Origin of the sequence: Variovorax sp. OAS795 (assembly GCF_040546685.1) — a bacterium.
Classification (GTDB): domain Bacteria; phylum Pseudomonadota; class Gammaproteobacteria; order Burkholderiales; family Burkholderiaceae_C; genus Variovorax.
Genome location: NZ_JBEPOH010000002.1, coordinates 1 through 112548 on the forward strand (window position 1 = coordinate 1; position 112548 = coordinate 112548).

Annotated in this window: 106 protein-coding genes and 1 pseudogene; 59 read left to right on the top strand and 48 right to left on the bottom strand. The window is 67.7% G+C overall.

Features of this window, described 5'->3' with window-relative positions:
- The 7 genes from ABID97_RS25410 to ABID97_RS25440 all read right to left on the bottom strand — a co-directional run.
- Positions 1-1017: aldehyde dehydrogenase family protein (locus tag ABID97_RS25410; protein ID WP_354401878.1), on the bottom strand; the 1017-nt coding region annotated here is incomplete at its 3' end.
- A gap of 2 nt (positions 1018-1019) precedes the next feature.
- Positions 1020-2630 (bottom strand): GMC family oxidoreductase, encoded by a 1611-nt coding sequence (locus tag ABID97_RS25415; RefSeq protein WP_354401879.1) that lies wholly within the window; start codon positions 2628-2630, stop codon positions 1020-1022.
- On the bottom strand, positions 2627-3310 hold the full coding sequence (locus tag ABID97_RS25420) for an ABC transporter ATP-binding protein (protein WP_055797546.1): 684 nt from the start codon (positions 3308-3310) through the stop codon (positions 2627-2629). The genes ABID97_RS25415 and ABID97_RS25420 overlap by 4 nt, the downstream gene beginning before the upstream one ends.
- Entirely contained in the window at positions 3307-4092 is a 786-nt protein-coding gene (locus ABID97_RS25425) for an ABC transporter ATP-binding protein (RefSeq protein WP_354401881.1), read from the bottom strand. The genes ABID97_RS25420 and ABID97_RS25425 overlap by 4 nt, the downstream gene beginning before the upstream one ends.
- Positions 4089-5033: a branched-chain amino acid ABC transporter permease gene (locus tag ABID97_RS25430; protein WP_354401883.1), complete on the bottom strand. Its 945-nt coding sequence runs from the start codon at positions 5031-5033 to the stop codon at positions 4089-4091. Before ABID97_RS25430 ends, ABID97_RS25425 begins: the two co-directional genes overlap by 4 nt.
- Complete coding sequence (locus tag ABID97_RS25435) at positions 5030-5926, bottom strand: branched-chain amino acid ABC transporter permease (protein WP_354401884.1); 897 nt, start codon at positions 5924-5926, stop codon at positions 5030-5032. The genes ABID97_RS25430 and ABID97_RS25435 overlap by 4 nt, the downstream gene beginning before the upstream one ends.
- A gap of 23 nt (positions 5927-5949) precedes the next feature.
- On the bottom strand, positions 5950-7263 hold the full coding sequence (locus ABID97_RS25440) for an ABC transporter substrate-binding protein (RefSeq protein WP_354401885.1): 1314 nt from the start codon (positions 7261-7263) through the stop codon (positions 5950-5952).
- Positions 7264-7413: 150 nt separating this feature from the next.
- Between ABID97_RS25440 and ABID97_RS25445 the strand changes: the two genes are divergently transcribed.
- The gene (locus ABID97_RS25445) at positions 7414-8196 is read left to right on the top strand and encodes an IclR family transcriptional regulator (protein WP_354401886.1); all 783 of its coding nucleotides are present in this window, start codon (positions 7414-7416) and stop codon (positions 8194-8196) included.
- A 25-nt stretch (positions 8197-8221) separates the two neighbouring features.
- Here the strand turns inward: ABID97_RS25445 and ABID97_RS25450 are convergent, their stop codons facing one another.
- The 6 genes from ABID97_RS25450 to ABID97_RS25475 form a co-directional block, all read right to left on the bottom strand.
- On the bottom strand, positions 8222-9427 hold the full coding sequence (locus ABID97_RS25450) for a porin (RefSeq protein WP_354401887.1): 1206 nt from the start codon (positions 9425-9427) through the stop codon (positions 8222-8224).
- Between the two features lie 168 nt (positions 9428-9595).
- Complete coding sequence (locus ABID97_RS25455) at positions 9596-10765, bottom strand: ABC transporter substrate-binding protein (RefSeq protein WP_354401889.1); 1170 nt, start codon at positions 10763-10765, stop codon at positions 9596-9598.
- 60 nt (positions 10766-10825) lie between these two features.
- Entirely contained in the window at positions 10826-11206 is a 381-nt protein-coding gene (locus tag ABID97_RS25460) for a YciI family protein (protein ID WP_354401891.1), read from the bottom strand.
- On the bottom strand, positions 11206-12132 hold the full coding sequence (locus tag ABID97_RS25465) for a VOC family protein (RefSeq protein ID WP_354401893.1): 927 nt from the start codon (positions 12130-12132) through the stop codon (positions 11206-11208). Before ABID97_RS25465 ends, ABID97_RS25460 begins: the two co-directional genes overlap by 1 nt.
- A gap of 9 nt (positions 12133-12141) precedes the next feature.
- Positions 12142-12456: an NIPSNAP family protein gene (locus ABID97_RS25470; RefSeq protein ID WP_354401894.1), complete on the bottom strand. Its 315-nt coding sequence runs from the start codon at positions 12454-12456 to the stop codon at positions 12142-12144.
- Positions 12457-12675: 219 nt separating this feature from the next.
- Positions 12676-13569: a LysR family transcriptional regulator gene (locus ABID97_RS25475; protein ID WP_354401896.1), complete on the bottom strand. Its 894-nt coding sequence runs from the start codon at positions 13567-13569 to the stop codon at positions 12676-12678.
- A gap of 102 nt (positions 13570-13671) precedes the next feature.
- On the opposite strand from ABID97_RS25475, the gene ABID97_RS25480 reads away from it, so the two are divergent.
- From ABID97_RS25480 to ABID97_RS25500, 5 genes are all read left to right on the top strand, one after another.
- On the top strand, positions 13672-14586 hold the full coding sequence (locus ABID97_RS25480; protein ID WP_354401897.1) for an NAD(P)-dependent oxidoreductase: 915 nt from the start codon (positions 13672-13674) through the stop codon (positions 14584-14586).
- A 5-nt stretch (positions 14587-14591) separates the two neighbouring features.
- A complete protein-coding gene (locus ABID97_RS25485) occupies positions 14592-15548 on the top strand; it encodes a fumarylacetoacetate hydrolase family protein (RefSeq protein WP_354401899.1) in 957 nt (318 codons plus the stop codon).
- Between the two features lie 63 nt (positions 15549-15611).
- Positions 15612-16625: an ABC transporter substrate-binding protein gene (locus ABID97_RS25490; RefSeq protein ID WP_354401900.1), complete on the top strand. Its 1014-nt coding sequence runs from the start codon at positions 15612-15614 to the stop codon at positions 16623-16625.
- Between the two features lie 63 nt (positions 16626-16688).
- Positions 16689-18563, top strand: a complete 1875-nt coding sequence (locus ABID97_RS25495) for an amidohydrolase (RefSeq protein ID WP_503012835.1) — start codon at positions 16689-16691, stop codon at positions 18561-18563.
- A gap of 126 nt (positions 18564-18689) precedes the next feature.
- On the top strand, positions 18690-18953 hold the full coding sequence (locus ABID97_RS25500) for a MarR family winged helix-turn-helix transcriptional regulator (protein WP_354401903.1): 264 nt from the start codon (positions 18690-18692) through the stop codon (positions 18951-18953).
- On the opposite strand, the gene ABID97_RS25505 is transcribed toward ABID97_RS25500, so the two are convergent.
- The 5 genes from ABID97_RS25505 to ABID97_RS25525 form a co-directional block, all read right to left on the bottom strand.
- Positions 18926-19714 carry an ABC transporter ATP-binding protein gene (locus tag ABID97_RS25505; RefSeq protein ID WP_354401905.1) on the bottom strand — a complete coding sequence of 263 codons (789 nt, stop codon included), beginning with the start codon at positions 19712-19714 and terminating at the stop codon, positions 18926-18928. The two genes, ABID97_RS25500 and ABID97_RS25505, sit on opposite strands and share 28 nt — an antisense overlap.
- Positions 19711-20466, bottom strand: a complete 756-nt coding sequence (locus ABID97_RS25510; protein WP_354401906.1) for an ABC transporter ATP-binding protein — start codon at positions 20464-20466, stop codon at positions 19711-19713. Before ABID97_RS25510 ends, ABID97_RS25505 begins: the two co-directional genes overlap by 4 nt.
- Positions 20463-21497, bottom strand: coding sequence for a branched-chain amino acid ABC transporter permease (locus tag ABID97_RS25515; protein ID WP_354401907.1), 1035 nt, complete (start codon positions 21495-21497; stop codon positions 20463-20465). The genes ABID97_RS25510 and ABID97_RS25515 overlap by 4 nt, the downstream gene beginning before the upstream one ends.
- A 4-nt stretch (positions 21498-21501) precedes the next feature.
- Positions 21502-22419, bottom strand: coding sequence for a branched-chain amino acid ABC transporter permease (locus ABID97_RS25520; RefSeq protein ID WP_354401908.1), 918 nt, complete (start codon positions 22417-22419; stop codon positions 21502-21504).
- Between the two features lie 207 nt (positions 22420-22626).
- The gene (locus ABID97_RS25525; protein ID WP_354401910.1) at positions 22627-23676 is read right to left on the bottom strand and encodes a LacI family DNA-binding transcriptional regulator; all 1050 of its coding nucleotides are present in this window, start codon (positions 23674-23676) and stop codon (positions 22627-22629) included.
- 387 nt (positions 23677-24063) lie between these two features.
- Between ABID97_RS25525 and ABID97_RS25530 the strand changes: the two genes are divergently transcribed.
- The 7 genes from ABID97_RS25530 to ABID97_RS25560 all read left to right on the top strand — a co-directional run bounded on the left by ABID97_RS25530 (position 24064) and on the right by ABID97_RS25560 (position 33010).
- Positions 24064-25026: a cyclase family protein gene (locus tag ABID97_RS25530; RefSeq protein ID WP_354401911.1), complete on the top strand. Its 963-nt coding sequence runs from the start codon at positions 24064-24066 to the stop codon at positions 25024-25026.
- A 63-nt stretch (positions 25027-25089) separates the two neighbouring features.
- Entirely contained in the window at positions 25090-26211 is a 1122-nt protein-coding gene (locus ABID97_RS25535; RefSeq protein WP_354401912.1) for a sugar ABC transporter substrate-binding protein, read from the top strand.
- A gap of 31 nt (positions 26212-26242) precedes the next feature.
- Positions 26243-27802: a sugar ABC transporter ATP-binding protein gene (locus ABID97_RS25540; protein ID WP_354401913.1), complete on the top strand. Its 1560-nt coding sequence runs from the start codon at positions 26243-26245 to the stop codon at positions 27800-27802.
- Positions 27799-29838, top strand: a complete 2040-nt coding sequence (locus tag ABID97_RS25545) for an ABC transporter permease (protein WP_354401914.1) — start codon at positions 27799-27801, stop codon at positions 29836-29838. The genes ABID97_RS25540 and ABID97_RS25545 overlap by 4 nt, the downstream gene beginning before the upstream one ends.
- 135 nt (positions 29839-29973) lie before the next feature.
- The gene (locus ABID97_RS25550; protein WP_354401915.1) at positions 29974-31188 is read left to right on the top strand and encodes an alpha/beta fold hydrolase; all 1215 of its coding nucleotides are present in this window, start codon (positions 29974-29976) and stop codon (positions 31186-31188) included.
- 26 nt (positions 31189-31214) lie between these two features.
- Positions 31215-32036 carry an alpha/beta fold hydrolase gene (locus ABID97_RS25555; protein WP_354401917.1) on the top strand — a complete coding sequence of 274 codons (822 nt, stop codon included), beginning with the start codon at positions 31215-31217 and terminating at the stop codon, positions 32034-32036.
- Positions 32037-32074: 38 nt separating this feature from the next.
- The gene (locus ABID97_RS25560) at positions 32075-33010 is read left to right on the top strand and encodes an alpha/beta hydrolase (protein WP_354401918.1); all 936 of its coding nucleotides are present in this window, start codon (positions 32075-32077) and stop codon (positions 33008-33010) included.
- 43 nt (positions 33011-33053) lie between these two features.
- On the opposite strand, the gene ABID97_RS25565 is transcribed toward ABID97_RS25560, so the two are convergent.
- On the bottom strand, positions 33054-33998 hold the full coding sequence (locus ABID97_RS25565; protein WP_354403054.1) for an NADP-dependent oxidoreductase: 945 nt from the start codon (positions 33996-33998) through the stop codon (positions 33054-33056).
- Positions 33987-35048: pseudogene (locus tag ABID97_RS25570) on the bottom strand (alkene reductase); the annotation flags it as partial. The gene ABID97_RS25565 and the pseudogene ABID97_RS25570, both read right to left, overlap by 12 nt.
- A gap of 110 nt (positions 35049-35158) precedes the next feature.
- On the opposite strand from ABID97_RS25570, the gene ABID97_RS25575 reads away from it, so the two are divergent.
- The gene (locus ABID97_RS25575; protein ID WP_354401920.1) at positions 35159-36034 is read left to right on the top strand and encodes a LysR family transcriptional regulator; all 876 of its coding nucleotides are present in this window, start codon (positions 35159-35161) and stop codon (positions 36032-36034) included.
- On the opposite strand, the gene ABID97_RS25580 is transcribed toward ABID97_RS25575, so the two are convergent.
- A complete protein-coding gene (locus tag ABID97_RS25580) occupies positions 35997-36596 on the bottom strand; it encodes a nucleotidyltransferase family protein (RefSeq protein WP_354401922.1) in 600 nt (199 codons plus the stop codon). The two genes, ABID97_RS25575 and ABID97_RS25580, sit on opposite strands and share 38 nt — an antisense overlap.
- A gap of 240 nt (positions 36597-36836) precedes the next feature.
- On the opposite strand from ABID97_RS25580, the gene ABID97_RS25585 reads away from it, so the two are divergent.
- Genes ABID97_RS25585 through ABID97_RS25600 form a run of 4 tightly spaced genes read left to right on the top strand, consistent with a single transcriptional unit; the run spans position 36837 to position 39626 of the window.
- Complete coding sequence (locus tag ABID97_RS25585; protein ID WP_354401923.1) at positions 36837-37754, top strand: DUF6662 family protein; 918 nt, start codon at positions 36837-36839, stop codon at positions 37752-37754.
- Positions 37755-37766: 12 nt separating this feature from the next.
- Complete coding sequence (locus tag ABID97_RS25590; protein WP_354401924.1) at positions 37767-38282, top strand: FMN-binding protein; 516 nt, start codon at positions 37767-37769, stop codon at positions 38280-38282.
- Positions 38263-39168: an FAD:protein FMN transferase gene (locus tag ABID97_RS25595; RefSeq protein ID WP_354403055.1), complete on the top strand. Its 906-nt coding sequence runs from the start codon at positions 38263-38265 to the stop codon at positions 39166-39168. The genes ABID97_RS25590 and ABID97_RS25595 overlap by 20 nt, the downstream gene beginning before the upstream one ends.
- Complete coding sequence (locus tag ABID97_RS25600) at positions 39165-39626, top strand: hypothetical protein (protein ID WP_354401926.1); 462 nt, start codon at positions 39165-39167, stop codon at positions 39624-39626. Before ABID97_RS25595 ends, ABID97_RS25600 begins: the two co-directional genes overlap by 4 nt.
- Before the next feature lie 16 nt (positions 39627-39642).
- Here the strand turns inward: ABID97_RS25600 and ABID97_RS25605 are convergent, their stop codons facing one another.
- Positions 39643-41103 (bottom strand): sensor domain-containing diguanylate cyclase, encoded by a 1461-nt coding sequence (locus tag ABID97_RS25605; RefSeq protein WP_354401927.1) that lies wholly within the window; start codon positions 41101-41103, stop codon positions 39643-39645.
- A 92-nt stretch (positions 41104-41195) separates the two neighbouring features.
- Positions 41196-42014, bottom strand: a complete 819-nt coding sequence (locus tag ABID97_RS25610) for a methyltransferase, TIGR04325 family (RefSeq protein ID WP_354401928.1) — start codon at positions 42012-42014, stop codon at positions 41196-41198.
- Positions 42015-42280: 266 nt separating this feature from the next.
- Between ABID97_RS25610 and ABID97_RS25615 the strand changes: the two genes are divergently transcribed.
- The 5 genes from ABID97_RS25615 (at position 42281) to nikR (ending at position 46992) form a co-directional block, all read left to right on the top strand.
- The gene (locus ABID97_RS25615; RefSeq protein ID WP_354401929.1) at positions 42281-43765 is read left to right on the top strand and encodes a DUF4331 domain-containing protein; all 1485 of its coding nucleotides are present in this window, start codon (positions 42281-42283) and stop codon (positions 43763-43765) included.
- Positions 43766-43775: 10 nt separating this feature from the next.
- Positions 43776-44075 carry a hypothetical protein gene (locus tag ABID97_RS25620; protein ID WP_354401931.1) on the top strand — a complete coding sequence of 100 codons (300 nt, stop codon included), beginning with the start codon at positions 43776-43778 and terminating at the stop codon, positions 44073-44075.
- Positions 44075-45268, top strand: a complete 1194-nt coding sequence (locus tag ABID97_RS25625) for a tetratricopeptide repeat protein (protein ID WP_354401932.1) — start codon at positions 44075-44077, stop codon at positions 45266-45268. Before ABID97_RS25620 ends, ABID97_RS25625 begins: the two co-directional genes overlap by 1 nt.
- A gap of 10 nt (positions 45269-45278) precedes the next feature.
- Positions 45279-46430, top strand: a complete 1152-nt coding sequence (locus ABID97_RS25630; RefSeq protein ID WP_354401933.1) for a HupE/UreJ family protein — start codon at positions 45279-45281, stop codon at positions 46428-46430.
- A 79-nt stretch (positions 46431-46509) separates the two neighbouring features.
- Complete coding sequence (nikR, locus tag ABID97_RS25635; RefSeq protein ID WP_354401934.1) at positions 46510-46992, top strand: nickel-responsive transcriptional regulator NikR; 483 nt, start codon at positions 46510-46512, stop codon at positions 46990-46992.
- 45 nt (positions 46993-47037) lie between these two features.
- Here the strand turns inward: nikR and ABID97_RS25640 are convergent, their stop codons facing one another.
- Complete coding sequence (locus ABID97_RS25640; RefSeq protein ID WP_354401935.1) at positions 47038-47733, bottom strand: GntR family transcriptional regulator; 696 nt, start codon at positions 47731-47733, stop codon at positions 47038-47040.
- Between the two features lie 82 nt (positions 47734-47815).
- On the opposite strand from ABID97_RS25640, the gene araD reads away from it, so the two are divergent.
- The 3 genes from araD to ABID97_RS25655 are packed head-to-tail and all read left to right on the top strand — an operon-like array spanning position 47816 to position 51311.
- Entirely contained in the window at positions 47816-49543 is a 1728-nt protein-coding gene (araD, locus tag ABID97_RS25645; protein WP_354401936.1) for an L-arabinonate dehydratase, read from the top strand.
- A gap of 20 nt (positions 49544-49563) precedes the next feature.
- Positions 49564-50274 (top strand): ribonuclease activity regulator RraA, encoded by a 711-nt coding sequence (locus tag ABID97_RS25650; RefSeq protein ID WP_354401937.1) that lies wholly within the window; start codon positions 49564-49566, stop codon positions 50272-50274.
- 41 nt (positions 50275-50315) lie between these two features.
- Positions 50316-51311 carry a Bug family tripartite tricarboxylate transporter substrate binding protein gene (locus ABID97_RS25655; RefSeq protein WP_354401938.1) on the top strand — a complete coding sequence of 332 codons (996 nt, stop codon included), beginning with the start codon at positions 50316-50318 and terminating at the stop codon, positions 51309-51311.
- A gap of 47 nt (positions 51312-51358) precedes the next feature.
- Here the strand turns inward: ABID97_RS25655 and ABID97_RS25660 are convergent, their stop codons facing one another.
- The 3 genes from ABID97_RS25660 to ABID97_RS25670 form a co-directional block, all read right to left on the bottom strand.
- Positions 51359-52276, bottom strand: coding sequence for a nucleotidyl transferase AbiEii/AbiGii toxin family protein (locus ABID97_RS25660; RefSeq protein WP_354401939.1), 918 nt, complete (start codon positions 52274-52276; stop codon positions 51359-51361).
- Positions 52273-53016, bottom strand: coding sequence for a type IV toxin-antitoxin system AbiEi family antitoxin domain-containing protein (locus ABID97_RS25665; RefSeq protein WP_354401940.1), 744 nt, complete (start codon positions 53014-53016; stop codon positions 52273-52275). The genes ABID97_RS25660 and ABID97_RS25665 overlap by 4 nt, the downstream gene beginning before the upstream one ends.
- A gap of 103 nt (positions 53017-53119) precedes the next feature.
- Positions 53120-53902, bottom strand: coding sequence for a sulfite exporter TauE/SafE family protein (locus ABID97_RS25670; protein ID WP_354401941.1), 783 nt, complete (start codon positions 53900-53902; stop codon positions 53120-53122).
- A gap of 196 nt (positions 53903-54098) precedes the next feature.
- Between ABID97_RS25670 and ABID97_RS25675 the strand changes: the two genes are divergently transcribed.
- Entirely contained in the window at positions 54099-54983 is an 885-nt protein-coding gene (locus tag ABID97_RS25675) for a beta-1,6-N-acetylglucosaminyltransferase (RefSeq protein WP_354401942.1), read from the top strand.
- Positions 54984-55028: 45 nt separating this feature from the next.
- Here the strand turns inward: ABID97_RS25675 and ABID97_RS25680 are convergent, their stop codons facing one another.
- Positions 55029-55916 (bottom strand): LysR family transcriptional regulator, encoded by an 888-nt coding sequence (locus ABID97_RS25680; protein ID WP_354401943.1) that lies wholly within the window; start codon positions 55914-55916, stop codon positions 55029-55031.
- A gap of 75 nt (positions 55917-55991) precedes the next feature.
- Between ABID97_RS25680 and ABID97_RS25685 the strand changes: the two genes are divergently transcribed.
- The 4 genes from ABID97_RS25685 (at position 55992) to ABID97_RS25700 (ending at position 60084) form a co-directional block, all read left to right on the top strand.
- On the top strand, positions 55992-57059 hold the full coding sequence (locus ABID97_RS25685) for a four-carbon acid sugar kinase family protein (RefSeq protein ID WP_354401944.1): 1068 nt from the start codon (positions 55992-55994) through the stop codon (positions 57057-57059).
- Between the two features lie 29 nt (positions 57060-57088).
- Complete coding sequence (pdxA, locus tag ABID97_RS25690) at positions 57089-58051, top strand: 4-hydroxythreonine-4-phosphate dehydrogenase PdxA (protein WP_354403057.1); 963 nt, start codon at positions 57089-57091, stop codon at positions 58049-58051.
- A gap of 22 nt (positions 58052-58073) precedes the next feature.
- On the top strand, positions 58074-59054 hold the full coding sequence (locus ABID97_RS25695; protein WP_354401946.1) for a cupin domain-containing protein: 981 nt from the start codon (positions 58074-58076) through the stop codon (positions 59052-59054).
- Positions 59055-59166: 112 nt separating this feature from the next.
- Positions 59167-60084 (top strand): LysR substrate-binding domain-containing protein, encoded by a 918-nt coding sequence (locus tag ABID97_RS25700; protein ID WP_354401947.1) that lies wholly within the window; start codon positions 59167-59169, stop codon positions 60082-60084.
- Here the strand turns inward: ABID97_RS25700 and ABID97_RS25705 are convergent.
- Positions 60065-60949: a GNAT family N-acetyltransferase gene (locus ABID97_RS25705; RefSeq protein WP_354401948.1), complete on the bottom strand. Its 885-nt coding sequence runs from the start codon at positions 60947-60949 to the stop codon at positions 60065-60067. The genes ABID97_RS25700 and ABID97_RS25705 overlap by 20 nt on opposite strands.
- A 227-nt stretch (positions 60950-61176) precedes the next feature.
- On the opposite strand from ABID97_RS25705, the gene ABID97_RS25710 reads away from it, so the two are divergent.
- From ABID97_RS25710 to ABID97_RS25780, 15 genes are read left to right on the top strand one after another with little or no spacing between them, the layout of a single operon-like run.
- A complete protein-coding gene (locus tag ABID97_RS25710; protein WP_354401949.1) occupies positions 61177-62685 on the top strand; it encodes an aldehyde dehydrogenase family protein in 1509 nt (502 codons plus the stop codon).
- The gene (locus ABID97_RS25715) at positions 62682-63401 is read left to right on the top strand and encodes a cupin domain-containing protein (protein ID WP_354401950.1); all 720 of its coding nucleotides are present in this window, start codon (positions 62682-62684) and stop codon (positions 63399-63401) included. Before ABID97_RS25710 ends, ABID97_RS25715 begins: the two co-directional genes overlap by 4 nt.
- A 20-nt stretch (positions 63402-63421) precedes the next feature.
- On the top strand, positions 63422-64747 hold the full coding sequence (locus tag ABID97_RS25720) for an NAD(P)/FAD-dependent oxidoreductase (protein ID WP_354401952.1): 1326 nt from the start codon (positions 63422-63424) through the stop codon (positions 64745-64747).
- Between the two features lie 55 nt (positions 64748-64802).
- Positions 64803-66476 (top strand): peptide ABC transporter substrate-binding protein, encoded by a 1674-nt coding sequence (locus ABID97_RS25725; RefSeq protein ID WP_354401953.1) that lies wholly within the window; start codon positions 64803-64805, stop codon positions 66474-66476.
- A gap of 5 nt (positions 66477-66481) precedes the next feature.
- Positions 66482-67438: an ABC transporter permease gene (locus ABID97_RS25730; protein ID WP_354401954.1), complete on the top strand. Its 957-nt coding sequence runs from the start codon at positions 66482-66484 to the stop codon at positions 67436-67438.
- Positions 67435-68322: an ABC transporter permease gene (locus ABID97_RS25735; protein ID WP_354401955.1), complete on the top strand. Its 888-nt coding sequence runs from the start codon at positions 67435-67437 to the stop codon at positions 68320-68322. Before ABID97_RS25730 ends, ABID97_RS25735 begins: the two co-directional genes overlap by 4 nt.
- A gap of 10 nt (positions 68323-68332) precedes the next feature.
- Positions 68333-69394 (top strand): ABC transporter ATP-binding protein, encoded by a 1062-nt coding sequence (locus ABID97_RS25740; RefSeq protein WP_354401956.1) that lies wholly within the window; start codon positions 68333-68335, stop codon positions 69392-69394.
- A complete protein-coding gene (locus ABID97_RS25745) occupies positions 69394-70383 on the top strand; it encodes an ABC transporter ATP-binding protein (RefSeq protein ID WP_354401958.1) in 990 nt (329 codons plus the stop codon). The genes ABID97_RS25740 and ABID97_RS25745 overlap by 1 nt, the downstream gene beginning before the upstream one ends.
- Positions 70384-70414: 31 nt before the next feature.
- The gene (locus ABID97_RS25750) at positions 70415-70768 is read left to right on the top strand and encodes a cupin domain-containing protein (protein WP_354401959.1); all 354 of its coding nucleotides are present in this window, start codon (positions 70415-70417) and stop codon (positions 70766-70768) included.
- Between the two features lie 5 nt (positions 70769-70773).
- Entirely contained in the window at positions 70774-71700 is a 927-nt protein-coding gene (locus tag ABID97_RS25755; protein WP_354401961.1) for a 2-hydroxyacid dehydrogenase, read from the top strand.
- A gap of 1 nt (position 71701) precedes the next feature.
- Positions 71702-73117: a threonine synthase gene (thrC, locus tag ABID97_RS25760; RefSeq protein WP_354401963.1), complete on the top strand. Its 1416-nt coding sequence runs from the start codon at positions 71702-71704 to the stop codon at positions 73115-73117.
- A gap of 7 nt (positions 73118-73124) precedes the next feature.
- Positions 73125-74126, top strand: coding sequence for a homoserine kinase (locus ABID97_RS25765; protein WP_354401964.1), 1002 nt, complete (start codon positions 73125-73127; stop codon positions 74124-74126).
- Complete coding sequence (kbl, locus tag ABID97_RS25770; protein ID WP_354401965.1) at positions 74123-75325, top strand: glycine C-acetyltransferase; 1203 nt, start codon at positions 74123-74125, stop codon at positions 75323-75325. Before ABID97_RS25765 ends, kbl begins: the two co-directional genes overlap by 4 nt.
- Entirely contained in the window at positions 75322-76308 is a 987-nt protein-coding gene (locus ABID97_RS25775) for an NAD-dependent epimerase/dehydratase family protein (RefSeq protein WP_354401967.1), read from the top strand. The genes kbl and ABID97_RS25775 overlap by 4 nt, the downstream gene beginning before the upstream one ends.
- Before the next feature lie 22 nt (positions 76309-76330).
- Positions 76331-77800 (top strand): NAD-dependent succinate-semialdehyde dehydrogenase, encoded by a 1470-nt coding sequence (locus tag ABID97_RS25780; protein WP_354401968.1) that lies wholly within the window; start codon positions 76331-76333, stop codon positions 77798-77800.
- Positions 77801-77810: 10 nt separating this feature from the next.
- Here the strand turns inward: ABID97_RS25780 and ABID97_RS25785 are convergent, their stop codons facing one another.
- The gene (locus ABID97_RS25785; protein WP_354401970.1) at positions 77811-78722 is read right to left on the bottom strand and encodes a LysR substrate-binding domain-containing protein; all 912 of its coding nucleotides are present in this window, start codon (positions 78720-78722) and stop codon (positions 77811-77813) included.
- Between the two features lie 119 nt (positions 78723-78841).
- On the opposite strand from ABID97_RS25785, the gene ABID97_RS25790 reads away from it, so the two are divergent.
- Genes ABID97_RS25790 through ABID97_RS25805 form a run of 4 tightly spaced genes read left to right on the top strand, consistent with a single transcriptional unit; the run spans position 78842 to position 82802 of the window.
- Positions 78842-80545, top strand: coding sequence for an alkaline phosphatase family protein (locus ABID97_RS25790; RefSeq protein WP_354401971.1), 1704 nt, complete (start codon positions 78842-78844; stop codon positions 80543-80545).
- Positions 80535-80987, top strand: coding sequence for a cupin domain-containing protein (locus tag ABID97_RS25795; RefSeq protein WP_354401973.1), 453 nt, complete (start codon positions 80535-80537; stop codon positions 80985-80987). Before ABID97_RS25790 ends, ABID97_RS25795 begins: the two co-directional genes overlap by 11 nt.
- Positions 80988-80992: 5 nt before the next feature.
- On the top strand, positions 80993-81976 hold the full coding sequence (locus tag ABID97_RS25800; RefSeq protein ID WP_354401975.1) for a Bug family tripartite tricarboxylate transporter substrate binding protein: 984 nt from the start codon (positions 80993-80995) through the stop codon (positions 81974-81976).
- Positions 81977-81980: 4 nt separating this feature from the next.
- Positions 81981-82802, top strand: a complete 822-nt coding sequence (locus ABID97_RS25805; RefSeq protein WP_354401976.1) for an alpha/beta hydrolase — start codon at positions 81981-81983, stop codon at positions 82800-82802.
- Positions 82803-82853: 51 nt separating this feature from the next.
- On the opposite strand, the gene ABID97_RS25810 is transcribed toward ABID97_RS25805, so the two are convergent.
- Complete coding sequence (locus tag ABID97_RS25810) at positions 82854-83270, bottom strand: MarR family winged helix-turn-helix transcriptional regulator (RefSeq protein WP_354401978.1); 417 nt, start codon at positions 83268-83270, stop codon at positions 82854-82856.
- Between the two features lie 245 nt (positions 83271-83515).
- Here ABID97_RS25810 and ABID97_RS25815 point away from each other — a divergent pair, with 245 nt between their 5' ends.
- From ABID97_RS25815 to ABID97_RS25825, 3 genes are all read left to right on the top strand, one after another.
- Complete coding sequence (locus ABID97_RS25815) at positions 83516-84004, top strand: tripartite tricarboxylate transporter TctB family protein (protein WP_354401980.1); 489 nt, start codon at positions 83516-83518, stop codon at positions 84002-84004.
- A gap of 18 nt (positions 84005-84022) precedes the next feature.
- Positions 84023-85537, top strand: coding sequence for a tripartite tricarboxylate transporter permease (locus ABID97_RS25820; RefSeq protein ID WP_354403058.1), 1515 nt, complete (start codon positions 84023-84025; stop codon positions 85535-85537).
- Between the two features lie 175 nt (positions 85538-85712).
- A complete protein-coding gene (locus ABID97_RS25825) occupies positions 85713-85886 on the top strand; it encodes an HHHH-motif protein (RefSeq protein WP_354401981.1) in 174 nt (57 codons plus the stop codon).
- 2 nt (positions 85887-85888) lie between these two features.
- Here the strand turns inward: ABID97_RS25825 and ABID97_RS25830 are convergent, their stop codons facing one another.
- From ABID97_RS25830 to ABID97_RS25855, 6 genes are all read right to left on the bottom strand, one after another.
- The gene (locus tag ABID97_RS25830; protein WP_354401983.1) at positions 85889-86878 is read right to left on the bottom strand and encodes a Gfo/Idh/MocA family protein; all 990 of its coding nucleotides are present in this window, start codon (positions 86876-86878) and stop codon (positions 85889-85891) included.
- Positions 86875-87993: an ABC transporter ATP-binding protein gene (locus ABID97_RS25835; protein WP_354401985.1), complete on the bottom strand. Its 1119-nt coding sequence runs from the start codon at positions 87991-87993 to the stop codon at positions 86875-86877. The genes ABID97_RS25830 and ABID97_RS25835 overlap by 4 nt, the downstream gene beginning before the upstream one ends.
- Positions 87994-88040: 47 nt before the next feature.
- Complete coding sequence (locus tag ABID97_RS25840; RefSeq protein WP_354401986.1) at positions 88041-88931, bottom strand: carbohydrate ABC transporter permease; 891 nt, start codon at positions 88929-88931, stop codon at positions 88041-88043.
- A 4-nt stretch (positions 88932-88935) separates the two neighbouring features.
- On the bottom strand, positions 88936-89898 hold the full coding sequence (locus ABID97_RS25845; protein WP_354401988.1) for a carbohydrate ABC transporter permease: 963 nt from the start codon (positions 89896-89898) through the stop codon (positions 88936-88938).
- Between the two features lie 24 nt (positions 89899-89922).
- The gene (locus tag ABID97_RS25850; protein ID WP_354401989.1) at positions 89923-91251 is read right to left on the bottom strand and encodes an ABC transporter substrate-binding protein; all 1329 of its coding nucleotides are present in this window, start codon (positions 91249-91251) and stop codon (positions 89923-89925) included.
- Between the two features lie 64 nt (positions 91252-91315).
- Positions 91316-92236 carry a dihydrodipicolinate synthase family protein gene (locus ABID97_RS25855; protein ID WP_354401990.1) on the bottom strand — a complete coding sequence of 307 codons (921 nt, stop codon included), beginning with the start codon at positions 92234-92236 and terminating at the stop codon, positions 91316-91318.
- Positions 92237-92403: 167 nt separating this feature from the next.
- On the opposite strand from ABID97_RS25855, the gene ABID97_RS25860 reads away from it, so the two are divergent.
- Positions 92404-93282, top strand: coding sequence for a LysR family transcriptional regulator (locus tag ABID97_RS25860; protein ID WP_354401991.1), 879 nt, complete (start codon positions 92404-92406; stop codon positions 93280-93282).
- Here the strand turns inward: ABID97_RS25860 and ABID97_RS25865 are convergent.
- From ABID97_RS25865 to ABID97_RS25915, 11 genes are all read right to left on the bottom strand, one after another.
- Entirely contained in the window at positions 93270-94166 is an 897-nt protein-coding gene (locus tag ABID97_RS25865; RefSeq protein ID WP_354401993.1) for an amidohydrolase family protein, read from the bottom strand. The genes ABID97_RS25860 and ABID97_RS25865 overlap by 13 nt on opposite strands.
- A 1-nt stretch (position 94167) precedes the next feature.
- On the bottom strand, positions 94168-95922 hold the full coding sequence (locus ABID97_RS25870) for an IlvD/Edd family dehydratase (protein ID WP_354401994.1): 1755 nt from the start codon (positions 95920-95922) through the stop codon (positions 94168-94170).
- 40 nt (positions 95923-95962) lie between these two features.
- Entirely contained in the window at positions 95963-96961 is a 999-nt protein-coding gene (locus ABID97_RS25875) for a Bug family tripartite tricarboxylate transporter substrate binding protein (RefSeq protein ID WP_354401996.1), read from the bottom strand.
- A gap of 173 nt (positions 96962-97134) precedes the next feature.
- The gene (locus ABID97_RS25880; RefSeq protein ID WP_354401997.1) at positions 97135-98613 is read right to left on the bottom strand and encodes an NAD-dependent succinate-semialdehyde dehydrogenase; all 1479 of its coding nucleotides are present in this window, start codon (positions 98611-98613) and stop codon (positions 97135-97137) included.
- A 33-nt stretch (positions 98614-98646) separates the two neighbouring features.
- Positions 98647-99735: a tartrate dehydrogenase gene (locus tag ABID97_RS25885; protein WP_354401999.1), complete on the bottom strand. Its 1089-nt coding sequence runs from the start codon at positions 99733-99735 to the stop codon at positions 98647-98649.
- Entirely contained in the window at positions 99732-101387 is a 1656-nt protein-coding gene (locus ABID97_RS25890) for an ABC transporter ATP-binding protein (protein WP_354402001.1), read from the bottom strand. Before ABID97_RS25890 ends, ABID97_RS25885 begins: the two co-directional genes overlap by 4 nt.
- Entirely contained in the window at positions 101387-102292 is a 906-nt protein-coding gene (locus ABID97_RS25895) for an ABC transporter permease (protein WP_354402002.1), read from the bottom strand. The genes ABID97_RS25890 and ABID97_RS25895 overlap by 1 nt, the downstream gene beginning before the upstream one ends.
- A gap of 10 nt (positions 102293-102302) precedes the next feature.
- Positions 102303-103259: an ABC transporter permease gene (locus tag ABID97_RS25900; RefSeq protein WP_354402004.1), complete on the bottom strand. Its 957-nt coding sequence runs from the start codon at positions 103257-103259 to the stop codon at positions 102303-102305.
- 40 nt (positions 103260-103299) lie between these two features.
- Positions 103300-104922, bottom strand: a complete 1623-nt coding sequence (locus ABID97_RS25905; RefSeq protein WP_354402005.1) for an ABC transporter substrate-binding protein — start codon at positions 104920-104922, stop codon at positions 103300-103302.
- 80 nt (positions 104923-105002) lie between these two features.
- Positions 105003-106295 carry an NAD(P)/FAD-dependent oxidoreductase gene (locus tag ABID97_RS25910; RefSeq protein ID WP_354402006.1) on the bottom strand — a complete coding sequence of 431 codons (1293 nt, stop codon included), beginning with the start codon at positions 106293-106295 and terminating at the stop codon, positions 105003-105005.
- A 34-nt stretch (positions 106296-106329) separates the two neighbouring features.
- Positions 106330-106995, bottom strand: coding sequence for a haloacid dehalogenase type II (locus ABID97_RS25915; RefSeq protein WP_055795106.1), 666 nt, complete (start codon positions 106993-106995; stop codon positions 106330-106332).
- Between the two features lie 513 nt (positions 106996-107508).
- Here ABID97_RS25915 and ABID97_RS25920 point away from each other — a divergent pair.
- The 5 genes from ABID97_RS25920 to ABID97_RS25940 all read left to right on the top strand — a co-directional run bounded on the left by ABID97_RS25920 (position 107509) and on the right by ABID97_RS25940 (position 112448).
- Positions 107509-108387 carry a GNAT family N-acetyltransferase gene (locus ABID97_RS25920; RefSeq protein ID WP_354402008.1) on the top strand — a complete coding sequence of 293 codons (879 nt, stop codon included), beginning with the start codon at positions 107509-107511 and terminating at the stop codon, positions 108385-108387.
- A gap of 10 nt (positions 108388-108397) precedes the next feature.
- On the top strand, positions 108398-109336 hold the full coding sequence (locus tag ABID97_RS25925; RefSeq protein ID WP_354402009.1) for a 2-hydroxyacid dehydrogenase: 939 nt from the start codon (positions 108398-108400) through the stop codon (positions 109334-109336).
- A 151-nt stretch (positions 109337-109487) separates the two neighbouring features.
- Positions 109488-110891, top strand: a complete 1404-nt coding sequence (locus ABID97_RS25930) for an aspartate aminotransferase family protein (RefSeq protein ID WP_354402011.1) — start codon at positions 109488-109490, stop codon at positions 110889-110891.
- Between the two features lie 72 nt (positions 110892-110963).
- Positions 110964-111458, top strand: a complete 495-nt coding sequence (locus ABID97_RS25935; protein ID WP_354402012.1) for an Lrp/AsnC family transcriptional regulator — start codon at positions 110964-110966, stop codon at positions 111456-111458.
- A gap of 66 nt (positions 111459-111524) precedes the next feature.
- Entirely contained in the window at positions 111525-112448 is a 924-nt protein-coding gene (locus ABID97_RS25940) for a LysR substrate-binding domain-containing protein (protein ID WP_354402013.1), read from the top strand.
- The last annotated feature ends 100 nt before the right edge of the window (positions 112449-112548 follow it).

Below are 112548 nucleotides of genomic sequence, written 5' to 3' on the forward strand. Positions count from 1 at the left end.
GGGCGACAGCCCGGCGCCGAGCCGCATCGCGTCGGCGTGCCGCGCCAGGCGGTCGACGGCTTCGTCGTGGATGCGCCGGTCCACGTACAGCCGCGAACCCGCCACGCACACCTGTCCGGAGTTGAGGAAGATGCTGCCGGCAATGCCCGGGATGGCCCGGTCCAGGTCGGCGTCCGCAAACAGGATCTGCGGCGACTTGCCACCCAGTTCGAGCGTGGCCCTGGTGACATTGCGCGCGGCGGCCTGCGCCACCTGCAGGCCGGTGCGGGTCGAGCCGGTGAAGGTGATCTTGTCCAGCCCCGGATGCGCCGCGAGCGCCGCGCCGGCCTCGGGGCCGGTGCCGGTGACCACGTTGACCACGCCTGCGGGGAAGCCGGCCTCGCGCACGAGCCCCGCAAGGTGCAGCACGCTCAGCGAGGCTTCCTCGGACGGCTTGAGCACCACGGTGCAGCCGGCCGCGAGCGCGGGCGCGAGCTTCCACACCGACATCATCAGCGGCACGTTCCACGGGATGATCGCGCCGACCACGCCCAGCGCTTCTTTCTGCGTGTAGCCGAAGAAGGCCGAGTCCGGAATCGGCACGCCGACCTGCACCGTGCGGCCGTTCGCGCGGCCCGCGAATCCGGCCATGTAGCGCAGCACGCCGATCGCGCCGCCGACGTTCAGGTCGCGCGCCATCCAGATCGGCATGCCGACGTCGAGCACCTCCAGTTCGGCCAGCGTCTGGCGGTCGCGTTCGACCAGGTCGGCGAGCCGGCGCAGAAGGGCTTCGCGCCCGGCGCCGTGCATGCGCGGCCAGGGCCCGGCTTCGAAGGCGGTGCGTGCGGCGCGCACGGCCGCATCGACCTGCGCCGCACCCGCTGCGGCGATGCGGGAGACCGGCATCGCGCTGCTCGGGTCCACCGCCGGCAGGCTGTTGGCGACCGGCTGCCATTCGCCACCGATGAAGACGCGCGGCGCGTGGTCGAGTGCGGCGCGGGTGGCCGCGCCCAGCAGCCCCAGGTTGTTCTGAAGCATGCTCAGGCCCTTTCGGATTGGAGGAAGTCGGCGGCCCGCTCGGCGATCATGATCGTGCCGGCGTTGGTGTTGCCGCGCGGGATGGCGGGCATGACGGACACGTCGGCGACGCGCAGCCCCTGCAGGCCGTGCACGCGCAATTGCGGGTCGACCACCGCCATGGCATCGGTCCCCATCTTGCAAGTGCCGCCGGGGTGGTAGACGGTCTTGGCGTAGTGGCGTACCCGGGCGTCGATGGCGGCGTCGTCGTCGCCGGCGAATTCGGGCAGGGGCTCGATCTCCCGGCTCACCAGCGCCGCGAGCGACGGCGCGGCAAGGATCCGGCGTGCCAGCCGCACGCCTTCGCGCAGCACGCGCACGTCGTCCTCGTCGGCCAGCGCGCCGGCGTCCAGCCACGGCAGGTCGAGCGGGTCGTTGCTGCGCAGGCGCAATTCGCCGCGCGACCTGGGTGCGAGCTGGCAGGGGTTGAGCGTGATGCCGTGCACCATCGGCGGCGCGCGGTCCGCATCGCCGACCAGCACCGGCAGCACGTGGAACTGGATGTCCGCGCGACCGTCGCCATCGGTGTCGAAGAAGCCGCCCGACTCGACCACGTTCGAGGTCATCAGGCCGCTCTTGAAGAGAACCCACTGCGCGCCGTGCCGCAGGGCCGACAGGCCGCGGTCGTGTCCGAACAGGCTGATCGGCTCGCGCGTCTGGCCATACACGGGCACTTCGAGGTGGTCCTGGTAGTTGCGGCCGACGCCGGCCAGCTCCTTCACCTGCGGAACCCCGACCGCCTGCAGCTGTGCGCCCGGCCCGACCCCCGACTGCAGCAGGATCTTGGCGCTGCCCAGGCCGCCCGCGCAGAGGACCACCTCGCGCCTGGCGCGGAAGGCGACGCTGGCGTGATGCCCCTTGCTCTCCAGGCACTCGATGCCGGTGGCGCGCGTGCCGTCGAACTGCACGCGCGCGGCGGTCAGGTCGGTGCGCACCTCGAGGTTCGGGCGTCCCATCGCGGGCCGCAGGAAGAAGCGCGCGGTGTTGCCGCGCTCGCCCTCGAAGGACGTGATCTGGTAGAACCCCGCGCCCAGCTGGGAGGCGCCGTTGAAGTCGTGGTTGAACGGCAGGCCGATCTCCTGCGCGGAGCGCACGAACGCGGCGTTGAGTGCATGGCGGTACGGCGTGTCGATGACCTTGAGGGGCCCGGCGGCACCGTGGTATGCGTCGGACAGGCGCTGGTTTCCCTCGGACTTGCGAAACCACGGCAGCACGTCGTCGTAGCCCCAGCCGGTGCAGCCGCCGTCGCGCCAGTCGTCGTAGTCCTGGCGATCGCCGCGGATGTAGATCATGCCGTTCATGGAGCCGCTGCCGCCCAGCGTGCGGCCCTGCGGCACGAACGCGGTCCGGCCGCCCAGGCCGGCCTGCGGCTCGGATTGGTAGTCCCACATCCGGTGCGTGCCGAACACGCGGCTGAAGCCGGCCGGCATGCGGATGAAGATGCTGTTGTCGCGCGCGCCGGCCTCGATCAGCAGCACGCGCTGCGACGGGTCGGCGGACAGGCGGTTGGCCAGCAGGCAGCCGGCGGAGCCGCCGCCCACCACGATGTAGTCATAGTCTTGCGACGTGTTCACGGAAGAGCCTCTGGGTTGTGATGGAGGGAGTCGTCCAGCCGCACGCGGCCGCGTTCGATGGTGAAGCGCCGGTCGCACAGGCCCTCGAGGTTCGCGCCCTCGGAGTCGGTGACCAGGATGGTCGGGCCCTGGCGCCGAAGGGCGCGCAGCACTTCGACCAGGCGCTGCACGAGCGCCGGCGCAACGCCCTCGAAGGGCTCGTCGAGCAACAGCAGGCGCTGGCCCTGGCAGATGGCGCGTGCCAGCGCGGCCAGCTTCTGCTGCCCGCCGGACAGCTGGTTGCCGCGCCGCTGGATCAGCGGTGCGAGCTCCGGGATCATGTCGAGCGCGCCGCTCACGCGGCGGTTGCGCTCGGCGCCCGCGAGCCCGGCAACTTCCAGCGGCAGCTCGATGTTGGCGCGCACCGTCAGCTCGGGAATCAGCCGCCGGTCTTCGGGCATGTAGCCGATGCCCAGCCGCGCGCGCTGCCGGCTGGGCCAGCCGGTGACGTCGATGCCGTCGAGCCGGACTTCGCCCGAGGCGGCCGGCAGCGCGCCGATCAGCGTGCGCATCAGCGTGGTCTTGCCCGCGCCGTTGTGGCCGACCACGCCCAGCACCGCGCCAGGGGGCGCATCCAGGTCGACCTGCTCCAGGATCGATACGGGCCCGAAGGCCACGCAAAGCTTGCGCGTCTCGATCATGCGGCACCTGCCTTTGCGAGGGCGGCGGGCGCCCTGCCGCGCAGCACCGCGGAAGCCACCTGCGCGTCGCGCATGACGTCGCCGGGGGCGCCGTCGGCAATCATCGATCCGTCGCGGAAGGCGAGGATGCGCGTCACGTAGCGGCGCACCACGTCCATGTCGTGCTCCACGAAGAGCACGGTGACGCCGCTCGCGCGGATGACGTCGAACACGACCTCCATCAACGGCATCTTCTCGGCGGAGGACACGCCGCTGGTGGGCTCGTCGAGCAACAGCAGCCTGGGCTTCAGCGACAGGGCCATGGCGATATCGATCAGCTTGCGCTGCCCCTGGGGAACAAGGTTGACCGGCCGCTCGCCGATGGCCTGCAGGCCGAAACGCCCGAGCACCTCGTCGGCGCGCGCCTGGCGCTGTGCGGAATGCAGCGGTTTCAGCAGGCCGCCGGCGGAGCCGTCGGCCAGCGCCAGGGCGAAGAGAAGGTGCTCGCGCACCGTCATTGCGGGGAAGAGCTGCGGAACCTGGAACGAACGCGCCATGCCGTGCGCAACGAGTTCGCGCGGGCTGCGCCCCAGCGTGCTGCGGCCCCCGAGCAGGATCTCGCCGCCGGTCGGGCGCAGGTAGCCGGTCACCATGTTGAGGAAGGTGGTCTTGCCGGCGCCGTTGGTTCCGATCAGGCCCACGACATCGCCCCTGTCGATGCGCACGCTGACCTTGTTCACGGCCACGACGGCACCGAAGCGGACGGTGAGGCCGCGCGTTTCGAGCAGCGGTGCCGAGCTCATGAACGGGCCCCCGCGCGATTCGCCAGCATGCTGGACAGCCCGCTCGGGAAGCGAACGATCAGCAGCAGCAGGGTCGCACCGAGCACGAATTTCCAGTATTGCGGTGCGTACTCGAAGGCCAGCGCATGGATGCCTTCGAGCACGAAGGCCGCGGCCAGCGATCCCCAGATGCCGCCCGCACCGGCGAGGATCGCGATGAACACGAACTCGCCGGAGGTCATCCAGAAGCCCATGCCCGGGTCGACCTGGCCGACCAGGATGGCGACGAGCGCGCCCGCGCCGCCGGCCAGCGCACCGGAGGCCGTGTACTCCCTGTGGATCACGCGGCTGGGCGAACAGCCGAGGTATTCCACGCGAACCTCGTTCTCGCGGATGGCGGGGCCGACATGGCCCATGGCCGTCGTCAGGTAGCGCGAAACGCCCCAGGCCGCGAGCAGCGTGACCACCGCCGTGAGCAGGTAGACGGAGCGGATCGCGCCCACGCCCGCGGTCTGCATCGCGAAGAAGGACGCACGCGCCACCGTGAAGCCGTCGGACGAACCCAGGCTCTGCGACTTGAGCAGCACGCCGTACAGGATCATCGACAGCGCCATCGACAGCATCGCGAAGAAGATGCCGCGGTAGCGCCGCATCAGGAAGCCCGCGGCGAAGGCCACCGCGCCAGAGAGCAGGCTGGCCAGCGCAAGCAGCAACAGCGTGTCGCGGATGCCGAGCCAGGGCGTGCCCAGGCCGGCGACATAGCCGCCCAGGCAGTAGTAGAGCGCGTGGCCGAAGGGCACCAGCCCGGCGCGCAGCAGCAGCAGCAGCCCGAGTGCGACGAGCCCCTTGGCAAGTGCCACGGCCAGCAGGCTCATCAGCCAGCTCGGTGCGATGAAGGCGGCTGCGCACAGCACGGCCAGCAGCCCGAGCAGGGATGCGTCGGTTCGGCGAAGGGAGTTCATATCTTTCTCAGCGCGGCTTGGGGGAACAGGCCTTCGGGCCGGACGGCAAGCACGAGGGCCATCACCGCATAGACGATGAACACCTCGGCAAACGGAAACAGATGGATGGTTGCGGCGCGCGCCAGCCCGACGACCAGCGCACCGACGGCGGCGCCCGGGATGCTGCCCATGCCGCCGATCACGATCACCGCGAAGGTCACGACGATGACCTCGGCACCGAGCCCCGGCGCCACCTGGATCATGGGCGCGGTCAGTGCCCCGCCCAGCGCCGCGAGCACCGCGCCGAGCATGAAGGTCGCCAGGTACAGCCGCTCGACATCGATGCCCATCGCGCCCGACATCTCGGGATCTCGGATGATGGCCGCGAGACAGCGCCCGGTGCGCGTGCGCTGCAGCAGCCACCACAGCAGCAGCCCCACCGCGGCGGCGGCCGCGAGCAATACGAACTCGTAGTTGTTGAAGCGCAGGCCATTGATCTCCGAACTGCCCAGGAGACCGTAGGGCGCGCTGGCCGGATAGGCCGAGGTGCCCCAGATGAACTGGATCACGTCGTCCAGCACCAGCAGCAGCGCATAGGTCGCGAGCGCCAGCGACACTTCGTCGCGCCCCCGCAGGCGGCGCAGCACGCCGCGATCCAGCGCCAGGCCCAGCGCCGTGCCGGCGACCACGGCCGTGCCGAGCTGGATCGCAAAGGCGGCGAAGGAGGGCGGCCGGTCGGCGAACCAGTAGCCCATGGCCGTGGCGGCGACATACGCGCCAATGGCATAGAGGTTGCCGTGCGCGATGTTCAGGACCTTCATCACGCCGAAGATCAGGGTCAGCCCGGCCGCCACGAGAAAGAGCCAGGCGCCGTAGATCAGGCCGTCGATGAGGATGGTGAGGAGTGTCGACATGGTCGGTCAGCCAGGGCCCCGGATCACTTGGCGGCGACCGTGCCTTCGCACTTGCGCCCCGCCATGCCGCCCGCCAGCCAGGCCTCGCTCTTGATCCCCTCGGGCGGGTTCACGCATTCGGCAGGGAAGCGCATGGCGTTGCGCACCGACACCGTCTTCTTCTCGGCGTCGTAGAAGGCCTCGCCGACGGCCATGTCCTGGATCGCCTGGTGGCCGTTGCCCAGCGCGAGGCGGATGGTGCCGCTCGGGGTCTCGATGCTGCGGCCCTTGAGCGCCTTGATCAGGGCCGGCGTGCCGGTGTCGCCCGCCTTGGCGGCGCTGTCGTAGGCGGCCTTGAGCGCGAGCAGCGTGTTGGTGTACTGGTAGGCGGTGTACACCGGCGCGTCCTTGTAGCGGCCCTGGTAGGCGGCGGTGAACCAGTCGTTGAGCGCCGACTTGGGCGCGAACAGCCCGTTGGTGCCGCGTGCGGTGAACACCACGCCGTCCGGAACCTGTGCACCCATCCGGTACATGGACAGTTCGAGCAGCGGCGCGTAGATCTTCGAGCGCTCATGCAGGCCGCGCGGGCGCATCTGGGTGAAGAACGCCTCCAGGTCGGCGCCGGCCATCGAGGTGTGGATGATGTCGGGCCGCTTGGTCGCGAGCGCCGAGATCTCCGCCGCGTATTGGCCAGAACCCGGTGTCGGCCATTGCTCGGCGACCACCTCGATGCCGGGCTTCACCGACTTGAGCGCGGCGCTGAAGTCGCGCCATGCATCCTGCCCCAGCGCGTAGTTCGGGTTGATGTGGCCCACCGTCTTTGCGGCCGGCATGCGGGCCTGCGCATAGAGCGCGAGCGCAACGCTGTCCATCGTGGTGGAACCCGTCGTGCGGAACACGTACTCGTACTTGCCGTCCTCGAAGATGCGCGGCGTGGCGCAGGTGGACATCACCGTGAGGACCTTGAGTTCCTCGGCCACCGGCGCGATCGCCACGCAGGTGGCGGCCGACCCGAAACCCATCACCGCGTCGGCGCCTTGCCGTTCCACCAGCCCGCGGAACTCCGCCACCTGCTTGGCGTTGCCGCCGTTCTCGTCGAGGAAGATCAGTTCGACTTCCTTGCCGCCCATTCCCTTGCCCGTGTTGTACGGCGCCGGCAGCTCGCCCTTGTTGATGGCGTCGGCCAGCATGCGCGCGGCATTCTGGCCCGGGCCGTTCACCACCGACAGCGGGCCGGTCAATGGCGTGACGACCGCGATGCGCACCTTGCCGCCCTGCGCAATGGCGCCCGCGGCGCCGAACAGGGAGGCCGCGCCGAGCGCGGCGGCGATCCAGCGGAAGCTGCTTTGGAATTTCATGTCGTTGTCTCCTGGTGGGTCGTTCGGACCGAAGCTCGTCGAGGCTTGGCAGCGCTCCCGTGCTTGTGTCCGTTTATCGGAACGGCTATGTGCGCTGCTGGGCGGATTGTTTTCTAATAGCTGAAAACAAAATAGGCATCTGTCCGATAGATGAACACGAAAACGACTTCCGATGCAGGCTCCCTCAAGCGGGGTGTCGCATTGCTCAAGCTGCTGGCCACAGCCGGCCGCAAGGGCCTGGCGCTGACCGAGCTGGCGGCCAAGGCGCAGTTGCCGCATCCCTCGGCGCACCGCGTGCTCGCGCAGCTGATTGCCGAGAACCTGGCCGTGCACGACGCATTGACGCGCCGCTACCGGCTCGGCCCGCTGGCCTTCGAACTCGGCGTGGCCGGGTCGACCATGCACGACATCCGCGACCTGTGCGATGGCGCGATGAATTCGCTCGCGAAGGAGACCGGCGACACGGTCTACCTGGTGGTGCGCAGCGGTTTCGACGCCGTGTGCATGCACCGGCGCGAAGGCGAGTTTCCGATCCGGGCGCTGGTGCTCGAGGTCGGCAGCCGGCGGCCGCTGGGCGTCGGCGCGGGCGGGCTTGCGATCCTCTCCGCGATCGAGGAGGAGGAGCGCATGGAAATCATCGAACGCGTGGCACCGACCCTGCCGGCCTTCGGCAAGCTGACGGCACAGGACCTGGCAGAGGCCTGCATCCAGACGCGCGCCGAAGGCGCCGCCGTGATCCAGAACCGCGTGAGCCTCGGCGTGCGCGCGGTGGGCGTCGCGTTCCGCAATTCGATGTCGCACGCGGTGGGCGCACTCAGCGTGGCCGCCTTGACCCAGCGCCTCAACCAGCGGCGCACGCAGCAGATCAGCGAGATGCTGCGCAAGGCGACGCAGGAGGTCGAAGTGCTCCTGCGCAAGCGCAGCGGGCCGTGATAAGCCGGCCGGCCGGCGCGGCCCCTCAGAACGAATGCCGCATGCCCAGCATGGTCCCCATCTGGGAGCCGCCCGGAGCGGGATTGCTCCCGGTGGCCCCGGAACTCACGGACAACGCCAGGTTGCCATCGTTGGAAATGTGCCCCACCGTCGCGTACAGCGCAGTGCGTTTGGACAGGTTGTAGGTGGCGCGCACGGCAGCCAGGGTCGCGCCGTTCCTGCTGTTCCTGTAGCCGAGCCGGAAGAGCTGTGCATCGAGCGTGAGGGCGGGCAGCACCGGGTAGCTTCCGCCCACGTACCAGAGATCGCTCCGGGGCGTGAGCGGGCTGGCGTCGTTGTTCCGCCGGATCACGCCGGCGGAGAGTTGTCCCTCGCCCAGCTTCACATAGCCATTGGCCGAGATTCGCCGGTCCTTGAGCCTGCTGCTCACCAGGCCCGCGAACGCACCGGGACCGCCGCGGATTTCATCGACGGCGAGGGCTGCGCCCCAGCGTGCGGCGTCGTACTTCATCAGCACGGACCATTCCTGGCAGGCCTTGCTGTCGGTGGCGCTTTCGCCGGGGCAGTTGGTGCCTGCCGGACTTGGCCCGGCGTTGACCACGTCGCGGCCCAGGCTGTAGGAGGCTCCCATCGTGAAGCCGCCGAACGTGCCGCGGTAGACGATGGCGTTGTCGGCGCGTGCATTCGGGATGTAGGCGTCGAGCGAGCCGCTGCCATAGACGTTGGGCCCGAGCACGTCGGCGTCCAGCAGCGACCAGAACAGCATCGTGTACTGGCGCCCTAGCGTCACAGTGCCCCAGCCGCCGGACAGCCCCACGAAGGCCTGCCGCCCGAAGCTGCGGCCTCCCTGGTTCAGGCTGCCGGTGTCCGGCCCGAAGCCCGATTCCAGCACGAAGACGCTGCGCAGGCCGTCGCCCAGATCCTCCACGCCGCGAACGCCCCAACGCGACGGCAGGCTGCCCGTCAGCGACGGCATGCGGATCAGGCGGTTGCTGCCGGGCCCGACATTGCTGAGGTACTCGACGCCGGTGTCGACCAGACCGTAGAGCGAGATGCTGGAAGCCGATGGCGCCCGTGCGCGCGATTGCGCCTCCGACTCGACGCGCCGCGCGTCCTGGTCGGGGGCCGTGGCGGGACCGCTGACGCTGGGCGACTGCGCCCAGGCGCCTGCCGCAAGCAGGCAGGCCATCGCGGCCGCGATCGATATCTTCTTCGAGAACTGTCTTTTCATGGTCTTTGTCTCCAGGTGTTGTTGCGAAAAAAGGCGAGCGCCGTCCACACCGGTGCCTCGCATCGGTTGCGTCAGAAAGAGGAAGAAAGAGGAGGGGAACCGCCGGCGCCGGGCGCCCTGCGAGTTCAGCGGATCGCCTGGACCGCTGGCAGCGCTCGAACTACTGAACTACTTGGCTATGCACTTCGATGCATAGGCGTCCGCATGCGACTGCAGGACGTTTTCCGCCAGCAAGCGGAATTCGGCCTTGTCCGCTGCCCCCTTGGCGATCTCGAACACGTGATAGTTCTGGATCGGGAAATTGTTGGCGCCGAAGCGGAAGGCACCGCGCACGGACTTGAAAGGCGTGGTCGCAATTGCCCGCGCCAGCGCCTTGCGGTCGGAGGCATCGCCCTTGCGCCTTGCCAGCGCCGCATCGAGCACCATCGCGGCGTCGTAGCTGAACGCCGCATAGGCGGAAGGCATGCGCGCGTACTTCTTCTCGAAGGCTGCAACGAACTGGCGCGACTCGGCCCCCGGGCTGCCCGGCGACCAGGCATCGGCGGTGATGACGCCGAAGGCGGCCCTGCCCATGGCGGCCACCGAGGTGCCCTCGACCGTGTTGGTGGTGTAGAGCGGGATCTTTCCCTGCAGCCCAGCCTGCTGGTACTGCCGCACGAAGGTCACGCCGAGCCCGCCCGGGTAGAAGGCGAACACGGCCTCGGGCCGGGATGCGCCCAGGCGCGTGAGCTCGGCGGAGAAATCCAGCTGGTTCAGCGGCGTGTACACCTCGTCGACGATCTCGCCCTTGTAGAAGCGCTTGAGACCTGCGATCTTGTCCTTGCCGCCGACGAAGTTCGGCGTCATCACGCTGATGCGCTTGATGCCCTTGTCCGTGAGGTACTTGCCCATGGCCTCCGCAGGCACATCGCTTTGCCACGAGGTCACGAAGAGGTTCGGCTTGCACTGCGCGCCCGCCGCGGCCGAGACGCCGGCGACCGACCCGAGGAACGGCACGTCCGTCGCGGCGATCTTGTTCTGCAGCGCCATCATGATGTTGGCAAAGGTCAGGCCCGTGACCACGTCGACCTTCTCCTTGTCGAGCAGCTTGGAAAGGGCGTCCAGCGCCACTTCGGGCTTCTGCTGGTCGTCCTCCTTGAAAAGCACGGCCGGCGCGCCGCCGAGCTTGCCGCCCAGTTGCTCGAGCGCGAGATTGAAGCCGTCGAGCTGGTCGCGTCCGACATCGGCGGAGGGGCCGCTCAGCGTGGCGAGAAAGCCCACCTTCACGTCAGCGTGGGATGCCGACGCGAGCAAGGCGATGCACAGGGCGAGGGCGTTGTGCCCGATGGTCTTGTTCATGGTGTCTCCGGAAAGGTGGGCCCTGTTCGAGCCGGGTCTGCGGGCTTCTTCGGCCCGGCGCTAGAAAAGACGGGCGGACTGGTCCGACAACCGCACAGCGACGGAGAAGCCGCCCTCCATCAGCAGCCACTTCTTCACGTTGATCGTCACGACGCCTTCCTTCACGAACGGGTCGCAGGACAGCAGCTCCCGTGCATGCGCCAGCGATGCGGCCCGCACGATCGACAGGCCGCCGAGCGAACCCGGCGCGCTGGTGTCGTCGGTGAAAGGCCCGGAGGCGAACAGCTCGCCCCTGCGTTCCGCGCCGATCATCCAGCGCAGGTGCGGCTCGAGGAACTGCGCCATGCGCGCGAGGTCGGCGGGCTTTCGCAGCGCCACATAGAGCGGCTTGTTGAGCATCGCGCGCAGCAGCTCCTGCGCGCTTTCCTGCGGCGCGGCCATCACTCTTCGCGTTCTTCGAAGTTCATGGGGAACTCCGGCGGCGGCGGTGTCGCCGCCCAGACCGCGGTCAGCTCCTGCGGCGTGACGTTCAGGGCTTCCCATGCGCTGTCGTCCTCGGGGATGACGTCGATGTCCCAGAAGTATTCGACCAGGCTGTTCCACGGATCGCGGATGTAGTGGAAGTAGTTGGAGCCTCCCACATGGCGCCCCAGCCCGAAGCCGTCCTTGTAGCCCGCGCGCAGCAGGGTCTGTGCGCCGATCTCGATCTCGTCGATGTCGCCGACTTCGAAGCTGATGTGGTGCAGCCCCGTGTGCGTGCTGTGGGCAAAGGCCACGATGTGGTGGTCGCCGCCCGCACTGCCGCGCAGGAAGGCCAGGATGTCGCCCGCACGGTCCGACACCTTCATGCCGAGCACCTCGGTATAGAACGCGACCGAGCGGTCCACGTCGGGAGAGAACTTGATGAGGTGGCCCATGCGCCGCGGCCTGGCCCTCTTCTGCTGGGAGGAGGGGTCGCATGCACGCGTGCCGATGCGGCGGTAGCGTCCCGGCGCGTTGATCTCGGCCGCCGCTGGCGCGCTCGATGGCTGCGCCTCGGCCACCTGCACGTTGAGCCAGTCGCCGTGCGGATCGCGAACCCAGATGCCCGGCATCGGCCCGAAAGGGCTGTCGGCCAGCCCCACGCCATGGCGCTGGAGATTGGCCATCAGCGCGTCCATGCCGGCCGCATTCGTGCCGAGCGAGACGTAGCTCAACTTCTTGCGCGCGCCGGGCATCAGTCGAAGCAGGTCCTGGGCACTGCCCTCGCAGTGGAAGAGCAGGTCGGCGCCCGAGACCCGCGCCTCCAGTCCGAAGAGTTCGTAGAAGGCGCGGCCGACCTCGAGTTCCGGGACGGTCATGCCCACTTGCAGCAGCGATCGGATCATCGTTCTCTCCTAGCGGATCGGCGAGAAGCTCGCCGGGGCCAGCAGTTCGCTGCGCTGCCGCACCACGTGGCCGGCCGACTTTCCGAGGAAGCTGCGCCACTGTGGATTGGCCGAGAGCGCGGCGCGGCGCGACAGGCGGTCTTCGTAGGAGTCGAAGCCCCACAGCTGCACGATGCGGTTCAGCTCGCCAATCTCGGCGACGAAGTACCCGATGAGCCGGCCCAGCGCCTCGCGCTGCAGCGGGAGCCCCTCGGCCTCGTAGCCCGCGAGGAATTCAGGCAGCGAGCCGGGCTTCAGCTCATAGGTGCGTTGTTCGATGATCATGGCCAGTCTGGAGAGATCGTGCCCTCGGCAGAGGCCGGGTGCAGTCACTCTGTCTCCTTGTTGATGTGACTGGATTCTGCGTTTTGGCGATCGATCGATCCATACCGGATGAATGATTCATTCATATAAACGCGATTTGTGGAGGGGGCGGCCGAGCGACAACTGCAAGTGCTGCGCGCAAGGCCGGGGAGGCGCACTCTCCCGAGCGCACAGCCGGCGTCAGTCGGAAGCCAGCCGCTGCACGACGAAGTCGCGCATCCACTTGTTCGCGGGGTCCTGGTGGTAGCGGTCGTGCCAGTACAGGAAAATCTCGAAGCTGGGCAGGTCCAGGGGGATCGGCTTGATGACAAGCGGGTAGTGCTTCGCGAGCGTCTCGGCAAGAATGGCCGGCGCCGACCACAGCAGGTCGGAACTCACCACGAAGTGCGGCGCCGCCAGATACTGGGGCAGCCGAATCTTGATGCGGTTGCGCGCGCCCGCGTCGATCAGCGCGCGTTCCAGCTGGATGTGGCCGCTGCCGGAGTACTCCACCAGCAAGTGTTCGCTTTCGCTGAAGCGTTCCAGCGTCATCTTCTTGTCGGCGAGCGGATGGCCGGTGCGCATGACGCACACGTAGTGCTGGGTGTGGATCAGCCGGCGGTGGATTCCCGCCTCGAGCGACGGCAGGAACCCCAGCGCGAAGTCGAGCTGCCCGGCCGCCAGGCCGCTGACGGTTTCCGGGATCGTTCGAAAGACCGTTCGCAGCCGGATGCCCGGCGCGCACTGCGCAAGGGCCGCCATGATCGGCGGAAAGGAAACCGCTTCGCCGATGTCGCGGGTGCGCACGGTGAACATCCGCTTGGCCGTGGCCGGGTCGAAGCCCCGGCGCTCCACCTGCGTCTTGCGGACCATGGAAAGCACGTCCAGCAGCATCGGCGCCAGGTCCGAAGCCAGCGGCGTCGGCTCCATCTTCCGGCCGACGGGCGTGAACAGCTTGTCCTCGTATTCCTCGCGCAGGCGCTTCAGCGAGGCGCTCACCGCAGCCTGAGTCAGGCCGAGGCTCTCGGCGGCGCCGGTCACGGAGCGGTCGCGCCAGATGGCCTCGAAGGTATAGAGCAGGTTGAGGTCTTTCACGCGCGAAGTATAGAAGTGATCTATACGAATGAATCATCGAACCGGTCTGGTTCGATCGTCCTCTGGCCCGCAGAATCCGCTCCCAATTACCAGGAGACACAGGTGGAACGAACTCGACAAGTCATCGGCATGGTCGGCATTGGCCAACTCGGATTGCCCATTGCCGTCAATCTCATGCAAGCGGGATTTAGGGTCGTCGGATTCCGGCGCACGGACCGGGAAGCGTTCTTGCGCGCCGGCGGCGAGGCGGTGCAATCGCCGGCCGAAGTGGCGCGCGCGGCCGACGTGCTGTTGCTGTGCCTGCCCGGCGAAGAAGCGCAGGCCGCGGTGCTGGACGGCCCGGACGGCGTCATCGGCGCACTCGCGCCAGGCAAGATCGTCATCGAGATGGGCACTTACACGCGGGAGTGCAAGGTGCAGCAGGCACTGCGCGTCGAGCGCGCCGGCGCCCGCATGCTTGAAGCCGAGGTGAGCGGATCGCCTCCCATGGTGGCCGAGCGCCGCGCGGCCCTGTATGTGGGTGGCGACGAGGCGTTGTTCCAGGCCTGCAAGCCCGTGCTGGATGCCATCACCGAACACCATTTCCACCTGGGCGAACTCGGCTCGGCGGTGGCGATGAAGCTGATCGCCAATACGCTCGTCGCCATCCACACACTCGCGGCGGCCGAAGCCATGAACATGGGCGTTCGCGCGGGCTTCGCACCCGAGCGCGTCGCGCAAGTGATCCGACAGGGTGCGGGCAACTCCGCCATGTTCACGATCCGCGCGCCGATGATGGCGGCGCGGGCCTTCACGCCGGCACCCGGCTCGTTCAACACCTTGCACAAGTACCTGCGGCTCGGGGCCGGGATGGCCCGCGAGCTGGGTTGCGCCACACCCCTCTTTACTGCCGCCGCGCCGTACTTCCTCCGGGCACTGGAAGGCGGCATGGGCGAAGAGGACATCTCCGCCGTGATCAAGCTGCTGGAAGCCGAGTCGTTTTCACCCAGGCAAGACGGCAACTTCCCTCTCGAATGACCGCCATGAAGTATCAACTGTTCACCTATGAAAAAACGGAACGCGTGGCGCGGTCCGGCATCGCGGTCGGCACTGCGTGGTTCGACTTGGGCGACGCGGCAAGCGTTGCCGGTTGCGCGGACCTGGCAGCGGCCAGCCTCGATGAAGTCGTCGGCCGCTGGGCATCGTGCGTTCCCGAACTCGACGCGCTGGCCGCAGGCCTTGCCGCCGACCCTGACCGGTACGCGTCCGCTGCGCTCGATGCAGCCAGCATCGTCTTGCGGTCTCCGTTCGCCCGGCCCGGCGCGATCTACGCGGCCGGCGCCAACTACCGCGACCACGTGGAAGCCATGGGCCGCGCGCTGAACCAGAAACTCGTGCTCGACCCGAAGAAGGAGGGTGTGCCGCCCTGGCACTTCCTCAAGTCCGGAGCTGCAACCCTCTCCGGCCACCGGGGCGAGGTGACATACCCGGCGAACACCGAGCGGCTGGACTGGGAGGCCGAACTCGCCGTGGTGATCGGGCGGCGCGCCGCGCAGGTCGGCGTCGGCAGTGCCTTGGATCACGTGGCGGGCTACATGTGTGCCAACGACCTCTCGGCGCGCGATCACCTGGTGCGGCACGGCGTCGACCCTTCGTCGCCGTTTCGCTTCGACTGGATAGGGCACAAGTGCTTCAACGGCTCGTGCCCGCTGGGGCCGGTGTTCACGCCGGCCCAGTTCGTCCGCACGCCGGAAAACCTGGCCATCAAGCTCTGGGTTAACGGCGAGCTGCGGCAGGACTCGAACACCAGCAACCATCTCTACGGCGTGGCCGAGCAGATCGCCTACCTGAGCGAGCGCGTCGACCTGCTTCCCGGCGATGTGATCCTGACCGGCACGCCGGCCGGCGTCGGCATGGAGACGGGCACATTCCTGCAGCGCGGCGACGTGACGCGGGTATGGATCGAGACGCTTGGCGAGCTCGAGACGCGCATCGTGTAGCAGCGGCTGCATCGCACAAAAAGACGGAAGTTGTCAGTGAAGCAGATGTTGAAACAGGCGTCCATGTTCATCCGGTTTTTCATTGTTCCGCTGCTGGCCACGCTGATCGCGGGATGCGCTGGCAACACCCATGTGGTGGCGGAAGCTCCGCCGCCGCTGCGCGTCATCGTGTTTCCCGGTGCCTTCAACTGGCCGCTGTGGGCGGCCGAGGACAAGGGGTTCTTTGCCAGCGAGCGGTTGGCTGTCGCGATCACACCGACGCCGAACTCCACGTTCCAGATGAAGGGCCTGATCCAGGGCGAGTTCGACCTCGCCATGACGGCCATGGACAACGTCATCGCCTACCGGGAAGGGCAGGGCGAAGCGGGCGTGGACGGGCCGGATCTCCTGGCCGTCATGGGTTCGGACGCGGGCTTTCTGCGGCTGGTCGCGTCGCCAGAGAGCCGCGGCTATGCCGATCTGCGCGGCAAGACCCTGTCGGTGGATGCCCTGACCACCGGCTATGCCTTCGTGCTGCTTGAGCTTCTGGAGCGCCACGGCCTGGCGCTGGGCCGCGACTACAGTACCGAGCGGGCCGGTGGCGTGTTGCAACGCTACCAGGCGCTGCTGGAGCGCAAGCACGCGGCGACCATCCTGGTGGCGCCGTTCGATGCAATGGCCGAAGCGCAGGGCTTCCATCGCCTGGCCAATGCGACGGACGAGCTAGGCCACTACCAGGGCGTCGTCGCCGCGGTGCGCCAGGGCTGGGCGCGTGCCCATCCGGACCGCGTGCAAGGCTACATCCGTGCCCATGCGCGCGCCGTCGACTGGCTGCGCGAGCCCCGCAACAAGGACGAGGCGCTCAGGATCTTCCTGGCCCACATGCCGCCGGGCACACCGCCGCAGGCGGCGGACGGCGCCTACCGCGCGTTGCTGTCCGGCTCCGAAAGCTTCCAGCGCCGGGGGCAGATCGACCTTGCAGGCGTCGAGACGGTCGTGAAACTGCGCGCCAAGTTCGGCCGGCCTGGCGCCAGGTTGCACGATGCCAGGACCTACTACGACCCGAGCTTCCACGAAGCCGCTTTTCACAACCACTGAACCGGGGAGCCCGACATGGACCGCAGAACCCTCCTCCAGGGAGCCGCCGGTGCGGCCGCCGTCATGGGCTTGCCTGGCTGTGCCGCCGCGCCGGGCAGGGCGCAGGCCGATCTGATCCTTCGGGGCGGAAGGATCCACACGCTGGATGCACGCAACCGAGTGGTGTCGTCCGCCGCCGTGCGTGACGGCAAGATCCTGGCGGTCGGCTCCGACGCGGAAACCGCGGCATTCCAAGGGCCCGGCACGACGCTGGTCGAACTGGCCGGCCGCGTGGTGATTCCGGGCCTAAACGACTCGCACATCCACCTGATCAACGGCGGACTCCAATACAACCTGGAGGTGCGCTGGGACGAGGTCGAGTCGCTGGCCGATGCGTTGCGGCTCTTGCGGAAGCAGGTGCAGCGCACACCGCCCGGCCAGTGGGTGCGCGTGCTGGGCGGCTGGTCGGAGTTCCAGTTCGCCGAAAAGCGCATGCCTACCCTCGAGGAGATCAACGCCGTCTCGAGCGACGTGCCGGTGATGCTGCTGCACTTCTACGACACTGCGCTGCTGAACAAGGCCGCGCTGCGGGCGCTGGGCTACACGAAGGACACGCCGCAGCCCGCCGGCGGCGAGATCGTGCGCGACGCGCTCGGCCACCCCACGGGCCTGATTCTCGCCAAGCCCAGCATGTTCTCGGTGTACTCGGCCATGCGCCGCGCACCGCAGCTGGACCATGCGGCGCGGCTGAACTCGATGCGTCAGTTCATGAGCGAACTCAATCGCGTGGGCGTCACGAGCGTGAGCGACGGCGGCGCCGACAACAACCTGGCCGACTACGCATTGATGAGCGAACTGGCCGGTGGCAGGCACCTCACGGTGCGCGTGGCCTGCAGCATGTTCAGCTTTTCGCCGGGCAAGGAGTATGAGGATTTCGCGTCCTGGATCCGCCAGGTGAAACTGACCGACGATCCAATCTACAAGATCCGCGGTGCCGGAGAAATCCTCACCTTCTCGGCCTTCGATTCGGCCAACTTCCTGCTGCCGCGGCCCAACCTGCAGCCCACGGCGGAGCCAGAGTTCGAGAAAGTCATCCGCCTGTTCGTCGAGCACGGTTGGCCGTTCCAGTTTCACGCTTCCTATGACGAATCCATCACGCCGCTCCTGGGCGTGCTGGAGCGCGTGCAGCGCGATGCGCCGCTCGACCGCGTGCGCTGGTTTCTCGATCATGCCGAAACGATCTCGCCGCGCAACATCAACCGCGTGAAGGCGCTGGGCGGCGGCATCGCCGTGCAGAACCGCATGACCTTCCAGGGCGAGAGCTTCTTGCGCCACTACGGCGTTGGCGTGGCCGACCGTGCGCCGCCGGTGGGCGAGATGCTGCGTGCCGGTGTTCCGGTCGGACTGGGCACCGATGCGACGCGCATCGCGAGCTACAACCCGTGGATCTCGCTGCAGTGGTTCGTGACCGGGCGCACCGCCGGTGGCCTGCGCCTTGTGGGTGCCCCCAACCGGCTCGACCGGCAGCAGGCGCTGCGGCTGTACACCCAGGGCAGCGCCTGGTTCTCCGGCGACGAGGCGGCCAAGGGATCGCTGGAACCGGGCAAGCTGGCCGACCTTGCCGTGCTGTCGGACGACTACTTCGCGGTGCCCGAGGATCAGATCCGGAAGATCGAATCGGTGCTGACGGTGATGGGCGGGCAGATCGTGCATGCCAAGGGGCCCTACCGTTCCATGGCGCCGGCGCCGCTGCCGGTGAACCCGGACTGGTCGCCTGTCGCCTCGGCCCGCGCGGCCGAGGAGGAGGGCCGCTACCTCGCCCAGGCGATGCGCGGGCCGCACGCCTGCGGACACGCGCACGCAGATGGCGACAACTGCGCCGGCATCGCCCATGCGCACAGCTGGATCGCCGGCGAGGGCGGCATGTGGTCGCTTAGCTGCAATTGCATGGTTGCATGAGGAAAGCGCGGCGCCAGGGTGGGCGCCGTGGCGTTCAAGGCAAGGGCGGATCGCCCTCGTAGGCGCGCTGCAACATCGCGCGCAGAGTGGCCTTCGCTTCGCGGCGGTGCCGATCCCATGCGGCCCATGTCCATGACCTACCCCACCCATACGATGACGGAGTTGATCGACCAGTGCGAATCGATCGGGCTCGTCGAGTGGATGGCTGATCCTTCGGACAGGCGCGTGCGCATCGTACGGTTCACCGCCGCCGGCGAAGACTGGCTGAAGGACTTCGGCCGTGCGGTGGGCCAGGCGCAGCGCGAGATGTCGAAGGAAGTTGGCGAGGAGCAGTTGGCCGTGGTGCTGGCTGCGCTGGCAAGCTACGCTGGCACGGGCGCAGAAGCCTGAGCGCTTCTCGCGGCCGCCGATGGCCCGGCGGTGGACTCGGCAGCCTGTTGCACGCCCAGGTATTGATGCACGATCTGCGGCTGCGCGCGCAGCGCGCTGGAGTCGCCTTGCCAGACCACGCGCCCCTTCTCGATCACGACGTGGCGGTCCGCGAGATTCAGCAGGGACTTGACGTTCTTGTCGATGACGATCTGCGACAGCCCGTCGCGCTTGAGATCCGCGAGCGAGCGCCAGATCTCGTTGCGGATCAAGGGCGCCAGGCCTTCGGTGGCCTCGTCGAGCACCAGCAGGCGCGGGTTCGTCATCAGTGCGCGTCCGATGGCCAGCATCTGCTGCTCGCCGCCCGAGAGCTGGGAGCCGAGGTTGCCGCGCCGCTCCTGGAGGCGGGGAAAGAACTCGTAGACACGGTGCAGGCTCCAGCGCGCGCCGCTTCGTTTGCTGTTGTCGCGCGCTGTGGCGACCAGGTTCTCTTCCACCGTCAGATTGGCAAAGACCTGGCGGCCTTCGGGCACCAGCGCCAGTCCGTGGCGTGCGATGCGGTGCGAGGGCAGGCCGTCCACCCGGACGCCGCCCACCCAGATGCTGCCGGCCGCAACGGGCAGCATGCCGAACAGGCACTTGACCGTGGTCGAGCGGCCCATGCCGTTGCGGGCGAGCAGGGTGACGACCTCGCCCTTGCCGACCTCGAAGGAAATGTCGAACAGCGCCTGCGCATGCCCGTAGGAGGCCTGGACGCTTCGCACCGACAGGAGTTCGCTCATGCTTCGGCCTCTTCTTCGCCCAGGTAGACGGCCCGCACTTGCGGGTGGTTGCGGATCTCCTGCGGCGTGCCGGTGAACAACACCTTGCCGTAGACCAGCACGCTGATGCGGTCGGCCAGCGCGAACACCGCGTCCATGTCGTGCTCGACCAGCAGGATCGTGTACTGGCGCTTCAGTTGCTGCAGCAGCGCGATGACGCCCGCCGACTCCTGCACGCTCATGCCGGCCATGGGCTCGTCGAGCAACAGGAACTCGGGGCCGGCCGCCAAGCTCATCGCCAGTTCCAGCTGGCGCCGCTCGCCATAGCCGAGGTCGGCGGCCGCGGCACGCATGCGGCTTGCGAAGCCGGTGGCGACAAGCGCCGCTTCGGCCGACTGCCGCGCCTGGCGGTCGGCCGCCATGGGTTGCCAGAAGCGGAATGCATGTCGGCGCGCGGCAAGTGCAGCGAGGGTTGCGTTCTCGATCACGCTGAAATCCTCGAAGATCGAAGTGATCTGGTAGGAGCGCAGCAAGCCGCGTTGCGCGCGCTCGTGGATCGGCAGGGCGGAGACATCGGCGCCGCGGAACCACACACTGCCGCTGTCCGCTTCGAGTTCGCCGGACAACTGGTTGATGAGGGTGGTCTTGCCGGCGCCGTTGGGGCCGATGATCGCGTGCAGTTCGCCCTGGCGGATGTCCAGCGACACCGAGTCGGTGACGAGCAGCGCGCCGTAGCGCTTGGTCAGGGCGTTGGTGCGAAGGACGCTGGTCATGAGGAAGATCCCTCGGCCGCGGAGAGCGTGTTGGCCGCAGTGCCGGCATGTTCGAAAGACGCGGACGGCCCAGCCACCTTCGGCACATGCGCATCGAGTCGCTCGAGCAGCCCGACGATGCCCCGCTTGCCGAGCAGCGCAACGAGCACGATCAGCGGCCCGAAGACCACCATCCAGTGCTCCGTGAAGCCCTTCAGCACTTCTTCCAGTCCGAGAAAGACCAGTGCGCCCATGAGGGGTCCGAACACGGTGCCCAGGCCGCCGATCACGACGATGACGATCAGCTCGCCCGAGACGGACCACGCAAGCGTTCCGGGCGAGGCAAAGGCGTTGAGGTTGGCCAGCAGCAGGCCTGCGACGCCGCACAGCATGCCGGACATCACATAGGCCAGCAGCTGGTAGCGCACGACCGGAATGCCGGCGGCGCTCACGCGCCGCGCGTTCTGCCGGGCGCCGCGGATCACCATGCCGAACGGCGCCACGCGCAGGCGCGCCAGCCACCAGATCGAGAGCACCAGCACGATGAACGCCACGGCATAGACGCTGGCCGGAGAGGAAAGGTCGACCGGGCCGAAGCGGCTGCCGAGGGCGATCGGCAGGCCATCGTCGCCGCCATAGTTCTTCAGGCTCACGAAGAGGAAGTAGCCCATCTGCGCGAAGGCCAGGGTGATCATGATGAATGCGATCCCGCGGGTGCGAAGGCTGATGGCACCGGTGACCAGCGCGACCGTGGCGCAGGCAGCCAGGCACAGCGCAAGGTGGACCCATCCGCTGCCGACGCCGTGGAAGGAAGCCAGGCCGACCGCGTAGGCGCCGAGCCCGAGGAACAGCGAGTGGCCGAAGCTCACGAGGCCGCCGTAGCCCAGCGCGATGTTGAGCGCGCAGGCGGCAATCGCATAGATGATGATGCGCGCGAAGAACCCGATGTAGAAGGTCTGCCCGGTGGCCAGCGCGATGAAGGGCACGCCTGCCAGCAGCAGCAGGGCGAGCAGCGGCACCCAGGTGCTCGGGCGTGAAGGAAGATGCATCATGGGGTTACCGGTGGGCTGGAAAAAGGCCTTGCGGGCGCCAGGCGAGCACAACGGCCATGAGCAGGTAGACCAGCATCGAGGCCAGCGCCGGTCCTGCGGCATCGGCAAAGGAGCGTTCGGCCACCTGGCGCAGCACGACCGGCAGGAACACGCGGCCCATGGTGTCGACGGTGCCGACGATCAGTGCGGCATGGAAGGCCCCGGTGACCGACCCGATGCCGCCGATGACGATGACCACCAGCGTCGTGATGAGGACCGACTCGCCCATGCCCGATTGAACCGACAGGATCGGCCCCGCCATTGCACCGGCCAGGCCGGCCAGCATCGCACCGACGGCGAACAGCATGGCGTTCAGCAGGCGGATGTTGACGCCGAGCGCGGCCACCATCGCAGGGTTGACGGCACCGGCGCGGATCAGCATGCCGACCTTGGTCTTGTTGATCAGCAGCCAGGAGCCCACCGCGACGGCGAGCCCCACTGCGAGGATGACGATCCGGTAGGAGGGGTAGCTGAAGCCGCCGATATCGATGGCACCGCTCAGGAACTCGGGCACCTGGAGGAAAACGGGCTGCGATCCCCAGACGATGCGAACCAGCTCGTTGAAGAACAGCACGAGCCCGAAGGTGGCCAGCACCTGGTCGAGATGGTCTCGCCCGTAGAGCCGCGACACGGCCACGAACTCCAGCGCCAGGCCCAGCAGCAGCGAGCCGCCCGTCGCCGCGGCGACGGCCCATGCGAAGGAGCCCGTGTACTGGAACGCCGAGGCCGCGAAGTAGGCCCCCATCATGTACAGCGAGCCATGCGCCAGGTTCACGAAGCTCATGATGCCGAAGACCAGCGTCAAGCCCGCGGCCAGCAGGAACAACAGCACCCCGTACTGGAGCCCGTTGAGCAGTTGGGCAAGAACAACCGTGCCGCTCATGGGATCGCTTCATGGCGTGGGCTGCGCGCACTGTGCGCGGATGTGTCGATCATGCTTGTCTCCTGTTAGCGGCCGTGTACACGGCCTGCGCCTCGCGGTGCGCCGATGATCGGGAGTTCCGGCCCACCGTTCAATACGGTGGGCCGAATAGCTCATATAGATCGCGCGAATAGGAGACGCCGAGGTCTTCGGCGCAGCAGGGTCCCGCTAGCGCGCCCGGGCTGTGCGGCGAACGGCGGGCGCCTGGCCCAGGCTTTCACGCAGGACGACTTCATGCCCCAGCGCGGGGGTTTCGCCCAGGTCGCGGTCCTCGATCAGGCCGACCAGCCGCCGCGCGGAATAGGTGCCGATCTGCGCCGTCGGAATATGCACGGTCGCGAGCGGCGGAACCGTGAGGCTGGCGAGCACGATGTCGTCATAGCCGGTGACGGACATTTCGTCGGGCACGGCGACGCCATGCACGCGGCACTCGTGCAGCGCACCGATCGCCAGGGTGTCGGTGTTGCACATGACGGCTGTCGGGCGCGGGTCCATCGCCAGGATGCGGCGCATGGCGATCTTGCCGCCCTCCACGGACAGGGGCTGCTCGATGATGCGGTCCTCGCGCAGCGCCAGGCCATGGTCGGCCATGGCCTGGGCGGTTCCGCCCACCCGCTGGCGTGCGCGCTCGTTGTGCTGGCGCGAGCCGCAGACGACCGCAATGTCCTTGTGTCCCTTCGCCAGCACTGCGCGCGTGAGGTCGTAGGCCGCACGCTGGTTCGAGAAGCCGACGGTATGGCCGTAGGACGGCTGGTCGATCGACCACGTCAGCACCAACGGAAGCTTGCGGTGGCGCACCAGGTCGATCACCTGCTGGTCATGCTCGACGCCCACGAGGATGAGGCCGTCCACGCCGCGCTCCACGATGGAGCGCACCACTTCGTATTCGCGCTCCTCGACGTATTCGTGGCTCGCCACCACCAGCTGGTAGCCGAACCCCCAGAGCGTCTGCTGGAGCGCGTGGATCGAGTCGGCGAACGCAGGGTTGTGCAAGGTCGGATAGACCGCACCCACCGAGAAGGTACGGCGCGACGCGAGCGCCCGTGCCGCGCCGTTGCGCACGTAGCCCAGTTGCTCCACCGCCTGCATGACGCGCTGCAGCGTCTTGGGTTTGACGAGGCCCGGGTCCGACAGCGCACGCGAGGCGCTGCCCAATGAAACGTCGGCGAGTCGGGCAACGTCCTCGAGGGTGGGTCTGCCAGTGGGCGTTTGGGGCATCGGGAGAAATCCTGGAAGGCGATGTGGCGGGTGCCGGACCTTGCGAACCGGCCCGCACGCGCTGCGTATGAAGCGCTTCATGATACGAGAAACAAGAGGGCTGCGAGCACGCGCGCTCCGGCTGCGGCGCCTCCGGGTGGGGCGAGGCGAGTTTTCAGTCGGGCATTCGGGAAAACACCATGCACGTGCTGATGAGCGAAGTGCAAAATGAAGCGCTTCCAAAGTAGTAAATGTCCTCTTGCACCTTGCAACACGAACAAACGTCGCCAGAAAATGAAGCGCTTCAAAACAGATCTGCAAAGCGCCTCGGTTTTCTCATCGATGGGTGGGGACTGGATCCGTGATGTTCGAGCGCCTTTTTTAACGAGAACCTGACCAAGGAGTCCTATGGAATCGAAGAACGTGCCTCATGTGCGAGAGCTTCTGGAAGGCTCTCCCAAGAACTGGGGAAAGTGGGGCAAGGACGACGAGGTCGGCTCGCTCAATTACCTGACGCCGGTGGAAATCCTCCGCGGCATCGCGACGGTGAAGCAGGGAAAGACTTTCACGCTGCAGGTCCGCATGGGCGACCCTGGCGGCGACCCGGTGTGGCCCGGACGGCAATCCGCCAAGCGGATGAACGTGATGGACCGCGGCCACTACCTGTGCGGCAAGGGTCCGCGGTTTCCGGGGCAATACGAATATGCCGACGACGTGATGTTCATGTACCTGCAAGGCTCCACGCAGTACGACGCACTGGGCCATGTCTGGTACGACGACCAGATCTGGAACGGCTACGACGCGGACACCACCATCGGCGGACTGGCCAAGGCCAGCGTGCTGCCCATCGGTGAACGTGGCGTCGTGGGCCGCGGCATTTTGATCGACATGGCGCGCCACCGCGGCAAGGAAGTCCTCGGTCCCGGGGAAACCTTCACGCACGCCGACCTGCTCGAGGCGGCGCAAAGGCAGGGCGTGGTCATCGAGAAGCGCGACATCCTGATCATCCGCACGGGCTGGGTCGGCTCCTTCTACAAGCGCGAGCACGCCGAGTTCTACAAGGACTTCAAGGAGCCGGGCCTCACCTACAGCCCCGAGCTGGTCCAGTGGTTCCAGGACATGGAGATTCCCAACCTGGTGACCGACACGATGGCCAACGAGGTCACCGTCGATCCGGTCTCCGGCGTCGAGCTCCCGTTGCACAACGCGCTGATGAGAAACCTCGGCGTCGCACTGACGGAGATCGCGCAACTCGACCTGCTGGCCGAGGACTGCGCCAACGACGGCCAGTGGACTTTTCTCTATGCAGCAGCCCCTTTGAAGATCGTCGGCGGTTCGGGTGCGCCTGTGAACCCCATCGTCATCAAGTAGTTTTTTTCCGTCCCTTCCTGTCCATCGCCCCTCGGGCATTCATTTCTATAACTGGAGACTTCGATGATCAAGAGCTATTCCATCGCCGCCCGCGCGGTGCTCGCATTGAGCGCCGCCCTTGCTTTCTCAGGTGCGGCCGTTGCGAAGGACAAGGTCTTTCTCAGCATGAGCTACATCGGCAACGACTGGCAGGGCGAGGCGGCCTCGATGCAGCGTGCCATGGCATCGCACCCGAGCAACAAGGACAAGATCGACTTCGAAGTCCAGGTCGCCGGCCCCAATGCGCAAAAGCAGATCCAGCAGATCAACGCCATGGTGCAGGCAGGCGCCAAGGCGATCGTGATCTATCCGATTTCGCCGACCGCGCTGAACCAGGCCGTGAAGGCCGCGTGCGACAAGGGGGTGCATGTCTTCGCCTACGACGCGGAGATCACCGAGCCCTGCGCCCACAACGTGCACATCGACCAGCTCCTCGCAGGCAAGGTCGCGGCCGAGTGGCTGGTCAAGGCCATGGGCGGCAAGGGCAACGTGGTGTACCTCACCGGCGTGCCCGGCACGTCGACCGACACGCAGCGCACCAAGGCCTCGATGGAAGTCTTCGCCAAGTATCCGGATGTGAAGGTGGTTGCCCAGGGCGTCGGCATGTGGAGCCAGGCCGTGGCGCGCACCGAGATGACCAAGATCCTGGCCTCGCATCCGTGGGACAAGGTCGACGGCATGCTGGTCCAGGTGGGCTGCTACACGATGTTTTCGATGCAGGACGAGGCCGGCATCCCGGACGCCAAGAAGAAGCCGTGTGCGGGCGAGGGTGCCAACGGCCACCGGATCCAGATGCTGCCGGTGTCCAACAAGGAAGTCGAAGGCGCCAACGGAACCTATCGGCCGATGGGCGCGCCGAGCTTCTCCTATTCGTCCCCGCCGGTGTCCGGTGCCTATGCGCTCAAGCTCGCCATCCAGGCGCTGGGCGGCAAGAAGTTCCCCCACGACGTCATCGTGCCGCTGCCGCAAGTGACCAACGACACCGTGAAGCTTTGCAAGGAAGGCTCCTGGAAGGAGATGAAGGAAGGCTGCAATGTGTTCCAGCCCTCCGTGGTCACCAACCCGGGCTGGTTCGCGGACGTCTTCAATCCGGAAACGCCCGAGGTCGCGCTCAATGCCGCGCTCACGGGCCAGGCCGAGAAGTAATCCGGCATTCACGACCTGATCAGGAGCTGGCATGTCCCAACCAACGCAAGCCATCAGCGTCGAGCAGGTACGCAAGGCCTTCGGGCCGACCGTGGCGCTCGAAAGCGTGACGTACAGCATCGCTGCCGGTAAGGTTCATGCGCTCCTGGGGGAGAACGGGGCGGGCAAGTCCACCTCGGTCAAGATCCTCAGCGGCCTGGTGCGCCCGGACAGCGGCGTGATCCGGCTGTTCGGCGACGAGGTGCGCATGAACAGCCCGCGCGATGCGCACAGGCTGGGCGTGCAGACAGCCTTCCAGGAGCTCACGCTGATCCCGGATCTCAGCGTGGCCGAGAACCTGCTGCTGCCCTACCAGCCGACCGGCCTTGGCGGCTTGCTGAACAAGAAGGCAGCGGAGGAGCGCGTGGCGGAAAGCCTCGCGAAGATGGGGCTGCACATGATCTCGCCGCGCGCCGAGGTGCGCTCGCTGGACTTGCCGCTGCGCCAGAAGATCGAGATCGCCAAGGCGGCGCTGCGCGAGCCCAAGGTCCTGCTGCTCGACGAGCCGACCTCGGCGCTGTCGGGTGAAGACATCGCGTGGCTGGGACAGATCATCGCCCAGCAGAAGGCACGCGGCACGACGATCATCTTCATCACCCACCGCATGCCCGAGGTGCGCATGTTCTGCGACAGCCTCACCATCCTGCGCAACGGCTGCAGCGTGGGCACCTTCGGCATCGACGAGATCTCGGACGAGGAGGTGATCGAGCAGATCATCGGCCGCTCGCTGGAGAAGACCTTCCCGCCCAAGCCGCCGGTGGACCGGAGCGCGCCGCCGGTGCTGGCGGTGCGCGAGCTGTCCGCGGGGCGGCTGCGCAACGCGTCGTTGTCGCTGCAGCCCGGCGAGGTGCTGGGCGTGGCAGGCCTCGCGGGGATGGGGCAGCTGGAGCTGTTCCTCTCGCTCTTCGGCGACGTGCCGGCCTGCGCGGGCACCATCACGGTGGACGGGCGCGAGGTGAAGATCGAATCGCCGCGCGATGCCATCGACGCCAGGCTGGGCATCACGCTCGTGCCCGAGGAACGCAAGACGGAGGCACTGTTCCTGCGCCTGGACGGACGGCAGAACACCGCGCTGCCGGTGCTCGACCGCTACACGCGCTTCGGGCTCATCGACAGCGAGGCCGAGGGCCTTGCCGTGGCCGGTGCCCTGGCGAAGGTGCAGGTCGCCGAACGCGCGTTGCACATGCCGGCCAGCGCCTTCAGCGGAGGCAACCAGCAGAAGATCGTCATGGCGAAGTGGCTGTTGGCAGGCGGGCGCGTGCTGCTGCTGTTCGACCCCACGCGCGGCGTCGACGTGGGGACCAAGCACGAGATCTACCTGCTCATCAACGAGTACGTGCGGGCGGGCGGTTCGGTCATCCTGTATTCGACCGAAATCGAGGAGGTGGTGCACCTGAGCCACCGCGTCGTCGTGTTCTACGGCGGCAGCATCGTGCGCGAGATCGACGGTGCGGTGGAGGCCATCTCGGAATCGGAAATCATGCGTGCGGCCCTCGGGAGCGCGCACACACACGGGGCCGAAACGGCGACCCGGAAGGCAGTTCAATCATGAGCAACACCGCAGTTGTTTCGTACGCCCAGCCGGCGGAATCGCCGCTGGCCCGATGGGCGCCGGGCCGGGCCAAGGGGCTCCTGATCGCGATCGCCGTGCTGGCGGTGCTGTTCGCGCTGGTCAATTTCCTGTCGGCCACGCGGCTCGCGTATCCCGACCTGCTCTATCTCTCGGCGGGCGGACTGACGCTCGCTGTGGCGGCGGTCGGCGCAACCATCGTCATCCTCACCGGCGGCTTCGACCTGAGTGCGGGCGCCGTGATCTCGCTGGTGAACGTGCTGGTGGCGGCCTACCTCAACGATCACCCGGCTGCGCAAGGCACGGCGGTGCTCATCGGCCTGGGCGTGGGCGCGCTGGTGGGGGCGTTCAACGGATTCTTCGTGGCCGTGCTGCGCCTGCAGTCGATCGTGGTCACGCTGTCCACGATGTTCATCCTCACCGGTATCACGCTGGTGGTGATGGACAAGCCGGGTGGCATGGTGCCCGAGTCGTTCACCCGCTTCTTCACGGGCAGCGCGATCGAAGGGGTGCTGCCCGCGCCGGTCCTGGTGCTCGGGTTCGTGGTGCTGGCCTGGCTCGCCATCAAGAAGACGCGCTTCGGCACCGCACTCTATGCGGTCGGCAGCGACCAGGAGGCGGCCACGTACTCGGGCATCAACGTCGTGATGACGAAGCTCGGCGCCTACACGCTGGCCGGCCTGGCCTACGGCGCCGCCGGCGTGCTCGTCACGGCGCAGACCGCGACGGGAGACCCGCTGGTGGGCACGCCCCTGCTGCTGCAGATCTTCACCGCGGTGGTGCTGGGGGGCACGGTGCTGGGCGGCGGACGGGGCGGCTGCGTGGGCTCCGTGGTCGGCGCCTACAGCCTCATGCTGATCGTCAACATCCTGCTGGTGCTGAACGTGCCGGCCTACTACGGCACCATCGTGGAAGGCCTGGTCCTGATCGCCGCCGCACTCGGTACGACCGGTGTGTCGCGCGCGGATCTTGCGCACTGGTGGCGCCAGGCCTTCAAGCGTCGCCTCGCCCACTCGGCACGCTCGCGGCCGGTGGTGCGCCTGGTGGAGTCCGCGCGGCAGCTGCCTGCCGGCGCAAGCTGGCTCAAGACCAACGGCGTGGCGCTTCGCTACGTGCTGCCGGCCTATGTGTGCCTGCTGCTGATCATGCTCGCGACGCTCCTGCTCGGCCGCCCGATCGACATCGGCTACCTGAACACCCTGATCCTGCTGGGGTCCTTCCTGGTGGTGCTGGCCCTGGGCCAGGGCACGGTCATCCTGACCGGCGGGCTGGACCTGTCGCTGCCCTGGACCATCGGGCTCTGCGGCATCCTGCTCGGCGGCTTTGCGCGCGGCAGCAATGAGGCCGCGCTGTGGGCCGTGCCATTGGTGCTTGCCATCGGGGTTGTGATCGGACTCGTCAACGGCCTGGCCATCGTGCTGTTCAAGCTTCCGCCGATCGTGGCCACCCTGGCGATGAACGGGCTCCTGCAGGGCATTGCGCTGCTCTACAGCAACGGCACGCCCGATGGCTTCGCGCCGCCCGCGCTCAAGTGGCTGATGAATGCGCGGATCGGGTCTTTCACACCGGTGGTGTTTGCCGTGATCCTGTTCGCGGCGGTAGGCATCGTGCTGCTGTCGCGCACGGTGTTCGGGCGGCATGTCTATGCGGTGGGCAACAGCCCCCGGGTGGCGCACCTGTCGGGCGTCAACGTCGGGCGCGTGACCATGAGCGTCTATGCCTTGAGCGGACTGTGCTCGGCGCTCGTCGGGGTGATGCTCACGGGTTTCGGTGGCCAGGCCAGCCTCGGCATGGGCGATCCCTACCTGCTGCCATCGATCGCCGTGGTCGTCATCGGCGGCACGCTCATCACCGGCGGGCGCGGCAAGTACGTCGGGATGATCGGCGGCGTGCTGCTGCTCACGGCCCTCCAGACCTTGCTGGCCGGCACGATGATCCCGCCCTCAATCCGGGACGTGATCTACGGCGTGGTCATCCTGTGCGCGGTGGTGATGCTGCGCGAGCGGTCGACGCACTGAGCGGTTGCCCTACTCGAAGTATCAAGGCGCATCTCGGCGCACCCTCGAAGGGTTGCCGGCGATGCGGGCAAGCGGGACCTGGATCTCCCCGCTGCCATCCGGTCGGTTGACGATCCCATAACTCGGAGACACATCATGTTCAAACTTTCAGACAAGGCCTGGTGGGAACGGTACATCGCGGAACTCAACGCCGATCGCCACTGGACCCAGGCCGCCAAGTATTTCAGCGGGCAGATCCAGTTCAATCACGACAAGGGCCATTCGACCTTGTCCGTCGTCGCCGGCCGCGCGGTCGCGGCGTTTCCGGAAGGGATTCCGCTCGGCGCAGAGATCGAGGTCGGCGGGCCCGACGAGGAATGGCAGCGCGTGCTCGACGGCAAGATCGATTGGTTCGAGGCGCTCTCACCGGGCCTCGGCCGCCTGGCGCTGTCGGGCAACACGGTCGCCGCCTGGCGCTATGTCGATGTGATGGCCCGGGCCTTCGATGCCATGAAGCGGGTCGACAAGCCCGTGCCCGGCGAGGCGCCCTCGTACTCGCCGGCGGGCAAAGTCTCGGGCAAGGAGATCACGGGCCACTACGTCGTCGTCGATGGCATCCGCGTCTACTACGAAGAAGCGGGCGAGGGCGATCCGATCATCTGCTTCCACGCGGCATCGCAGGACACGCTGATGTACCGGCATGTGCTCGAAGGCCTGTCCGACAGCTATCGCGTCATCGCCGTCGATGCGCCGGGCCACTCCAAGTCGGAGCTGCCCGCGGAGGGCCCGTTCCAGAGCCTCACGCGCCATGCCGAGTTCAACGAGAAGCTCATGGACAAGCTCGGCCTCGTGAAGCCCGCGATCATCGGTTGCTCCATGGGCGGCAACCTGGTGCTGGAGCTGGGCGCGCGCCGGCCCGACGCCTACAGCGCGATCGTCTCGGCCGAAGGCGCGGACTACACGCCGACGGTTTCCGAGTTCTTCCTCGACATGCTCTTGATGAACGGCACCGACATCATCGGCGCCTGGTCGCGCTCCATGACCGGCCATCGCACGCCGCCGGACCGCGCACGCGACGTGGTGTGGCAGATCTCCCGCACCACGCCCGAAGTGATGCGCGGCGACCTGACCGGCTATGGCAATTTCGACAAGCGCGGCGAGGTCGGAAAGATCAAGGCGCCTGTGCTGCTGCTGCGCGGCGATGCCGATTGGCTGGTCTACCAGAGCAAGGTCGAGGAGACCGCGTCGCGCATTCCCGGCAGCCGGATCGCCGTGCTCGCGGGCACCGGGCACTACCCGATGACCGAGAACCCGCTCGAGTTCTGCGAGACGGTGCGGGCCTTTCTCCAGAAGGCCGGCGCCGGCCATTGAACCCATCGGAAAACGGAGAAATCTTCATGGCACAAGGCACTCGCAAAGAAATCAACGGCACGACACTCTGGGTCGAGGACACGGGGGAGAGCGATCTTCCCGTCATCCTCTGCCTGCACTCCTGCTTCCTGGACGGCACCATGTTCGACGGCCTGGTCAAGGCGGCCGAAGGCAAGTTCAGGGTCGTTCGCCCCGACTTCCGCGGCCAGGGCAAGAGCGCGATCGAGGACGTGGACATCATCAGCATGGACCAGTGCGCGGACGACATGCAGGCGCTGATCGACGCCATGGGGCTCCAATCGATCAACGTGATGGCCCAGTCGATGGGCGGGGACGTTGCATTCCGCCTCATCGCGCGGCGGCAGGACCTGTTCCGTTCGCTGGTGGTCGCCGGCTCGTCGGCGTGCGGCGAACCGCCCGATCAGGGCGCACTCTTCGCGCAGTGGGTGGTCGATGCCGGCCGGCAAGGCTTCACGGGCGAGATCCTGGAGATGACGATGCGCGTGATGTTCGGCGAAACCACCCGCCAGGACCCCGCCAAGCAGGAGATGGTGGCTTACTGGCGCGAGCGCATCGCGGCCCTGCCGAAGTCGCTGCGTCCTGCGATGAAGGGCGTCATGCATCGGGAGAGCTCGGTCGACTTGCTGCCGTCCATCCAGATCCCGGTGCTGATCATCAACGGCGAAGAAGACATGCCGCGTCCGCCCGCGTGGTCGGACCAGATGAAGGCCGAGCTGCCGAATGCGAAGCTGATCCGGCTGAAGAAGATCGGCCACAGCCCCACGCTGGAAGCCCCGGAGATCGTGCTGCCCGAGATCGTCGGCTTCTTCTCCGATCCGCGGGTCTGAGGCCCGGCCTTGTTTTTCCACCCAACCGGAGAGTATCGATGCTGACCCAGGAAGCGCGGGCATTCGTGAAGCAATGGAGCGAGAGCCTGCAGGACCTCGGACCTATGCTGACAGGCGAGAACAAGACGGTGTCGCTGGACCAGATCCGGGCCGCCTACAACGGCATGCTGGCGCAGAACCCTGCTCCGCCGGGCATCACGTTCGAGCATGTCGTGATGGGCGGGGTGCCGGGCCAGGTCGCGATCCCCGACGTCGTCGGGACCGACGCGATCGTTGTCTACATCCATGGGGGCGCCTACATCGTGGGCGGGCCGGACGGCTACCACGGCATCGGCGGCCACCTGGCGAAGATGCTGGGCGCCAAGGTGTTCCTGCCGGACTACCGGCTCGCGCCCGAGCACCCGTTCCCGGTCCCCATCGACGACACCCTGCGGTTCTACAAGGGCCTGCTCGATGCGGGGCATCCGGCCCGCAGCATCGTCTTTGCCGGCGAGTCCGCCGGGGGCGCAATGACCGTGACGGTGATGGTGGCGGCCCGCAACGCCGGCTTGCCGTTGCCGGCGGGTGGCGTGGCGATTTCGCCCTGGGCCAACCTGGAGCACACGGGCATCTCGATGACGAACCGGGAAACCATCGACCCCTTGAACAGCAAGGCCGGCCTCGTGTTCCTGGCCAACGTGTTCCTGCATGGCGCCTTGCCGAATCATCCGATGGCATCGCCCGTCTTTGCCGATGTGACGGGCCTGCCGCCCATCATGGTGCAGATGGGCGAGGCGGAACTGATGCTCACCGACGGCATGCGCCTGGCGACGCACCTTGCCGAGAACCGTGTGCGCATGACGCTCGAAGTCTGGCCCCACATGTTCCATGCCTGGCACTTCGTTGCAAGCTTGCAGCCTGAAGCGCGGCAGGCCCTGGAGAGCGCCGCATCGTTCATGCAGCAGTGCCTGCGCGATGCCGGCAAGCCGTCCTGACCGCCGGCCGGCAAGGCGGGCACCTCGCCGGCTGGCGCAAGGCCTAGCGTGAGAAGTCGGCCACGACCTTGCCGATGCGCGGGCCGGTGCGGTTGCGCTCGATGGCGGCGGGAAGGTCGTTGAAGCCCACCACTTCGGCCAACTTCGGGCGCAGCGAGCCTTGGGCGATCTCCGCCACCAGCCGTTCGAGCAGGGGCGCATCCGCCTTGTTCATGAACCACAGCCCGCGGCGGCCGGGCGGCGTGCGCGCCAGGATGTCGGGCGACGACGTGCCGACGATCGCGCCGTCCTTCGAGAGCACCTGCCACGAGCGGTCGAGCACGTCGCCACCGACGTAGTCGAGCACCAGGTCGATGTCCCGCGCCACCGATTCGAAGCGTTCGCTCCGGTAGTCGATGACGTGGGCCGCGCCGAGGCTTCGAACGTAGCCGATGTGCGCCGTCGACGCGGTGGCGAAGACCTCGGCGCCCGCGCGCCTGGCGTACTGCACGGCATAGCCGCCCAGCCCTCCGGCCGCGCCGTGGATCAGGATGCGCTGGCCCGCGGCAATCGGCCCCGCATGGTGCAGGCTCTGCCAGGCGGCCACGGCCGCGACGGGAATGCCGGCCGCCTGGACGTCGTCCAGGCTGTGCGGCGTGCGCACCAGGTTCGCCTCGTCGACGGCCACGAAATCGGCATAGGCACCGAGCCCGCCGAGCGGCCCCATCACGCGATCGCCCACGCGAAAGCGCGAAGCACCCGGGCCGAGCGCTTCGACGACGCCCGCAAGCTCGATGCCCAGCACGGCGGGCAGTTGAAGCGGGAAAGCCTCCCGCACGAAGCCTTCGCGAACTTTCCAGTCGAGGCCGTTGATGCCGGCGGCTCGCACGCGGACCAGGACCTGGCCCGGTCCGGCTGCGGGCCGCGCAATCTCGGCGACTTCGGCGGAAGCGGCACTGCCATAGGCGCGGAAGAGCACAGCGCGTTGAAGCGGGTCCGCTGCACCCAGCGCCGGGTAGTCGGTGTAGCCCTCTGCGCCGCCGCCATAGAAGGTGGCGGGATCCGCTTCGTTCATCGGTGCATTGGTCTTCAGGCGTTCGACGAAATCCGGGTTGGCGAGCACCCCCTGCCCGTACGACTCCAGTTCGGCCAGGCCCGAGGCCACGTCGGCGCCGATCTGTTCGCGCGCGCGTCCCGGCCGGTTCACGATGAGCGCACCGCGCCAGAGCCGGCGGATGTCCGCGAGCATCGCCTCGTCGCCCGTGTGCATCACATGCACGTAGGCCAGGCCCAGCTTGTCCAGCTCGGCCACCAGGTAGCGGTACAGCGCGGGCCCTTGGGGACCCTCGTCGATGCCCCCGAGCCTTGCGCCGGGCGACAGGCGAATGGCGGTCCGGTCCGCGCCGATCTCCTCTGCGATGGCCGCGGCCACCTCGATGGCAAAGCGTGCCCGGTTCTCGATCGGTCCGCCGTAGGCGTCGGCACGGTCGTTGGCGCTCGGGGCGAAGAACTGCTGGACCAGGTAGCCATTGGCACCGTGGATCTCGACGCCGTCGGCACCGGCTTCGATAGCCCGGCGCGCGGCATGCCGGAAGTCCGCCACGGTCTGGCGGATCTCGTCGGTCGTCAGCGCGCGCGGCGCGGGAATGGGCTGCATGCCGGTCATGGTGAACATCTGTGTGTCGGGTGCGATGGCGGAGGGCGCCACGGCCTGCCGATGGTGCGGCGTGTTGTCGGGGTGGGACATGCGCCCCGCGTGCATCAGCTGGATGAAGAGATGCGCGCCCTTGTCATGAACGGCCTGCGTGACGGCCTTCCAGCCTGCGACGTGGGCGTCGGTGTAGATGCCGGGCGTGGCGAGGTAGCCCTGCGCGTCGTCGGAAGGCTGCGTGCCCTCGGTGACGATCAGGCCGACACCGGCACGCTGGGCGTAGTAGGTGGCGGCGGCGAGGCCGGGCGTGCCGTCGGGCCGGGCGCGCGAACGCGTCATCGGTGCCATGGCGAGGCGGTTGGACAGTGTGTAGCGTCCGAGGCTGAAGGGGCTGAACAGGGGTTGCATGAGGGGTCTCTTGTCGGGTTGGGGAATCAGGAAACCCGATCTTGGATTAGGCCAACTGTGAGATAAAGATGGTCTCGTGAGAATCATTGATCCACATATGGCGCAATAGCATGGAATATCTCAACGACATGGCCCTCTTCGTGGAGGTCGTGAAAGCCAGGAGCTTTCGCGGTGCGGCGGAGGTGACGGGCGTGCCCAACTCGACCTTGTCGCGCAGGGTCGGGGCGCTGGAAAAATCGATCGGCCTGCGCCTCCTGCACCGCACGACACGCAGGATCGAGCTCACGGAGGCGGGGCAGATCTACTACGAGCGATGCCGGCGCATCGTCGACGAGGCGCGGATCGCGCACGAGCAACTGGGCCAGATGCTGGCGCAGCCCACCGGCGTGCTGCGCGCTTCGTTGCCGGTGGACTTTGCGACCATCTACATGGCGCCGCTGATCGCGGAGTTCGCACGCCGCTATCCGGGCATCGCGTTCGACCTGGACCTCACGCCGCGCAGGGTGGACCTGGTGACCGAGCCTTTCGACGTCGCGATCCGCATGGGCGAACAACCCAGCTCGACGCTGATCGCGCGGCAGCTCGCGCGCCTCACGACCTACCTCTATGCGTCGCCGCGCTACCTGAAGAATTCAGGCGAGCCGACCGATCCGGCCGAGCTGCTGCAGCATGAATGCATCGGCTATCCGAAATTCGGTCCTTGGGTCTTGCACAAGGGCGATGCAAGCTGCGAGGTGGCGATCGGCCGGCGCTTCACGGTCAACAGCGTCGGCATGTACCGCAGCCTCGCGGTGCTCGACCAGGGCATCGCGCTGCTGGCCGAGCGCGTGGCGGCCGACGACGTGGCCGAGGGGCGCCTCTGCCGCATCCTGCCGGCCTGGCATGGAAAGCCCGTGCCGGTGTACGCATTGACCGAGACGCGGCTGCTGCCGGCCAAGACGCTGCGGTTCATCGAGTTCCTGCAGGAGCGCCTGGCCGATCGATAGCGAGCGCATTCGCTTCGCTACCGCCGACACTGAGCCACGGCCAGCGCGATCGATAGGACGCGACCTTGCGGTCGAACAGTTCGCGATGGGGCGTCATCGGGTTCAGTGTGAGCACCCCTTCGTACACCAGGTGCAGGCCGTTCGGTGCATAGACCTCGCCGGGCCGGATGCCGACGCAAGTGGCCGGCACAAGGAAGCGGTCGATGCCGTCCTTGGCACTTTGCAGTGCGCCGCAAGGCCGCCCGAAATACGATTCGTACCAGAGGTGCACGCGCGCCTGGTTCGAGGCCTCCACCTGGACGCCCAAGTCTTCGAGCACCTGCTCCGTTCGCGCCTGCACCGCCTGTTCGCCTGCTTCGCTCGTGTCCGCGGGATCGAAATAGAAGAGGTCGTAGTCCTTGATGTCGGCCTCGGGCGCGCGGCCTGACTGGATGTTCCAGACGGTCTGGAAAAGGCAGCCCGCGACCAGCCAGCCGTCCGGCAGCGCAAGCGCGCGCCAGCGTTCGAGGATGGCACGGTTGTGGGTGTTCCGGAGGATGTCGGCGAGGAAGCGGTCTTGCATGTCGACGGGTGGCGCGCACGTGAAGCAGGCATCGATGGTCCCACAGAAAAACGCGCCGGCCCGCGCGCCGGAACCGCTCGCTCCAGCTCGCTGCGATGACCCGGGCAACCGTAGCGCACCGCGCATGACCGCGACCTGACTCTGTGATGGGAAGACAACGCCGCGTGCAGTTTGCTCATGCGCATGAGTGATTCTCGTTACTATTTTTGGATTGGATCTCCATTGAATGAAAGCGCCGTCATGCCTCGCCTGTCTCGCCTCCTGGGCTGCCTCATCGTGCTCGCCCTGGGCTGCGGATTGAATGCTTCCGCGTCTGCCGAAGAAAGCCAGTTCGGATACGTCTACACCACGGACTTGCTGCCCAAGGGGGCGAAGGAAATCGAGCAGTGGGTGACCTGGCGCAACAAGAAGATCGCGGGCGTGTACGACCAGCTCGAGGGCCGCACGGAGTTCGAGTACGGCGTGTCCGACCGGCTCCAGGTGGCGCTCTACGCCAACTATGCGTGGGCCCGCGCGTACCGCAACGGACCCGACGGCGCGACGACGCCGCCCGAACAGTTTGCCGACAAGAGCGTGGGTGCCGATGCGCGCTGGAGCGCCTCGCGCTTCGTCGGCGTGTCCGGCGAGGCGATCTACAGGGTGCTGAGCCCCTACACCGATGGCGTGGGCCTGGCGTTCTACGTGGAGCCCACGGTGGGTCCTTCGTTCAGGGAGCTGGAGACCAAGATCATCCTGCAGAAGAACTTCCTGGACGACCGGCTGATCACGGCGTTCAACTTCACCTATGCGCCCGAATGGCGATACCTCGAAGACGACGGCACGCCCTCGGGGCGGAGCTGGCAGCACGAGACCGACATCAACTTCAACGCGGCAGCGTCCTACCGCTTCGCACCCAACTGGTCGGCCGGCTTCGAGTTCGTCAATGAACACGAATACAACAGCTACCTCTTCAAGAACCAGTCGAACAGCGGCTACTACGTGGGCCCGGCCATCCACTACGGCGGCAGGAACTTCTTCATCACGGCAACGTTCCTGGAGCAGCTTCCCTGGGCCAAGGCGCACTCGGACACCGTGGCAGGTTCCCTCATCGGAGGCCGGGTCTTCGACAACGACTTCGAGCGCTACCGACTCCGTGTCAAGGCCGGCTACTACTTCTGAAAGGGACCTGGCATGAAGCTCGATCATTGGGTGTGGCTGCCGGTGGCCGCGATCTCCACGTCGGTCTACGCGACGACGTATTTCAGCACCGAGGAAGCGCAGCAGGCGATCTTTCCCGGCGAGAAGCTCACGCCGGCGTTCTTCACGCTGAGCGACGCGCAGGCAAGGAAGATCGAGGACACCACCGACGTCAACGTGCGCCACAAGGACATCAAGGCCTGGAAGGCCAGCGGCGGCGGATGGTTCATCCTCGACGAAGTGGTGGGCAAGCACGAGTTCATCACCTATGCCGTGGGTCTCCATGCCGACGGCAGCGTGAAGCAGATCGAGATCGTCGACTACCGCGAGTCCTACGGCTACGAGGTCCGCAACCCCGACTGGCGCAGGCAGTTCATCGGCAAGACCGCCGCGGCCCCTCTCAAGCTGGAGCAGGACATCCACAACATCAGCGGCGCCACGCTCTCGGCCAGGCACGTGACCGACGGCGTCAAGCGCGTGCTTGCCACGTATGCCATCGCCTTCAAGTAGCCTGCGCCGCGCGCGGCCGCTGCTCGGGACGCTGGTCGAAATCTCCGCGGCGGGCGGCCCGGCCGGCCTGCAGGCGGCGCTCGATGCGGCCTTCGCGTCCATCGAAACGATCGACCGGCTGATGAGTTTCCATGCGCCCGCGAGCGATGTTTCCAGGATCAATGCGGCCGGCGCCGACTGCGAGGTCTGCGTCGATCCGCAGACCTTCCGCGTGCTGCAGTTCGCGCGCGAACTGGGCGAAATCTCGGGCGGCGCGTTCGACATCACGATCGCCGATGTACTGATGCGCGGTGGCTTGCTGCCCCGGCATGCAGCCTTGGGGCTCTCCAATGCCGCGGCAGCAGACTTTCAGGACTTGGTGCTGCGGCCCGGCGACCGCGTGCGCTGGCGCCGCAAAGGATGGATCGACCTGGGCGGCATCGCCAAGGGGTATGCCGTCGATTGCGCCATCGGCGCGCTGCGCGCCCATGGCGTGGCCAGCGGCGTCGTCAACGCGGGCGGCGACCTGCGCTTCTTCGGCGAGCCGCAGCCGGTTGATGTGCGCCACCCCGATGCGCCAGGCGCGCGCGTGCGGCTCGGCGTCTTCCGCGATGGCGCCGTGGCCACGTCCAGCGGCTATTTCTCGGACCGGACAGGGACAGCCGAGGGCAGCGCGGCGGAGCCGCTGGTCGATCCGGTGCGCCGCGCGTGTGTGCGCTGGCGGCAAAGCGTCACGGTGGTGGCGGCCGACGGCATGACGGCCGACGCGCTGACCAAGGTCGTGCGGCTCGCACCGGAAGGCGCGCCGCGCATCCTCGAGCGCTTCGGCGCGCAGGCGATCGTGATCGACGGCCGCGGGGTGCGCCGATGCGGGAGCGCCATGCCGACGGCGGCGGCTGCCGCATGAGGCCGCATCTTCACCACGCCGGGCCACAGCCCGTCCGGCTGGGCCGCAGGCACCAGCACTGGGTCTACGGCATGGCCGGGCTGCTGTTGCTCTCGGGCGCGGGCTGGCTGGTCGCCCACTACCTCCTGGCCGTGCCGACCGGGTTCGGCGACCTGCACCAGGCGTCGGAGCCCTGGTGGCTGCGCCTGCACGGCGCGGCGGCCATGGGCTTCCTCGTGATGATCGGCACGGTGCTGCTGAACCATGTCGCGCGCGCGTGGCACCTGCGCAAGAACCATCGAAGCGGGCTGGTCTTCCTCTGCCTCCTGGCCGCGCTGGTGCTGACGGGCTACGCGCTCTACTATTTCGGCGGCGAAGAAGCGCGGCCCTGGATCAGCAAGATCCACTGGATCGCGGGGCTTGTGTCGGCCGCGGCCTTGCCGGTCCACGCGGTGCTGGGGCGCCGCCGCAACAAGTGAGCGGGGGCGCGAGGCTTCAATCGCGCCGCCGCTCGTTCGGGCTCTCGCGGTAGTGCCTGGCCTTGTCCGCGTACATCGCGTGGTCCGCGCGCTGCAGTGCCAGGTCGAGCGATTCGCCGGCCTCGCAGGTGGCCAGCCCGATGGCAAGGTTCAGCACCCGCCCGCTCTGGCCCGCATAGAACTGGTTGTTGAGTTCGAGCATCGAGACGATGCGGTCGCGCACCGCCTCGGCGCCGCGCTCGTCGGTCTTGGGCAGCACCACGGCAAACTCGTCGCCGCCGATGCGCGCGGGCCAGCCCGGTTCGTCGATGGCCTTGCCCAGCACCTCGCCCACGCGCCGCAGCAGCGCGTCGCCGGCGGCGTGGCCTTCCTCGTCGTTGACGGGCTTGAGGCCGTTCATGTCGATCACCAGCACCGACACCGGCCACGGGCCCTTGCGAGAGAGCCGGTTCAGCTCTTCCGAGAAGAAGGTGCGGTTGCGCAGCTGCGTCAGCACGTCGTGCTTGCCGAGGTATTCGAGGTACGCCTCGGCCTTTTTCCGGGCCGTGATGTCGATGAGCGACACCAGCACCAGGTCCCAGGTGGCGAGCCGGTCGTCGAGCACCGCGAACTGCATGTGGATGTTCAGCAGGTCGCCCGAGAGCGCGTAGTTGATGACCTCGCGCTGCTGCAGCATCTTGCCGTTCCAGAGGTCCAGCAGCTGTTCGGCGAAGGAGTCGTGCATCTCGTCGCGAAAGACGCCCGAGAGGTTGTCGAGCAGCTCGCTCTTGTCGGCTGCACCGAACATGCGCAGCGTCTCGCGGTTGACGTCGATCACGCGGATCTCGCGCATGCAGCGAGTGATGAACTCCGGATGCACCTTGATGAAGGTGGTGAAGTCGGTGATGCCCCGCTTGCGTATGTCGTCCAGCAGCGTCTTGACCGCGCTGAAGTCTTCCACCCACAGCGACACCGGCGAGCGCTCGAACAGCTCGCGCGCATAGCGCTCGCTTTCCAGCCGCAGCTGCTCCGCGCGCACGCGCTCGGTGATGTCGTCCAGAGACACCAGCACGCGGTCCCACGTGGCCTCGTATCCCGGCAGCACCTGCACGCGCACATGCACGTCGAGCCTGCGGCCGTCGAGCGCGTAGTTGACGGTCTGGTTGTCGAAGCAGAGCTTGCCGCGCCAGAGCTGGTCCAGCTCGTAGATCACGGGCGCGGTCATGTCGTCCCTGAAGACGTTGTGGAGCCGGGACAGCAGCTCGGCCTGGTCGGCAGCGCCGTAGAGGGCCAGGGTGCTCTGGTTGACGCGCAGCACCCGCAGCTGCGCCATGCATTCGCGCACGTGCGCAGGCTCGGCCTGGAGGTGCGCCACCAGGTCCACGATGCCGGCGCTGCGCCACGACTCGAACAACCGGTGCAGCCCGCTGTAGTCCTCCAGCCAGAGCGACAACGGGGCAAACTCGAACATCGATTCGTAGTCGGTGGCAGGCAGCATGGATTCTTTCCCGGGCACGAGGGTGGTGCCCGCAATGATGCACCCTCCGGCGCACCGCGGCGCTGCCGCGGCCGGGGGAGCGTTGCGCCGATTCAACGCGTGAAGTAGAGGCCGCTGTACACCGGCACGCAATGCTCGGGAAACCCCGGCAGTTCGACCGAGCGCTCGGGCACCTGCCACTGCTCGCGCAGCGTGTAGCCCAGCGCCTCGACCTCCTTCACGAAACGCCGCCGGTTGTACACGTGCATCGGTGCAAAGCAGCCGGCGCCGATGTTCTGGGTCGTCACGTAGTCTTCGCCGCCGTAGAGCGGAACCTTGTTCAGGAGGATGTGCCGGGGACGTTCCTCGCACTGCTGGAGCAGCTGCGCGGGGCGCGCATTGTCCAGGTAGTGCAGGGCCCCGGCGGAGATCCAGATGTCGTTGCCGGACAGGGCCTGCGAGAGGTCGTCGGCAAAGCTCAGCGCACCGGCCTCGGCATCGGGCTGGCTGGCCATCTCGCGGCCCAGTGCGGCAATGGCCGGCACCTCGACCACGCGCCAGGAGAGGTCCCTGGGCATCTCGAAGTAACGGCGGTACGCATAGAAATGCACCCCCACCGAGCCCCCGATGTCGAGCACCCTGGTGGCGCCATCGCGGAACGCGCGTTCGAGCCACCACATCACCGGATAGTCGTACGCAAAGATCTTCTTGGTGCGCACGTCCACGTACTCGGCCGCCAGCGCGGCATGGTCGAATTCAGGACTCGGAGGCAGGGAACTGCGCGCCTCGGCAAAGCTCTTGAACAGGCCGAAGCAGCCCGCGAAGCCCGCCTCCGAAAAGAACCGCCGGCGCCGCCAGCGCTGAAGCGCGGGCCGTGTGACGGGCCCTTCCAGGATTCGTTGGACGATTTGCGGAGCACCGGAATAAGCCATGCGTGGGTCCCTCCTCTTGACGATCTTCGCCTGGCGCCAGCATACGGCGAAAGTAGTAATGACACATCACCTTTTTTAGCGATCCGGATGGCCCGGGGCGCGGCAGCACCCGGTTCCACCGCGGCAGATGGGTAACCAGGGGCAGTGTGAAGCGCGGCCCGATTCGTATGAAATTCTCGCGCTGCCGTCCGACAAACCGCCAGCCGGCGGCCTCCGTATTCAAGCTGGGTCTCTTCCACAACCAGCTCCTACCGAGGGTGACAGCAATGAATTTCATTCGAATTCCCCTGCATGCCTGCGTTCTCGCGGCATGCGCGATGACCGCACCCGGCGCTTTCGCCTCCAGCCACCGCGAGGCGCCCTCGATTGCCGGCATGCCGAAGGTGGACGCCACCGATTTCTACATGTTCCGCAGCTACGAGCCGGGCCGGCAAGACTACGTCACGCTCATCGCCAACTACCAGCCCGACCAGAGCCCGTACGGCGGCCCGAACTACTTCGCGATGGACCCCAACGCGCTCTACGAGATCCACCTGGACACCGACGGCGATGCGGTCGAGAACATCACCTTCCAGTTCCGCTTCAAGAACACGCTGCGCGACATCCAGCTGCCGATCGCGGGCAAGCAGGTCTCCATTCCGCTCGTGCAGGCCGGCGGTATCACGGGCCCGAACCAGGCCACCAGCAACCTGCGCGAGACCTTCACGCTGAATATCGTGCGCGGCGACCGCCGCACCGGCGCCAGCGAGGCCATCGCCGCAGCCGGCGGCAGCAGGGAATTCGACAAGCCGACCGACAACATCGGCGACAAGACCTTCGGCGGGCCTGCCGGCTATGCCGCCTATGCGGCCCAGCATCTGTACAACGTCAACATCCCGGGCTGCGCGGCGCCAGGCCGCGTGTTCGTGGGGCAGCGCAAGGATCCGTTCAGCGTGGCACTTGGCCAGGTGTTCGATCTGATCAACCTGAACCCGCTCGGCGCGGCGAACGGCAACCCCGACGCACTGGCCGGCAAGAACGTCACCACCATGGCGCTCGAAGTGCCCATCGCTTGCGTCACCACGGCTGGCAAGCCGATCATCGGCGGCTGGACCACCGCGAGCGTGCGCCAGGGCCAACTGGTCGCCAGCCCGCCCAAGCGCGGCCATGGCACCACCGTGCTGGCCGGAGGTGCCTGGGCGCAGGTCTCGCGGCTGGGAATGCCGCTGGTCAACGAGGTGGTCATCGGCCTGAAGGACAAGGACCGCTTCAACAGCTCCAGGCCGAAGGACGACGGCCAGTTCATCGACTACGTGACCCACCCGACGCTGCCCGCGCTCGTGCAGACGCTGTTCCCCTCGGCGCCGGCACCGACGAACTTTCCGCGCACCGACCTCGTGGCCGCGTTCCTGACCGGCGTCGAAGGCGTCAACAAGCCCGCGAACGTGACCGCCTCGGAAATGCTGCGGCTGAACACCAGCACGGCGCCGACACCCAAGGCCGGCCAGAACAACCTGGGCGTGCTGGGCGGCGATTCAGCGGGCTTCCCGAACGGCCGTCGCCCAGGTGACGACGTGGTCGATGCCGAACTGCGCGTGGCCATGGGCGTGCTGTGCGTGGCCACCGGCGACAAAGACGCGCTCAAGGTCGGCTGCAAGCCGTCCGATGCGCCGGCCGGCTCCGCGGCGATCACCGACGGCGCCATGCAGAGCGCGGCGCAGTTCCCGGACACCTTTCCGTACCTGAACACGCCGCTGCCAGGTGCGCAGTAAGGAGAACGCCATGAACATCACGTTCCATCGCATCGCCGGCCCGCTCCTGGTCGCCGCCACGCTCGCCGGCTGCGGCGGGGGTGGAGGGGGGGGCGGGGGCTTCAGCTTCCATCCGTTTCCACCCGCCGGAGGGGGCCAGCAGCCGCCGCCGACGGCGCCCCCGCCGCAAGCGGATGCCTACGACACGTTCATTGCCTACGTGAAGACGCTGGTGGACGGCGGTGGGCTCGACACGGCCGAAGCCGTCGACGTGGCGACCTTCGATCCGCCGCCGGGCTCCGAGACCAAGGACCCCATTTCCACCGAGTGATGACCGTGCGCCGACGCCTGCCGCCCCCGTCCGCACTGCGTGCAGGTGCCGCCGCCCTGGCCATGGCCGGGGCGATGGCGTGGGCCGGCGCCGCGCCGCGCGTTCCCACCGACGACAACGAGGTCGTCGAATCGTTGCCGTCGGTGGCCGATTGGTCGCGCGAGGCACGCGCGATGCGCCGGGAACTGCAGCAACGGCCGACCGACGCGGCCGTGGCCATCGGGGCGGCCACCCGCTACCTCGAGCTTGCGAGATCGCAGGGCGACGCGCGCTACGCCGGCCATGCCATGGGCGCCCTTTCCCACTGGGCCGCCGCAGCACCCGGCGATACGCCCCCACCCGTGCTGGTGATGCGCGCCGGCATTGCGCAGTTCCTGCACGATTTCGACGGTGCACAGGCGCTCCTGAAGGCCGCGCTCGCACGACAGCCGTCCAATGCACAGGCCTGGATCACGCTGGCCACTGTCCTGCGGGTACGCGGCCGCTACGGCGAATCGGACGCTGCCTGCCACGCGCTCGGCCGTGTCGGGCCGGCGCTCTACGGGCTGGCCTGCATCGCGGAGAACGCCGGCTTGCGCGGCAACCACGACGAAGCGCGCGGCACTTTCAAAGAACTGCTGCAAGACCCCCGGCTCCAGGCCCGGGAGCAGGCCGGCACGCGCCAATGGCTGCTGACCAGCCTGGCCGAGACCGAGGAACTCGCGGGCCGCCCGGCCGAGGCCGAGGACGCGTATCGCCGCGCCTTGCAGGCCGAGCGCTCGGGCTATCTGCTGCTTGCCTACAGCGACTATCTTCAGCGCGCCGGGAGGCCGGAGGAGATTCCCGCATTGCTTCGGAACGAAGCGCGCAGCGACGCGGTGCTGCTTCGCCTGGCCATTGCCTCGCGCGGCCTCGAGGGCCCGCGCACCGACGCGGCCGAACTCAGGGCGCGCTTCGGGGCGGCGGCGGAGCGGCCGGGCACCACCGCGGTCCATGCGCGCGAAGAGGCGATGTTCGCGCTCGACGTCGATGGCAACGCCCGGCGTGCGCTCGAGCTCGCCAGGCTCAACGTCCAGCTGCAGCGCGAACCCGTCGACCTGCTGCTGTTCGCACGCGCGGCCGTTGCGGCGAAGGACGAGCCGGCGCGCGCCGAAGTCGGGGCGCTGGTGCGGCAGATCGGCCTTCGCGACGCGCGCGTCGATGCGCTGCTCTGAGCGCCGCGCCATGACCTTGCACCACCGTCGCCCGCTGCTGGCTGCGCTGTTCTTCTGGATGCTCGCCTTGCTCATGCTTCCGGCGCATGCGCACAAGGCCAGCGACGCCTATCTCCAGTTCTCGCGCGACGGCGACCGGATCGACCTGCGCTGGGACATCGCGCTGCGCGACCTCGATGCGGTGCTGGACCTCGACGCCAACGCCGACCAGAAACTTTCCTGGGGCGAGGTGCGCACCCGCCTGGATGACATCAAGGCCTATGCGCTGGGCCGCCTGCGCCTGCAGGGCGGCCGATGCGTACCCGCCGAAACCCAGGCGCCCGCCATCGAGAACCGCATCGACGGCGCCTACCTGGTGCTGCAGATGCGGGCGCCGTGCAGCGCGGCCGATGCGCTGTCGATCGACTACCGCCTGTTCCAGGAAGTGGACCCGACGCACCGTGGCCTGCTGCGCGCCGAAGCCAAGGGCGCGGCCGCGCCGGTGCTGCGCTCGCTGGACCCCTCGGCCGGGCCCGTCTCCATCGACTGGGCGGGCGCCCAGGGTGCGGCGCCACCCCCCAGCTTCTTCGCCGATGGCATCCACCACATCCTGATCGGCTACGACCACATCCTGTTCCTGGTCTGCCTGCTGCTGCCCGCCGTGCTCCGGCGCAGGGATGGCGGCTGGACGCCCGTGCGCGCATGGAGGGACGCCGCCTGGCCCATGCTCGGCATCGTGACGATGTTCACCATCGCGCACTCGATCACGCTGGCGCTCGCGGGATCGAAGATCGTGACGATCTCGTCGCACATCATCGAGCCCGCCATCGCGGCCACCATCATCGTGGCGGCGCTGGACAACATCCGGCCCGTGCTGCGCGGACGCCGCAAGCTTTTCAGCTTCCTGTTCGGGCTCATCCATGGCTTCGGCTTTGCGGGCGCTCTGGGCGAACTCGAATTGCCGACGCGGCAGTTCGTGCTCGCGCTGCTTCAATTCAACCTGGGGGTGGAGGCCGGCCAGCTGGCCGTGGTGGCGGTGGTGCTCACGGTGCTGCTGGCGCTGCGCAGCTGGCGGCGCTATCCGCCGCTGGTGCTGCACGGCGGCTCGATGGCCGCGGTGGTCCTCGCCACGGTGTGGCTGTGCGAACGCGTGCTGGACGTGAAGGTGCTGCCGTTCTCCTGAGAAGAGAAAAAAGACGGGATGGGAAGCTGCGCGGTGAATCCGGTGGGCGGCAGGCTGCGTACTTGTGGGCAGACCGCCGATGAACCGCTTCACCATTTCCCTCGATGAGCAACTCGCGCGCCAGTTCGAGATGCTCATCGCCCAGAAACGCTACACGAGCCGTTCCGAGGCCGTGCGCGACCTCATCCGCTACGGGCTCGGCCGCGCCGGACTCCGGGGCATGCAGTTCGATGCCGTGGTCTCGTCGTGCATCGCCAGCGTCAGCTATGTGTACGACACCCGCGAAGGCGCACTGGTGACGCGGCTGCAGGCGCTGCGGCATGCACACCACGGCATGGTGACCGCGTGCAACCAGACGCCGCTGGACCTAGGCAGTTGCCTGGAGTGCGTGGTACTGCGCGGTTCGATTGCCGCCGTTCACGACGTGGCCGACCAGCTGATGTCCATGCGCGGCGTTCGCCACGGCCAGGCGAACGTGGTGGCGCTGACGGACGGCGCGGCCATGCCCGCCCACGCGCATCCGCCGGTACCCACGCACTCGCACCTCACACCTTTGAACTGACGCCCGGGGCGTGAGCGAGGATTGGAGCGCCGCTGTCCGATGTATTCAGTTTCCGGGGGCGATGAAATCCGGATGCCGCGCGCAGATTTCCGGGAGCGAACTCAGGGTGCCCGAGAGGTGCTCGCGCAGCGCCTTCTGGGCCGCCGCGCCGTCGCCCCTCGCAATGGCGCGCACGATGGCGCGGTGGTCGCGCAGGATCGCCTCCGTCTTGCCCGCCGTGGGCAGGTGCAGGCGCCGCAGCCGGTCCACATGGCCCGACACGCGGCTCACCAGGTCCCACAGGCTCGGCACGTTGGCGGCTTCGTACATCAGGTGATGGAACTTGCGGTCGGCGCCGACGAACTCGCCGTACTGCCGCGCCGCCGCCAGCGTGGCCTGCAGCGCGACCTGCGCCTCCAGTTGGGCCACCAGGCCCGGCGGCGCTTCGCCGGCCAGCTGGTGGACGATCTCCAGCTCGATGGAGCGGCGCAGGAAGTGCGCCTGCCGCGCGGCATCGACGTCGATGCGGCTCACCAGCGTGGCGTGCTGCGGGAACACGTCGACCAGGCCTTCCTCGCTCAGCCGCAGCAAGGCTTCGCGCACCGGTGTCTGGCTCACGCCGAAGCGGTCGGCGAGCTCCTGCCGCACCAGCACAGTGCCGGGCACGAGGTCCAGGGAGAGGATGGCATCGCGCAGTTTTTCGAGCACCTGCGGCGCGGCCAGGCGGGTGCGGTCGAGTCGGATCCGGGGGAGGGCGGTCATTCGCTGGAATTCTCGTTTGCCAAGGTAATATATTAGTGTTTTAATCGCGCGGTCCATTCAAGAATCCAGTTCAGCCTCCTCGATGCCACGCTCCTACGACACCCTGCGCAGCGCCCGCTGGTTCGCGCCCGACGACTTCCGCTCCTTCGGCCACCGCTCGCGCGTGATGCAGATGGGCTATGCGCCCACCGACTGGGTGGGCAAGCCGGTCATCGCGATCGTCAACACCTGGAGCGACGCCAACCAGTGCCATTCGCATTTCAAGCAGCGCGTGGAGGACGTCAAGCGCGGCATCTTCCAGGCCGGCGGCTTTCCGCTCGAGCTCCCGGCCATCTCGCTGTCCGAGAGCATGGTCAAGCCGACGACCATGCTCTACCGCAACTTCCTCGCGATGGAAACGGAAGAGTTGTTGCGCAGCCATCCGATCGATGGCGCGGTGCTGATGGGCGGCTGCGACAAGACCACGCCGGGCCTCACGATGGGCGCGCTGAGCATGGGCCTGCCATTCATCTACCTGCCCGCCGGCCCCATGCTGCGCGGCAACTGGCGCGGCAAGGTGCTGGGCTCGGGCTCGGACGCCTTCAAGTACTGGGACCAGCGCCGCGCCGGGCAGCTCAGCGACCAGGCCTGGCAGGAGATGGAGGCCGGCATTGCGCGCAGCCACGGCACCTGCATGACCATGGGCACCGCGGCCACCATGATGGGCATCGCCGAGGCCGTGGGCTTCACGCTGCCGGGTGCCTCGAGCATTCCGGCGGCCGACGCCAACCACGTGCGCATGAGCGCCGAATGCGGCCGCCGCATCGTCGAGATGGTGTGGGACGACCTGACGCCCGCGAAGATGCTCACGCGCGCCAACTTCGAGAACGGCATCGCCTGTGCCATGGCCATGGGATGCAGCACCAACGCCATCGTGCACCTGATCGCCATGTCGCGGCGCGCCGGCCATCCGGTCACGCTGGACGACTTCGACGCCGCGAGCCGGCGCGTGCCGGTGGTGGCCAACATCCGGCCGAGCGGCGACACCTACCTGATGGAAGACTTCTTCTATGCCGGCGGGCTGCCCGCGCTGCTGGCGCGCATCCGCGGCCACCTGGACACCGGGGCGCGCACCGTCAACGGCCGCACCATCGGCCAGAACATCGAGGGCGCCGAGGTGTTCGACGACGACGTGATCCGGCCGCTGGACAACCCGATCTATGCCGAAGGCGCGCTGGCCGTGCTGCGCGGCAACCTCGCACCCGACGGCGTGGTGATCAAGCCCAGCGCCTGTGCGCCGCACCTGCTGCAGCACACCGGCCGCGCGCTGGTTTTCGACGACTACCCGAGCCTCAAGAAGGCGGTGGACGATCCCGCGCTGGACGTGACCGGCGACGACATCCTGGTGCTGCGCAATGCCGGCCCGCGCGGTGCCGGCATGCCCGAATGGGGCATGCTGCCGATCCCGACCAAGCTGTTGAAAGAGGGCGTGACCGACATGCTGCGCCTGTCGGATGCGCGCATGAGCGGCACCAGCTACGGCGGTTGCCTCCTGCACTGCTCGCCAGAGTCGGCCGTGGGCGGACCGCTGGCGCTGGTGCGCACCGGCGACCGCATCCGCGTCGACGTGCCGAAGCGGCTCATCCACCTGGAAGTGAGCGACGAGGAGCTGGCGCGCCGCAGGGCCGCATGGACGCCGCCCCCGCCGCGCTACGAGCGCGGCTACGGCTGGATGTTCGGCCGCCACATCCTGCAGGCCAACGAGGGCTGCGACTTCGACTTTCTCGAAACCACCTTCGGCCGGCCGGTGCCCGAGCCGGACATCTTCTGAAGAATCCAACGGAGACCCATGTGAATCCCCAGACCCGCGACAGGCTGATGAAGGTCAGCACCGCCACCCTGTGCACCGCGCTGTTCAAGCGCGGGCTGCGCAACCAGTTCATCCAGGACGTGCATCCGCTCAACCCGGCCCTCGCCAACATGGTGGGCGAGGCCTTCACGCTGCGCTACATGCCCGCGCGCGAAGACCTGAACCCGATCACTGTGTTCAACGACCGCAACCATCCGCAGCGCCAGGCCGTGGAGCAGTGCCCCGAGGGCGCGGTGCTGCTGATGGACAGCCGCAAGGACGCGCGCGCCGCATCGGCGGGCGGCATCCTGGTGAGCCGGCTCATGAAGCGCGGCGTGGCCGGCGTGGTCACCGACGGCGGATTTCGCGACAGCCCCGACATCGCAAAGCTGGGCTTCCCTGCGTATCACCAGCGCCCCAGCGCACCGACCAACCTGACCTTGCACCAGGCCATCGACATCAACGTGCCCATCGGCTGCGGCGACGTGGCGGTGTGGCCGGGCGACGTGGTGGTGGGCGATGCCGAAGGCGTCATCGTGATCCCGAAGGACATCGCGGACGAGGTTGCGGCCGAGGCCACGGAGATGACCGTGTTCGAGGACTTCGTGCAGGAGAAGGTGCTCGAAGGCCGCTCCATCCTCGGCCTCTATCCGCCGACCGAGGCGCAAAGCCGCACCGAGTTCGCCGAATGGCGGCAGGCGCGCGGCCGCTGAGGCCCCGCTTCATCCGACACACGACAAAGAGAGACAAGACCATGCCCTTCCTCCAGCGCGCCGCGCAGCTGCCGTTCGCCTTCTTTGCCTTCGCCTTCGCACTGGCGCCTGCTGCGGTGCTCGCGCAGGCCGAATGGCCCGCCGCCAAGGCCATCACCTACGTCGTGCCCTTCACGGCCGGCGGCTCGACCGACATCGTGGGCCGTGTGCTGGCCAACAAGCTGCAGGAGAGCCTGCACCAGTCGGTCGTGGTCGACAACAAGCCGGGCCAGGCCGGCGGCATCGGCGCGGCCTACGTGGCCAAGGCCGCGCCCGACGGCTACACGCTGTTCGGCGGCACCATCAGCACGCACGCCATCAACGCGAGCCTGTACAAGAAGCTGCCCTACGACCCGATGAAGGACTTCGAGCCCGTGTCGCTGGTCGGCCGGCTGCCCAACGTGCTGATCGTCAACAGCCAGCTCGGCGTGAACTCGGTGGCCGAGCTGATCGCATTGCTGAAGAAGGACGAATCCAAGCGCACCTTCGCGTCGTCGGGCGCCGGCACCTCGACGCACCTGGCCGGCGAGATGTTCGCCGACATGATCGGCGTCAAGCTCACGCACGTGCCCTACAAGGGCACGCCGCCGGCCATGACCGACGTGGCATCGGGCCTCGTGCCCTTCATGTTCGACCAGGTGACCGCGGCGCTGCCGCTGGTCAAGAGCGGCAAGCTCAAGCTGCTCGCCGTGACCACCGGCAAGCGCATCGCGCTGGTGCCCGAGCTGCCGACCATGATCGAGTCGGGCGTGCCCGGTTTCGAGATGTCGTCTTGGCAGGCCGTCTATGCGCCCAAGGGCACGCCCAGGCCGATCATCCAGCGCCTCAATGCCGAGATCGTGAAGGCCCTGAAGCAGCCCGACGTGCAGGCCAAGCTCTCCGGCCAGCTGGCCATGGACATCGCGGCCAGCACGCCGGAGGAACTGCGCGACCACATGGCGCGGGAGATCCCCCGCTGGGCCGAGCTGGTGAAGAAGTCGGGCGCTACCGCGGATTGAATGGGCTGCGTCGTGGCCGATGGAGGCGTCGGATATCTGTTGCCGTGCTATCCGCCAAGCCGTTCCGCCAGCAGCGCGTATTGCCGATCGAACATCTTTGGTTTTGATGCTTTCAGCTTCTCCAGATTCAGCAACTTCCATTTGAGCGCGGGGAGGTCCTGAAGCACAGGGAACGGCATGAGGTCCCATTCGGGCGCTGCCCTGACCAATGACAGCAGGAAGTCCTTGTGCTCGCGCGTCAGGGCATTCGGCAGTTCGGCTTTCAGGGTGGCTCGTGTTTCGAGCAGGGTCTCGAGGGATACCTCGCCCATGGTCATCCCCTTGAAGTGATTCTCGTAGATGGCATCGAACGGCGCGTCGACGCTGAACAGCACCTCATGCACCGGTCGGTTGTGTCCCGCCAGATAGGCAACGAAGCAGTCGACAAAGCCGGCCGCAAGGCCGAACTTTTCATACATCTTCATGACATCGAAGATGTCGCGCGGGTGCTGGCGATCCATTGCCGCCACCAGCTTGCTCCCGTAGAGTTCTGCTTCATCCAGCATCGGAACGGTCAGTCCCGAGGTGAACATGTCTTGCGCCGCAAGTGACAGCGGCATTGTCTTGGTCGGCAGCAAGGCGCCGCGAAAGACATGGTTGACTTCCACCTTGACTTCGATGTTTCCGTTGCGGACGAAGAGCTTCAGGTCTTCGCCGGTCGGCTTCTTCGGAATCGCGACGGAAAGCCCTCTGGCCTGGAGAATGGCGGCCGCCTGTCCGAGGTCGGATCCGATCACGGCAAGGGCTTCCTCGCGCGACATCGCGGGATCGGTGAAGACCACGTCGATGTCGACGGAGAGGCGCGGCATGTCTTGCACGAAGAGGTTCAGGGCCGTCCCTCCCTTGATCGCAAAGCGCGGCGAAGCGAGCACCGCCGGGGCGATGTCGATGAGTAGCCGGACCGTGTCGATGTATTCCTGCTTCATGCCTTGAGGTCCAATCGTTCGCCGCTTTTGGATACCGCGATCCAGCGCGCCGCCCCGCCTTTTTTGTCGCTGTAGGTTTTCGCGAGTGCCGCCCAGGGAAGGTCGAGCTCTTCTGCAAGAGTGCGCGCCAGGCGGACCACCTTGATGCGCGTCGTTCGGGCAAGCAGGGTTTCCAGGACTGGCAGGCGCAGGCTGCGCGTGCCCTCGACGAGGTCGCGCGACTCTTGCAATGACTCCGTCTTGCCGATGTCGCTCAGGTGCTCCAGCAGGGCACGCTCGGGGGTCGAGACAAGAACGTCCGGATGCCCGCCGGGCAAGGACTGGAGCGCAAAGCCCTTCGGCAATCCGCTATCGAACAGCTGCGTGCTCTGGTACCTGCACTCGAAGCGGCTCGTGAACCAGGCAGGGAGGCGGACCTGCTGCTCGCCCCAGAGTGCGATGCTTTCCCGGAAGCTCACATGGTGGCGTATCCCCCGCCAGTGGAGCGCTGTCTTTCCGCCCACATGCATGCCCTCATGACGACGGATCAGGTAGGCAAGGCATGCATCCCGGCTGAGCGTATCGCCGGGCAGCATGTACACGCCGCGCCCCAGATGTTCGAGCCAGCCGGCCTTTGCGAGGTGCGAGGCGTGATCGGCACTGAGGCCGTGCTCCTTCAAGAAAGCCACGTCCAGAGGGGTGCCGCGCGGGACAACTGCCAACAGCTTCTTGAATGAAAAAGACTCTCCAGCTGGTCTCATGGATCAACTATTCCATAGTTTTCATTCGAACTCAAGGAAAGTGATTCAAAAATACCCAGCAATTGGTCAGATAAATCAATTACTGCACAAAAAACATTCGCAGCTAGGCGGCGCCCGCAATCGCGAGCCACGCGCTCGCGAGCAGCGTGCTGCCCGCGGCCGCCAGCAGGGCGCCGACCACCCATTGGAGGATGCGCGGCGGCAGCTTGCTCGGTAGCCGGTGGTGCACGCGCGTCACGCCCCAGACCACCGGCATCGCGCATGCGGCCAGGAGCGCCGAATGCCACGAGAAGTGCCCCGTCGGCACGACGATCACCAGCCGCACCAGCGAGTTGAACGCGAACATCAGCAGCAGCGCGCGCCGCACCAGTTCGCGCTCCAGCGGCTGGCGGTACAGATGGAACACGATGGGCGGCCCCGAGCTCGAGAACAGCCCGCCCAGCACGCCCGAGAGCGCGCCGATGACTGCAAAGCTCGCGCGGCCCGACACGGCCGCGAGCGGCCGGCCCTGCATCACCAGCAGCACCGCGCAGACCAGGATCGAGGCGCCGAGCAGGCCCCGCAGCCAGTCGACCGCGCCGCCGCTCAGCCATGTGAGCAGCATGAGACCGACGATCACGCCCACGGTGCTGCCGTTGAGTGCCGGTTTCATGAGCTGCCACGGCACCACGCCGGGGCGCGCCCGGAAGTAGGTCCAGGCATTGATCAGGCTCAGCACCGTGGCGGCGTTGGCCGTGTCGCTCACGCTGGCGATGTGGAACACCGACACCAGCCCGAGCAGGATCAGGCTGAACGCGAAGCCGGTAAGGTTCTGGGCGTAGGTGGCCAGCGCCACGCAGGCCATGAAGACCAGCACTGGGCCGGCTTCGGAAATCAATGCTTGCACCGGATGGGAGATGGGTCGGTACGCTGCGCTCCGGAGAGCCGGGCGGTGTGCAAGGCGGCGGCAAGCCGCTCTGCGAGCGTTGAAAAAAGAAAGCGCTGAAACCGAAATTCAGCGGCGCGGAACCGGCCCGCATTGTCCTTGAAAATGAAATGTCCCGCCGCGCCAGCGCGGCCAGAGGATTGCAGGCCGTCGCGACATGAACCCGGTCTTTCTCTTGCTTGTCCATGCGGATCCGCAGCAGGTACAACGCCTGTTGCGGCGGCTCGTTCTGCACGGCCGGTGCTTCGTGCATGTCGATGCCAAGTCCGAGCTTTCGGAATTCTGGATCGACGATCCCCGCGTGGTCTACCTGGACGACCGGGTCGACGTGCACTGGGGGGCCATCTCCCAGGTCGATGCCACCTTGCGGCTCATGCGTGGCGCGCTCGAAGGCTGCGACGTACCGCAGGTCAGCCATTTCGTGCTGCTCTCGGGCAACTGCTATCCCGTGCGTCCGGTGGAGGAGTTCGGCGCCTTTTCGCGCGCGCATGCCGCCACCAACTTCATCCGGCTGATTCCCCTGGCCAGCACGCGCAAGCTGCATCAGCGCGTGCGCCACTTCTGGTTCTACGAAGACCTGCCGGTGAATGGGCGCAAGTTCTCGCCGGTACGGTTCATGCGCGGATTCATGCAACTCATCGGCAAGCTCGGCCGCCGCTCGTTCCCGCTCTTTCCGCGGTGGCACTTCGGTTCGCAGTGGTGGGCGCTGACGCCGCAGGCCGTGAGATACCTGGTGTCGCATCCCCATGAAGCATCCGTGAAGCGCTTCCTGCGCTTCTCCAAGGCACCGGACGAGATCTACTTTCATACGCTGCTTGCCAATTCGCCGCTGCAGCACACCGTGGAGCCCGTCGACGGATCGGGCGTCTGGGACGCCGCGAACCTGCACCTCATCGATCCCTCGCTCTCGCGCTGGTACCAGGCATCGGACTACGAGGAGGTGGTCGCGTCCGGCAAGTGGTTCGTGCGCAAGGTGGGCAGCGGCATGTCGGGCGATCTTTGCGACAGGCTGGACGGCAACCCTCGTGTCGCCCGGCCCTGACCGGCGAGATCGAATGCAGGGCGGCGCCGATGCCGGCGCGCTCCTTCAGGGCAGATGAGGACCGAGCCGGCCGAACTGCGCCATCAGCCACTCGGCCAGTTCGAGCTCCACACCCTGCAGTTCGCCAGCGCCCAGCCAGATCAATCCATAGTGGCTGCCGTCGGGATCGAAGCCGGCGGGTGCCGCCAGGCTTCCACGTTCCACATCGTCGATCGCGAGCACGAGCGGGCTCAGCGCCACGCCCAGGCCCGCGGACGCAGCCTCGACGATCAGGGAGTGATGGTCGTAGTAGCGGACCTCCGTGGGCCGGCGCGCCGACGGATGGGTCTTCAGCCATTGCGCCCACGCGTCGGGCCGCGTCTTCGATCCGAGAGCCAGATAGTCGCCTCGTTCGAACCGCGGCACCCATTCCGGCCGCATGACAGGCCCGACCTTTTCGGGGAAAAGAGTCCGCACGTTCCACGTCTCGGGCACCGCGAAGTCCAGCCGCCGGATGGCGAGATCGACATGGTTCTTGCGGAAGTCCACAAGCCCTCCACCCACGGAGAGATGGAGGGCAAGGTCCGGATGCGCCGCTTGAAAACCGCCCAGCCGCGGAATCAGCCATCGCATGGCCACCGAAGGCTCGCAGGAGAGCACCAGGGCGGTCTTCACGGCGCCGGTGGCGCGCAGGCTTTGCACCGTGGCGGCCAACTCGCCGAAGAACCGGCCGAGCGTGAGGTTCAGCGTCTCGCCGGCCGGCGTGAGGCGCAGGCCTCGCCCGTTCCTTTCGAACAAGCTGACGCCGATGTCATTGGCGAGCTTGGTGATCCGGCGGCTGACGGCGCCGTGCGTGAGGGCCAGCGAGTCTGCGGCGTGGCGAACGGAGCCCAGCCTTGCGGTGGCTTCGAACGCCCGCAGGTCGTCGAGCGAAGGGATGTCTGATCGATCCATTGGTGACAATATATCACCAATCAACGTCAGAAACTATCGCTTTTCCTTGTTTGAACTAGTTTTGATAATTGATGCATGCGCACCAATCATCAGCCCAGCATCGCCGTCCTCGCCGACGACCTGACGAGTGCGGCAGACGGGGCCGCACCCTTTGTCGCGCGCGGCCTCACGGCGTCGATCGGGAGGGGCCGGTTTCCGGGCAATGCGGCGGCGGTGGTCGCGGTCGACAGCGCTTCGCGGTCTGCGACGCCAATGCAAGCCATCGAGCGGGTGGCTCGATTGACGACGCGGCTTGCCGGCAGTGCCGTGCTCTACAAGACCGTGGACTCCACGCTGCGCGGCCACATCGCGCAGGAGCTCGAAGCGTGCTTTGCGGCCAGCGGCCGCAGATCGCTGGTGTTTGCGCCGGCGTTCCCCGAGGCCGGGCGCACGACGGTCGGAGGCATTCAGCGCGTGGACGGCATCCCGGTTGCGGAGAGCGTGTATGGGCAGGACCCGGTGCATCCCGCGCGGCACTCGGCGCTGGCCGACCTGGTTCCGCGCAGCATCAGGCATGTCACCTTGCTCGACGCGGTCACGCAGCAAGAACTCGACTCGCAAATTGCCTCCATCGAGGAGCCGGAGTCGGTGTTGTGGGTCGGCTCTCCCGGAATGGCGGCCGCCCTGTCGCGGCGTTTCGTGCCCGAGAAAACCCGGCCGCCGGCGGTGGATGGCATCGGCAACGAGGTCCTGGTCGCCGTTGGAAGCGCGAACCCGCGCAGTCACATCCAGGCCGATCACGTGCAGGAGGCCCTCGGCGTCATGCTGCTGCGCGGCCCCAAGGCGCGAGAGCAGGATCCCGCGGCGGTGCTGCGCCGCATTGCAGAAGCCGCAGCGCGAGAGCTCCAGGACCCACGCTTCGGCGCGTTGATCGCCACCGGCGGCGACACGATGGAAGCGATCCTGGATCTTCTCGGCGTGCGGGAGTTCGAGATCCTGCAAGAACTCGAGTCCGGACTCCCCCTCGGCCGCGCCAGGCTCGGCGGTGGACGCCTGCTCCTGCTCGCCATGAAGGCCGGCGGCTTCGGCAGCGACGACGCCCTGGTGCGCGCCGTCTCCCGCCTACGCGGAACAACCCCAACCTTGCGAACGGATTCACAGTGAAGAACATCTCCTCCCCGCTTGCCCTCACCATGGGCGACGCATCCGGCATCGGGCCGGAGATCGTGGCAAAGGTCCTCGCGAAGGGCGGCGAACGCGTCGTCGTGTTCGGCAGCCATGCCGTCATGCAGGACATCGTTCGCAGGCTGGGGATGAACATCGAGGTGCGGCGCATCGATGCACCCGCTGCAGCCCGGTTCCAGCCGCGGACGATCGAAGTCATCGAGACCACCGGGATCGCCGAGCTTCCGCCCCTCGGGCAGATCAGCGCCGTCTCGGGCCAGGCGGCCTTCGATGCCATCGTTGCAGCGATCGCAGCGGCGAAATCCGGGGAAGTGAGCGGCATCGTCACGGCGCCGATCAACAAGGAGGCGATGGCCAGCGCGGGCATCCGCTACCCCGGCCATACGGAAATCCTGGCCGACTTCGGCGGCGCCACGCGCGTGGCAATGATGCTGGCGAACGACGACATGCGGACGGTGCTCGTCACCATCCACACGTCGCTGCGCAAAGCCATCGAGCAGGGCGATTTCGACGCCCAGATGTCCGCCATCCGGCTTGCGCACGAGGGCGGGAAGGCCCTGGGCTTCGCGGCGCCGCGTGTGGCCGTCGCAGGCCTCAACCCGCACGCCGGTGAGGGCGGCCTCTTCGGCGATGAGGAAATCCGGATCATCCGGCCGGCCATCGAAGCGGCGCGGGCCGAAGGCATCGATGCCAGCGGACCTTATCCCGGCGATACGGTGTTCATGCAGGCACGCATGGGCCGGTTCGACGTTGTCGTGGCCCAGTACCACGATCAGGGCCTCATCCCGGTGAAGTATCTCGGGCTGGAAAAGGGCGTGAACATCACGCTGGGCCTTCCGTTCGTGCGCACCAGCCCGGACCACGGCACGGCATTCGACATCGCCGGCCGCGGGATCGCAGACCACGCCAGCCTGGAAACGGCGCTTGCCTATGCAAAGCGCCTCGTCGCTGCGCAAACCCACACACACTGACTTCGAAAAAGGAACCACCATCATGGGTCTACGTTTCATCTTCATGCTCACGCGCAACGACCGCACGGTTGCGGATGCGTCGCAGCAGCTCCAGACGGCCCTCGGCCTCGGGGTGCGGCACATCGGGTTCAAGGACATCGGCTTGCCGCTCGAGCAGCTGAAGGGGCTGAATGCGGCGATCAAGGCCGGCGGCGCAACGTCCTACCTGGAAGTGGTGTCGCTCGACCGCGAAAGCGAAATCGTTTCGGCAAAGGCAGCCGCCGAGATCGGTGTCGACGTTCTACTGGGGGGCACGCGGGTCGATGACGTGCTGCCGATCCTCGAGGACACCGGCATCCGGTACTTCCCGTTCCCGGGCCGGATCACCGGGCACCCGAGCGTGCTGGAAGGCACCATCGAGGAAATCGTTGAAAGTGCCCGGGCGATTGCGGCGCGGGATGGCGTGCATGGCCTGGACCTGTTGGCCTATCGTTCGGCCCAAAACGTGCCCGCGTTGATGGCGGCCGTCTGCGCCGCGGTCTCCAAGCCCGTCTACGTTGCGGGCTCGATCGCCACCCCTGAACGGATTGCAGTCGTCCAGGGCGCAGGGGCAGCGGGCTTCACGATCGGGACGGCGGCACTGGACGGCAAATACCCGGCCAGCGGGAATGACGTGCCGAGCCAGCTCGCCGCCATCATTCGCGACGTCGCTGCACTGAACAAGCATCTTTCGACCATTCCGAAGAAGAATTTGTCGACGGCCTTTGCCGGACGGGCCGAGGGGCAGGGCGACAACCTGCGAATCAAGGTCGCCAGGTTCGAGGGAGCCCCCTGCTGGTCATTCAGGCAGCACGGCGATGAGCTGTTCTTCGTTCATCGGGGGCGCCTGCTAATGAAGTTCCGTGACCGCGAGGAGATCGTCGAGGCCGGCGAGTTCATCGTCGTACCGCATGGGGTCGAGCATTGTGCGGTGGCCCTGGACGGGGAACCGTCGGAGGTGTTGCTGGCAACTGCGGCTGCCTAGCTTGCGTCGGGCGGTGCTCTCACACGGCGCAGTCCTGGCGAGCACCCGCGGTATCGGTCCGCGGCTTTATGCGGTCAAATAGCGGATCTGACGCTATTGATGCAAGACCGATATGAACTACCGCCAGATCGAGTGCTTCCGCGCCGTCATGCACACCGGCTCGATGACGCTTGCCGCTGCGCAGCTGCACACCTCGCAGCCGAACGTGAGCCGTGCCATCGCGCTGCTGCAGGGCGAGACGCAGCTGAAGCTCTTCGAGCGCGTCGGGCAGCGCGTGGTTCCCACGCCCGAAGCGCACGCACTGCTGAAGGAAGTGGACCGCGTCTACGTCGGCCTGCAGTCCATCGGCGACGCGGCGGACCGCATCCGCACGCTGGGGGTCGAAGGCTTGCGCATCGCGGTATCACCGGGCATCGGCGTCAGTCCGGTGCCGCGCATCCTGCAAGTCTTTCGCGGCATGCGCCCGCGCGTTCCGGTCGTGGTCCACACGGCCGATTCCGCGACCATCTGCAAGTGGGTGTCGTCCGGGTACTACGAGCTCGGCCTGGTCGGCTATGTCGCGCTGCCGCAGGAGGTCGACACCACGCTCGTGCATTCGGACCGCGCGGTATGCATCGTGCCGCGGGGGCACCGCCTCGCGCGCAAGCGCAAGGTCGTTCCCTCGGACCTGGCCGGCGAGTCGTTCATATCGCATGCGTCTCCGGACGTGGTGCGTGCGGCCACCGACCGCGTCTTCAATCCCGAGGTGCGCCGGCTCGAGATCGAGACGACCCTGGGCACCACCATCTGCGCAATGGTGGCGCGCGGGCTGGGCGTGAGCATCGTGAATCCCGCGATGCTCAGCGAGCTTGCGCTCACGGGCGTGCATTCGCTGGCGTTCGAGCCTGCGATCCATATCGAATGCCACCTGGTGCTTGCACGCCAGCAGCCGGCGCAGGCGCTCGTGGCTGATTTTCTCGAGGCCATACGCGTCGTGACGCGCAGCCCCGAGCACACAGGGCGCAAGAAGGTCAGCCGATCGCCTGCGTGACCAGCGCCCAGCCGCCGTGGGCGGGCCCGCGCTCCGGTACGCGGCCGCGGACCATGACGGACCCTCCGCCGGCGCGTGGCAGCCCCAGGCTCTCCAGCCATGGGGCCAGGCCGCCCGAGGCGTAGACATCGACGCGCACGAAGCCTTCGGCCTGACGGCAGCATTCGGCGATCAGCAGGCGTGCGGCATCGAGATCCGGCGCTGCCACCGGTCCTACGGCATGGCCTCCGCCATGGCGGCGAAGCACCGCGAAGCCGGCGACATGGCCGCGTCGCTCGAGGACCACTGTTTTCTCCTCCGAGAACAACCGGCCAAGCAGCTCGACGCGGGCCATGCCCGCACCCCGCGCGTCCATCGCGATCAAGGATTCGACGTCCGCGGCGGCCAGCGGGCGCAGGCGGTCGCCCGCACGCTCCGCCAGCGCCGGCAAGGCCGCAAGCACGCCCTGGTGCTGGTCGATCTCCCCTGTGGCGACGAATCCCAGGCGCTCATACAGGCCGCGGCCTGCTGCCGTCGCAATCAACAGCACATCCCGCGTGGCCAGGGCGTCGAGCAGCGCCTCCATCATGCGGTTGCCGATGCGCTGGCCCTGCAGCTCGGGCGCGACGATCACGAGGCCGATGGTGGCGTGGTTCGCGCCAAAGTGCCACGACAGCGCGGTGCCCAGCACTTTGCCGTTGCGTTCGGCGACCACGCCTTGCCCGAGCGACAGCGCGAATTGCCAGTCTTCGAGCCGGTGCGGCCAACCCAAGGTGCTGGACAACGCGTGCGCCGACGGCAAGTCGCCGGGCTCGAACGGACGCAGTGCGGCATCGGCCGTGGCCGCCGTGGGCTCGACTGCGATTGCGGTGGAGGAGAGCTTCATGCAGTCGAGTATGGAGACACGGACCCATGCGGTCGAATAAAGATTCGGAGATCTTTCATTCGAATTTGATATGCAAGCCAACCCGCCTCCGACCCAGGGCGGACGCCGTCAGGGCCTTCGATCCGCAAGCACGGTTCATATCAACACTGCATAGCTACCGCAAAAACTTGTATTTGACCGCATGTATCGGCGTTCCGATACTTCACGCACCAACTCGACTCGCAGCCATGACTTCACCATCGCCCACGCCTGCCGCCCCAGTGGAAGGGGGCTCGATCATCGAAAGCCTCAGGCGCGCCGGCCGCCTGGACCGCATCTTCGTGGACGGCGAGTGGGTGCTGCCCGACACCCAGGCGCGCAGCGCCGTCATCGACCCCTCCACCGAGGAGCCCGTCGCCGAGATCGCTCTCGGCAGTGCACGCGATGTCGCCGCCGCCGTCGTGGCCGCACGGCGCGCGTTCGCCACCTGGTCCGTGAGTTCCCCCCACAGCCGCGCCCAGCTGCTGGACCGCGTCCACGCCCTCATCCTGGAGCGCGCAGAGCTCTTCGCCCAGGCCATCTCGCTGGAGATGGGCGCGGCCATCGGCTTCGCGCGCCTCACCCAGGTGCCCTCGGCGGCCGAGCACATCCGCGTGGCCCGCGACAACGCGCGCAGCTACCCCTTCGTCACCCACCGCGGCGACATGGCCCTGGTGCGCGAGGCCATCGGCGTGTGCGCCCTGATCACCCCGTGGAACTGGCCGCTCTACCAGATCACCGCCAAGGTCGGCGCCGCATTGGCCGCCGGCTGCACCGTGGTCCTCAAGCCCAGCGAACTCTCCCCCCTGAGCGCCCTGCTCTTTGCCGACGTGATGCACGACGCGGGCACCCCGGCCGGGGTGTTCAACCTGGTGAACGGCAGCGGCGCGGAAGTCGGCGCCGCGCTGGCCGAACATCCCGACGTGGACATGGTCTCGTTCACCGGCTCGACAAGGGCCGGCGTGCTGGTGGCCCAGGCAGCCGCCCCGACGGTCAAGCGCGTGGCGCAGGAGCTCGGCGGCAAGTCGCCCAACCTGATCCTGCCGGACGCGGACCTTTCCGTGGCCGTGCCCAAGGGCGTGGCGACCGCGTTCCGCAATGTCGGCCAGTCGTGCAGCGCCCCCACGCGCATGATCGTGCCGCGCAGCCGGCTGCAGGAAGTGGAGCGGCTCGCGCTCGAGGCGGCATCGGCTTTCGTGGTGGGCGATCCGCGTTCGCAGCAGACCACGCACGGCCCGGTGGCCAACCGGGCGCAGTTCAACCGGGTGCAGGAAATGATCGGCGTGGGCCTGGCCGAAGGCGCACAGCTTTTGTGCGGCGGCCCCGGACGGCCCGAGGGCCTGGACCGGGGCTTCTACTGCCGCCCGACCATCTTCAGCGCGGTGCACTCCCGCATGCAGATCGCGCAGGAGGAGATCTTCGGGCCGGTGCTGGCGATCCTTCCCTACGACAGCATGGACGAGGCGGTGGAGATCGCCAACGACACGGTCTACGGCCTGGGCGCGCATGTGCAGGGCCAGGACCTGGGTGCGGCGCGCGCGGTGGCGGCGCGCATCCGCTCGGGGCAAGTGCACATCAACTACCCGGCGTGGAACCCCGAGGCCCCGTTCGGTGGCTACAAGCGCTCGGGCAATGGGCGCGAGTACGGGGTCGAGGGGTTCGAGGAATATTTGGAAACCAAAGCCATTCTTGGCTTCAATGCTCAGGAGAAGAAATGACCGTGGCCATCGTGCTGCACCGTGCCAACGGCGCACCAGTATCAACCGCCTTCCGCCGCGCGCCGTTCGGCAAGGACGACCCCTTTGCGCGGCATCGCGAGATCGCGTGGGAAGGACCCCGATCGATGATCGCGGGCCGCACCAGCTTCATCGGCGAGCTCGACATCGCAAGCTATCCGCACATCGAAACCATCGTGGTGGCGGAAGGCGAGCTGACGCTGACCGCGGCCGGAGCGGAACCACTGGTGCTCGGCCCGCAAGCGGGTGCCGTCATCGGATGCGGCACCTCGCTTCGCATCGCGGCTGGATCGCGCGTGCAGTTTTCCTTTTGCGCGGCCGCCTGCGACAAGCCGACGCAGCGCGGACTTGTCCCCCTTCGCGCCGACGCCGACTTCAAGCCGTCGGCAACTTTGCCGGCGGAGGCGCTCCTCGGCCCGGCCCCGCAATGCCGCAGCGACAACGTCTTCACGGACGACGCCGCGCAGTACAGCGCCGGCACCTGGGACTCGACCCCTTACCACCGCATCGTTCGCCCGCATCGCCAGAACGAGTTCATGCATCTCGTCGCGGGAAGCGTGCGCTTCGCAGCCCCCGATGGGAGCATGCTGTCGATGGGCACGGGCGATGCGCTCTTCGTGCCGCAGGGCGCATCGATCGGGTGGGAGAGCAGCGATCGCGTGGCGAAGTTCTACGTGGTCCAGGCCGTCCCGGCTTGAACGCGCGAGCGAGATCCATCATGTCGCCTCCGCTGCAACACATCCAAACTTCTCCCACGCTGCCGGCTTCGGCGGACGTCGTCGTGATCGGCGGCGGCATCATCGGCGTCTTCACCGCCTACTACCTGGCCAAGCGCGGCATGTCCGTCGCCTTGGTGGAAAAAGGCAGGATCGGCGCCGAGCAGTCAAGCCGCAACTGGGGCTGGTGCCGGCAGCAGAACCGCGACGCGCGCGAACTGCCGTTGGCGACCAAGAGCCTGGACCTGTGGGAACAGTTTGCCGCGGAGACCGGCGAAGACACGGGCTTCAAACGCTGCGGTCTGCTGTATCTCAGCAACGACGAGGCCGAATTGTCCCAGTGGGCCGGCTGGCGTGATTTTGCGAAGACCGCGGGCGTGACGACCCACGTGCTGAGCAGCCGGGAGGCTGCCGAGCGTGGACAGGCGACCGGCCGCGCCTGGAAGGGCGGCGTCTTCTCGCCCAGCGACGGCACGGCCGATCCCGCCAAGGCTGCGCCGGCCGTGGCCGTTGCGCTCATCAAGCTCGGCGGCAGCGTGCACCAGAACTGCGCCGCGCGCGGCATCGAGACCGAAGCCGGGCGCGTGAGCGGCGTCATCACGGAAGCCGGCGTCATCAAGACCAAGACCGTCGTGATGGCCGGCGGCGCGTGGGCGTCTTCATTCTGCAGGCAATTGGGCATCCGCTTTCCGCAGGCCTCGATCCGCCAATCCATCCTGAGCGTGTCTCCCGTGGAGCATCGCTTGCCCGCCGCCCTGGTGATCGCGGGCGTCTCGGCCACGCGCCGCAACGACGGCCGCTACGCACTGGCCATCAGCGGCCGTGCGCGCGTGGACCCGACGGGGCAGTTCCTGCGCTTCGCGCCGCAGTTCGTTCCCATGTTCGCCAAGCGCTGGCGCAGCCTTCTGCCGGGAGGCCTGGAAGGCATTCGCGGAGGCCATGAAACGCTGGGGCGCTGGCGGCTCGATGCGCCGACACCCATGGAGCGCGTGCGCATCCTCGATCCGAAGCCCTGTTCGACCACGATCAAGGAAACCCACCGCCGCGCGGTCGAACTGCTGCCGCAGCTTCGCGATGCGAGGATCACGCACGCCTGGGCCGGCTTCGTCGACAGCACGCCCGACGGTGTTCCCGGCATCGGCGAAGTGCCGGGCCTGCCGGGCTTCATCCTGGCCGCAGGCTTCTCGGGGCACGGCTTCGGCATCGGGCCCGGCGCCGGCCACCTGGTCGCGGACCTGGCCAGCGGCGCCGAACCGATCATCGATCCCGTCCCATTCCGGCCCAGCCGATTCAGTGGCACCGCATGGGGCAAGGTCGCTGATTTCTGAATCTAAACAGGAGACAACCATGAACGATCACAGCAGTGAACTGAAAGGTAGCGACATGAAGCGGACACACAGGATCGGCGATGCCCCCATGGGCACATTGACACGGCGAGACGCCGTATTTGCAGGCGCAGCCACCTTTGCGCTGGGGTCCCTGGGCCTGGCGGCGCGTGCCCACGCTGCCGGGCCGGCCACCAAGCCCACGGGCCAGGCCATTCTCGGCTTCTCGCAGGAGGTGACCGTCCTGCATCCGCTGATGACCGCCAACGAGGTGGACCAGGGCGTCTGGTGGAACCTCTTCAGTCCGCTGTGGATGCTCGATGCGGAAGGCAAGTTCGTGCCCCTGCTCGCGAAGTCGGTTCCCACCCTCGAGAACGGGGGCATCTCGGCCGATGGCCTGACCTGGCGCGTCGAGCTGCGCAACGACGTGAAGTGGCACGACGGCAAGCCGATGACCGCCGAGGACGTCAGGTACTCGATCAACCTGATGAAGAACCCGGCGTTCCGCGCCCGCAACCGCACGGCCTTCGAGTACATCGCGTCCGTGGGCGTCGAAGGTGCCCACGTGATCACGTGGAAGCTGAAGGAACCGTATGCACCGCTGACCTCCGTGCTGAGCTGGACCTTCATCGTTCCCGCGCACGTTCTTTCGCAGAACCCGGATCCGAACTCTGCGCTGTTTGCCGCCGCGCCCGTCGGCACCGGGCCGTTCAGGTTCGTCAGCCGCAAGACCGGCGACCACCTGATCCTCGAGGCCAATCCGGATTACTTCGGCAAGGGGCCGTCGCTGAACCGGCTCATCTTCAAGTACGTGCCGGACCTGAATGCGATGTACACCCAGTTCAAGACCGGGGAGATCGATTTCATCGGCCTGCAGGGCATCCCTGCCAACTTCTACAAGGAAGCATCCGCGCTGCGCGGCCGCCGCGTCCATGCAGCGCCCCGCGGCGCGGTGGAGAACCTGACGCTCAACCTCGCGCACCCGGCCCTGGCCGACAAGGCGGTGCGCAAGGCGCTGAACATCGCGATCGACCGGCAGTCGATTTGCGACCTCGTCTATTACGGCGTGCCCAAGCCCGCGAACAACTACCTCGTTCCGACGCACTGGGCTTCCAATCCCAACCTGCCCAAGCCCGAGTACGACCCGAAGAAAGCCTCCGCGATGCTGGACCAGGCCGGCTGGGTGCGCGGCGCAGACGGTATTCGCGCCAAGAACGGCGTGCGGCTGTCCTTCACGAATTCGACCACCACGGGCAACCAGCTGCGCGCGCAGACGCAACAGCTCATCGCCGACGACTTCAAGAAGATCGGCGTCGAGATGCTGATCAAGAACATGGTGGCGGCGGTGCTCTGGGCAGACTTCTGGCGCAACTCCGAGTTCGACAGCCTCCTGACCGCGCCGACCTACACGATCGCATCGGATCCGGACATCACGCACCGCTTCGGCTCCGCAAGCATTCCGAAGGAGACCAAATCGGGATCGAACGTGAGCCAGTACAAGAACGCCGGGGTGGATGCGCTGCTCGCCCGGGGCCGCCAGGAATACAACCTGGCCAAGCGCAAGGAGATCTACGCCAAGGTCCAGGAGCTGATCATGGATGACCTGCCGTTCCTGCCGCTGTTCTACGAGGTGCAGATCGAAGGGACGAAAGCCAACCTGGACGGCTATGCGAACAACGTGAACGCATTGGCCAACAGCTGGAACGCGGCCAGCTGGCGCTGGACGGCCTGAGCATCATGGCTCGCTACCTTCTGCGCCGCCTGCTGCAGTCGCTGCTGCTGCTTGCGCTCGTCTCTGTGATCGCCTTCGCCATCCTGCATCTTGCGCCGGGGGGGCCGCTGGCGCAGTTTGTCGCCACCGGCGACCTGGGGACGGAAGACGTCGACCGGCTGATGAAGCAGTACGGGCTGGACCGGCCCGTGCCGATCCAGTACCTGGACTGGGCCGGAAGCATCGCCACCGGCGACTGGGGCAAATCCTACCGGGACCAGTTGCCGGTGCTGAAGAAGATCGGCATGCACGTCGGGCCCACGCTCGAACTCATGGTGAGCTCGACCCTGCTTGCGATGTTCATCGGCGGCATGATCGGCATCCTGGGTGCGGTGCGGCGCTATTCGATCTTCGACCACCTCGCCACCATCGGCGCGATGGTCGCGCTGTCGATTCCCACCTTCTGGTTCGGCCTGGCGGTCATCTATGTCTTCTCGGTGAACCTCGGCTGGCTGCCGGCCGGCAACCGCGAAACGATCGGCGATGGCTCCTTCATCGACCGCCTGCAGCACCTGGTGGCGCCATGCATCGTGCTGGCGCTGGTGTCCACCGCCGTGTGGAGCCGCTACATGCGCTCCTCGATGCTGGACGTGGTGAACCAGGACTACATCCGTACCGCCAAGTCCAAGGGCGTGCCCGCGATGCAGATCCTGCTGCGCCACGCGCTGCGCAACGCGCTGCTGCCCATGATCACGATCACGGGCCTTCACGTGTCGACGCTGCTCAGCGGCGCGCTGGTCACGGAAACCGTGTTCACCTGGCCGGGCATGGGCCGGCTGTTCCTCGACAGCGTCAGCAATCGCGACTACCCGGTGGTGATGGGAATGCTGATGTTCACGGCCTGCATGGTCCTGCTGGGCAGCCTGGTCGCGGACCTTCTCTACTCCGTCGCAGACCCGCGCATCAAAGGAGCGTCGAAATGAGCACCGTCCAGACCGCAACGCTGGTTCCGCCGCGCCGCACGCTCGCCGAACGCTTTCCGGCCCTCAGGCGCTTCCTGCGCCACCGCGCGGCGCTGCTGGGCGTGGGCATCGTGCTGTTCATGACGCTCCTGAGCTTCGTCGGCCCGCTGCTGATGCCGTTCAACGCCACCGACACCGACATTCGCGCACGGCTGGCGGAGCCGTTCGCCGGCCCGCACCTGCTGGGCACCGATCCGCTGGGTCGCGACGTCCTGGCGCGGCTGATGTATGCCGGGCGCATCTCGCTGGCCGTCGGCTTCGCGGCCACTGCGCTGTCGGTGGTGGTGGGTGTCCTGGTCGGTCTGGTCGCGGGGTTCTACCGCGGCGCGATCGGCGCGGCGCTCATGCGGTTCGTGGATGCGATGCTCTGCTTTCCGACCATCTTCCTGTTGCTGGCCGTCGCAGCCCTGATCGAGCCGTCGGTCACTTCCATCGTGGTGCTGATCGCATTGGCCAGCTGGATGGAAGTGGCGCGTGTGGTGGAAGGACAGATCCGGTCGCTGCGCGAACGCGATTTCGCGCTGGCCGCGGAATCGCTCGGCGCCAGCGACAGCCGCATCATGTTCCGCGAGCTCTTGCCCAATGCGGTCGCGCCCATCGTGGTTGCTGCCACGCTGAACATCGCGCACGCGATCCTGGCGGAGTCTTACATCAGCTTCCTCGGCTTCGGGATCCAGCCGCCGACGCCGAGCTGGGGAAACATGCTGGAAAACGCCCAGAGCTACCTGACCAACGCGCCGTGGCTCGCGATCGTGCCGGGACTGGCCATCACGCTGACCGTCACGAGCTTCAACTTCATTGGTGACGGCCTGCGCGACGCGCTGGACGCAAAACTGGATCGATGAAATGCTCGATATGAACCGTTTTGAACCGATCCCCGTCCAGCACGCCGAAACCGCCGTCGAGGCGGAGCACATCCTGGACGTGCGCGACCTGAACGTCTCTTTCCGCACCTCGGCCGCAACCGTGCATGCGGTGCGCGACGTCAGCTTCTCGGTGCGCCGCGGCGAGACACTGGCGCTGGTGGGAGAAACCAGTTCCGGCAAGAGCGTGACCTGCCTGGGGCTGCTCGGCCTCACGCCGCCCGCGCCCTACTGCACGATCACCGGTTCCGCACGCCTCATGGCGCGCGACGGGATCGCCTACGAGCTGGTCGGCTCGCCGGAGCGCGTGATGCGGCGGGTGCGCGGAGGCGTCGCTTCGGTGATCTTCCAGGAGCCGATGACGTCGCTGAACCCGGTGCACACCGTCGGCGCGCAGATCTGCGAAAGCTTGCGCATCCACCTCGGGATGAGCGGGCGTGCTGGCACGGACCGCGCCGCCGAGCTCCTGGACCAGGTCGGCATCTCGGACCCGAAGCGGCGCTTGGCGAACTACCCGCACGAGCTGTCCGGCGGCATGCGGCAGCGCGTGATGATCGCCATGGCGATTGCGTGCGAACCCTCGCTGCTGATCGCGGACGAGCCCACCACCGCACTGGACGTGACCATCCAGGCGCAGATCCTCGAACTGCTGCAGAAGCTGCAGTCCGAAACCCGGATGGCCATGATCTTCATCACGCACAACCTCGGCACGGTGGCCGAGATCGCCGATCGCGTGATGGTGATGTATGCAGGCCGCATCGTCGAGCAGGCCGGTGTCGTGGAGCTGTTCACCGAGCCGCGGCATCCCTACAGCCGCGGCCTGATCCACTCGGTTCCGCGGCTTCATTCGAATCGTGCCCGCAAGACGCCGCTGTTCGCGATTCCGGGCAACGTGCCCGATCCGTCCTCGCACCCACCGGGCTGCACCTTCGGGCCGCGCTGCAGGCACTTCGAGCCGGGCCGCTGCGATGCGTCGGTGCCGAACCTGGACAACGCCAGGCCGGGCCATCTGGTGCGATGCGTCCGGTGGCCGGAAATCGAAGGAGTCGCGTGATGCAGCAAAACGAACTTACTCCCCCCTTGCTGCAGGTCGAGGGGTTGCGCAAGTGGTACCCGCTCGGCGGCGGCTGGCTTGGCAAGCCGGCGCAGAACGTCAAGGCGGTCGACGGCGTCAGTTTCGAGATCCGACGCGGCGAGGTGCTGAGCCTGGTGGGCGAAAGCGGCTCGGGCAAAAGCACGATCGGCCGCGCCATCCTGAACCTGGACCCGCCGACGGCAGGGCAGGTGCACTTCGATGGAGAAGCCCTGGTGGGCCTCTCGCGGCGCCAGATGAGGCCTTTGCGTCGCGCGATGCAGATGGTGTTCCAGGACCCGTACTCGTCCCTCAACCCGAAGCACACGGTCGAACAACTGCTCTCGGCACCGCTGGAAATCCACATGCCCGAGCTGAAGGTGCAGGAACGGCGGGAACGCATCGATGCCGTGCTGAAGACGGTGGGGCTCAATCCCGCGCATCGGTCACGCTATCCGCACGAATTCTCCGGTGGCCAGCGGCAGCGGATCGGCATCGCCCGTGCGCTCATGACCCAGCCGCAACTGCTGGTGGCCGACGAACCGGTGTCGTCCCTGGACGTCTCGGTGCAGGCGCAGGTGATCAACCTGTTGCTCGAGCTGAAGCAGCGGCTCGGCCTCACGATGCTGTTCATCAGCCACGATCTCGCGGTGGTGGGCCATATCTCGGACCGCATCGCAGTGATGTACCTCGGCCGCCTGGTGGAGATCGGGGACGCCGAATCGTTGCTGAACAACCCGCGGCATCCGTATACGCGTGCCCTGATGGCCGCCGTGCCGAACATCGATCCGCGGCAGCGGCGCCCGCGCGAACTGCTCAAGGGCGACATTCCCAGTCCGCTGGCGCCCCCATCGGGTTGCGCGTTCCGCACGCGCTGCCCCCATGCCCAGTCGGCATGCGCGAGCGGGGTGCCCGAACTCAGGTTCGTCGAGCGCCATCACGCGACCGCCTGCATCCGAGACGACATCTGAATCCGCTTCATTCAACCAAGGATCTTTTCCCATGAGCAATCTCACCTTCTTCAAGTACGACGACCTGGGCACCGCGCGCGAAGGCGGCCCGCTGCCCGAACGTGTCATCGAGGGCGATGCGAAATTCAAGAACTGGGACGTGGACCAGTCTGCCGACGAAAAGGTGCGCGCCGGAGTCTGGGAGACGACGCCGGGCACCTACAAGTCCATCAAGGGCGGCACCTGGGAGTTCTGCTGCATCCTTTCGGGCGTGTCTGAAATCACCGAAGACGGAAAGGCGCCCGTGCGGGTAAAGGCCGGTGACTCGTTCGTGATGAAACCCGACTTCACCGGCGTGTGGCGCTGCATCGAGACCACCCGCAAGATCTGGGTCGTCTACAAGTAAGCGCCATGGCTTTCGTCTACAAGGCCGACCCCGTGCGCGGCGCGGAATGGGCGCGCCTGTTCGCCGCCCACGCGCCCGACATTCCGTTCCATGTCTGGCCCGACACCGGGGAGCCGGACCGGGTGCGCTATCTTGCCGCGTGGCTGCCGCCGCAAGACATGGCCCGGCAATTTCCCAACCTGGAGCTCTTCTTCTCCACGGGCGCCGGGATCGACCAGATCGACCTCGCCGCACTGCCGCCGGAACTCCCGGTGGTGCGCATGGCGGAGCCCGGCGTCGTCGCGGGCATGGTGGAGTACGCCACGATGGCCGTGCTCGCGCTGCACCGCGACCTGCCGACGTACATCCGGCAGCAGCATGAGGGCCGCTGGGCCGCGCACCGCGTCCATCCGGCATCGAAGCGGCGCGTGGGCATCCTCGGGCTGGGCGTGCTCGGGTGCGCCGTGCTGGACTCGTTGCGCACACTCGGCTTCCAGCTCGCGGGCTGGAGCCGGACGCGCCGCGAGATCGACGGCGTGGCGTGCTACGCGGGCCGGGAAGAACTGCCTGCGATGCTGGCCGGCACCGACATCCTCGTGTGCCTGCTTCCCCTGACCCATGAGACGCGCGGCATTCTCGACGCCGAGCTTTTCGATCATCTGCCGCGCGGTGCATCGCTGGTGCACGTGGGCCGAGGGGCGCACCTCGACCACCAGGCGCTGCTCGATGCGCTGGAGAGCGGCGGGCTGTCGGGCGCGGTCGTCGACGTCACCGATCCGGAGCCGCTGCCGGCGGACCATCCCTTCTGGGCGCATCCGAAGATCCTGCTCACGCCGCACGTCGCGAGCATGACGCAGCCGGAGACGGCGGTGGAGCAGGTGCTCGACAACATCCGATGCCACCAGGCGGGCGTGCCGCTGATGGGGCTGGTCGATCGCGCGCGGGGATATTGAGATGCTGTACCTGTCCACCCGCGGCCATCCCGGCCGCAAGCACTTCTGCGAAATATTGCTGGAGGGCCTGGCGCCAGACGGCGGCCTGTACCTGCCGGCGCACTATCCGCAGGTCACGCCCGGGCAGCTTTCCAGATGGCGCGAACTGCCGTATGCCGACCTGGCCTTTGAAGTCCTCTCGCTCTACATCGACGACATTCCGGCCGACGACTTGCGCGCGATCTGCCGCAAGACCTATACCGAAGAGGTGTTCGGCACGAAGGCGATCGTGCCGCTCAAGCCGCTGGAAGACGGCGTGTGGCTCCAGGCCTTGTCCAACGGCCCCACGCTGGCCTTCAAGGACATGGCGATGCAGCTCCTGGGCAACCTGTTCGAATACGAGCTCGCCCGCCGCGGCGAGGAGCTCAACATCCTGGGGGCCACCTCGGGCGACACTGGCAGCGCCGCCGAATACGCGATGAAGGGCAAGAAGGGTGTGCGGGTGTTCATGACGTCGCCGCACGGCCGCATGAGCCCGTTCCAGCAGGCGCAGATGTTCAGCCTGCAGGACGCGAACATCCACAACCTCGCGATCGAAGGCGTGTTCGACGATTGCCAGGACATCGTCAAGGCCGTGTCCAACGATCTCGCGTTCAAGCGCAAGTACAGGATCGGCACGGTCAACTCGATCAACTGGGCGCGGCTCCTGGCCCAGGCGGTGTACTACTTCGCCGGCTACTTCCAGGCCACCAAGTCCAACACCGAACAGGTGAGCTTCAGCGTGCCCTCGGGCAACTTCGGCAACGTGTGCGCAGGCCACGTGGCGCGGATGATGGGCCTGCCCATCCAGACGCTGGTGGTGGCCACCAACGAGAACGACGTGCTGGACGAGTTCTTCCGCACCGGCGTCTACCGCGTGCGCGCGGCGGCCGACACGCATGAAACGTCCAGCCCGTCGATGGACATCAGCAAGGCCAGCAATTTCGAGCGTTTCGTGTCCGACCTGCTGGGCCGCGACGCGGGTACGGTGGCGCGCCTGTTCGGCGAGGCGCTCGCGGCGAGGGGCCGCTTCGACCTGGGCGCCGATCCGGCCTTCGCAGTGGCACGCACGCGCTACGGGTTCCTGAGCGGCAAGAGCACGCACGCCGACCGCCTGGCGACCATCCGCGACACGCACCAGCGCTTTGGCGTGACCATCGACACCCACACGGCCGACGGCCTGAAGGTGGCGCGCCACCTCGTGCAGCCCGGTGTGCCGATGATCGTGCTGGAGACGGCGCTGCCGATCAAGTTCGCCGCGACCATTGTCGAAGCCCTGGGTCACGAGCCCGACCGGCCCGCGCGGTTCCAGGGCATCGAAGACCTGCCCAAGCGCGTGACGGTGCTCCCGGCGGATGCCGTGCAGGTCAAGGCATTCGTCGCCGCGCACCTGGACTGAGCGCAGCATGGCCGTCTTCACCGAAGTGTCCTGCGACGAGGCTGCCGCCTTCCTGCGGCGGCTGGGGCTTGGCGAGTTGCGGGCCATGTCCGCCTGCAGTGGCGGCATCGAGAACACCAACTACTTTGTCCACACGGACCGCGGCGAGTACGTGCTCACGCTGTTCGAGCGCCTGACATGGGAGCAATTGCCGTTCTACCTGCACCTGATGCAGCATCTGGCCGGCCGCGGTATTCCGGTGCCAAGGCCGGCGCCGGACGCCGAAGGCCGCATCCTGCACCTTCTCAAGGGCAAGCCGGCCGCGGTGGTGGGCAGGTTGCGCGGAAAGAGCGAGCTGGCGCCCGATGCGCAGCAATGCGGCGCCGTGGGCGAGATGCTGGCGCGCATGCATGTTGCCGGCCGGGACTATGCCCGCCACCAGCCCAACCTGCGCGGCCTGCCGTGGTGGAAGGAAACCGTGCCGGCCCTGCTGCCTTGCGTCGGCGACGACCAACGCGCGCTGCTGCTCGACGAGCTGGCCCTCCAGACCCGCATCGCCGCATCGCCCGACCACGCGGCCCTGCCGCGCGGCCCCATTCATGCCGACCTGTTTCGCGACAACGTGCTGTTCGAGGGCAGCGGCCTGAGCGGCATCCTCGACTTCTACTTCGCAGGCTGCGACACCTTCGTGTTCGACATCGGCGTCTGCCTCAACGACTGGTGCGTGGATCTGGACAGCGGACGCGCCGACGGCGTTCGCAGGGCTGCATTTCTGACGGCCTACGAGTCGGCGCGCCCGCTCGTGCCCGAGGAACGTCGCCTGTTGCCGGACCTTGAGCGGGCCGCGGCCCTGCGCTTCTGGGTATCGCGCCTGCGGGACTGCCACATGCCCCGCGAAGCCGCCGCCCTGAAGGCCCACGACCCGAGCCACTTCGAACGCGTCCTGCGCCAGCGCGTGAGCGATGCCGCGGGCGCGGCCATTTTCCAGAAAGGACTTCGGGCCGCCCCGGGCCCTGACGATCGACCATGAGAACCACCGCAGATTTCTACGCCTCGCTCCGAGCCGAACTAGAGGAGATCCAGGCCACCGGCCTGTTCAAGCTCGAACGCACGATCCAATCGCCACAGGGAAGCCAGATCGCGACTGCCGATGGGCGGGAAGTGATCAATCTCTGCGCGAACAACTATCTGGGCCTGTCATCCCACCCCGGGGTCATAGCGGCCGCGCAAGACGCACTGGCTGCACGCGGGTTCGGCCTGAGCTCCGTCAGGTTCATCTGCGGAACGCAGGACATCCACAAGACGCTCGAAGCGCGCCTGTCGCAATTCCTCGGCACGGAGGACACCATCCTCTACGGGTCCGCGTTCGATGCCAACGGCGGCTTGTTCGAGACACTGCTCGGACCCGACGATGCCGTGATCAGCGACGAGCTCAATCACGCGTCGATCATCGACGGCATCCGCTTGTGCAAGGCCAGGCGCTACCGCTACCGGCACGACGACGTGGCGGACCTGCGCGCGCAACTGAAGGCCGCGGACGACGCGGGCGCCCGGCACAAGCTGGTGTTCACCGACGGGGTCTTCTCGATGGACGGGACCATCGCCCGCCTGGACGAAATACGCGATGCCTGCAACGAGTTCGGCGCCCTGCTGGGCGTCGATGACTCGCACGCCACCGGTTTTCTCGGGAAGCGCGGGCGCGGCACCCATGAATACCGCGGTGTGTTCGGCAAGATCGACATCATCACCGGCACCCTGGGCAAGGCACTCGGCGGTGCGTCCGGCGGATTCACGAGCGCCAGCGCGGACGTCGTCCAGCTGCTGCGCCAGCGCTCGCGGCCCTATCTCTTCTCGAACAGCCTGGCGCCGGTGATCGTCGGCGCGACCCTGAAGGTGCTCGACCTGCTGGAGGCCGACACGAAGCTGCGCGACGGTCTGGAGGACAACACGCGCCACTTCCGGGCCGGCCTCGCGGCCAGCGGTTTCAAGCTGAAGCCGGGCGAACACCCGATCATCCCGGTGATGCTCCATGACGCGGAGCTCGCCCAGGACCTGGCGCGCCGGCTGCTGGCGCTCGGAATCTACGTGACCGGATTCTTCTACCCGGTGGTGCCCAAGGGCCAGGCCCGCATCCGTGTCCAGATCAGCGCGCAGCACACGCGCGCCCAGCTCGACGCTGCATTGGGCGCCTTCGCGCAGGCCGGCAAAGAGATGGGGGTGATCGCATGAGCGGCGCGCCCCGGATCCTCGTCATCGGCGCCAACGGCCAGTTGGGCTCCGAGCTCTCCGCCGCGCTGGCAGAGCGCTACGGCGCCGACAACGTCGTGGGCAGCGACCGCGTGGAGGTCGGCCGAAACGCCAAACTCCGCCATGAGATGCTGGATGCCACGGACGCCGGCCAGCTTGCACAGGTGGTCGAGAAGCACCGCATCACCCAGATCTACCATCTGGCAGCGGCCCTGTCCGCGACGGGCGAGACGGCACCGGAGTGGGCATGGCGGCTCAACATGGGCAGCCTGCTGAACGTGCTGGAGATTGCGCGGCACCGCAAGCTGGACAAGGTGTTCTGGCCGAGCTCCATTGCCGCGTTCGGTCCGACGACACCCGCGGTGGCCACGCCTCAACAGACGGTCATGGAGCCCAGCACCATCTACGGCATCTCGAAGCTGGCCGGGGAGGGCTGGTGCCGCTGGTACCACGAGAACCATGGCGTGGATGTTCGCGGCCTGCGCTATCCGGGACTGATTTCCTACAAGGTGAGCCCCGGCGGCGGAACCACCGACTATGCGATCGACATCTTCCACGCGGCCCTCAAGGGAGAACGCTACACCTGCTTCCTCGCCGAGGATGAACCCCTGCCCATGCTCTACATGGACGATGCGGTGCGCGGGACCCTGGAGTTGATGGAAGCCCCCGCCAAGGCCATCACCGAACGCGGCAGCTACAACCTCGCCGGCGTGAGCTTCACGCCGCGCGAGATCGCGCAGGAGATACGCAAGCACCTGCCCGGCTTCGAGATCGCCTATGAGCCGGATTTCCGGCAGGCGATCGCCAGCGGGTGGCCCGACTCCATCGACGACAGCTGTGCGCGGCGCGACTGGAACTGGGCGCCAAGGTACGACCTTGTGGCCACCGTGCGCGACATGCTGAAGAACCTCTCTCCCAAGTCGATGCCGGGCGTGGCAAATGGCGAGCACGCGGCTGCAAATTGACAACCTCCGAATGACAAGCACCATGACACTGACCCTCGAACGCACGGACCTGATGACCGCACGCCAGTTGATCGGCGACGAATGGCGCGAGGCAAGCGACGGGCGCCGCCTCGACGTCACCGACCCTGCCACGGGCGACGTCTTCGCCAGCGTGCCGGACGGCAGCGCGGCCGATGCGCGCGCGGCCGTCGATGCCGCCCATGCCGCCTTCCCGGGCTGGCGGGCCGTGCCGGCGAAGCAGCGCGCACAGGTCATCAAGCGCTGGAACGACCTGGTGATGGCGCACCAGGAAGACCTCGGCCGGCTGATCTCGCGCGAGCAGGGCAAGCCGCTGGCCGAGGGCCGCGGCGAGGTGGCCTATGCCGCCAGCTACATCGAGTGGTTCGCCGAGGAAGCCACGCGCGCCAACGGCGACATCATTCCCGCGCCGGTGCCTGGCCGGCGCATGTTCGCGCTGAAGGAGCCGGTGGGCGTGGTCGCCGCCATCACGCCGTGGAATTTTCCGGCCGCGATGATCGCGCGCAAGATCGCGCCGGCGCTGGCCGCGGGCTGCACGGTGGTGTGCAAGCCGGCCGAGGACACGCCGCTGACTTCCCTGGCGCTCGTCAAGCTGGCCCGGGAGGCCGGGGTGCCCGCGGGTGTGATCAACATCGTCACCGCCTCGCGCGAGCGCACGCCCGAGGTGGTGGACGTGTGGCTGGACGATGCACGGGTGCGCAAGATCAGCTTCACCGGCTCCACACCCGTGGGCCAGCATCTCGCGCGCCGTTCGGCCGACACGCTGAAGAAGCTGTCGCTCGAGCTTGGCGGCAACGCGCCCTTCATCGTGTTCGAGGACGCCGACGTCGATGCCGCGGTCGAAGGCCTCATGGCTGCCAAGTTCCGCAACGGCGGCCAGACCTGCGTGTCCCCCAACCGCGTGTTCGTCCAGGCCAAGGTGCACGGTGCCTTCGTCGACAAGCTCGCGGCGCGCGTGGGTGCGCTCAAGGTCGGGCCAGCCACCGAAGCGGATTCGCAGATCGGCCCGATGATCAATGCGCGCGCGGTCGACAAGATCGAGCGCCATGTGCAAGACGCGGTCGCCAGGGGTGCCAAGGTGCTGACGGGCGGGAAGCGCCTTGTCGACCTGGGCCCCAACTACTACACGCCCACGGTGCTGGTGAACGCCAATGCCGCCATGGCCTGCAGCTGCGAGGAAACCTTCGGGCCCGTGGTCCCGATCACGCGCTTCGACAGCGAAGCCGAGGTGATCGCGGCAGCCAACGACACGCCCTTCGGCCTTGCGGCGTATTTCTACTCGACCGACGTGCGCCGCATCTGGCGCATGGCCGAGGCGCTGGAGACAGGCATCGTCGGCATCAACGAAGGCGCGCTGGCCGCGGAGGCCGCGCCCTTCGGCGGGGTCAAGGCCTCGGGCTACGGACGCGAAGGCTCGGTGCACGGGCTGGACGACTACCTGCACACCAAGTACGTGTGCCAGGGGCAGCTCTAGCAGCCTCCGGTCAGCGCCGATCGGAGGTCCGCAGCGCGTTGGCTTCGGCGAGGAACGACTCGAGCAGCCGCTGCGCGGGCACGGTGAGTGGCGTATCGGCGCGGTGGAGCACGTGGATGGTCGTGTTCGGCAGCACCTCGCCGATGGGCAGCTTGACCAGCCCCATGCCCGGACCGTAGCGGTCGAAGAAGCCCGCGGGCATGATGCCGATCACGTCGAGCCTCGGCATCAGCGCCAGCAGCGTGGCGAAGGACTCGCACTCGAGGCGCACCTGCGGCGCGCGGTCGCCCGTGGCGCCGAAGCGGATGTTGCGCGGGTCGCCCGGGCCTCCGGCCGGACCGGTGAGCACCCAGCCCGTTCCGAGCAGCTCGGCCAGCTGCGTTGCATGCGCCAGCGGATGGCTGCGGCGTGCGACCAGCACCGACTGGCTGTCGAACAGCGGCTGGACCACGAAGTCTCGGCCGATGCCCTCGACCGGCAAAGGACCGAGCGCCATGTCGAGCTCGCCTGCACGCACCTGCTCCAGGGCGCGGGGGTAGAGCGCGTCGCGCATGCGCAGGCTGACCTGGGGCCATCGCGCGCCGAAACGCTCCACCGCACCAGGCGCCAGCAGGATGGCCGCGACCGGCGACACGCCGACCGTCACCTGCGCCTCGGCATGGCGCAGGTGCCATGCGACTTCTTCGCGGGCCCGCTCGATCTCGCGCACCACGGTGGCGGCGCGGGCGGCCAGCAGTTCGCCCGGCGGCGCCAGCCGCACGCCCTTGGGCGTGCGGACGACGAGCGCCGTGCCGAACTCGTCTTCGAGCTGGCGCAAGGCCTTGGTCAGCGCCGGCTGCGACACGTTGAGGGTCTGGGCCGACGCGCGCAGGCTGCCCGTCTTCGCAAGAGTCAGCAGCAGATGGAGATGCTGGAGCCGCATGGTCGCCGAGCCGGAGGTGGTGATAACCCATGGTAATCGACATCAAAACATGTGAAGCGACAGGGGGCAAAGGGGCCTCTAGCATGCGACGCATACCACCACACGACAGGAGCCGGCATATGACCCGACGCGTGAAGAACATCCTCTTCATCATGTGCGACCAGCTTCGCGCCGACCACCTGTCGTGCTTCGGCCATCCGAGGCTGCAGACGCCGAACCTCGATGCGCTGGCCGCGCGCGGCGTGATCTTCGACCGCGCCTACGTGCAGTCGCCGGTCTGCGGGCCGTCGCGCATGAGCTACTACACCGGCCGCTACGTTCACTCGCACGGCGCGAGCTGGAACTTCGTGCCGCTCAAGGCGGGCGAGATGACCATCGGCGACCACCTGCGCCCGCTGGGCGTGCGCTCGGTGCTGGTCGGCAAGACGCACATGCGCGCCGACCTGGCGGGCATGTCCCGCCTGGGCATCGACCCGGCCTCGACGATCGGCGTGCGGATTGCCGAGTGCGGCTTCGACCCCTACGAGCGCGACGACGGCATCCATCCCTATTCGGGCCATGATCCGGACCCCAGCTACAACGAGTACCTGCGCAGCCACGGCTTCGGCGGCGACAATCCCTGGGAGAGCTGGGCCAACTCGACCGTCGACGACAGCGGCCAGATCCGCTCCGGCTGGTTCCTGAAGTACTCGAACCGCGCCGCCCGCGTGCCCGACGAGCACTCGGAGACACCCTACATCACGCGTCGCGCGATGGATTTCATCGCCGAGGCCGGCGACCAGCCCTGGTGCCTGCACCTCTCGTACATCAAGCCGCACTGGCCCTACGTCGTGCCCGAACCGTACGCCAGCATGTACACGCCCGACGATGCGCTGCCGGTGGTTCGCTCCGAAGCCGAGCGGCAGGACCCGCATCCGGTGTATGGCGCGATGATGAAGCACCGCGTGTCCGAGACCTTCTCGCGCGACGGCGTGCGCGAGGCCGTGATGCCGGGCTACATGGGCCTGATCAAGCAGATCGACGACCAGCTGGGCAAGCTCTTCGGCTTCCTGGAGGAACGCGGGCTGATGGAGACGACGATGATCGTCTTCACGTCGGACCATGGCGACTACCTGGGCGACCACTGGATGGGCGAGAAGGACCTGTTCCACGAGCCGATCATTCGCGCGCCGCTGATCGTCTACGACCCCGACCCGCGCGCCGACACCACGCGCGGCACGCGCTGCGATGCGCTGGTCGAGGCGATCGACCTGGCGCCGACCTTCCTGGACGCCTGCGGCGGCGTGCCGGTGCCGCACATCATGGACGGCCGCTCGCTGCGTCCGCTGCTGTTCGGCAGGCGTCCGCCCGACTGGCGCGAGCACGTGGTCTGCGAGTACGACTACGCCTTCCAGGATTCGCGCATCGCGCTCGGCACGCCGTCGCGCAGCGCCTGGCTGCGGATGATCTCCGACGGCCGCTGGAAGTACGTGCTGGCCGAAGGCTATCGCCCCATGCTGTTCGACCTGGCGTCCGACCCGAACGAATTCATCGACCTGGGCGCCGCACCCGAACACGAAGCAGTGCGCCAGCGCCTGCATGAAGCGCTGTTTCGCTGGGCGCGCCAGCCACGCCAGCGGGTGACGATCCCGGACGGTGCCATCGAGACGATGGAGATCCAGCCGCGCATCTCGGAAGGCGGCATCCTCATCGGCTACTGGGACGAAGAAGACCTCGCCGAGGCACGCAAGCGCTTCAAGCCGCGCTTCGCATCGACCAACCCGCTCGTGAAACCCACGCTCGACCGACTCACCCGCCACGAAGGAGTGCCCCATGACCATTGAAACCCCCGACATCACGCGCGCGCAGACCGGCATGGACGGCGTGTCGTGGAACATCCTGGGGCAGATCTATGTGCCCAAGCAGGCGAGCGACGACAGTTTCTCGTGGCATGCGACCTTCCCGGTGGAGACCTTCGTGCCGCCGCACGTGCACCCTCACCAGGACGAGTACATCTTCGTGCTCGACGGCCGCATCGACCTTTTGTTGGGGGGCAGGAAGACCTACGCCTCGGCGGGCGACCTGGTGCGCATGCCGCGCGGCATTCCGCACGCCTTCTTCAACAACACCGGCGAGCCGGTGACGGCGCTGTTCTGGGCCACGCCGGCCGGCAAGCTGGAGGCGCTCTACCGCCGCATCCACAACATGTCGAGTCCGGCCGAAGTGGTGGCCGCGGCGCGCGACTACGACGTCATCTTTGCACCGCCCGTTTCATCGGCGGCATGAGCACCATGACGATCCCACGCAGACGGATCCTCGGCGCTCTCGCTGCCGCGCCCCTTGCCGCAACCACGTCGTTCCCGGCCTGGAGCCAGGGCTATCCCGCCAAGCCGATCAGGATCGTCGTGCCGCTGCCGCCCGGCAGCCCGCCCGACGTGCTCGCCCGCCTGGTGGCCGAGCGCCTGCAGGACGCATGGAAGCAGCCGGTCGTCGTCGACAACCGGCCCGGTGCCACGGGCATGATCGGCATGGACGCGGTGGCCAAGTCGGCGCCCGACGGCTACACGGTGGGGATCATGTTCCTCACCCACACGGTGCTACCGGCGCTGTTCGGCAAGGTGCCCTACGACACCGGCGCGGACCTCGCGCCGATTGCCAACCTCGTGTGGCTCTACAACGTGCTGGTGGTGCCGCCCTCGGTGCCGGCCACCAGCGCCAGGGAACTGGTGGAACTTGCGCGCACGCAGCCCGGCAAGCTCACCTACGGCTCGGGGGGCAACGGCTCGCCGGCCCACCTGATCGGCGAATCATTCAGGCAACTCACCAGGACCGAGATGCTCCATGTGCCGTTCAAGGGACCCAACGAAGCCGTGCAGGCGCTGCTCGGCGGCCATGTGTCGGCCATGTTCGCGACCACCTCGGTGGCCGTGCCGCTGGTGAATGCGGGCAAGCTGAGGGCCATGGCCGTGACCAGCCCCGCACGGCTTCCCGCGCTGCCGTCGGTGCCCACCATGGCCGAAAGCGGCGTCCCCGGCTTCGACCTGAAGGAATGGGAAGGCATCGTCGCGCCCGCCGGCACGCCGCGCGAGATCATCGCCAAGTGGAACGAGGAACTGACACGGATCATGCGGTTGTCCCAGGTCCGCGACAAGCTGACGGAGCTCGGCATGGAGGCGGCGCCCGCGAACTCGCCCGATCAGTTCACGTCGCTGGTGCGCGGCGAACTGCAACGCTGGACCCGGTTCGTGAAGGCCACGGGGCTCAAGACGGACTGACGCCGTGGACGACCCGCAGTTCCAGTATGTCGAGGGGCAATCGCGCGCGAGCTTCACGCCGCTGCTGGCGGCGTTCGAGGCCGAGAGCGCGGTGGCCGTGGCCACCGGGCCCTGCGTGCTCGACCAGCGCTACGGGTCGCTCGAGCGCCAGACCTTCGACTTCTTTGCAGCGCGCCAGGACCCGCGGGGCACGCTGGTCTACTTTCATGCGGGCTACTGGCAATCGCGCGACAAGGCGACTTTCCGCTTCATCGCACCGGCGTTCACGGCCATCGGCCTGCATGTCGCGCTGGTCAACTATCCGTTGTGCCCGACCGTGTCGCTCCCCGCGCTCGTGGAGGCTGCGACCGCCTGCCTGCCCGCGATCCGGAGGCGGGCGGGCTCGGGCGGTGCCGATCGCCTGCCATTGTTCCTGTCGGGGCATTCGGCGGGCGCCCATATCGCGGCCGAGATCACCTTGTCGGGTGCCCCGGACATCGCGGGCCTCGTCGCCCTGAGCGGCATCTACGACCTCGCGCCGCTGCTCGCCACCACGCTCAACCAGAAGCTCCGGCTGGATCCCCCGGTTGCGGCGGCCTGCTCGCCGGTGCATCGCATCGGCGCGCCGCTGGCACCGGCGCTCGTGGCCGTCGGCGAGGAGGAAACGCCGGCCTTCATCGCGCAGAGCCGGCGTTTTCACGCGGCATGGGAGAAGGCAGGAAACCCGAGCGACCTGCACGTCGTGCCCCAGGCCGATCATTTCAGCCTGCTGCGTCAGTTCTCTTCGCCGGGCAGTGCCTTGTTCGATCAGGCCTGCGTGTTCATGGGGCGCGAAGCGCACAGCTGATCGGGCAAGCAGGGCGGCGGGTTTTCCAGCCGGCGCGCCACGCGTCGCGCCCTAGGCACCGCCCCTGCTTGCGAGTGCCACCACCTTGGCCAGTTCGGCGACCTGGTCCTCATGCAAGACGGCGAGCCGCTCGAGCTTCCGGCGTCCCGCCGCGAGCAGGTGCACCTCGACCTGGCGCCGGTCCGTATGGCTCGCCTTGCGCCGGACGAGGCCGGCTTCCTCGCAGCGCGACACGAGGGCGACCACGCCATGGTGCTGCGCCTGCAGGCGCTCGGCAATCTCGCTGATCGTGGCCCACTCGCGGCCAGCGAATCCCTGCGTGTGAAGCATCAGCTGGTACTGCAGAACGGTGATGCTTTCGGCGCGGGCAGCGTCCTCGCTGAAGCGCAGGAAGCTGCGCAGCCTGAATCGGAAGTCGGACAGTGCTTCGAGATGCTGCTTCTCGATGGTTCCCCGTTGGCTGGCCATGGATGTTCCAAAAAAACTATGAGCGGACGAGGGGCAATGTAGCAGCCGGCGCGAATCCGCAGAGGGTAATTACTCACAATGTGATGTAATAAAGCTCATAACATGATATATCTGACCTGAGCCCGACCTGCGCGGCGTTTCTGCCTTCACGGCACGTCGCGCGCATTTCCACGTTGTCCATCGCTGTTGCCCACAGGGCAGGGCGGACAGCCATATCCATTCCATTCCAGAGAGAAAGATTGCATATGCAGATCAAGAGCCAGAAGACCTTCTTCTCGGGCCTCATGTTCACGTGCGTCGGGGCGGCGTTTGCCCTGGGCGCCGCCAACTACAACGTCGGCAGCGCGGCCCGCATGGGCCCCGGCTATTTCCCGCTCATCGTCGGCGTGCTGCTGACCGTGCTGGGGCTGGTGGTGACCAGCACCGCGTTCACCGGCAAGGCCACCGATGGCGACCCGGTGGGAAAGATCGCCTGGAAGCCGCTCGGCTTCATCATCGGTGCGAACCTGCTGTTCGGCATCCTGCTTGCGGGGCTGCGCAGCATCGGCTTGCCGGCCATGGGGCTGATCCTTGCGATCTATGCGCTCGTCGTCGTGGCCTGCATGGCCGGCGCGAACTTCTCGATGAGGCTGGCGCTGGTTCTCGCGACCGTCCTCGCCATCGGCAGCTACCTGACCTTCATCGTGGGGCTCCAGCTGCAGTTCCAGGTGTGGCCCACCTTCATCACCGGCTGAGCACGAGGCAAGACCATGATGGATCTGATCAACCACCTTTCCCTCGGTTTTTCCACTGCGGTGACGCTGCAGAACCTTGTCTACGCCTTCGTCGGATGCCTGCTGGGCACGCTGATCGGCGTGCTGCCCGGCATCGGCCCGACCGCGACGATCGCGATGCTGCTGCCTGCGACCTATGCATTGCCCCCCGTGGCGGCGCTCATCATGCTCGCGGGCATCTACTACGGCTCGCAGTACGGCGGCTCGACCACCGCCATCCTGGTCAACCTGCCCGGGGAGTCGTCTTCGGTGGTCACCGTGATCGACGGGCACCAGATGGCCAAGCGGGGCCGCGGCGGGCCGGCGCTCGCTGCCGCGGGGCTGGGGTCGTTCTTCGCTGGCTGCGTGGGCACGCTGATCCTCGCGGCGTTTGCACCGCCGCTTACCGAGATCGCCTTCAAGTTCGGCCCGGCCGAGTATTTCTCGCTGATGGTGCTGGGCCTGATCGGCGCGGTCGTGATGGCCTCGGGCTCGCTGCTCAAGGCCATCTGCATGATCATGGTCGGCCTGCTGCTGGGCCTGGTCGGCACCGACGTGAACTCCGGCGTCGCGCGCTACAGCTTCGACATCCCGGAGCTCACCGACGGCCTGGGATTCATCGCCATCGCCATGGGCGTCTTCGGCTACGGCGAGATCATTGCGAACCTGGCCAAGCCGGAGGATGAACGCGAGGTGTTCACCGCCAGCGTCACGGGCCTGATGCCCACCAGGGAAGACTTCAGGCGCATGTTCCCGGCCGTCCTGCGCGGCACCGCGCTGGGCTCGTCGCTCGGGATCCTGCCGGGCGGCGGCGCCACGCTGTCGGCCTTTGCGGCCTACACGCTGGAAAAGAAGATCAAGCTCGGGGCGGGCGAAGTGCCTTTCGGCCGCGGCAACATCCGCGGTGTGGCCGGTCCGGAAGCCGCCAACAACGCCGGCGCGCAGACCTCCTTCATCCCCATGCTGACGCTGGGCATACCGCCCAACCCCGTGATGGCCCTCATGGTCGGGGCCATGACGATCCACAACATCCAGCCGGGTCCCCAGGTGATGACGAGCAACCCCGAGCTGTTCTGGGGCCTGATCGCTTCGATGTGGATCGGCAACCTGATGCTGGTCATTCTCAACCTGCCGCTCATCGGCCTGTGGATCAAGCTGCTGACCATTCCCTACCGGTGGCTGTTTCCCGCGATCGTGCTGTTCTGCGCCATCGGCGTGTACTCGACCAACAACAACGTGTTCGACATCTGGCTGGTGGCGATCTTCGGTGTGGTGGGCTACACCTTCATCAAGCTGGGATGCGAACCGGCGCCGCTGCTTCTCGGCCTCATTCTCGGGCCGATGATGGAAGAAAACCTGCGGCGCGCATTGCTGCTCTCGCGCGGCGAGTGGAGCGTCTTCGTGTCGCGGCCGATCTCCGCGGGCCTGCTGGTCGCGGCCGTGCTGTTGATGATGATTGTCCTGATGCCATCGATCCGGTCGAAGCGGGAGGAAGCGTTCGTCGAGGAAGGCTAGGGAAGTCGTCCGGCACGGGCATCGGTGGCGTCCGGCGGGCGCGCGGCCCACGCGCTCATCGTGGGCTCATTCTTCGCGACTTAGACTGGAAGCTCTCAAGGCCCCGAACGCACGGTGCACGCGCATCGTTCGTCCGCGCGCCGTTCCATTCGTTGTTGCCCAGAAGGAAAACACCGTGCAGATCAAGCGACTCATTCTCTCCAGCGTCATCGCGCTCGCCGGCGTCGCCGCGCTGGCCCCGGGCATGGCTTCGGCCGCGCCGTACCGCGGCCACGACGGTCACCGGGCGCACCAGGTGTGCCATTGGGACGCGCACCACCATCACCGCGTCTGCCGCTGGGTGCGCTGAGTTCACCGGCCCCGGTAGATGGCTTCGACCAGCGCCAGCGTGCGCAGGTTGTCGGCCGGCGCGGTCTCGAATGGCCGGCCATCGCGCAGGCTTTCGACAAAATGCGCGATCGTCGCGGCGTAAGAGGCGAGGTAGCACGCGGGCAGGTCGTAGTGCTTCTCGGCGGGCTGGGCGCCGAAGCAGCGCAGCGTGTTCTCCTCGAGCTCGATCGTTCCTTTCGTCCCGACCAGGGTCAGCCGGTCGGCCTGGGCCGGCGTGCGGCCGTGCACAGAGAGGTTGGCCATCAATGCCACCGGCGCCTGGGTGGCGGTCTCGAACGACAGGAAGGCCCGGTCTTCGCCGCGCATCGCCGGGCTCGCACGCCCGAGCCGTGCGTGCACCAGCGTCATCTCGCCAAGCAGGAAGCGCAGGGTGTCGATGTGGTGGATCAGTATCTCCATCACTAGCGCACGGTCCAGGCCTGCAATGAAAGGCTGGCGCTCGAGCGCGGGCAGCCGGCCGGCCTCGTCGGGCAGGAGCCCCGAGGTCAGGAGGCTCATCGTCGCCTGGACCACCTCGCCGATGCGCCCCTCGGCCAGCCATCGCGCAAGGTCGCGGTAGCAGGGACGGAAACGCCAGTTCTCGTGCACCATGAGCCGGCACCTGGGCGCCACTTCCTGCGCCAGCGCACGGGCTTCGGCCAGCGTGGGCGCCAGCGGTTTCTGGCAGAGCACGGCCAGGCCGCGCGCTGCCGAGGCGCGCACGATGGGCGCATGGAACTCGCGCGGCGCTGCCACGTCGACGGCATCGAGCGGCATCGCATCGAGCATGTCCTGTGCGCTCGCGAACACGCGGTCGATTCCGAACTCGCGCGCACGCGCCTCGGCGGCCGCGGCGTTCGGGTCGGCAATGGCCACGACCGTGGCCTGCCCCTCCAGGGCGCGCCAGCCCGCGAGATGGTGCGAGGTGACCCAGCCCGCCCCGACCAGGCCCACGCGCAGGGCCCCGATCATGGCGCACCCACGTCGGCCGCGGGAATCGCCTTCTCGGTGAGCGCATCGAAAAGATAGAGGGCGCGGTCCGGAATGGTCAGCCCGACGCGATCGCCGATGCTGCCCCTCACGTCGCGGTGCAGGCGCGCCATCACCTCGCCCGCATCGCCCTCCAGCGCCACCATGAGGAGCGTCTCCGCGCCGAGCGGCTCGACGGCCGAGACCACGCCTCGCAGCGTGTTGCGGTCCTCGCGCCATTCGTGCAATTGCAGTTCCTCGGGCCGCACACCCACCAGCAGGTCGCCCGCCGGCGGCAGCGCGGCGCGGGCCCAGCGCGCGAGCGGGAGTTCGCTGCCCGCGAGCGTTGCAACGGGCGACGGCTGCCCCTGCGCGATGCGGGCCTTGAGGATGTTCATGGGCGGGTTGCCGAGAAAGCGCGCGACGAACGCATCGGCCGGCGCGCGGTAGACGTCCAGCGGCTTGCCGACCTGGGCCACCTTGCCCTTGTTCATGACGCAGATCCGCTGGCCCATGGTCATGGCCTCGACCTGGTCGTGCGTCACGTAGATCATGGTCGCGCCCAGCCGGTGGTGCAGCCGCACCAGCTCGTTGCGCGTGTTCACCCGCAGCGCGGCGTCCAGGTTCGACAAGGGTTCGTCGAACAGGAAGACCTTGGGCTCCCGCACGATCGCGCGGCCCAGCGCCACGCGCTGCCGCTGCCCGCCCGACAGCGCCGCGGGCTTGCGCGCCAGCAGCTCGTTCAGCCCGAGGATGTCGGCGGCCGACTTCACGCGCGCCGCAATGTGGCCGCGGTCGACCTTGCGCCGACGCAGGCCGAACGACAGGTTCTCGGCCACCGTCATGTGCGGGTAGAGCGCGTACGACTGGAACACCATGGCGATGTCCCGGTCCTTGGCGGGCACCTCGTTGACCTTGCGGGCGTCGATGGCCAGCGAGCCTTCGGTGATCGCCTCCAGCCCCGCGATCATGCGCAGCGTGGTCGACTTGCCGCAGCCCGAGGGCCCGAGCAGCACCATGAACTCGCCGTCCTGGACGGACAGCGACACGTCGTCGACGGCGGGCTGCGCGGTGCCCTTGTAGCGCTTGAAGATGTTTTCGAGATGGACTGCGGCCACGGTTTTGTTCCGGTCGGATGGAGGGGAAGGGTGCGCGAGCCGGGTGCTCACTTGACGGCGCCGGCCGTCATGCCCTGGATGAGTTTTTCGGAGAAGAAGGCGTAGAGCACCACCACCGGAATGACCGCGATCATCATGCCGGTGGCGATCATCCCGATGTCCTGGAAGTAGTCGCCCATGTAGGCGCGGATGCCGATAGGGAGCGTGCGTGCGCCCTGGTCGCTCAGCAGCACCACCGCGAACAGGAACTCGTTCCACAGCTGGATGAAGTTCAGGATGATGGTGGTCGCGATCGCCGGCATGCCCACCGGCAGCACGATGCGCCAGAAGATCTCGAAGTCGGAATACCCGTCCATCTTGGCGGCATCGAACAGGTCCTGCGGGATGCGCGCGAAGAAGCCTTCGAGCAGGTACACCGTCAGCGGCAGCTGCAGGCTCACGTACACGATCATCAGGCCGAGCCGGGAGTTGTACAGGTTGTATTCCACCAGCACCTGGAACAGCGAGATCAGGATGATCTGCGGCGGAAAGACGATCGAGCTGAACAGGATGAAGTAGACCAGCCGGTTGCCGCGGAAGTTGTAGCGCGCGAGGCAATGGGCAGCGGCCGCGCCCAGCAGGGTGACGATGGCCACGGCAGAAACGACGATGAGCGTGCTGTTCCAGAAGTACTGCGCAAAGTTGGAGTCCACCCAGGCGATGCGAAATTTTTCCCAATGGAAGGTTTCGGGCCACGCGAAGTGGTTGGCGCTGATCTCGGACGTGGTGCGCACCGACATCGTGCCGATCCACACGAAGGGCAGCGCCGAGTAGAGCGTGTACAGCACCACGGCGGCCATGAGACCGCCGTTGCGCAGCATGCGCGACAGCGCGGACGCAGGCGATTCGCGGTGTTCGGCCGCGGCGGGGGGATGCAATGCAGGAGAGGCCGAGGTCATGGGATCAGTACTCCATGCGCTCGCGGCGACGGAACAGCAGGTTGAAGAAGACGACGAAGCCGACCACCACGAAGAACCACACCACGGCAATCGCCGAGGGGTAGCCGAGGTCGAAGGTGTTCCAGTTGAAGGCCCGCTTGTACACATAGGTCGACACCGTTTCGGTCGACCACACCGGTCCGCCCTCGGTCATGATCCAGACCAGGTCGAACACCTTCATCTTCCCGATGAACGCGAGGATGTAGAGATTGAGCAGGGTGGGCCAGAGCATCGGCACGATGATGTCGGTGAGCTTGTGCCACCAGCCGCAGTTGTCGAGCTCGGCGGCCTCCAGCACCTCTGACGGCAGCGAATGCAGCGCCGCAAGGCACACGACCATGTTGAAGCCGGCCCACTTCCATGCGTGCGTCACGATCAGCGAGCCCAGCGCGAACCGCGGGTCGCCGAGCCACGCCTGCGCCCAGCTCCCGAGCCCGAGCGCGCGCAGCACGCCGTTCACCACGCCCCAGTCGTAGTTGTAGATCCAGACCCACATGATCCCCACGACCACATAGGACAGCAGCACCGGCGTGAACCACGCCACGCGCAGGAAGCGGGAGAACGGCACGCCGGCATACAGGCATAGCGCCAGCAGCAGCCCGGCCGCCACGTCGAGGATCGGTCCGATGACCGACCAGACGGCGGTGTTGCGCACGGCCGCCCAGAAGGTCTTGTCGCTGAACACCTCGGCATAGTGGGCCCAGCCCACGAACTCCGACGAGCTCAGGTCGGCCACGTTGAAGAAGCTGTTGTAGAAGGTGCGCAGCACCGGATAGGCCGTCAGCGCCGCATACACGATGAGCGCCGGCGCAAGGAACAGCATCACCGTGGGCAGTGAAGCCCGGCGCGAATCGGCTTCCGGCGCCGAGAGCCAGGACGCGAGCGTGCGGCGCGCCGCCGCCGCGAGGCCGGGAGAGGAATCACTCATGTCGGTTGCTTCGATCCCGGCGAATCAGCTCGATGCCTTGCATGCCGCATCCATCTGCGCCGCCGCCTCGTTCACGCTCACCAGGCCACCGGGGAAGGCGCGGTTGAGCACCTGGGCGAAGGTGTCGCCGCACTTGCCGCTCATGTAGTGCAGCGGCGTTCCGATGAAGTATTTGGCCCCCGCGCTGCGTTCCTGCAATTCCTTGAAGTAGGGCGCGTAGATGCTGGTGATGCGCGACGGGTCCGTCCTGACGCCGGTCTGCAGCAGCACGGTCTCCATCCACTTGTTGCCGTTCTCCACGGTGGCGAGCGACGAGAGCATCTTGCCCGCGCATTCCTTGTTCTTGCTGCGCGCGTACATCACGTAGCTGCCGCCGACCGCCAGGGTCTTGCATTCGGGGCACTTGCTGCCGTCCATCACCGGGTACTTCATCAAGCCGAGCGCAAAGTCCTTGGGCTGCCCGCCCTTCTCGGGCGCCACGAAGGCGCGGCCGGTGTACCAGCTCGCGATCGGGAACATCAGGGCCCCGGGGTTGGTGTGGAAGTAGTAGTGCGACTCGCCCAGCTTCATCGTCGCCATGCTCTTGGGGAACATGCCGGCATCGACCAGTTGCCTGACCCATGTCATGGCCTCGATCACGCGCGGATCCTGGAAGGGCAGCCTGCCGGTCAGGAGCTTCTCGTAGTCGTCGGTGCCCAGCTTGCGCAGCAGCACCTCCTGCAGGAAGTACGCGCCGGGATAGGGCCGGTCGCCCACGCCCGTGGCGGTCGGCATGATGCCGGCGGCGACAGAGCGCTTGACCATGTCGGTGAACTGGGCCTGCGTCATCTGCATGCTGGCCGGCGGCGTCACGCCGATCTTCTTCATCAGGTCGCGGTTGTAGTAGAGCTCGACCGAATACGCTTCCTGCGGCATGGCGTAGACCTTGCCGTTCCAGGTCCATGCGCGCTTGGCCCAGTCCTCGAGGTTGGCCAGGTCGATGTACTTGTCTAGGGGCTCCAGGTAGCCGCTCTTGGCGAACGCGATCTCGTCGGGCTCCAGCCAGAAGATGTCCGGCGCCTGGCCGGTGCGCACCGAGGTCTTCACGGAGGTGTAGAGGTCGGCCTTCTGCACGAACTGCAGGTTGACCTTGCACTGCGGCGTGGCGGCCTCGAACTGCTTCACGCGCTCTTCGATGAAGCTGCGCTTGGAAGCTTCGTCGGGCCAATGGCTCCACATGGTGATCGCCTGCTGCTGCGCCATGGCGGGCGCGCCGATCAACCCGAGCGCGGTGCCAGCCAGCGCCAGCGCGGCAGCGCTGCGGTGGAACGTGCGCAGGACCGGCCGCGCGGTGGAATGAAGAAAAAGCGTCATGGGTGTCTCCTGTCTATGAATCCGGGCCGGCGGCGCCGATGCGGTCTTCGCCGGTTGCGTGGAATCAGCCGCGCGGATAGCCCGGCATGCTGAAATCGATGGCCTGCAGCTGGGCGTCGACCGCGGCGCGCGTGGCGTCGTCCAGCGGCACCAGCGGCGGGCGCACGGTGCGCCATGGCGCATCGCCCGCGCAGGTGGCCACGGCGTGCTTCATCGCCGGAATCATCGAAGGGCCCTGGAACACCTTGCGCACCGCATCGGCCCTTGCCTGGAGGTCCGCGGCATCCGGACCCTGCCATCCCGCGTAGACGCGGTGGATGCCGGCGGGATTCATGTTCACCGTGGCGCTGATGCAGCCGGCGGCGCCGATCGGCATCGCCATCGAGAGGAGCGACTCGCTGGCGGGAAACACGTCGAAGCCGTCGGCTGCGAAGTTGTCGATCATGGCTTTCGTGTTGGCCCAGTCGCCGGAGGAATCCTTGGCGCCTGCGATGACGCCCGCATAGCGTGCGCGCAGGCGCTCGATCAGGCCGAGGGTGATCGGCACATGGGTGAACTGGGGGATGTGATAGAGGTAGATCGGCGCACAGCCCGGGCCCACCTGTTCGATGATTTCGGCGTAGTAGGCGAACACGCCGTCCTCGGACACACCCTTGTAGAAGAACGGCGGCAGCACCAGGAGGCCGGCCGCGCCGATCTTCGACGCATGGCGCGAAAGCTCGACCGCGTCGGGCAGGGCGCAGGCGCCGGTCCCCGGCATCATCTTCTCCGGCGGAATGCACGCTTCGACCAGCGCCTCGGCCAACGCCTTCCGCTCGGCGACGCTGATCGAAGCGGCCTCCGAGTTGGTGCCGAAGATGGCGAGGGCCGCGTGGTTCCGCACGAGCCACCCGCAGTGCGCGATGAAGCGGTCGACATCGGGCTCCAACTTCGCGTTGAAGGGCGTCAGGACGGGCGCGAGAACGCCGCGCAGTCTGGTGGTCATGCTGTTGTGTCTTCTGGAGAGGGAATCGGTGCAATGGAATCGAAGCCGGCCGGTGGCTTCTGCGCGCCGAGTTTGAAAGCACAGCCCCTTCGGAAGAAGCGATGCCGGCACCGTCAGAACAAAATAATTTTTTGTTCCGGTCCCTTCGCGACGTTACATTCCTGCGCATGGATACGCGCTACCTGCAGAGCTTCGTTGCCGTCGTCGAACTGGGATCGATGGCCGAGGCGGCGCGCCACCTGGACCTGACGCCTGCCGCCATTGCGGCGCGCGTCAAGGCGCTGGAGGAGGAGATGGGGCTGGCGCTGGTGCAGCGTGCGGGGCGCTCCGTTCGTCCGACCGAAGCCGGCCTCAAGATGCTCGACCGCGCGCGCACCGTGCTGCGCGAAATCCGCGACCTGCGGGCGGCCGCCAGCGATGGGTTCGCGCTCGGCGAATTGAAGCTCGGCGTGTTCGGCTCGGCGCTGACCGGCGTGCTGCCCCCGCTGCTCAAGCGCCTCTACGAGCGCTACCCGGACCTGTCCGTGTTCGTCGCGCCCGGCAATTCCATCGAGCTCTGCCGCCAGGTGAGCGTGGGGGCCCTGGACGCCGCCATCGTGGTCGAGCCGCAGTTCGCCGTGGGCAAGGGCTGCGCGTGGCAGGCGCTGCTGGAAGAAGGCCTGGTGGTGGTCGCGCCCGCGGGCTCGGCGGACCGGCCGGCCCACCAGTTGCTGGAGACGGAACCCTTCATCCGCTACGACCGATCCGTGCTGGGCGGCCAGCTGGCCGACCGCTACCTGCGCGACCACAACCTGGCGGTGAAGCAGCGGCTGGAGATCGACAACCTGATGGCCATCGCCGCGCTCGTCGGACAGGGCCTGGGCGTGGCGCTGCTGCCCGACTGGGCGCCCATGTGGCACGTCGGCTACGGCATCGTGCCGGTCCCGCTGCCCGCGCGCGCGCCGGTGCGGCGCGTGGGCGTGGTGTGGGCGACGCACGGGCCGCGCGCCGCCTTGTCGGAGGCGCTGCTGACCGAGGCGCAGGCGATGTACCGTCAGCCGAACTGATAGAGCCCGGCCGGGTTGTCGACCAGCACCTGCTTGCGCACGGCCTCGTCCGGCACCGCCTGGGCGAATGCATCCAGAAGCGCCGCATCGTCGGGGATCCGCGAAGGCTGCTCGGTCGGGTGCGGCCAGTCGCTCGCCCAGAGCACGCGCCCGGGCGCCTCGCGGGTGTAGGCGCCTGCGGCCCGCACGGCGTCTTCATAGCCCGGCGCGCCGACCACCGATTCGTTGTAGAAGCCCGAAAGCTTGACGTAGGCCTTGCCCTGCTGGAGCAAGCCGCGCACCATCAGGAAAGCCGGGTGCCGCGTCGCATGCGGCTGCGGCACGCGCGCCAGGTGGTCGAACACCACCGGCACCGGCAGGGCGGCCCAGACCGCTCGCGCCTCCAGCAGCACGGCCGCAGGCGCGTTGACCTGGATGTGCCATCCCAGTGGCGCGATCCGCGCCGCCAGGGGCTTCACCATGGCGAGCGTGGTCGCACCCGGCGGCGCAAGATTGAACCGGATCCCGCGCACGCCCCCGTCGTGCAGCTCGCGCAACCCGCCGTCCGTCACGTCGGTATCGACCACGGCAATGCCGCGCGCCCTCCCGCCGAACTGTGCGATCGACGCGAGCAGCAGCCGGTTGTCGGTCCCGTAGCTCGACGGCTGGACGATGACATTGCGCGTGGTGCCGATGCGCTTCTGCAAGGCCTGGTAGTCGGCGATCAGTGCATCGCCGGGCTGCAGCGCCGCACCGGCGGCGAACGGGTAGCGCGCATCGTAGATGTGGTGGTGGCAATCGCAGGCATCGGCGGGCACGCGCGTGGCCGGCCGTGCCGTGCCGCTCGACCACTTCACGGCGGGGGCGGGTGCATGCGCACCAGAGGGCGCAGCCCGGCGGTCCATGCTAGCGCGGCACCTTGCCGGTCATCCTGGCTGCCCGCAGGAAATCGAAGTCCACGCCCTGGTCGGCCTGCGTCACGGTCTGCAGGAACAGCTTGCGGTAGCCGCGCTCCGCGGTCGGCGCGACGGCCGGGGACGCTTCGGCGCGGCGCGCGAGCTCTTGCGCCGGCACCAGCAGAGAGATCTCGCGGTTCGCGACGCTGAGCCGGATGCGGTCGCCGTTGCGCACATAGGCCAGCGGACCGCCGATTGCCGATTCGGGCGTGACATGCAGCACGATGGTGCCGAACGCCGTGCCGCTCATGCGGCCGTCCGAGATCCGCACGATGTCCTTGACGCCTGCGCGGGCCAGCTTGCGCGGGATCGGAATGTAGCCCGCCTCGGGCATGCCGGGCGCACCCTTGGGCCCGATGTTTTTGAGCACCAGCACGTCTTCGGCCGTGACGTCGAGGTCTTCGCTGTCGATCCGGCGGACCAGGTCCTCGATGTTCTCGAACACGACGGCCCGGCCTTCGTGCTCCATGAGCTTCGGGTCGGCGGCCGACTGCTTGATGATGGCGCCGCCCGGTGCGAGGTTGCCTTGCAGCACCGCGATGGCCCCCTGGGGATAGATCGGGTGGCTGCGCGGGCGTACCACCGCCTGCTCAAAGCCCGGGCCCGCGCGCTCCATCTCCTCGCCGAGCGTGCGGCCCGTCACGGTCATGGCGTCCAGGCGCAGCAATGGCTTGAGTTCGCGCAGCAGCGTGGCCATGCCCCCCGCATGATGGAAATCTTCCATGTACCACTGGCCCGACGGCTTCAGGTCGAGCAACACCGGCGTCTCGCGCCCCATGCGGTCGAGCGCGGCCAGATCGATCTCCAGGCCCATGCGCCCGGCGATCGCCGCGAGATGCACGATGCCGTTGGTCGACCCGCCGATCGCCAGCAGCACGCGCATGGCGTTTTCGAAGGCCGCGGGCGTCAGGATCCTGTCGATCGTCAATCCGGTGCGCGCCATCTGCACCGCCTGCGCCCCGGTCTGCTCGGCAATGCGGATGCGGTCCGCGGTCACGGCGGGCGGGGAGGCGCCGCCCGGCACCGTCATGCCCAGCGCCTCGGCAATGCAGGCCATGGTGCTGGCCGTTCCCATGACCGAGCAGGTGCCCACGCTGGCGACCAGCTGGTTGTTCACGTCGGCGATTTCCTCGGCTTCGATCTCGCCCGCGCGGTACTTGCCCCAGTAGCGCCGGCAGTCGGTGCAGGCGCCGACCCGCTCGCCGCGGTGGCTGCCCGTGAGCATCGAACCCGTGATGAGCTGGATCGAGGGAATGCCGGCCGACGCCGCGCCCATCAGCTGGGCCGGCACGGTCTTGTCGCAGCCGCCGATCAGCACCACGGCGTCCATGGGCTGGGCGCGCACCATCTCCTCGGTGTCCATCGACATGAGGTTGCGCAGGTACATGCTGGTCGGCGCGGCAAAGCTCTCGTGGATGGAGACCGTTGGAAAGTCCATCGGCAGCCCGCCCGCCAGCATCACGCCGCGTTTGACGGCCTCGATGAGCTGCGGCGCGTTGCCATGGCACGGGTTGTAGGAACTCCCCGTGTTCGCGATGCCGATCACCGGACGGTCGAGCGCCGCGTCGGTGAAGCCGGCCCCCTTGATGAAGGCCTTGCGCAGGAAGAGCGAGAAGCCCTGGTCTCCATAGCTGGTGAGGCCCTTGCGCATGCCGGCGCCGTCGGTCGATGGGTCGGGCTCGAAAGGGGATTTCTCGTCGGTCATGCGCGCGGTTCCTTGGGTTCGTGCATCGGGTCGCGTCGTGTCATTCGTCCGCCTTGATGTTGGTTGCGGCAATCAGTTTCTCCCAGCGCGCCACCTCGAGCGCGATGCGCTGGGCCGCTTGCGCCGGCGTCGCGGGCTCGGCCGCATACACGCCCTGCTTCAGCAGCATCTCCTTGACTTCGGGCGACCGCACCAGCCGCGACAGTGCCTCGTTCAGCCTCGCGACGATGGCCTCGGGCGTGCCCGCGGGCGCCAGCACGCCGAAGGTCGAAGCGATGTCGAGCGCCGGCATGCCGGCCTCGACCGCGGACGGCACCTCCGGCAGCATCGAGATGCGCCCGGGCATCGTCACCGCCAGCGCGCGCAGCTTTCCCGAGGTGATGAACGGCAGCGCCGCGGGCACCGTCTCGACCATCATGTTGACCTGTCCGGCCACGAGATCCGTCATCGCAGGACCGCTGCCCTTGTAGGCGATGTGTGTCATCTCTATCTTGGCATCGCTGCGGATGATCTCGGCGGCCAGGCGCTGCGGGGCGCCCGCACCCGAGGACGCGTAGTTCAGCTTCTCGGGATGGGCCCTGCCATAGGCCACCAGCTCCTTGAGGCTCTTCACCGGGAGCGTGGGGTTCACCACCACCACCAGCGGCACCGATCCCACCACCATGACCGGCGCGAAGTCCTGGGTGATGCTGTAGCGGATCTTGCCCTTCTCCAGCGTTGCCATGGTGGCATGGGAGGTGAGCGCGCCCATGAGCAAGGTGTAGCCGTCCGGCGCCGCCCTGGCGGCGGCTTCGGCGCCGATGTTGCCGCCGGCCCCGCCGCGGTTGTCGACGACCACCTGCTGGCCCAGCTGCTCGCCGAGCTTCAGGGCGATGATGCGGCCGATGACGTCGGTGGCGCCGCCCGGCGGGTAGGGCACGATGAGCTTGATCGGCTTGTCGGGGTACGCCGCGAACGAAGCCGCGGCGCCGAGGGAGAGCGCAGCCGAGACCACGGCCCCTACAAAGAAGCGGCGGCGCTGCGAAGGTGTGTCGGGCATGGTCTGTCTCCGGTCGGGACGCGAGCCGATACCGTCGGACCGCTGTGTGCAAGTCCCCTAGTGTTGCCAATGCCCGCACCGCGTCCAAGCGCCGCGCGCATGGACAGACCACAAAACTTTTTTTGTTTACCCGGCCACGGCGCAGCCCCGCGGCCGCGCCGGGCTAAGCGACCTCAGAGCCCGCCCTGGCAGAGGTACTTGGTGTGCATGTAGTCGTCCAGGCCGTGCACCGAGCCTTCGCGGCCGTAGCCCGATTCCTTCACGCCGCCGAAGGGCGCGGCCTCGGCGGCCAGCGCGCCTTCGTTGATGCCGACGATGCCGGATTCGAGCGCCTCCGCCACGCGCCAGATGCGCCGCACGTCGGTCGAATAGAAGTAGGCGGCCAGGCCGAAGGGCGTGTCGTTGGCGGCGGCGATCACCTCGGCCTCGGTGTCGAAGCGCGTGACCGGCACCACCGGCCCGAAGGTCTCCTCGCAGCTGCACTCCATGGTGGCGTCGGCGTTGACCAGCACCGTGGCCGCGTAGTAGTTGGGGCCGTCGCAGCGCGCGGAACGCAGCCGCTCGCCACCGACCACCACGCGCGCACCGCGCGCCACGGCGTCGCGCACGTGACGCTCGATCTTGTCGACCGCGCGCGCATTGATCATCGGGCCGATCTGCGAGGCCGGATCGGTGGCCGGGCCGACCTGGAGCGCGCCCACGCGCGCCGCCAGCTTGTCGACGAAGGCGTCGTGCACCCTGGCCTGCACGAACACGCGGTTCGGGCACACGCAGGTCTGGCCGCCGTTGCGGAACTTGGCGGCCATGAGCCCTTCGACCGCGGCCTCGACGTCGGCGTCGTCGAACACGATGAACGGCGCATTGCCGCCGAGCTCGAGCGACAGCTTCTTGAGCGTGTCGGCCGAGGCGCGCGCCAGGTGCTTGCCGACCGGCGTGGAGCCGGTGAAGCTGATCTTGCGCACGCGCGCATCGGCCAGCCACACATCGACCACTTCGGGCGTGCGCTCGCGCGAGGCCGTCACGATATTCAGCACGCCCGGCGGCACGCCGGCTTCCTCGGCCAGCTTCACGAGCGCGAGCGACGTGAGCGGCGTGTCCTCGGCCGGCTTGCACACCACCGTGCAGCCCGCGGCCAGCGCCGGCGCGATCTTGCGCGCGATCATGGCGGCCGGAAAGTTCCACGGTGTGATGGCGGCGACCACGCCCACCGGTTCCTTCAGCGCCATCATGCGGCGGCCCGTGACGGGCGCGGGAATCACGTCGCCGTTGGCGCGCGTGGCTTCTTCGCCGAACCACTCGACATAGCTGGCCGCGTAGGCCACTTCGCCGCGGCCCTCGGCCAGCGGCTTGCCTTGCTCGCGCGAGATCAGGCGGCCCAGGTCTTCCTGGTGTGCCAGCATGAGGTCGTTCCAGCGCTTGAGAATTTGTGCGCGCTGCTTCGCCGGCACGGCGCGCCAGGCGGCAAACGCGGCGTGCGCGGCGGCGACCGCGGCGCGCGCGTCGGCGGCGGTGCCGTCGGGCACGCTCGCAAAGACGGTGTCGGTGGCAGGGTCGGTCACATCGAGGCGGCGGCCATCGCTGGCGTCGCGCCATTCGGCGCCGATGAGCTGGCGGCCTGGCAGCAGGTCCTGGCGTTCAAGGGTCAGAGTCATGATTGCAGACGAAGTCGTGAAGGGTTGTGGGGCTCAGGCAGCGGCGACGCGTTCGGCGATGGCGAGGCCAATCTCGGTGGTCGAGGCCGTGCCGCCCAGGTCGCGCGTGCGCGGCCCGTCGCGCAGCACCGCCTCGATGGCGCCGAGGATGGCGTCGTGCGCCGCGCGGCCCGCGCCTTGTCCCTGGGTGAGGAAGTCCAGCATCAGCGCGCCCGACCAGATCATTGCGATCGGGTTGGCTATGTTCTGGCCGTAGATGTCGGGCGCCGAGCCGTGCACCGGCTCGAAGAGCGACGGAAACTTGCGGTCCGGGTTCAGGTTGGCCGAGGGCGCGAGGCCGATGGTGCCGGTGGTCGCGGGCCCGAGGTCGGAGAGGATGTCGCCGAACAGGTTGCTCGCCACCACCACGTCGAAGCGCGTGGGCTGCAGCACGAAGCGCGCCGAGAGGATGTCGATGTGCTGCTTGTCGGCCTTCACCTCGGGGTAGTCGCGGCCGATGGCGTCGGCGCGGCCGTCCCACCAGGGCATGCTGATCGCGATGCCGTTGCTCTTGGTGGCCACGGTGAGGTGCTTGCGCGCACGGCTGTTCGCGAGCTCGTAGGCATAGCGCAGCACGCGGTCGGTGCCATGGCGCGAGAAGACCGACTCCTGGATCACGATCTCGCGCTCGGTGCCTTCGTACATCACGCCGCCGAGCGAGGTGTACTCGCCCTCGGTGTTCTCGCGCACCACCAGGTAGTCGATGTCGCCGGGCTTGCGGTTCGCGAGCGGGCAGGGCACGCCCTCGAAGAGGCGCACCGGGCGCAGGTTGATGTACTGGTCGAACTCGCGGCGGAACTTGAGCAGCGATCCCCAGAGCGAGACATGGTCTGGCACCGTCTCGGGCCAGCCGACCGCGCCGAAATAGAGCGCATCGACGCCGCGCAGCTGCTCCTTCCAGTCGTCCGGCATCATCTGGCCGTGCGCGGCGTAGTAGTCGCAGCTGGCCCAGTCGATGGTGCGGCAGTCGAGCTCGAAGCCGAAGCGCTCGGCCGCGGCCAGCACCACGCGCAAGCCCTCGGGCATCACTTCCTTGCCGATGCCGTCGCCGGCGATCAGCGCTATGCGGAACGTGGGAATCATGCGTGTATCTCCCGGGTTGGGTGGGCCGCTGCCGCTGTCGCGGCCGCGTGGTCCATGTCGTCGAGCCAGCCGCGGCGCAGCTCGGGCACCGAGCGCGCGAGCAGCTGGTAGTAGGGGTGGTGCGGGCCGCGGTCGTAGTCGGCGCGCGCCACCTGCGAGAGCTTGCGGCCGTGCTGCATCACCACGATCTCATCGCACACCGAACGCACCGTGTGCAGGTCGTGGCTGATGAACAGGTAGGACACGCCCAGTTCGCGCCGCAGCTCGGCCATGAGGTCGAGCACCGCGGCGGCCACCACCGTGTCCAGCGCCGAGGTCACCTCGTCGCAGAGGATCAGGTCGGGTTCGGCCGCCAGCGCACGCGCCAGGTTCACGCGCTGCTTCTGCCCGCCAGAAAGTCCGCCCGGCAGCCGGTCGGCCACGGTGCGCGGCAGCTTCACGAGGTCGAGCAGCTCGTGGATGCGCTGCTTGAGCGCCTCGCCGCGCAGTCCCTTGTAGAACTGCAGTGGCCGCGCGAGGATGCGCCAGATGGTCTGCGACGGGTTCAAGGCCGTGTCGGCCATCTGGAACACGATCTGGATGCGGCGCAGCTCTTCGGGGCTGCGCTGCTGCAGCGTGGGCTTGAGCGCGTGCCCGTCGAACATGACGCTGCCGTGGCAGGGCTTCAGCAGCCCGGCGACGGCGCGCGCCAGCGTGGTCTTGCCCGAGCCCGATTCACCGATCACGCCGATGGCCTGGCCGCGGTACAGCTTCAGGTTGATGTCCTCGAGGATCAGCTTGGCCGGCTGGCCCTTGGCATCGACCGGGCCGTAGCCGCATGAAAGCTCCTTCACCTCGAGCAGCAGCGCGGAGTCGCCCGAGGCCTGGCCCGAGGCGCGCACTGCGGGCCGTGCCGCCGCGAGCAGCGACTTGGTGTAGTCGTCGGCCGGCGCCGAGAGGATCTGCTCGGTCGCGTTGAGCTCGCTCATCTTGCCGTTGCGCAGCACCAGGATGTGGTCGGCCATCTGCGCCACCACGGCCAGGTCGTGGCTCACGTACACGGCCGTGGCGCGGCGCTCGCGCACCACGCGGCGGAACGCGCGCAGCACCTCGATCTGCGTGGTCACGTCCAGCGCGGTGGTCGGCTCGTCGAGGATCACGAGGTCGGGATCGCCGATCAGCGCCATGGCCGCCATCAGCCGCTGCAGCTGGCCGCCGGAGACCTGGTGCGGATAGCGCGAGCCGATGTTGTCCGGATCGGGCAGCGCCAGTTCGCGGAACAGCTGCACCGCCTTGGCCTCGGCTTCTTCCCGCTTGCACAGGCCGTGGATGACGGTGGGCTCGACCACCTGGTCCATGATCGTGCGCGAGGGATTGAAGGAGGCGGCCGCGCTCTGCGCGATGTAGGAGACCGTGCGGCCGCGCAGGCTGCGCTGTCGCGCCGCGTCGAGTGCCAGCACGTCGGTGTCGCCGATCTGCACGCGGCCGCCCGCGATGCGGCATCCGCTGCGCGCATAGCCCATCAGCGCCAGCGCGGTGGTGGTCTTGCCGGAACCGGATTCGCCGATCAGCGCCAGCACCTCGCCGGGCTGGACCGAGAAGCTCAGGTTGTCGACCAGCGTGCTGTTGCCCGCCTCGATGCGCAGGCCCTGGACAGTGAGTGGTGCGCCCATCAGCGTGCTCCTCGTTCGCGCGCGGCTCGGCCGGGCAGGTTGTCGATGACGAGATTGACCGCGATGGTCAAACTCGCGATGGCCAGCGCGGGCACGATCACCGAGGCGCCGCCCATGGCCAGCGCACCGATGTTCTCGCGCACCAGCGAGCCCCAGTCGGCCGCGGGCGGCTGGATGCCCAGGCCCAGGAAGCTCAGGCTCGCCAGCAGCAGCACCACGTAGACGAAGCGCAGCCCCAGGTCGGCCAGCATCGGGCCCAGGATGTTGGGCAGGATCTCGCGCAGCATGATGTAGAGCGTTCCCTCGCCGCGCGTGCGCGCCACGGTCACGTAGTCGAGTGCGTTGATGTTGACGGCCAGCGAGCGCGCCATGCGGTAGGCGCCGGGCACGTAGATGATGCCCGCCGTGACCACCAGCATCGGCACCGACGAACCGAAGCCCGCCACCATGATGAGCGCGAACATCTTGCTCGGAATGGCCGTGAGCGTGTCGAGGCCGCGGCTCAGCACCGCGTCGATCCAGCGGCCGCTGGCGGCGGCCAGCAGCGCCAGCACGGTGCCGGTTCCGCTGGCCAGCAGCGTGGCCAGCAGCGCGACGCCGATGGTGTAGCGCGCGCCCTCGATGATCAGCGCCAGCATGTCGCGGCCGAGATAGTCGGTGCCCAGCCAGTGCTTCGCGCTGATCGGCTCGAAGACGTTCGACGTGCCCGCGGCGGCCATGCCTTGCGACGTCAGCCAGGGGCCGAGCAGTGCCGCGAGCAACCAGAACACCAGCACCGCAAGCCCGATGAGGCCGGACGGGCCGAAGCTCGCGAGCCAGCGCAGCGGGCCGCCCCGGCGCTCTGGCGGCGCGGGTGCCAGGAGCGCCGTGGCGCTCACGGCCGTTGGAGAAGTGGAGGTTTCCATGGAGCTTCCTTCAGCGGTGCCGCAGCCGCGGGTTGGCGAGAATGCCGCAGATGTCGGCTGTGGTCACCAGGATCAGGTAGGCGCAGCAGAAGATCATGGCGCAGGTCTGCACCAGCGGCATGTCGCGCTGCGAGACGCCATCGACCATGAGCTTGGCGATGCCCGGATAGTTGAAGATGGTCTCGACGATGATCACGCCGCCCAGCAGGTACGACAGGCTCAGCGCCACGGCATTGGCGATCGGCCCCACCGCGTTGGGCAGCGCGTGCGCCAGCACCATGCGCATCGGCGAGGCGCCCTTGAGTCGCACCATCTCGATGTAGGGAGCCTCGAGCTGGTCGATCACCGCGGCGCGCGTCATGCGCATCATCTGCGCGATGATCACGCAGCACAGCACCAGCACCGGCATGGCGAAGGCGCGCAGCAGCTGGCCCAGCGACTCGATGTCGTTGACGAAGGAGAGCGCAGGCAGCCATCGCAGCTGGACCGCGAACACCAGCACCGCCAGCGTCGCGACCAGGAACTCCGGCACCGACACCACGCCCACCGCCGTCGTCGAGGCCGCGCGGTCGAACCACGAGCCGCGCCACACCGCCGACGCGATGCCGAGCGCCAGCGCGATCGGCACCGAGAACAGCGCCGTGACGGCGGCCAGCAGCAGCGAGTTGGGCAGGCGGCTGGCGACCAGCTCGCCCACCGGCATCTGCGTGGTCGCGGAGCGGCCGGGGTCGCCCTTGAGCATGCCGACCAGCCATTTCGCGTAGCGCTCGGGCGCCGGCACGTCCAGGCCCATCTGCGCGCGCAGCGCGGCCACGGCTTCCGGCGTGGCGTCCTGGCCGAGCTGCTCCTGCGCGGCGTCGCCGGGCAGCACCGCGGTGATCGAAAACACGATCACCGACACCGCCAGCAGCGAAAGTAGCGCCAGCGCGATGCGCTGGCCCAGAAGCTTCAGGATCACATGGTTCATGTCGATGCTCCTCGGGGCGGGACGCGCGGCGGCTGGCGCCTCACGCCTCCAGCCATACGTTCTCGGCGAAGTTGTAGCCCATGAGGCCGCCCAGCGGGATCGGCGACAGGCCCTTGAGCTTGGAGGAGTGGCCGTCCAGGCTCGAGAGGAACAGCGGGATGCCGATGCCGGCGTCCTGGTGGATCATGGTCTGCATGTCGGCATACATCTGCTTGCGCTTGGCCAGGTCGGTCTCGGCGCGCGAGGCCAGCAGCAGCTGGTCGAACTTGTCGCTCTTCCAGCGCGACTCGTTCCAGGCAGCGCCCGACTGGAAGAACTGCGTCAGCAGCACGTCGGCGCTCGGGCGCGGGTTCACGTTGCCGAAGCCCACGTGGCTGTTGAGCCAGTGGTTCGACCAGTAGCCGTCGGCCGGCATGCGCTTGATGTCGATCTCCAGCCCGGCGCGCTGCGCGGTCTGCTGCAGCAACAGGGCCATCTCGACCGAGTACAGCGCCGCGGGCGAGGCCACCATCGGCACCTTGCCGGTGATGCCGGACTTCTGCAGGTGGAACTTCGCCTTGTCCAGGTCGAAGGGGCGCTGCGGCAGGCCCGAGAAGTAGAAGCGGTTGGTCGGGTCAATCGGCTGGTCGTTGCCGACCACCGCGTAGTCCAGCGCAATGGTCTTCTTCATCTGCTCGCGGTCGAACAGGTGCTTCATGCCCAGCACGAAGTCGGGGTTGGCGCCGGGGCCCACGTCCTTGCGCATGATGAGGTCGGAGTACTGGCCCGACTGCGTGACCAGGATGCCGAAGCCGGGCGTGCCCTTCACGCGCTCCACCGAGCGTGGATTGACCGAGCCGACCAGGTCCATGCCGCCCGACAGCAGCGCATTGACGCGCGCGCTCTCGTCGCCGATGCCCACGAACTCGATCTCGTCCAGGTAGGGCTTGCCGGGCTTCCAGTAGGCGTCGTTGCGCACCATGAGCGAGCGCACGCCGGGCTTGAACTCCTTGAGCTTGTAGGGGCCGGTGCCGATTCCGGCGTTGAAGTCGGTGGTGCCTTCCTTGACGATGTGGAAGTGGAAGGTGCCCAGGATCACCGGCAGGTCGGCGTTCGGCGAGGTGAGCACGAAGGTCACTTCATTGGCGCCCGTGGCCTTGGCGCTCTCGATCTGTTCGGCGAGCACCTTGGCCTTGGACGCGACCGCGGGGTCCTTGTGGCGCATGACCGAGAACACCACGTCGGCCGGCGTCAGCGCCTTGCCGTCGTGGAAGGTCACGCCCTTGCGCAGCGTGAAGACCCAGGTCTTGGCGTCCTTGGTGGTGAACGACTCGGCCAGCGCAGGCTGCGGCGTCAGGCTGGCGTCCAGCGAGGTGAGGCTGTTGTAGACCATGTTGCAGCGCGAGTAGTCGGTCTGGTTCGACTGCTTGGCCGGATCGAGCGTGTCGGTGGCGGCGGCGGTGGCGCCCGCCACGCGGATGCGGCCGCCCTTCCTGGGCGTTTGCGCATGGGCGGTCATCGCCATGCCGGCGAGGCCGCCGGCCAGCGTGGCCTGCATGCCACCGGCCATCAGCATCGCGAGGATGTCGCGCCGCGATGCGCCGCGTTTCAGCGATTCCATCACGCGAAGGCTTTCGCTGGGACCGACGAGGTTTTGGAACCTCTTGTTGCTGCTGTCGCTCATGGTGGGGTACTCCTGTGAAGCCGGTGACTGAGGGTTGAAGAACAAACAAACACGGAACGAAATCGGTGGACGCGCGGCGCTCAGGCCAGCTTGTCCTTGAGCGAGTAGTAGAGCCCGACCGCCGGCAGGAACCAGGGCGGGCCGACATGGCCGGGGATGGCGGGCCAGTCGCGGTCCTGCCAGGGGTTGGCGCCGGCGTCGCCGTTCATGACGGCGGCCATGCGCTCGCCCATGTGGACCGACATCTGCGTGCCGTGGCCGCTGTAGCCCATGGCGTAGTAGAGGCCGTCGCGCTCGCCGGCATGGGGCAGGCGGTCCTGCGTCATGTCGACCAGTCCGCCCCAGCAGTAGTCCAGCCGCACGCTGCCGAGCTGCGGGAAGGTTTCGGCCAGTCCGGCGCGCAGGATCTCGCCGCTCGCGGCATCGGCCTGCGGGCTGGACACCGAGAAGCGCGCGCGTCCGCCGAACACCAGCCGGTGGTCGGCCGTGAGCCTGAAGTAGTGATGGATGTTCGCGACCGTGGTGTAGGTGCGCCGCGCCGCGAGCAGCGCCTGCGCACGCTCCGCGCCAAGCGGCTCGGTCACGACGATGAAGCTGCCGATCGGCACGATGCGCCGGCGCAGCCAGCCGAAGCTGCCGTAGCCGCCGTGGCGCGTGGCACCCGTGGCCAGCAGCACCTGCTGCGCCGTGACGGTACCGCCCGCGGTGTGCAGCCTGTGCGCATGGCCTTGGCCCAGCCGCTCGATGCGGTTCACCTGGGTGCCGGTGTGGATCTGCGCGCCGTGGCGCTGCGCGGCCTCGGCCAGGCCGCGGGCGAAGCGGCCCATGTGCATCTGGCCGCTGCGCTTGTAGAGCAGGCCGCCGTGGAAGCGCTCGCTCTGCACCTCGCTGCGCACCTGCGACGCATCGAGGATCTCGACGTCGGTGTCCACGCCATCGGCGACCAGGCGCTGCGCGCTGCGTTCGAGCGCGGCCATCTGGTGGGCGCGCGTGGCGAGCTTGAGCTTGCCGTGCCGCATGAAGTCGCAGTCGATCGCCTCGTCGCGCACCAGCCGCGCCACGGTGTCCACCGCGTCGTCGTAGGCGTGGTACCAGGCGCGCGCCTTGTCGATGCCGACCTTGGCCGCCACCTCGGCGTAGTCCACTGCCAGCCCGTTGTTGACGTGGCCGCCATTGCGGCCCGACGCCTCGGCCGCCACGCGCGTGCCGGCCTCCAGCACCGCGACGTTGGCGCCGCGCCGGGCGAGGGCCAGTGCCGCCGACAGGCCGGTGAAGCCGCCGCCGACGATCGCCACGTCCACCTGCGCGGGCAGCGCGTGCACTGCGGGCGAGAAGGCCGGGGCGGAATCGGTCCAGTAGGAGTCGAGCTTCATGGCGAGGGCGGTTGAACGCGTGGAAAGGAAAAGATCAGAGGCCGACGACGCCGGGCAGGCCGCCGATGTCCTTGATCTCGGTGTAGCGGTAGGCCGGATTGCCCGGGCCGTGGCCGCGATTGACGAACACCTTGTTGACGATGCCGATGTCGTCGGCCGACATCAGGTCGTAGCGCAGGCTCGACGACACATGCAGCACGTCTTCGGGGTTGCAGCCCAGCGAGTCGAGCATGTATTCGAAGGCCTGCAGGCGCGGCTTGTAGGCCTGGGCCTGCTGCGCGGTGTAGACGCGGTGGAACGGTGCGCCGAGCATGGCGACGTTCTTCTGGATCTGGTCGTCCGAGGCGTTGGACAGGATGACCAGCGGGATTTCCTTGGCCACCTTGGCGAGGCCTGCGGCGACGTCGTCGTGCGGGCTCCAGGTGGGCACTGCGTCGTAGATCTTCTGCGCGTCCAGGTCGAAGTACTGGATCTTCCATTTTTTGCAGAGGCGCCGCACTGCGTTCTTCAGCACCACCTCGTAGGGCTTCCAGTCGCCCAGAACCTCGTCGAAACGATAGGCGGTGAAGTCGGCATGAAACTCGGCCATGCGCTCGGCTGGAACGCGGTCGGCGAAAAGGTCGGCGGCCATCTCCTTCATGCGGAACCGGGTGAGGGTGCCGTAGCAGTCGAAGGTCACGTATTTGGGACGGAAGGTCATGGTCTCGGTTCCTGTTTAAAGGGTGGCAAATGCGACAAACTCATCACGAAGCGATTGCAGCACGCCCCCGCTCGAGGTATGTAGGGAAAAGCGGTGCGTTGCGAAGCGAAGCTGCGGTTTGCAGGGCCGGCGACGGCATGCCGTGCGGTGTGCCCTGCGGGCGTGCGGCCATGCACCTCGGTGCGTCGCCGCCGAGGCCGCAGGCACGCTTTTGAAGCGCGCTGCGGCCCCGGCAAACCGGCGCGCCGGGCTGTTGCCGATGGATGTTTCGCGGATCGAAGGCGTGCATGGCGGAGGTCTCCGGGGCAGGTTGGCAAGGGGTCGTCGATCCTAGGCAGGATGGCTCGGCATTTGTGTGCGTATCCGGCCGCGCCGCCGCATCGAATTGCGAAACCGGGGTGCGTGGCAGCCGAAGCTTGCAAGTTGCGAAAGAGCGCAGATTGGCTATGGTGCGGCGCCGCAATGTCGTCCAAGATGGGCCCGCCCTTCCTTCGACACAGAGAGTTTTTTCCCATGCCCGAACCTATTTCGAACGCACCCGCCGCGGACGGCGTGGTGCTCAGGCCGATGACGGCCGCCGACCTTCCGCATGCGCATGCGCTGTCCGCCGAGCTTCGCTGGCCGCACCGCCCCGCGGACTGGGAACAGGCGTTCTCGCATGCCGAGGGCATCGCGGTCGAGCGCGACGGCGAGCTCGTCGCGACCGGCCTGCGCTGGCTCTGGGGCAAGACCCACGCCACCATCGGCCTGGTGATCGTCTCGCCCGCCTGCCAGGGCCGCCGCATCGGGCACCGGCTCATGAGCGCCTTGCTCGACGGGCTGGACGGGCGCACGGTGCTGCTGCATGCCACCCCCGAAGGCCGTGGGCTCTACGAACGGCTCGGCTTCGTGCGCACGGGCGAGATGCGCCAGCACCAGGGCATCGCGCTGCCGGCCCCGCTGGTCGCGCTGCAGCCGGGCTGGCGGCTGCGGCCCGCCGGGCTCAATGAACTGCCCGCGCTGCAGGCGCTCGATGCCGCGGCGCGGGGCATGCCGCGCGACGCGCTGATCGCCGACCTGCTGCAGGGCGCCGATGCCTGCGTGGTGCTCGACCACGACAACCAGCCCAAGGGCTTCGCGATGCTGCGGCGCTTCGGCCGCGGCCATGCGATCGGCCCGGTGGTCGCGCCCGACACGGAGGGCGCGAAGGCATTGATCGCGCATCTGGCGGGCATGAACGCCGGTGCCTTCACGCGCATCGACATCGACTTCGAAAGCGGCTTGGCCGAATGGCTCGAGAGCATCGGCCTCCTGCGCGTGGATGCGCCGACGACGATGGTGCGCGGCGAGCCGCTCGCTGCGGCGCCGGAAGGGCCGTCGCTGTTCGCCATCGTGACGCAGGCCGTGGGCTGAAGGCGGCGCCATGACGAAGACCACCACCTTTCTCTACAAGTCCGATCCCGTGCGCGGCCGCCAATGGGCCGAGGTGTTCGGGCGCGACCGGCCCGACATCGACTTTCGCATCTGGCCCGACATCGGCGATGCGGCGCAGGTGCGCTTTCTCGCGGCCTGGGAGCCGCCGCCGGACCTGGCCGGGCGCTTTCCGAATCTCGAGGTGCTGTTCTCCTCGGGTGCGGGCGTCGACCAGTTCGATTTTTCGGCGCTGCCCGAGGCATTGCCCGTGGTGCGCATGATCGAGCCCGGCATCGTGCGCGGCATGGTCGAGTACGTGACGCATGCGGTGCTCGGCCTGCACCGCGACATGCCGCAGTACCGTCGCCAGCAGCAGGAAGGGTTGTGGAAGGCGCTCCCGGTGCGCCCGGCCGGCCAACGGCGCGTGGGCGTGCTGGGGCTCGGCTCGCTCGGCCAGGCCGTGCTGGCGCAGCTGGTGTCGCTCGGCTTCGACTGCGCGGGCTGGAGCCGCTCGCGCCACGAGGCCGAAGGGGTGCAATGCCATGCGGGCGCCGACGAGTTGCCGGCTTTTCTTGCGCGCACCGACATCCTCGTGTGCCTGCTGCCGCTCACCGATTCGACGCGCGGCTTTCTCGATGCGAAGCTGTTCGCGATGCTGCCGCAGGGCGCGGGCCTGGTGCACGTGGGCCGCGGCCCGCACCTGGTCGAGCGCGACCTCCTCGATGCGCTGGCCAGCGGCCGGATCGGCGACGCGGTGCTCGACGTGACCGACCCCGAGCCACTGCCGCCCACGCATGCGTTCTGGCGCCATCCGCGCATCGAGATCACGCCGCACATCGCGAGCATGACGCAGCCGCTGAGCGCAGCCGAGGCCGTGCTCGACAACCTGCGCCGCTGCGAAGCCGGCGAGCCGATGATCGGTCTGGTGGACCGCGCCAAGGGCTACTGAAAAGGCGCGCCGCATGATGTGCTGTGGCAAGGCGCATTACCGCAGCGTGCTTTGTGCAGCACCCCCAAAGCAGCACCACGCCGCACGGCGCGGCGCCTAAGCTGAGGGCATCGAAAGCTTCCTCCGCTCTCGCTTCAAACCCCACACCGCCATGACGCATCCCACCGCATTGCCGCACCATGCCACGCTCGACGCCATCGACCGTGCCCACCTGATCCATCCCGTCTCGCCCTGGCGCACGCACGAGCAGCGCGGCCCCACCGTGCTGGCCTCGGCGCGCGGTTCCTGGCTGACCGATGCCAATGGCCACGAGCTGCTCGACGCCTTCGCGGGCCTGTGGTGCGTGAACGTGGGCTACGGCCAGGAGAGCGTGGTGCAGGCCGCGGCCGAGCAGATGCGGCAGCTGCCCTATGCCACGGGCTACTTCCACTTCAGCAGCGCGCCGGCCATCCGCCTCGCGGAAAAGCTGGTGCAGGTCACGCCCGCCTCGCTGACCCGCGTGTACATGACGCTCGGCGGCTCCGAGGCCATCGACGCCGCCGTGCGCTTCATCGTGCAGTACTACAACGCGATCGGCAAGCCATCGAAGAAGCAGTTCATTGCGCTGGAGCGCGGCTATCACGGCTCGTCGTCGACGGGCGCCGGCCTCACGGCGCTGCCCGCCTTCCATCGCGGCTTCGACCTGCCGCTGCCCACGCAGCACTACATTCCTTCGCCCAACCCGTACCGCCACGCACAAGGTGCCGATCCCCAGGCGCTGATCGCCGCCTCGGTGGCTTCGCTGCGCGCCAAGGTGGCCGAGCTCGGCGCCGACAACGTGGCCGCCTTCTTCTGCGAGCCGATCCAGGGCTCGGGCGGCGTCATCGTGCCGCCCAAGGGCTGGCTCAAGGCCATGCGCGATGCCGCGCGCGAGCTCGACATCCTCTTCGTGGTGGACGAGGTCATCACCGGCTTCGGCCGCACCGGCCCGATGTTCGCCTGCGAGGCCGAGGGCGTGGAGCCCGACCTGATGACCATGGCCAAGGGCCTGACCTCGGGCTACGTGCCGATGGGCGCGACCATGATGTCGGAGAAGGTCTATGCCGGCATCGCCGACGGCACGCCCGCGGGCGTGCCGGTGGGCCATGGCGCCACCTACTCGGCCCACCCGGTGAGCGCCGCGGTCGCGCTCGAGGTGCTGCGCCTGTACGAAGAGGGCGGGGTGCTCGCCAACGGACAGCGCGTTGCGGCCCACTTTGCAGCCGGGCTCGACGCCCTGAGCGCGCATCCGCTGGTGGGGGATTCGCGCCACCGCGGCCTGCTGGGCGCGCTGGAGCTCGTGAGCGACAAGCAGAGCAAGCGCGGCTTCGATGCGGCGCTGGGTTTGTCGGAGCGCATCTTTTCCGCCGGCTACCGCAACGGGCTCGTGTTCCGCGCCTTCGGCGACAACATCCTGGGCTTTGCGCCGGCGCTCACCTTCACCGAAGACGAGTTCGCCCAGATGTTCGTGCGCCTGAAGAAAACCCTGGACGACGTGCTGGACGCCGCCGACGTGCGCGCGGCGCTGGCGGCCTGAGCGGGAAAGCACTGCCCGGGGCGCCTGCCGGCAAAGCAGAATCGGACCATCTCCGCTTTTTTCAGGACCGCCATGTCTGAAGCCTTCAAGATCGACCGACTCGACCTGCGCATCCTTGCCCAGCTGCAGCAGAACGGGCGCATGACCAACGTCGACCTCGCCGATGCGGTCGGGCTCTCGCCCAGCCCCTGCCTGATCCGCGTCAAGCGGCTCGAGCAGGCCGGCTACATCGCGGGCTATGGCGCGCACCTGCGGCTCGAGAAGCTCGGCGACACGCTCACCGTGTTCACCGAGGTCACGCTGCAGGACCACCACCGCGAAGACTTCGTGCGCTTCGAGACCGCCATCCGCGAGGTGGACGAGGTGCTCGAATGCCACCTCGTGAGCGGCGGCTACGACTACCTGCTGCGCTTCCTGACGCGCGGCGTGAATCACTACCAGGAAGTGATCGAGGAGCTGCTCGAACGCAACATCGGCATCTCGAAGTACTTCAGCTACATCGTCATCAAGTCGCCGTTCATCAAGACGCATTGTCCGATCGAGCGGCTGTTTCCGCACCCGCGCTGAGCGGGGCCCTGGCGGGGAGGCCGCCGGTCACAGAGCGACGGCCGTGAGCACCTAAGATGGCTCCCCATGGATGAACTGCCCAAGCTGTTCCAGGACCTGATGGCCTTCGCTGCCGTCGTGGACGCCGGCGGGTTCAATGCCGCGGGCGCCAGGTTCGGGGTTCCTCCCTCGCGGCTGAGCCGCTCGGTCGCGGCGCTCGAAAAGAGCCTGGGCGTGCATCTGCTCGTGCGCACCTCGCGCCGCTTCACGGTGACCGATATCGGCCAACGCACCTACGACGATGCATTGAGTGTTCGCGCGCAGCTGCAAGGCGCCGTGGCCGCGGCCAGCGATTCGCGCGGTGAACCGGCGGGCTTGCTGCGGGTCTCGTGTCCCATGGCGCTGGCCTCGGCCCTGGTCGGCCGCATCGCCATCGAGTTCATGGCGCGGCATCCGCGTGTGAAGATCGTCGTCGAGTCGACCGATGGCCGCAGCCGTCCTTTCATGGCGCCGGCCGACCTGGCCATACAGCCGAGCCTGCAGCCACTTCGCGATTCGAGCCTGGTCGCGCGTCGCCTCGCCAATGCGCACTACGTGGTCGTGAGCGCACCCGGTCTCTCACACGGCATCCCGTCGGATCCCGGACCGTCGGACTTTCCCTGCTTTCCGGCCGTGGGATGGACCTTCCTTCCCGATCCTGCGCACTGGTCCCTGCAGCATCCGCGCCATGGTTCGCACGAGATCACCGTGGACGTGCGCTTCAGCACCGACAACCTGCTGCTCATTCGCGAAGCGGCACTGGCCGGGTTGGGCGTCGCACAACTGCCGCACGCACTGTGCCGCCGGGACATCGAAGAAGGCCGACTGCGCGTGATTGCGCCCGAGTGGGCTGCGCCCGAGGTCGGCATCTACGTGCTGTATCCCTCGCGCCGTGGGCTCACGCTGGCGGGGCGCCGGTTCATCGATGCGCTGGAAGAGGGCATGGCCTCGCTCGAACGCGAGCCGCGCTGACCACCCGGCATCGTTGCACTGCTGGAACGTTGCATTGCGCGGGCGGCCTTATGCAAAGCTCGCGCGATCCCTAGCATTCTTCCTGGCCGTTCGCCCCGGG

Bases quoted from the DNA above. Each gene is read 5' to 3' on its own strand.
- ABID97_RS25535 (WP_354401912.1), top strand. From the start codon at position 25,090: ATGATCAAGAGCTATTCCATCGCCGCCCGCGCGGTGCTCGCATTGAGC.
- ABID97_RS25920 (WP_354402008.1), top strand. From the start codon at position 107,509: ATGCCCGAACCTATTTCGAACGCACCCGCCGCGGACGGCGTGGTGCTC.
- araD (WP_354401936.1), top strand. From the start codon at position 47,816: ATGCCACGCTCCTACGACACCCTGCGCAGCGCCCGCTGGTTCGCGCCC.
- ABID97_RS25860 (WP_354401991.1), top strand. From the start codon at position 92,404: ATGGATACGCGCTACCTGCAGAGCTTCGTTGCCGTCGTCGAACTGGGA.
- ABID97_RS25880 (WP_354401997.1), bottom strand. From the start codon at position 98,613: ATGACTCTGACCCTTGAACGCCAGGACCTGCTGCCAGGCCGCCAGCTC.
- ABID97_RS25795 (WP_354401973.1), top strand. From the start codon at position 80,535: ATGACCATTGAAACCCCCGACATCACGCGCGCGCAGACCGGCATGGAC.
- ABID97_RS25470 (WP_354401894.1), bottom strand. From the start codon at position 12,456: ATGATCATCGAACAACGCACCTATGAGCTGAAGCCCGGCTCGCTGCCT.
- ABID97_RS25735 (WP_354401955.1), top strand. From the start codon at position 67,435: ATGAGCACCGTCCAGACCGCAACGCTGGTTCCGCCGCGCCGCACGCTC.
- ABID97_RS25590 (WP_354401924.1), top strand. From the start codon at position 37,767: ATGAAGCTCGATCATTGGGTGTGGCTGCCGGTGGCCGCGATCTCCACG.
- ABID97_RS25935 (WP_354402012.1), top strand. From the start codon at position 110,964: ATGTCTGAAGCCTTCAAGATCGACCGACTCGACCTGCGCATCCTTGCC.
- ABID97_RS25750 (WP_354401959.1), top strand. From the start codon at position 70,415: ATGAGCAATCTCACCTTCTTCAAGTACGACGACCTGGGCACCGCGCGC.
- ABID97_RS25885 (WP_354401999.1), bottom strand. From the start codon at position 99,735: ATGATTCCCACGTTCCGCATAGCGCTGATCGCCGGCGACGGCATCGGC.
- pdxA (WP_354403057.1), top strand. From the start codon at position 57,089: ATGGGCGACGCATCCGGCATCGGGCCGGAGATCGTGGCAAAGGTCCTC.
- ABID97_RS25620 (WP_354401931.1), top strand. From the start codon at position 43,776: ATGAACATCACGTTCCATCGCATCGCCGGCCCGCTCCTGGTCGCCGCC.
- ABID97_RS25445 (WP_354401886.1), top strand. From the start codon at position 7,414: ATGAACACGAAAACGACTTCCGATGCAGGCTCCCTCAAGCGGGGTGTC.
- ABID97_RS25465 (WP_354401893.1), bottom strand. From the start codon at position 12,132: ATGATCCGATCGCTGCTGCAAGTGGGCATGACCGTCCCGGAACTCGAG.
- ABID97_RS25510 (WP_354401906.1), bottom strand. From the start codon at position 20,466: ATGACCAGCGTCCTTCGCACCAACGCCCTGACCAAGCGCTACGGCGCG.
- ABID97_RS25530 (WP_354401911.1), top strand. From the start codon at position 24,064: ATGGAATCGAAGAACGTGCCTCATGTGCGAGAGCTTCTGGAAGGCTCT.
- ABID97_RS25440 (WP_354401885.1), bottom strand. From the start codon at position 7,263: ATGAAATTCCAAAGCAGCTTCCGCTGGATCGCCGCCGCGCTCGGCGCG.
- ABID97_RS25580 (WP_354401922.1), bottom strand. From the start codon at position 36,596: ATGCAAGACCGCTTCCTCGCCGACATCCTCCGGAACACCCACAACCGT.
- ABID97_RS25855 (WP_354401990.1), bottom strand. From the start codon at position 92,236: ATGACCACCAGACTGCGCGGCGTTCTCGCGCCCGTCCTGACGCCCTTC.
- ABID97_RS25495 (WP_503012835.1), top strand. From the start codon at position 16,689: ATGGGCTTGCCTGGCTGTGCCGCCGCGCCGGGCAGGGCGCAGGCCGAT.
- ABID97_RS25790 (WP_354401971.1), top strand. From the start codon at position 78,842: ATGACCCGACGCGTGAAGAACATCCTCTTCATCATGTGCGACCAGCTT.
- ABID97_RS25525 (WP_354401910.1), bottom strand. From the start codon at position 23,676: ATGCCCCAAACGCCCACTGGCAGACCCACCCTCGAGGACGTTGCCCGA.
- ABID97_RS25520 (WP_354401908.1), bottom strand. From the start codon at position 22,419: ATGAGCGGCACGGTTGTTCTTGCCCAACTGCTCAACGGGCTCCAGTAC.
- ABID97_RS25610 (WP_354401928.1), bottom strand. From the start codon at position 42,014: ATGGCTTATTCCGGTGCTCCGCAAATCGTCCAACGAATCCTGGAAGGG.
- ABID97_RS25850 (WP_354401989.1), bottom strand. From the start codon at position 91,251: ATGACGCTTTTTCTTCATTCCACCGCGCGGCCGGTCCTGCGCACGTTC.
- ABID97_RS25730 (WP_354401954.1), top strand. From the start codon at position 66,482: ATGGCTCGCTACCTTCTGCGCCGCCTGCTGCAGTCGCTGCTGCTGCTT.
- ABID97_RS25845 (WP_354401988.1), bottom strand. From the start codon at position 89,898: ATGAGTGATTCCTCTCCCGGCCTCGCGGCGGCGGCGCGCCGCACGCTC.
- ABID97_RS25720 (WP_354401952.1), top strand. From the start codon at position 63,422: ATGTCGCCTCCGCTGCAACACATCCAAACTTCTCCCACGCTGCCGGCT.
- ABID97_RS25665 (WP_354401940.1), bottom strand. From the start codon at position 53,016: ATGAGACCAGCTGGAGAGTCTTTTTCATTCAAGAAGCTGTTGGCAGTT.
- ABID97_RS25550 (WP_354401915.1), top strand. From the start codon at position 29,974: ATGTTCAAACTTTCAGACAAGGCCTGGTGGGAACGGTACATCGCGGAA.
- ABID97_RS25910 (WP_354402006.1), bottom strand. From the start codon at position 106,295: ATGAAGCTCGACTCCTACTGGACCGATTCCGCCCCGGCCTTCTCGCCC.
- ABID97_RS25710 (WP_354401949.1), top strand. From the start codon at position 61,177: ATGACTTCACCATCGCCCACGCCTGCCGCCCCAGTGGAAGGGGGCTCG.
- ABID97_RS25595 (WP_354403055.1), top strand. From the start codon at position 38,263: ATGCCATCGCCTTCAAGTAGCCTGCGCCGCGCGCGGCCGCTGCTCGGG.
- ABID97_RS25455 (WP_354401889.1), bottom strand. From the start codon at position 10,765: ATGAACAAGACCATCGGGCACAACGCCCTCGCCCTGTGCATCGCCTTG.
- ABID97_RS25895 (WP_354402002.1), bottom strand. From the start codon at position 102,292: ATGGAAACCTCCACTTCTCCAACGGCCGTGAGCGCCACGGCGCTCCTG.
- ABID97_RS25555 (WP_354401917.1), top strand. From the start codon at position 31,215: ATGGCACAAGGCACTCGCAAAGAAATCAACGGCACGACACTCTGGGTC.
- ABID97_RS25605 (WP_354401927.1), bottom strand. From the start codon at position 41,103: ATGCTGCCTGCCACCGACTACGAATCGATGTTCGAGTTTGCCCCGTTG.
- ABID97_RS25420 (WP_055797546.1), bottom strand. From the start codon at position 3,310: ATGATCGAGACGCGCAAGCTTTGCGTGGCCTTCGGGCCCGTATCGATC.
- ABID97_RS25745 (WP_354401958.1), top strand. From the start codon at position 69,394: ATGCAGCAAAACGAACTTACTCCCCCCTTGCTGCAGGTCGAGGGGTTG.
- ABID97_RS25725 (WP_354401953.1), top strand. From the start codon at position 64,803: ATGAAGCGGACACACAGGATCGGCGATGCCCCCATGGGCACATTGACA.
- ABID97_RS25905 (WP_354402005.1), bottom strand. From the start codon at position 104,922: ATGAGCGACAGCAGCAACAAGAGGTTCCAAAACCTCGTCGGTCCCAGC.
- ABID97_RS25875 (WP_354401996.1), bottom strand. From the start codon at position 96,961: ATGCCCGACACACCTTCGCAGCGCCGCCGCTTCTTTGTAGGGGCCGTG.
- ABID97_RS25800 (WP_354401975.1), top strand. From the start codon at position 80,993: ATGACGATCCCACGCAGACGGATCCTCGGCGCTCTCGCTGCCGCGCCC.
- ABID97_RS25600 (WP_354401926.1), top strand. From the start codon at position 39,165: ATGAGGCCGCATCTTCACCACGCCGGGCCACAGCCCGTCCGGCTGGGC.
- ABID97_RS25585 (WP_354401923.1), top strand. From the start codon at position 36,837: ATGCCTCGCCTGTCTCGCCTCCTGGGCTGCCTCATCGTGCTCGCCCTG.
- ABID97_RS25425 (WP_354401881.1), bottom strand. From the start codon at position 4,092: ATGAGCTCGGCACCGCTGCTCGAAACGCGCGGCCTCACCGTCCGCTTC.
- ABID97_RS25575 (WP_354401920.1), top strand. From the start codon at position 35,159: ATGGAATATCTCAACGACATGGCCCTCTTCGTGGAGGTCGTGAAAGCC.
- nikR (WP_354401934.1), top strand. From the start codon at position 46,510: ATGAACCGCTTCACCATTTCCCTCGATGAGCAACTCGCGCGCCAGTTC.
- ABID97_RS25775 (WP_354401967.1), top strand. From the start codon at position 75,322: ATGAGCGGCGCGCCCCGGATCCTCGTCATCGGCGCCAACGGCCAGTTG.
- ABID97_RS25560 (WP_354401918.1), top strand. From the start codon at position 32,075: ATGCTGACCCAGGAAGCGCGGGCATTCGTGAAGCAATGGAGCGAGAGC.
- ABID97_RS25655 (WP_354401938.1), top strand. From the start codon at position 50,316: ATGCCCTTCCTCCAGCGCGCCGCGCAGCTGCCGTTCGCCTTCTTTGCC.
- ABID97_RS25450 (WP_354401887.1), bottom strand. From the start codon at position 9,427: ATGAAAAGACAGTTCTCGAAGAAGATATCGATCGCGGCCGCGATGGCC.
- ABID97_RS25515 (WP_354401907.1), bottom strand. From the start codon at position 21,497: ATGATGCATCTTCCTTCACGCCCGAGCACCTGGGTGCCGCTGCTCGCC.
- ABID97_RS25685 (WP_354401944.1), top strand. From the start codon at position 55,992: ATGCGCACCAATCATCAGCCCAGCATCGCCGTCCTCGCCGACGACCTG.
- ABID97_RS25870 (WP_354401994.1), bottom strand. From the start codon at position 95,922: ATGACCGACGAGAAATCCCCTTTCGAGCCCGACCCATCGACCGACGGC.
- ABID97_RS25925 (WP_354402009.1), top strand. From the start codon at position 108,398: ATGACGAAGACCACCACCTTTCTCTACAAGTCCGATCCCGTGCGCGGC.
- ABID97_RS25680 (WP_354401943.1), bottom strand. From the start codon at position 55,916: ATGGATCGATCAGACATCCCTTCGCTCGACGACCTGCGGGCGTTCGAA.
- ABID97_RS25940 (WP_354402013.1), top strand. From the start codon at position 111,525: ATGGATGAACTGCCCAAGCTGTTCCAGGACCTGATGGCCTTCGCTGCC.
- ABID97_RS25900 (WP_354402004.1), bottom strand. From the start codon at position 103,259: ATGAACCATGTGATCCTGAAGCTTCTGGGCCAGCGCATCGCGCTGGCG.
- ABID97_RS25740 (WP_354401956.1), top strand. From the start codon at position 68,333: ATGAACCGTTTTGAACCGATCCCCGTCCAGCACGCCGAAACCGCCGTC.
- ABID97_RS25705 (WP_354401948.1), bottom strand. From the start codon at position 60,949: ATGAAGCTCTCCTCCACCGCAATCGCAGTCGAGCCCACGGCGGCCACG.
- ABID97_RS25630 (WP_354401933.1), top strand. From the start codon at position 45,279: ATGACCTTGCACCACCGTCGCCCGCTGCTGGCTGCGCTGTTCTTCTGG.
- ABID97_RS25545 (WP_354401914.1), top strand. From the start codon at position 27,799: ATGAGCAACACCGCAGTTGTTTCGTACGCCCAGCCGGCGGAATCGCCG.
- ABID97_RS25660 (WP_354401939.1), bottom strand. From the start codon at position 52,276: ATGAAGCAGGAATACATCGACACGGTCCGGCTACTCATCGACATCGCC.
- ABID97_RS25715 (WP_354401950.1), top strand. From the start codon at position 62,682: ATGACCGTGGCCATCGTGCTGCACCGTGCCAACGGCGCACCAGTATCA.
- ABID97_RS25820 (WP_354403058.1), top strand. From the start codon at position 84,023: ATGGATCTGATCAACCACCTTTCCCTCGGTTTTTCCACTGCGGTGACG.
- ABID97_RS25700 (WP_354401947.1), top strand. From the start codon at position 59,167: ATGAACTACCGCCAGATCGAGTGCTTCCGCGCCGTCATGCACACCGGC.
- ABID97_RS25640 (WP_354401935.1), bottom strand. From the start codon at position 47,733: ATGACCGCCCTCCCCCGGATCCGACTCGACCGCACCCGCCTGGCCGCG.
- ABID97_RS25915 (WP_055795106.1), bottom strand. From the start codon at position 106,995: ATGACCTTCCGTCCCAAATACGTGACCTTCGACTGCTACGGCACCCTC.
- ABID97_RS25930 (WP_354402011.1), top strand. From the start codon at position 109,488: ATGACGCATCCCACCGCATTGCCGCACCATGCCACGCTCGACGCCATC.
- ABID97_RS25830 (WP_354401983.1), bottom strand. From the start codon at position 86,878: ATGATCGGGGCCCTGCGCGTGGGCCTGGTCGGGGCGGGCTGGGTCACC.
- ABID97_RS25785 (WP_354401970.1), bottom strand. From the start codon at position 78,722: ATGCGGCTCCAGCATCTCCATCTGCTGCTGACTCTTGCGAAGACGGGC.
- ABID97_RS25460 (WP_354401891.1), bottom strand. From the start codon at position 11,206: ATGGCCGCGCCGCAGGAAAGCGCGCAGGAGCTGCTGCGCGCGATGCTC.
- kbl (WP_354401965.1), top strand. From the start codon at position 74,123: ATGAGAACCACCGCAGATTTCTACGCCTCGCTCCGAGCCGAACTAGAG.
- ABID97_RS25840 (WP_354401986.1), bottom strand. From the start codon at position 88,931: ATGACCTCGGCCTCTCCTGCATTGCATCCCCCCGCCGCGGCCGAACAC.
- ABID97_RS25490 (WP_354401900.1), top strand. From the start codon at position 15,612: ATGTTCATCCGGTTTTTCATTGTTCCGCTGCTGGCCACGCTGATCGCG.
- thrC (WP_354401963.1), top strand. From the start codon at position 71,702: ATGCTGTACCTGTCCACCCGCGGCCATCCCGGCCGCAAGCACTTCTGC.
- ABID97_RS25765 (WP_354401964.1), top strand. From the start codon at position 73,125: ATGGCCGTCTTCACCGAAGTGTCCTGCGACGAGGCTGCCGCCTTCCTG.
- ABID97_RS25500 (WP_354401903.1), top strand. From the start codon at position 18,690: ATGTCCATGACCTACCCCACCCATACGATGACGGAGTTGATCGACCAG.
- ABID97_RS25865 (WP_354401993.1), bottom strand. From the start codon at position 94,166: ATGGACCGCCGGGCTGCGCCCTCTGGTGCGCATGCACCCGCCCCCGCC.
- ABID97_RS25625 (WP_354401932.1), top strand. From the start codon at position 44,075: ATGACCGTGCGCCGACGCCTGCCGCCCCCGTCCGCACTGCGTGCAGGT.
- ABID97_RS25755 (WP_354401961.1), top strand. From the start codon at position 70,774: ATGGCTTTCGTCTACAAGGCCGACCCCGTGCGCGGCGCGGAATGGGCG.
- ABID97_RS25505 (WP_354401905.1), bottom strand. From the start codon at position 19,714: ATGAGCGAACTCCTGTCGGTGCGAAGCGTCCAGGCCTCCTACGGGCAT.
- ABID97_RS25430 (WP_354401883.1), bottom strand. From the start codon at position 5,033: ATGAACTCCCTTCGCCGAACCGACGCATCCCTGCTCGGGCTGCTGGCC.
- ABID97_RS25675 (WP_354401942.1), top strand. From the start codon at position 54,099: ATGAACCCGGTCTTTCTCTTGCTTGTCCATGCGGATCCGCAGCAGGTA.
- ABID97_RS25615 (WP_354401929.1), top strand. From the start codon at position 42,281: ATGAATTTCATTCGAATTCCCCTGCATGCCTGCGTTCTCGCGGCATGC.
- ABID97_RS25815 (WP_354401980.1), top strand. From the start codon at position 83,516: ATGCAGATCAAGAGCCAGAAGACCTTCTTCTCGGGCCTCATGTTCACG.
- ABID97_RS25810 (WP_354401978.1), bottom strand. From the start codon at position 83,270: ATGGCCAGCCAACGGGGAACCATCGAGAAGCAGCATCTCGAAGCACTG.
- ABID97_RS25435 (WP_354401884.1), bottom strand. From the start codon at position 5,926: ATGTCGACACTCCTCACCATCCTCATCGACGGCCTGATCTACGGCGCC.
- ABID97_RS25890 (WP_354402001.1), bottom strand. From the start codon at position 101,387: ATGGGCGCACCACTCACTGTCCAGGGCCTGCGCATCGAGGCGGGCAAC.
- ABID97_RS25780 (WP_354401968.1), top strand. From the start codon at position 76,331: ATGACACTGACCCTCGAACGCACGGACCTGATGACCGCACGCCAGTTG.
- ABID97_RS25485 (WP_354401899.1), top strand. From the start codon at position 14,592: ATGAAGTATCAACTGTTCACCTATGAAAAAACGGAACGCGTGGCGCGG.
- ABID97_RS25540 (WP_354401913.1), top strand. From the start codon at position 26,243: ATGTCCCAACCAACGCAAGCCATCAGCGTCGAGCAGGTACGCAAGGCC.
- ABID97_RS25695 (WP_354401946.1), top strand. From the start codon at position 58,074: ATGGGTCTACGTTTCATCTTCATGCTCACGCGCAACGACCGCACGGTT.